Here is a 112,528-nt window from a genome sequence, read left to right on the forward strand (position 1 = left end):
ACAGCCGCACAAACGCCCAACATGTCCCCACAAGAATGGGAGGCGCGCCAGCAACTTGCTGCCTGCTACCGTATCTTCGACCATATGGGCTGGTCGGAACTCATCTACAACCACATCACCCTGCGCGTACCGGGGGAGGATAACGCCTTCCTCATCAACCCCTTCGGCCTGGGCTATCACGAGGTTACGGCATCCAACCTGGTCAAGATCGATATCGATGGCCATGTGCTGGATGGCAGCCCCTATCCGGTCAACCGCGCGGGCTTCACCCAGCACAGTGTTTTCCACCGGCATCTGCCCGACGCCCATTGCATCATCCATACCCACACGACCGCCGGCATGGCGGTGAGCGCCACGACAGAAGGGTTGCGGCCGATCAGCTTCTACGCCGCGGCCTTCATTGGCCATATCGCCTATCACGACTTTGAAGGGGTCACGATTCGCCCCGATGAGGGCGAGCGGCTGATCGCGCATCTGGGCGACAAGCGCATCATGATGCTGCGCAACCATGGAACCCTGGTGATGGCGTCTTCCCTGCCCGAGGCTTTTTTGAAGCACTGGTCACTGCAACGCGCCTGCGAGATCCAGGTGGCGGCGGGCGCGGCAGGGACACTGATCGATATCCCGCCAGAAGTGATCGCCGTGCATCAACGCGATCTGGCCGGCATACAGTTGCCGGTCGGGCCGGGCGTGCCCGATTTCCAGGCGATGGTGCGAGTGATCGATCGGATCGATTCGAGCTGGCAGCGCTAAAAGCTACGGCGGGAATGCGGAACGGCGGCAGTCCTGAACGCCGTTCCGCACCCCGACTCCCTTTGCGGGAGAAGACCGGCGCAGGACGGAACGGGCGACTCGCGCCCGTTCCGCCTTCAGGTCAGAATTTCGCGACGACGCCCGCCATCGGACGGATCGAGCGGAAATTACCCATCGTATCGGCCTGGACACGCAGGCGGATATTGCTGCTCTGGGCCGAACTGCCCATGTCCGCCGGCGACAACTCGACGCCCGCGCCATAGGTGGTGCCATGGAAATCCGGGCTGTCGGGGCCGAGCGCGTCGAAATTGACCCACTTGTAACCGACCTTGCCAAAGATCAGGCTGTCCTTGCCCGCCTTGATCCCGGCGCGGCCCGCCACGCCATATTCCCAGTCAATGTCACCGGACACGCCTTTTGAGGCCGTGCCCTCGACGCCCAGTACGATCGGACCGGCGACATTATAGTTTACACCGGCGACGCCCTCCACCAAGCGGCCTTTGTAGCCCACAGGCGGAATGCCTTCCTTACCGGTTTCGCTGTCGAAATTATGCACGCCGCCCAAGATGCCGACATAAGGCTCGATGCGGCGGGTGGAGCCTGTATCCTCTTGGGCCAAAGCGGCGGCAGGAAGCAGGGACGCAGCAATGGCTGCCGTGAAAAGCAATGTCTTCATGGGTATGACCCTTTTTGTCTGTTGGGTTTTCTAGCGGCGGTGTGGACCCGCCGGGCCGCCTGTCCGGCGCTGCAAGCGACCGGGCGACAGGGAAGAAATGGCCAAGCCTGCTCGAAGGTTTCCTGAACGGATCGCAAAAATCGGTCAAAAGCCGATTATGTGACGGAAAGAACACGGTTCCTGTCAGCCCGATGAACGAAAGGCGACTTTTCTGAACGGGGAATAAATGCTTGCGCGCCGATCCCCTACCCATTCACAACCAATTCAAACTGAGGGCGTTATCCCGTCATCAGAAGGACTGTTAAGGAGACAGGCGATGACTGGAACCGCACGAAGGTTTCTCGCCGCCATGGGCCTTGCCGGCGCGCTGGTCCTCGGCGGCTGCGCCTATGACGACGGCTATGGCTATGGCGGAGTGAGTGTAGGCAGCGGCTATTATGGCGGCGGCTATTACGACCCTTATTATAGCCCCGGCTATTATCCGGGCGGCTATGGCTGGTATGACGGCTTCTACTATCCAGGTAACGGCTATTATGTCTATGATCGGGGTGGTCGACGCCACCGCTGGAATGATGGCCAGCGCCACTATTGGGAAGGCCGACGCGGGAATCGCCCCGATGACGGCCGCTGGCGCGGCCCCGGACGGGACGGCAAATGGCGGGATCGTGATCGCAACCGCCCGCCCGGCACCGGCAATTGGACGCCGCCGCGTCCGCCAAGAGATGGCAACGGCAACTGGACTTCGCCACGCCCACCGCGCGGCGCGGACGGCGATCGCGGACCAGGCCGCTGGCGCGGCAATAATGGCGCGCAACCGACACCCCAACCTGGTATTCGCCCACCGCAACAAGGACGCCCGCAAATGAACCAGCCACGCCCGCAGCGCGAATGGGGCGCCCGCCCCTCGCCCGGCTTCCGCGCCGACCGGCCGGTACGATCGGGCGGTGGTCGCGACCCGGCAGGCCGGGTGCGTCCGGAGTGATGCGGAGAGCGATACAGACCGCTACGCTCCTCCCTCTCCTGCTCGTCGCGGCCTGCGACGGGCGGGAGGAGAGCGCGATCGACAATCTGGCCAATGGCGTCAACGCCACGCAGGTCGAAAATAATGTCCGTGCCGAGGCGATGGCGCTGATGGAACCGCTCACCCCGCCCGCGCCGGGCACGCCCGGCGGTCTGCCGGTCAATCCTGCGCCGATCGCCGAAGGATCGATCGCGCCTGACAGCGCTCAGGGCGCCGCCCAGGTGGTGCAGGGCTATTATGGGCTGCTGGAAGAAAAACGGTTCGGAGACGCTCAGGATCTGTGGAATCCGGACAGTGTGATCGGGGCGCAGGATGATGCGCATTTCGAAGCGCGCTTCCGTGGCTTCGGCGAGATTCACGCCAATATCGGCGCACCGTCCGAACCCGATGGCGCAGCCGGTTCCGTCTATGTGACCGTGCCAGTGCAGGTCTATGGCCGCATCAAGGCCAATGGCAAACCCTTCTACACGCTGCGGCAAGTGACGCTGCGCCGGGTCAATGACGTTCCCGGATCGACCGAGGAACAAAGGCGCTGGCATATCGAAACGATCGGCGCCTATGTGCCGCCGCCCGAAACGGGCGATGCGGACAATGGCGTGGAAGGGTCCAAGGCCATTTCCATGACGGACGGCATGGCGCGCAAGGCGCCCTGAGCTCCGTCCGCTTCGAGCGAAGTCGAGAAGCATGTCTCGACTTCGCTCGATACGAACCGATTAGTCTTAGGCGACGGTCGCCTTGACGATCTTGCCGGGTGCGCGCGGCGGCTCGCCCTTGGGCAGGGCATCGACATGGTCCATGCCCGACGTGACTTCGCCCCAGACGGTGTACTGGCCGTCCAGGAAGGTCGCGTCGTCGAAGCAGATGAAGAACTGGCTGTTGGCGCTGTTCGGGTTAGACGAACGGGCCATCGAGCAGACGCCGCGAATATGCGGTTCGCGGCTGAATTCCGCCTTGATGTCGGGCAGCTTCGACCCGCCCATGCCGGTGCCGGTCGGATCGCCGCCCTGCGCCATGAAGCCGGGGATGACGCGGTGGAAGACCACGCCGTCATAGAAGCCGTCCTTGGCCAGCGTGGTAATGCGCTCGACATGGCCGGGTGCCAGGTCCGGGCGCAGCTTGATGACGACGTCGCCGCCGCTGTCGAGGGTAAGGGTAAGCGTTTCGTCGGCCATGGGAATCCTCTCTTGCCGGGGAAGGTTGGGATGAGCCCATATAAAGGCTAATGAAGGCGATGGAAGCGCTCTCTCCCCATTGCATTTCCCTTGTGCATCGGCGAAAGCGGCAAAATGTTACAGGAACCGGACAGTAGGGGACGCCATGAGCGAGCGCGGCGATTCCGCCGAACCCCTTCTGCACGGGGACGAATTTGACGAGACCTTGATCGAGGCGGCGGAAGCCAGCCATGATGAGGACGATCGCCTGAAGCCCGAATTTCTGTCCGCCGTGCTCGACGCGGTGGAGGAAGGCGACAATGAAACAGCGCGCGACCTAGTGTCGCCACTCCACCCCGCCGATATCGCCGACCTTCTTGAACTGACGCCTTCTGAACGCCGCGCGAAGGTAGCCGCAGCGCTGGGCGATCTGGTCGGCGCGGAGGTTCTGTCCGAACTCAACGACTATGTCCGCGACGACCTGATCGGCGCGCTGGCCCCCGAACAGGTGGCCGAGTTCGCATCCGAACTGGATACCGACGACGCCGTCGCGATTATCGAGGACATGGAGGAGGCTGACCAACAGGCCGTCCTCGAAGCGCTCGACCCGGAGGATCGCGCCGCGATCGAGAGCGCCCTCTCCTACCCCGAAGAATCCGCCGGCCGCCTGATGCAGCGCGACCTGGTCGCGGTGCCCGCGCATATGACGGTCGGCCAGGTGATCGACTATCTGCGCGACAATCAGGATCTGACCAGCGATTTCTGGGAAATCTTCGTCGTCGATGTCGCACACAAGCCGATCGGCACCTGTCAGTTGAGCTGGGTGCTCACCTGCCCGCGCGGCATCGCCATGGCCGATCTGATGAAACGCGAGCAGACGTTGATCCCGGTCGATATGGACCAGGAAGAAGTGGCGCTGCGCTTCCAGAAATATGCGCTGATCTCCGCCGCTGTCGTCGATGCATCGGGGCGGCTGGTCGGCATGATTACGGTCGATGATATCGTCCACATCATTTCCGAGGAAGCGGGCGAGGATATCCTGCGCCTGTCGGGCGCGGGCGAAGGCGACATCAACGAACCGGTGATGGACAGCTATCGCGCACGGGTGCGCTGGCTGCTCACCAATTTGCTGACCGCGCTGGTCGCGTCTACCATCATCGGCATTTTCGAGGGCACGATCCAGAAGATGGTGGCGCTGGCCACGCTGATGCCGATCGTCGCGGGCGTGGGCGGCAATGCCGGCAGCCAGACCATGGCGGTCACGGTGCGCGCGCTCGCCACCAACCAGATCACCGGATCGAACGCCCGCCGCACCATATTGCGCGAGATTCGCGTGGCGCTGCTCAACGGGTCGACCGTGGCGTTGGTGCTGGGAATCGGGGTAGCGCTGGTGTTCCAGAATATGGCGCTGGGCGGCGTGATTGCCGCGGCGATGATGACCAATATCGTGACGGCGGGCCTGGCCGGCGCGGCAGTGCCGCTCGCCTTCGACCGGATGAACCTCGACCCGGCGGTCGCCTCCTCCATCTTCGTCACCATGATTACCGATTCGATGGGATTCTTCGCTTTCCTGGGTCTGGCGACGGCTGCGGGATTGACGGGGTGACGCGAACGCCCATGTAGGACGTTCCATGCCTTTGCACCTCACCAAGATCGCCTTCCAGAGCGAAAGCCCCGCCTCTCTACGCGCCTGGCTGGAAAGCCATGAGGGCGAAGCCCGGCTCACCACCCGTTACCTGCCCAAGCGGATCGAGGAACTGACTGGCGGTTCGCTCTTCTGGGTTCACGGTCATATGCTGGTCGGCCGCAGCCCTTTGCTGGGGTTTCAGGAGACGGGACAGGGGCGCTACTGGATCAGACTGGAACCGACGCTCATCCCCGTGCGCGCCATGCCGAAACGCGCGCATCAGGGTTGGCGCTATCTAGATGACAAGGACGCGCCGCCGGACCTGGGCAACGGCGAGGCAGACGATCTGGACGCCATGCCCCAGACACTGCTGGGCGAACTGACGCGGCTTGGGCTGGTCTAAGTGTTTAGGGCCCGGCATTTGATGGTGCAGTGAGTGGAAGCGCTATGGGACAGATTTTACACGGGAGCGCCCGCACGACAGAGGCAGTCCGCCGCGAGATACAATATAGTGAAGAGAGCCTGAGGGTGGCGCAGATCCTCAGGATGCAAGTGAGCCTCACCTGGTCGTCGACCATGCGGCTGACATTCTACTGAAAGAAATCCGGCTCGAAATCCCAATCTGCCCGCTTCGCCTGAAATTATCATCATAGGCGTCTATCGTCTCACCCACGTTCCGCAGACGATAGGTGGGAATGAGGACGCCCAGCGATCCGAGACACTCACAGGCTTTCAGAGACCGGCGCCCACGATGGCCAGGAGCATACCCCCGCTCGCACTCATGAACATGAGAGCGGCCAGCAATATTTGCTGTATGGAGGCTTCGGCTGACGGATTGGCCGCAACGATGCTTTGCAGCAGTCCACCTTCCATCCAGGCCGATCCCAGAAGCGCCAGGCCGGCGAGCCTCAATCCGATCCTTGTCGGAAGTTTTTCATGCCACTGAACCATGACGAGTACCTCTCAAAAGAGGCCTCTCACATACGCATCAGCGCATAGAAACTGGAGATTGAGAAAAGCTGGTTTGCGTTGAAATTGCATAGGATTCCGCGCGATTTTTCGCATTTCCCACCACATCATATGCGATTCATATGCGGATGCCGAAAAGCTTATATGGAAACGAAATGCGGCTTCGTGCGATGAAGGGCTTCCAACAAGGCGAGTTGATATTCTGATGACGGACCAACCGGGCGACGCTCCGGGCCACGGAGACGGCTCGCACGGAAAGCTGCCTGTCCTCGCCCTTGGCGCGCTGGGCGTCGTGTTCGGCGATATCGGCACCTCGCCGCTCTACGCCCTCAAGGAAAGCTTCGTTGGCCATCATCCGCTGGCGGTCGATCCCGATCATATTTTCGGCGTGCTCTCCCTGATCTTCTGGACGATGACGCTCCTCGTCACGCTCAAATATGTGTTCATCGTGATGCGCGCCGACAATAAGGGCGAAGGCGGCAGCATGGCCCTCCTCGCCCTCATCTCGCGCACGCTGGGCGAGACGAGATGGACGCCGGCCATTGCGATGCTGGGCGTTCTGGCGACCGCCTTATTCTATGGTGACGCGATCATCACGCCGGCCATGTCGGTGCTATCCGCCATAGAAGGCCTGACGGTCGTGAACAGCAGCTTTGAAGCCTATGTCCTGCCCATCGCGACGATCATCCTGATTGGACTGTTCGTTATCCAGAAGCATGGCACGGCAAAGGTCGGGGCGCTCTTCGGCCCGATCATGATCGTCTATTTCCTTGTCCTTGCCGGCCTTGGTGTCGTGAACCTGATCCGGCATCCATCGATCATCGGGATCATCAATCCCTATTGGGCGGTTCATTTCTTCCTCATCGATCCCAAGCTCGCCTTCCTGGCTTTGGGTTCGGTCGTGCTGGCGGTGACGGGCGCGGAGGCCCTCTATGCGGACATGGGGCATTTCGGTCGAAAGGCGATCAGCATTTCCTGGCTCTATGCCGCCTTCCCCTGTCTTCTTCTTAACTATATGGGCCAGGGCGCGCTCCTCCTCGACAATCCGGCGGCGGCCGCCAATCCCTTCTTCCTCCTCGCGCCGGAATGGGCGCGCCTGCCGCTGGTCATCCTCGCAACCATGGCCACGGTGATCGCCAGTCAGGCCGTCATCTCCGGCGCCTTCTCGGTCACGCAGCAGGCCGTGCAACTGGGTTTCCTGCCACGCCTCAGGATTGAGCATACCAGCGCGGCGGCGGCGGGACAGATCTATGTGCCACTGGTCAACTGGGCGCTGCTCGTCCTGGTCCTGCTGCTGGTGCTCGGCTTCAAATCGTCCAGCAACCTTGCGGCGGCCTATGGCATCGCCGTCACCGGCACGATGGTCATCACCGCCTGCATGATGGGCGTGCTCACCTTCAGCGTCTGGCGTTGGAATCCGCTCCTTGCGGGGGCGACGACAGGTCTGTTCCTGCTGATCGACGGCGCCTATTTTGCCTCGAACGCGACCAAGATACCCGATGGCGGCTGGTTCCCGCTGCTGGTCGCCGCTATCACCTTCGTGGCGCTCACCACCTGGTCGAAGGGTCGCGCGATCATGCGCCATTATATGAACGAAGGCGCGATGGAAGTGCCGCTGTTCATCCAGTCGGTGTCGCAATCCTTGAAGCGCGTGCCTGGCACGGCCATTTTCCTCTCGTCCCGCGTCGAGGGCGTTCCCCCCGCCCTGCTGCACAATGTGAAGCATAACAAGGTGCTGCATGAGCGGGTCATCATCCTGACCATACAGACAGAGGGCGTGCCGCATCTGCCGCTTACCGGCCGTGATGAGGTCACGGACTGGGGTGAGGGTTTCTACAGGATCGTCTGGCGTCACGGCTTCATGGAGGATGTGGACGTCCCGGCCGCCATGAAGATGGTGAACGGGTGCGGCGGTCCCATCAACATCAGCGACACCAGCTATTTCCTCAGCCGCCAGACGCTTATTCCCTCGGAAAGGCCTGGCATGGCAATCTGGCGCGAGAAGGTCTTCGCGTGGATGATCCGCAACGCAGAAACGCCGATGGAATTTTTCAAACTGCCAACCAACCGCGTGGTGGAGCTGGGATCGCAGGTCGAGATCTGAACATGCAGTCGATGCCCCTCCGGCGATGACGGCAGAGGCTATTCAGGCGCTGCCAGGGGCGAACTCCTCGGTCTCGCCCTCGACATTGAAGCGCAGCCGATACCCGATGCCCAACTCGTTTCCGATGATCCTCGGCCGCTGGGGATCGGCTTCCAGCTTCTGACGCAGCGTCCGCACCAGCACCCGCAGATATTCTACATGATGCTCCATTTCGTTGGGCCAGACATGCGCCATGATCTGCTCATGGGTGATGACCCGGCCCGGAAATTTGGCAAGCTGGGCGAGTACGGCATATTCCTTGGGCGTCAGATGCACTTCCTTGCCAGCCTTAAGAACGATCCGTGCAATAAGGTCGATCTCGACATCCCCTGCCCGCACCATGGTCACGCCGCCGTCCTTGGTCATGCGGTTGCGGAGCGCCACGCGGACACGGGCCAGAAGTTCCTCGGTATCGAACGGCTTGGTCAGATAGTCGTCCGCGCCCAGATCCAGTGCCGCGACCTTCTGGTCGGTCGCATCTCTCGCCGATACGATAATGAGCGTCGTGTCGGATTGCTGCTTGAAGAGAGGAACCAGTTCCAGCCCGTCGCGATCGGGCAGCCCCAAGTCCAGCAGACTGATGTCGGGACGCTCTTCCTTGAGCTTTTCCAACGCATCGCGCGCATTTCCCGCTTCGATCGTGGCATAATCGACCCGCGCCAGAGCGGCCTGGATCAGCTTGCGGATATGTGGCTCGTCATCGACGATCAGCACCTTGTGACGCACTTTCATAATATGTCCTTTTGGGGCAAATCGGTAATGATGAGCGCCTGCGGGATGGTGATGGTGAAGCAGGCGCCGAAAGGCTCGTCATTATTTGCGGCGGAAACGGTAAGGCCCATGGCCTCCGCAAAGCCCTTGACGATAGCGAGGCCAAGGCCCGTGCCGTGCTTGGCCCGATCCGAACCTTCCAGCCGCGTGAACGTGTCGAAGACGCGCGCTTCCGCGCCGGAAGGAATGCCCGGCCCCTGGTCGAGGACCGAGAGAGCGATCGCGTCGGGCAACCGTCGCCCCCTGACCAGGACGGGCGTGCCGGGGTCGGCATAGCGACCGGCATTGTCGAGGAGGTTGATGAGGCAATGGTGCAGCAATGTCGGATCGACCCGGACGAGCGGGATATCGGGCAGGATATCGACCTTCACGTCATGTCCGACAAGGGATTGGCGCGTATCATGGACTGCACCTGCCACCGCATCGAACAGATCGGTGGGTTCAACCTTGAGCGGCAAGGCGCCAGCCTCCACGCGTGCCATGTCGAGCAGATTGGCGACGAAGCGATTGAGGCGCTGCGCCTCCGCCGCCACCGAATCGAGCAGGTCCGATGGCTGCTGGCGCTTTAACTCATGTATGGCCGAGATGATCGTCGTAAGCGGCGTGCGCAGGTCGTGGCTGACCGACGACAGCAGCGCGGAACGCAGCCGATCCCGCTCGCGTATCTGCCGGGCGTCGAGCATTTCTTCCTCAAGCGCCATGCGATCGAACGCGATGGAGGCCTGGTCGAGGAGGCTCATGAGCAAAGGGATCTGGTCCGATCGCAGAGGCGCGCCGGCATCTTCGCGCGCAAGGCCAAGCACGCCCAGGACGCCGCGCGTGGTGCGCAGCGGATGGAACAGCCAGTCGGAAGCCGTCAGCGTCGATGATCCGCGCCCGGCGGGCTGCTCATTGTCCATCGCCCATTGCGCAGCGGCTTTTTCGATCTGCCCCAGCCGATCTTCCGGCGGAAAGGCTGCGCGCAGTTGCGGGCCATCCCTCGAAGGAAGGAGCAGGACGGTGCGGAGGGACAATAGGCGAGACACTTCCGCACAGATGGCCTGCATCAGTTCTTCCTGACTGGCCGACGCCGTGAGTTGACGCGAAAAGCCCGCAAGCGCCGCATTCTGGCGCGCGCTGGACTGGGCAAGATCCGCCTGCGCGCGCACCCGCGCGGCAAACTGGCTGGTCACGATGGCGACACCCAGCAGCACGAGGATGCTGATGACATTTTCGGGATTGTTGACTGTGAGCGTTCCGGTGGGGGGCAGGAAGAAGAAATTATAGGCGAGGCTGGAGACAAGGCCGGAAAACAAACCGGCACGCAGGCCGAAGGACGCAGCCGCGAACATGACTGGAATGAGGTAGAGCAAGGCGATATTGCTGATGTCGATGCTCTCGACAAGCAGGCGTCCAAGCGTCGTCATGCCCGCGATCATCAGTGCCGACCAGAGATAATCGATCGGCTTGCCCCAATTTGCTCCCGGGGCCTTGCTCGCGACTTTCCGGCTGCGCGCCGCGTCATCGCCGGGCAGGACATGGACGGCGACATCGCCGATCTCGCGCACCAGCTTGTCGACCACCGATCCATGGCGCATCTCGAACCACCAGGACCGGGTCGATTTGCCGATCACGATCTGGGTTGCGCGGGCATCGCTTACATAATGCCGAAGCCCTTCGACCACGGTCGGCGCGGGAATGGCGGCGGTTGTTGCACCCAGCCGTGAGGCGAGCGCCATGGTATCGGCCAACTGCTCGCGCTCCTGCGCCGTGAAGGCGAGGCTGCGCTGCGTTTCGATATGGACGGCGGACCAGGGTGCTTTGAGCCCATCGGCAAGGCGCTTGGCCGCGCGGACCAGTCCCTGCGCGCTCGGCGCCTCGCTGATCGCGACGAGAATGCGATCACCCGCAGCGAAACTGCCCGCCAGAGCATGGGCGCGTACATAGTCCAGCATCTGCGCATCGACGGCCTGCGCAGCCGTGCGCAACGCCATTTCTCTGAGCGCGGTCAGGTTGGATTTCGAAAAGAAATGACTGAGCGCCCGCGTCGCTTCCTGCGGGATATAGACCTTCCCTTCCTTCAGGCGCTCGATCAGTTCGTCCGGCGGGATGTCCACCACCTCGATCTCGGCCATTTCGAGAATGGAATCCGGAACGGTCTCTCGCACCCGGACACGGGTGAAGGAAGCAACGATATCATTAAGGCTTTCGACATGCTGGATATTGACCGTCGAATAGACGTCTATGCCTGCGTCCAGCAGTTCCTCGACGTCCTGATAGCGTTTGGGATGACGGCTGCCTGCCGCGTTGGTGTGGGCAAGCTCATCCACTAGGACGAGGGCGGGCCGACGTTCAAGGATGGCATCGATGTCCATCTCGCCGAGCCGGTGGCCCCTATGATCGACGTCGCGCCGCGCAATGATCTCATGACCGGCCAGAAGCGCTTCGGTTTCCTTGCGGCCATGGGTCTCGACGACGCCCACGACAACGTCGATACCCGATTTGCGACGCTGCATACCGTCGGTCAGCATCTCATAGGTCTTGCCCACACCAGGCGCCGCACCAAGGAAGATTTTGAGACGGCCGCGACCTTCCTGCGCCGCCTGGCGCAGGAAGGCTTCGGGGTCGCGACGTGTGGGATCAGTCATCAAGACTTGGTAGCGCCGATCTGATCCAATCGTCGATTGATTTCCAGGACATTGACGCGGGGTTCCCCCAAAAGGCCAAGCAAGGGCTTTTCGATGCTCTGGTCGACCAGAGCGCGAACCTTCACCACTTCCATGCCCCGAACCCGCGCGATCCGGTCGACCTGATAATAGGCCGCTTCCGGCGTGATATCGGGATCAAGGCCCGACCCCGATGCCGTTACGAGGTCCGCCGGAACCGCCTTGCCGGGATTGGCCTGCCGGAGCTTTTCGCTATCCGCCTTTACCCGGTCGACCAGCGCCTGACTGGTCGGACCGAGGTTCGACCCCGAAGAAGCGAGGCCATCATAGCCCTTGCCCGCCGCCGAGGGTCGCGAGGTGAAATAGCGGTCGGCGGCGAAGCCCTGGCCGATCAGCTTCGATCCGACCACTTTGTCGTCCTGCTCGATCAGGCTGCCATTGGCTTGCGATGGAAAGACCAGTTGGCCGATGCCGGTCAGGGCAAGCGGATAGGCCAGCCCCAGCAGGATGGCGAACAGGACGGTCATGACCAAAGCAGGCCTGAGCGAAGTGAGTATGTCCTTGTTCATGGATAAGTTCCTCAAGCCAGACCAAGGCCATTGACGGCCAGGTCGATGAGTTTGATGCCGACAAACGGCGCGATCAGGCCGCCAAGGCCGTAGATCGCCAGGTTGCGGGCCAGCAGCGGCCCGGCGCCGATCGGGCGATAGGTCACGCCTTTCAGCGCCAGTGGCACCAGCAGCGGGATGATGAGCGCGTTGAAGATGATCGCGGACAGGATGGCGCTCTGGGGCGTCGCCAGGCCCATGACGTTGAGCACGCCCAGACTCGGATAGAGCACCACGAACATGGCCGGGATGATCGCGAAATATTTGGCCACGTCGTTGGCGACCGAGAAGGTCGTGAGCGCACCGCGGGTCATGAGGAGCTGCTTGCCCAGGCCCACGACTTCGATCAGCTTGGTCGGATCGCTGTCGAGATCCACCATGTTGCCCGCCTCTCGCGCCGCCTGCGTACCGGTATTCATGGCGACGCCGACGTCCGCTTGCGCAAGCGCCGGAGCGTCATTGGTGCCGTCACCGCACATGGCGACAAGGCGTCCGCCTTCCTGCTGCTTGCGGATCAGCGCCAGCTTGTCCTCCGGCGTGGCTTGCGCCAGGAAATCGTCCACACCCGCCTCGGCCGCGATGCTGGCGGCGGTCAGTGGATTGTCGCCGGTTATCATGACCGTGCGGATGCCCATCATGCGCAGTTCGCCGAAGCGCTCGCGGATGCCGGCCTTCACGATGTCCTTGAGGAAGATGGCGCCCAGAAGTTCGCCATCCTTCGCCACGGCAAGCGGCGTGCCACCTGCACGGGCGATCTCGTCGCTGATGCGACGCAGTTCCTCGGCCGCGCGGGTCTTCGCGGCGTCAGGATAGGCCCGCAATATCGAATCCACCGCGCCCTTCTGAATGGTGGAGCCATTGAAGCTGACACCTGAAACGCGCGTCTGTGCCGTGAAGGGAATGACCTCTGCACCTGCGGGCAGCGCCTGCGCCGTCTGGCCGAACTTCTCGCGAGCGAGCAGGACGATCGACCGGCCCTCCGGCGTTTCGTCGGCAAGGCTGGCAAGCAATGCCGCTTCGACAAGGCCGGATTGCGTGGCGCTGCCCACGACGCGAAACTCCGTCGCCTGACGATCGCCCACCGTAATCGTACCCGTCTTGTCGAGCAGCAGCACGTCGATATCGCCCGCCGCCTCGACCGCACGCCCGGATTTGGCGAGTACGTTGAAGCGCACGAGCCGGTCCATGCCGGCGATGCCGATCGCCGACAGCAGCGCCGCGATGGTGGTCGGGATGAGGGTGATGAGCAGCGCGGCCAGGATCGACACCGGGATCGAACCGCCCGCATAGCTGGCAAAGCCCGGAATAGTGCCGACCGCGATCAGGAAGATGATCGTAAGGCCGACGAGCAGCAGCGTGAGCGCGATCTCGTTCGGCGTCTTCTGACGTTCCGCGCCTTCGACGAGCGCGATCATGCGATCGAGAAAGCCCTGCCCCGGATTCACCGTGACGCGCACCCGGATTTCGTCGGAGATAACGCGCGTGCCGGCCGTCACGGCAGAACGGTCGCCGCCTGCCTCGCGAATCACCGGCGCTGATTCGCCGGTGATAGCCGCCTCGTTGACGGACGCGACGCCCGAGACGACTTCACCGTCGGACGGGATCAGGTCCCCCGTCTCGACCAGGACGATGTCACCGAGTTTCAGAACGCTCGCAGCGACATTCTCGATCTCGCGGCCATCGCCCTTCAGGCGCTTGGCGGTGAGATCGGCCTTGGTCGCGCGCAGCGAGGCGGCCTGCGCCTTGCCGCGCCCTTCGGCCAGCGCCTCGGCGAAAGTACCGAAGAGAACCGTGAGCCAGAGCCAGATGACGAGCTGAAGCTTGAAGCCCATGCTAAGCCCGTCCTGCCCGACCGCGAGCAGGACAGTGAGGAGCGTCGCCACGACGGCCGTGGTGAACATCACCGGGTTCCGGATCAGTTCCTTTGGATTGAGTTTGCGGAAGGCGTCGCCGATCGCAGGTACGATCAGGTCAGCGGTAAAGAGCGATTTGGACGCGGTGCGTGCCATGTTTATGCTCCGATTCTCAGAAAAGCTGGCCACGGATCATCGCGAGATGATCGGCGATCGGGCCAAGGGCGAGGCTGGGCAGGAAGGTGAGGCCACCCACGATCAGGACGATGCCGACCAGCAGCCCGGTCCAGAGCGGACCGGTCGTCGGGAAGCTGCCTGCGGTTTCCGGCGTGTATTTCTTCGCCGCCAGTCCGCCCGCAATGGCCAGCATCGGCACGATGATGAAGAAGCGGCCGATCCACATCGCGACACCCAACATGCCATTGTAGAAGGGCGTGTTGGCGCTGATACCCGCAAAGGCCGAACCATTGTTGCCCACACCCGAAGTGAATGCATAGAGAATCTCACTGAAGCCATGCGGCCCCTTGTTGAGCGGCCCGGCCAGACCGACGTCCAGCACGCTGGCGATGGCGGTGAAGCCCAGGATAATCAGCGGCAGGACAGCGATCGCAAGGACCGCCAGCTTGACCTCCCGGCTCTCGATCTTCTTGCCGACATATTCGGGTGTACGCCCAACCATAAGACCTGCGACGAACACGGCGAGGATGGCGAACAGCAAGAAGCCGTATATCCCTGCACCAACGCCGCCGACGACGACCTCACCCAACTGGATGTTGAGCAGCGGGATCATGCCGCCCAGCGCCGTGAAGCTGTCATGCATCGCGTTGACCGCACCGCACGATGCTGCGGTAGTGACCACCGAGAAAAGGGCGGAGGCGGCGATGCCGAAGCGGACTTCCTTCCCCTCCATATTGCCCCCGGCGATGCCCAATTGGTGCAGCACCGGGTTGCCCGCCGCCTCCTGCCAGTAAGTGACGGCCGTGCCCAGGAGGAACAAAAACGTCATGGCCGCCAATATCGCCCAGCCCTGCCGCACATTGCCGACAGCCTTACCGAAAGTGTAGGTGAGACCGAAGCCGATGAGGAAGATGGACAGCATCTGGACGAAATTGGTGAGTTCTGTCGGATTTTCGAACGGATGGGCGCTGTTGGCGTTGAAGAAACCACCGCCGTTGGTGCCCAGCATCTTGATCGCCTCCTGCCCCGCGACGGGGCCGAGGGCGAGCGTCTGCTTCACGCCTTCCAGCGTGGTCACATCGACCGAACCGGCCAGCGTCTGCGGCACGCCGCTCGCGATATAGAAGATCGCGATGACGAAGCAGGCCGGCAGCAGCAGGTACAGCGTCACGCGGGTCATATCGGCCCAGAAATTGCCGACGCCCGTGGTTTCACGCCGGGCAAAACCGCGGAACAGCGCGAAAGCAAGCGCAATACCGGTCGCCGCCGACAGGAAATTATGGATGGTAAGGCCCAGCATCTGGCTGAGGTTCGACATGGTCGACTCGCCGGCATAGCTCTGCCAGTTGGTGTTCGTGGTGAAGCTGACCGCGGTGTTGAACGCCAGATGCTCGCTCGTCCCGGCATAACCCAGCGGGTTCAATGGCAGGACGCCCTGCAAACGCACGATCGCATAGGTGAAGAACAACAAAGCCGCGTTGAAGATCAGCATGTGGACCGCATAGCGGCGCCAGCCCTGTTCTTCGGTCGGGTCGATGCCGGACAGCTTGTAGAAGCCGCGCTCGACTGGCCCGAATATGGCGTGAAGCGGCGTGCGGCGGCCTTCGTAGAGCGCGAAGAGCCAGAGGCCGACGGGTTTCGCCAGCGCCAGCAGGATGCCGACGAAGGCCAGGATCAATATCCATCCCTGGAATGTCATGATTACCGCCTCCCGTTCAGAAGCGTTCGGGGCGTGCGAGCACGGCCACCAGATAAAGGAGGAGGCCGAGCGCCGTCAGTGCGGCCAGCCAGAGATCGATCGTCATGGTCGTGCCCCCTTATGCATTGTCGCAAAGGGCTACGTAGCCCAGCGTCGCGGCCAGCAAGCCAAGGATGAGGCCAATCCAGAGGATGTCCTGCATAAAATGTCTCCCGCAAAGCGTCGGGCCACGAAAGTCGCGGCGCCGAATCGTCTGCTGCGCCTCAACTAGGGCAGAACCGCATTTGAATTCGAGAGCAGGAAAATAGCAAACGCATAGTATTTGCGTATGAAATGACGAAACTGAACCGCGCCGGGTTTGCCGAAGGCTCCAACTTATGAGTAGCTGGAGCCGAGATGAACAAGACGAAGAACAAATTTAGCTTCTCTGGCTTCCGGCCCGCCTGAGGTGCGATCTGGGTTTGCAAGGAGTGATCCGGAGCAAGTCCGTGCGCACCACGATCAACAACAAGGCTCCGTCATGCCCGTCACAGCCTTATCGCTTGCGTTTAGCCTGTCGGTCGATTCCCGATCGCTTGCTTCCAGTTCCTTCCAATACCCTTGCAACCCGCCACAAGGTTGCTTTCGCACCTTGATGGGGATGCTAAGTATCAGAATATATGTCGGAAAATGGTGCTGCCGGTGAGGATTGAACTCACGACCTCAGCCTTACCAAGGATGCGCTCTACCACTGAGCTACGGCAGCACTCTATTCATCTCCTGAGCGCCGTTCGCGCTGCGGAGGCCGGGCCTATGGCCGCCCATACAGCCCTTGTCAAGGCGACTTGCGGCGGAACATGCATTTTGCTTATGCGGGTCATCATGGCTGAGACGAACGACGAACGAAAGGCACGATTGGCGCAGGCGTTGCGCGACAATCTGCGCCGCCGCAAGACCCAGGCGCGGGAAGGCGCGTCGCCGCCGCCTCCCGCGCCGGAGCCGAAGGACTGATCCTCAAAGCGGCGCGCAGGCAGCCTTGAGCCAGGCGAGCGCGTCGCCTTCGAGCTGTGGTCCGACAAGGTCCAGCACCGCTGCATGATAGGCGTCGAACCAGGCGCATTCGTCACCGCTCATCAGGTCGGTGGCGACAAGGTTGCGATCGATCGGCGCGAAGGTCAGCGTTTCGAAGCCCAGCACCTCCTTTTCCGCGCCGGCTATCGCGCGCGGTTCGACCAGCACCAGATTTTCGATGCGGATGCCGTACTCCCCAGCCTTGTAATAGCCCGGCTCGTTCGAAAGGATCATGCCTGCCGCCAGCGGTTCGTCGCCTCCGCCGAAGGTTGCGATCCGCTGCGGCCCTTCATGCACGGACAGGAAGCTGCCGACGCCATGACCGGTGCCATGGGCATAATCCAGCCCTTCGGCCCAGAGATATTGGCGGGCGAGCGCATCGAGCTGGCCGCCGCGCGTGCCCTTGGGGAAGACGGCGCGGGCGAGCGCGATATGCCCCTTCAGGACCAGGGTGAAACGACGCTTCATCTCTTCGGTGGGCGTACCGATCGCGATGGTGCGGGTGACGTCGGTGGTGCCGTCGCGATACTGGCCGCCCGAATCGACCAGATAGAGGGTTCCGGTCTCGATCGGGCGATTGGTCTTTTCCTCGGCGTGATAATGGACAACGGCGCCGTTCGGTCCGGCGCCGCTGATCGTGTCGAAGGACAGGTCTTCCAGGAGACCGGTGTCCTTGCGGAACGCCTCCAGCCGGTCGGAGGCGGAAAGTTCGGTGAGACCACCCTTGGGCGCCTCGACCGCGATCCAGTGGAGGAAGCGGCTGAGCGCCGCGCCGTCACGCGCCTGCGCCGCCTTGTGGCCAGCGATTTCGGTGGCGTTCTTGATCGCCTTGGGCAGCACGGCCGGATCGCGCAGCGGCAGCACGGTCGCACCGCCTTCATCAAGGCCGGTGAAGATCGCAGCGACCGCCCGCTCAGGGTCGGCGACCACGGTCTTTCCGGCGAAATCCTGGAGCGCGGCGGCGAAGTTCACACCGTCCCTGACGCGCACCGCATTGCCCAGATGCTGAGCGACCGCCTCGTCCATTTTCTCTGGCGCGACATAAAGATCAGCGGTCGCGTCGGCATGGACGATGGCATAAGCGAGGGCAACGGGTGTGCGGTCGACATCCTTGCCCCGGATGTTGAAGGTCCAGGCAATCGAATCGAGCGCGGACAGAACGACCGCATCCGCCTTCCGCGCGGTCAGCCAGTCGGCCATGGCGGCGCGTTTCTCCGCCGCCGACTGACCGGCATAGCGGTTTTCATGCACCACCAGCTTGGCGTCGCTGCGGGCGGGACGATCCGGCCAGATGGCGTCGACCGGGTTGGTGTCGACCGCCACCAGTATCGCGCCCTTCTCGGCCAGCGCTTCGGTGGCCTGAAGAACCCAGGCGCGGGTGTGGAGCCAGGGATCATAGCCGATGCGCGCACCCTGCCCCGCATGATCCTTGAGCCAGGCGGCGATGGAGGTTTGCGGCACGCTTTCATATTGCCAGTGGGCGCCATCCACCTGCTCGCGCACCTGGAGCGTGTAGCGGCCATCGACGAAGATCGCGGCCTCCTCCGGCAGCACCACCGCACTGCCCGCAGACCCCTGGAATCCGGTGAGCCAGGCCAGGCGCTGGGCATAGGCACCGACATATTCGCTCATATGCTCATCGGTCAGCGGCACCACAAAGCCATCCAGCTTCTGGCGCACCAATTGCGCACGCAATGCCTTCAAGCGATCTTCATAACTGGACATCGAACTTTCCCTGGATCATTTGGCCTTGGATCATTCCGGCCTCTTGCGCCGGCGACAATGCCGACAACATAGAGGGGCAGGCGCGCTTATTCCAGCGCCCCGCCCCGTCTGAACCATGGATAGTTAATGACCGATCAAACGCAGCCCTCCCCATTGCCCCCCGTCGCCGAACGCCGCGCACACAGCTTCACGCATCATGGCATCACGGTCGACGACCCCTGGGCATGGCTGCGCGATCCGGACTATCCCGATGTCCAGGACAAGGATGTGCTGGCCTATCTGGAGGCGGAGAACGCCTGGTTCGAAGGCGCGATGGCGCCACGCAAACCGCTGCTCGACACGCTGTTCCAGGAGATGAAGGGGCGCATCAAGGAAGATGACAGCAGCGTTCCCCAGAAGGATGGCGACTATATCTATTGGCGCGCCTTCGAAACCGGGGCGCAATATCGCAAATGGTATCGCAAACCCGCCGGTGACGGTGATGACCAGTTGATCCTGGACGAACCGGCACTGGCGGAGGGGCATGAATATTTCAGGCTCGGCGCCATGTCGGTCAGCCCCGACGGCCGCTACCTTGCCTATGCGATCGACACCAATGGATCGGAACGGTTCGAGGCGCGGATCAAGGATCTGTTCACCGGCGAGATCCTGCCCGAAGTGATCCCCGACACATTGTCCTCGCTGGTCTGGACGGCGGACAGCAAGGGGCTGCTCTATGGCCTCGCCAACGAGAATTGGCGAACCGACAATGCGCGGCTGCACTGGCTGGGCCAGGATGTCGCGAGCGATGTCGAATTGTTCCACGAGGATGACGAAGGATTCCGCGTCTCGATAGGCCTCACTTCCTCGGAGAAATGGATCGTCATCGCGACCGGCGACCATGTTACAAGCGAAGCCTGGCTGATCCCCGCCGACAATCCGACCGCCGAACCCCTGCTGGTGTCAGCCCGCAAACCCGGCCGCGAATACGATGTCGATGAGCATGACGGCACGCTCTACATCAAGACCAATGACACCCACCCCAATTTCCGGCTGGTGAAGGCGACGCTCGATGCGCCCGACCAGTGGACGGAAGTGATCGCGGCGGACGCGCATTTCTATCTGACCGACTTCACCCTGTTCAAGACCTTCTACGTCACCGAGGGGCGTCAGGACGGCCTCGACCAGATCGAGTTGCGCGATTATGCGACGCACACGCCCAAGCGCATAGCATTCCCGGAGGCCAGCTATTCGGCGTCGCTGGACGACAATCCCGAATATGACGTGACCAAATTGCGCATCGGCTATGAATCGATGGTCACGCCCGACACCATCTACGACTATCATCTGGAAACGGGTGAGCTGGAGACGCTGAAGGTTCAGGAGATTCCGTCGGGCTATGACGCCACGCGCTATGCGGCCGAGCGGCTGATGATCGCGGCGCGGGACGGCACGGAAATTCCGGTGTCGATCGTCTATCCGAAGGATTTCCCGCGTGACGGCAGCGCGCCGCTGCATCTCTATGGCTATGGCGCCTATGGGCTGGCGATGGAGCCGGGTTTTTCGACCAGCCGGCTGTCGCTGCTCGATCGCGGTTTCGCCTTTGCCATCGCCCATATTCGCGGCGGCGACGATCTGGGCCAGCAATGGTATCTGGACGGCAAGCTGGACAAGCGCGTCAATACCTTCACCGATTTCGTCGATGTGGCCAAGGGGTTGATCGAACGCGGCTATACGGCGAAGGGCCGGATCAGCATTTCGGGCGGATCGGCGGGCGGCGAACTGATGGGCGCGGTGGTCAATTCCGATCCCGACCTATGGGGCGCTGTGGTGGCGCATGTGCCCTTCGTCGATGTGCTGAATACGATGCTGGACGAGACTTTGCCGCTGACGCCGGGCGAATGGCCCGAATGGGGCAATCCGATCGAGGATGCGGCGGCATTCCGGACGATCCAGAGCTATGATCCCTATACGAACGTTGCGGTGCAGGCCTATCCGCCGCTTATGGTGACGGCGGGCCTCAACGACCCGCGCGTCACCTATTGGGAGCCGGCCAAATGGGTGGCAAAGCTGCGCGCGACCAAGACGGACGGCAATGTGCTGCTGCTCAAGACCAATATGGGCGCGGGTCATGGCGGCAAGTCGGGCCGGTTCGAAAGCCTGCATGAGACGGCGGAAGAGTTCGCCTTCATCCTGTGGCAATTGGGCGTGGAGGGCTGATGGCGTCATTCTTCACCAAGCAGATCACCGCCCTGCCAGAGCATATCGATGAGCTGGGCCATGTGAACAACGCGGTCTGGGTCCAGTGGATGGAACAGGTGTCGGTCGAGCATTGGCGGCGCGATGCCGATCCTGCCCATGTCGAGGCCTATATCTGGGTCGTAACCCGGCATGAGGTCGACTATCGCGGCAATGTGACCGAAGGGGAAACGGTGACGGCGCGTACGTGGATTCCTGAAGGACCGCGCGGCGCGCGCTTCGACCGCTTCATCGAGTTCAGCGGCCCAGACGGCAAGGTGAAGGTCGCGGCCAAATCCACCTGGGCGATCATCGACAAGGCATCGGGGCGCATATTGCGCGTGCCGGCGGAGGTAGCGGCGAATTTCGTGTGAGGGTTACAGCTCCCGAATTTGGTTGAGATCGGACTTAGCGAAGACAGCCTGTTCCCCGGCGCAGGCCAGGGTCCAGTTCCATGGTCCGGACTGGACGGGGAACGACGCTGTGATGAGACATTCCCAATCCGTCCGCTCAGGCCGCCTGCGCCTTGAGCAGCTTGTCGATCGTGAGCGGATAGTCGCGCAGCCTGAGGCCCGTTGCATTGTAGATCGCATTGGCCACCGCCGCGCCCGCGCCACATATGCCCAGTTCGCCCACGCCCTTGGCCTTCATCGGCGAGCTTTTGTCGTCCAGTTCGTCGATGAACAACACGTCCTGATCGGGGATGTCGGCATGGACCGGCACCAGATATTCGGCCATGTCGTGGTTGACGAAAAAGCCGAAGCGGGTGTCGACGTCCAGCGCCTCCATCAACGCCGCGCCCACGCCCATGGTCATGGCGCCGATCACCTGGCTGCGCGCAGACTTGGGGTTGAGGATGCGGCCGGCCGCGAAAGCCCCTCCCATCCGGCGGATGCGCACTTCGGCCGTGTCGATATCGACGCCCACCTCGCAGAAATGCGCGCCGAAAGTGCCCTGCGCATAGCGTTTATCGAGGTCGCCATATTCCATACTGTCCTCGGCCCAGACGCCGTCGCGTCCCGCTAGCGCCGCGAGGGTCTGCGACTTGTTGTCCAGCTTCACCAGGCCGTCCTCAAACTGTGCCTGGTCGGCGGGATAGCCCGCCTTTTCCGCCAGCTTCGCGCGCAGCGCCATGGCGGCGGCATAGACGCCCGCCGTCGAGCTGTTCGCACCCCATTGGCCGCCGGATCCCGCCGACACCGGGAAACGGCTGTCACCGAGGCGCACCGTCACCTGTTCCAGCGGCACGCCCAGCATCTCCGCCGCGGTCTGGCCGATGATGGTGTAGCTGCCGGTGCCGATATCGGTCATGTCGGTTTCGACGATAACCCTGCCCCGCGCATCGACGCCGATGCGCGCGCCCGACTTGGCGACGAGATTGTTGCGGAAGGCCGCCGCCACGCCCATGCCGACCCGCCAGCGCCCGTCGCGCACCTGGCCGGGTTTCGGATTGCGCTTGTCCCAACCGAAACGGTCAGCGCCGGCACGCAGGCATTCCACCAGCTTGCGGCTGGAAAAGGGGCGTTGCGGACCGACCTCTGGATCATATTGCACATCGTTGCGGATGCGCAGTTCGACCGGATCGACGCCGCAGGCCTCGGCCAGCTCATCCATCGCCACTTCCAGCGCGAGCAGGCCGACCGCCTCGCCCGGCGCGCGCATGGCGTTGCCTTCGGGCAGGTTCAGCGTGACGAGCCGGTGCGCGGTCATGCGGTTGGCGCCGCGATAGAGGAGGCGCGTCTGCTGCGCCGCCGATTCCGCGCCGCCGCCGGGCAAGTCGCCCGACCAGACTTCATGCGCGATGGCGTCGATCACGCCGTCCTTGCCCGCGCCCAGGCGGATGCGCTGGATGGTCGCGGGGCGATGGGTGGTGTTGTTGGGGATCTGGGGCCGGGCAATGGCGACCTTGACCGGCCGCCCCACCTGCTTCGCCCCCAATGCCGCCAGCAGGGCGTCGGCGCGCAGGAACAGCTTCGCACCGAAACCGCCGCCGATATAGGGCGCCACGATGCGGACATTCTCCTTCGGGATGCCCAGCGTCTTGGCGACCTCTCCCACCCCCCAGGCGACCATCTGGTTTGCGGTCCAGAGCGTCAACCTGTCTCCGTTCCAGGCCGCCGTGGTGGCGTGCGGCTCCATCATCGCATGGCTATGGTCGGGCGTGGTGTAGCTCTGCTCGACCTTCACGGCTGCTTTGGCGAAGGCCGCGTCAAAATCGCCCGCCCTGGTATCGGCCGGGCCACCGAAACCCGCCGGCGGCATCACACCGTTCAGCCGCTCCGCCGCCAGGTCGAACTTGCCGCCCGTCGCCGCATAGTCGATCCGCACCAGCCGGGCCGCGTCCCGCGCATTTTCCAGCGTGTCGGCGATGACCAGCGCAACCGCCTGCTCATAATGGTCGATCTGCGGCCCGCCCAGCAGCGGGGCGGTATTGAAACTGCCCTTGCCAAGCTTTCCGGCATTGGCATGGGTGACGATAGCCAGCACACCCGGCGCCGTTTCCGCTGCGCGCAAGTCCATCGCGGCGATCCGGCCCGTGGCGATGGCGGAACCGACGATCCAGCCATAGGCAGCATTGGGTGCGGCGTCGTGCCGTTCATAGGCATAGGGCGCACTGCCCGTCACCTTGGCCGCGCCGTCGATGCGGTCGTGGGGGATGCCGACGACCCGGCCCTTGTCGATCGGGTTGCTGCCCGCAGGCGTGTCGAACTTCATGCCCGTGCCTCCTGCTGCCGGTAGACGGATGTCAGCGTCCGTTCGACCAGTAGCTTCTTGAAGTCGTTGTGATGGGTGGTGCGGGCGCCCGCCAGCGCGGCCTCCGCTACCGCCTTTGCTCCCTGCTTCGCCGCCGCATCGGCTGCATCGACCCGCCAGGGCCTGGCACCGATCCCGCCAAAGGCGAAGCGGGCTGTACCGTCCTGCCCGAACACTGCCGCCACCGACACCAGCGCAAAGGCGTAGGACGCGCGGTCGCGCACCTTGCGGTAGACATGAACGCCACCGATCGGCCTGGGCAAAGTGACCGAGGTGATGATCTCACCAGCCTTCAGAACCGTCTCCTTCTCCGGCGTGTCGCCGGGCAGCAGATGAAAGTCGGCGATCGGGACAGAACGCTTCGTCCCGTCCGCGCCGACCATGTCCACCTGTGCGTCGAGCAGCCGCATCGCCACCGCCATGTCACTGGGATTCTGGGCGATGCAGGCATCGCTGACGCCCAATATGGCAAGGCTGCGATTCATCCCCTGCATTGCGCCGCAGCCGCTACCCGGCCGGCGCTTGTTGCAGGGCATCCGCGTGTCATAGAAATAGGGGCAGCGGGTCCGTTGCAGCAGATTGCCCCCGGTCGTCGCCTTGTTGCGGAGCTGCCCCGACGCGCCAGCCACCAGCGCGCGGCTGAGCACCGCATAATCGCGGCGCACAGTCTGATCTGCCGCCAGATCCGTGTTGCGCACGAGCGCGCCGATGCGCAGCCCGCCACCGTCCGTCTTCTCGATCCGGTCCAGGCCCAGATGATTGACGTCGATCAGATGAGGGGGCGTCTCGATCTGCAGTTTCATGAGGTCGAGCAGGTTGGTGCCACCGGCGATGAAGCGCGCGCCCTGGACCGAGGCAGCCGCTTTCGCCGCCGCCTCCACGCTCGCGGCGCGCTCATAGGTGAAGGGTTTCATGCCTGCTTCTCCCCAGCGACGTCGCGCATCGCGGCGATGATGTTGGGATAGGCGGCACAGCGGCAGATATTGCCGCTCATCCGCTCGCGCAGTTCGACGTCGCTCAGCGCCACCCTGTCGAGATCTTCGGTGACATGGCTGGGGACCCCCGCTTCGATCTCATCCAGCACCGCCACGGCCGAGCAAATCTGTCCCGGCGTGCAATAGCCGCACTGATAGCCGTCGTGGACGATGAAGGCGCGCTGCATCGGGTGCAGCGCCTCGGCCGTGCCCAGCCCTTCGATGGTCGTCACCTTCTCCCCATCATGCATCACGGCCAGCGTCAGGCAGCTATTGATCCGCCGCCCCTCGACAATGACGGTGCAGGCCCCGCACTGGCCATGGTCGCACCCCTTCTTCGTGCCGGTAAGGTGCAGATGCTCGCGCAGCATATCGAGTAAGGTGGTGCGCGGATCGAGCTGCAGATGCACCTCCCGACCGTTGACGGTAAGTTCCACGGGGGTCATCGGGGGTCCTTTGCGGCTCTGGGTCGACGCGGCGGCATCTGCTGGTGCATGCGACAGGACGGGGCCTGATGCGGCAAGGGCAGCGCTGCCCCGCAACAGGCCGCGGCGCGTCAAATGATCGGACGTCATCGCTGATCCTCCCTGCTGATCCGTTGGTCATTACGAAAGGCGACGGCAAATGATCCCGCCTGCCGGAGAAACATCTTATGCCAGTCATCAGACTAGCAGATATTCGCCATGCGCCAAAGGATGGACGGGAGCGATTCCCCTTTCTCATGTCGATTCCCGGACCGGCATCCCTTTCCCGCCTGTCGCGCATCTCTCGGAAAATCCTGGAAAACCGCCAATTTTCATAGTTGCGAGAGAGAATTTCATTTTTGTGCAATTCTACCCTTGCCGATCCCGGAAAGCGCTGCTAGTTCCCCGCCACCCGCCGAGAGGGACACATCCTCCGGCCGCCAGAGCGGGCGTAGCTCAGGGGTAGAGCACAACCTTGCCAAGGTTGGGGTCGAGGGTTCGAATCCCTTCGCCCGCTCCAGTTTTTCCGGGAGTTTAGTAAACTCCTGTTCGCGAAAACTCCAGAATTCTCCATATGCCTCCCTGATTTGGAGACAGCTTTGGCAAAACCGGATATCTGAAGACCGGTGCCTTCGAATATTATTCGCAGCGCATGTTCGCGAACCTCGGATACAGATCCGTTCATCGTCTTGCGCAGGCCTCCTTCCTCAGGCGCCGGGGCCGTCAGCAATCAATTGTACACGGCTATAGCGGGGATTGCAGGAAACCCTTTCGTTCCAGAATGGAAATCGACTCGCGCGCCACAGGCGCGACTTGTCCGTTGAGAAGAGTGATTGAGCGGTTGCGACCGTCCGCTTCCACCGAAGCTATCCCGTCCTGAGCCACCCACCAACTGCGATGCACCTGCTGGCCCCGACAATCATCCATTTCGGCGATGGCGTCGCGAAGGCGAAGGAGGAGAAGCTCGCTCGTCTTGATGCCGTGGACGCGCACATAATGATCTTCGCTCTGGAGCGCGAGGATCGGCCCCTCAAAGTTCCGACCGAGACGCGCATTTAATCGGAAGGCAGGGGCAGAAACACCCGGCGTACACTCCTGAACAGGCTCAACAATATCGGGGGTCGAGAGGTCGGCTATAGTGATCGCGCCGAGCTGGCCCGCCTCGACCGGGCGACGCCGCAAGCCTTCGTCTATCAGCTTAGCGCCAAGAACGATCGTGAGTATTGCAATGGCGCTCAAAAAAGCGAAGGGTAAGAAAACGGCGAAACCGCTCAGCCCCTGGAAGAACACGCTCGCGCTCCACCCCCAAATGAGCGCCAGCGGCACGCTGGCAAGCACGACCCCCCAGGCAAGCAGCACATTTCGCGGCAAGGATGTTGCAGCAGCTATCGCCATGAGCAGCCAAATGGTGGGACGCACCAGAATATAGGCGCCCAGGAGGTGGATGAACCACATCCAGACGCGGGCCGGGAACTCTGCCTCAACATATGTTCCGAAAGGGCCGAGGAAGCCTACGATGGCGGCCAGGACGACCATCGCCCAAAGCTCCAATATGCCGCGGCGCAGCCAGTTCACGTTTCCTGCTCCCGATCCACGATACGTTAATCGGAAAATGCCGCGAAAATTGCGGATTTGGCAAGTGCCCGCGCCACGTAACGCACGGGCGCTTGCCGGTCGGCCGCGCTCTGCCATCTGCCGGATAGCGTGCCGGATGCGGCGTAGCAGGAGATCATCATCAGTCAACGGCGCTGCGCTTCGCCCCGCATAGGCAGCGGCATTTCGTTTCGGTCCGGGGGGCCAGGGCGATCAAAATAAAACATAAAAACAATATTTTAGGGAGGAAAAAATGGGGAAAATCTGTTCTATATTGCTTGCATCCACCAGCCTGGGCGCTTTCCCGCTTGATGCGGCCGCGCAATCACGGGACGGGCTGGCCGTTGCCGACAACGACATCATCATCGTCCAGGCGCGTCGACGCGACGAGGATGTACAGGATGTTCCGGCCGTCATCGACACGGTGACTGCCGAGAAGATCGCCAAGCTGAACTTCCGCGACTTCAAGGACGTCCAGACGATTGTTCCCGGTCTCCAGCTCAGTTCCGATCCAAGCGGCGTGGGAGGCAGCGCCAAATTGCGGGGGGTCAATTTCGACGTCACCGCCAGCGGCTTCAACTCTACCGTGGAATTTTATCTCAACGATGCGCCTATCGCCGCCGGCGTCGTTCTTCAGCAGTTATTCGATGTCGGCCAGATTGAAGTGCAGCGAGGTCCGCAAGGCACGTTGCGGGGACGCGCATCGCCATCCGGTTCGATCGCCGTCACAACCCGGAAGCCCGATCTGTACGCGATCGGTGGAACCATCGACATGACGGCCAACGACATCGGCACCTTGAATAACAAGGCCGCCCTTAATCTGCCGATAATCGAGGGATTGGCCGCCATACGAATGGCCGGAATATGGGATGAGAATGAAGGCGACCGGGTGCGTCCGCTGGATCGCAGCTACGGAGGCCGCGACCCATATTCGCGCACCAAGGCGGGACGTATCAGCGGCTTGCTACAGCCACTCGACTGGCTCAAGCTGGAAGGCGTCTATCAACGCATGAAGCGTAGTTCGATCGCCTATGACCAGGTCGCCTCGTTCAGCGAGGTCAACGCCGATGCGCCCAGCAGCCCGATCTATATTGGCACCAAGGACAGACTTTCGATTCTGGGAGTGCCCCGCCGGAACAGCCAGTTGTACAACATCTACAACTGGCGAACCGAGGCCATTCTGGCCGGGCAGGTGCTGATCTATCAGGGCCAGCACAATAACCAGCGCGTGATCGGGCGGACATCGGCGGACGCCGCCGTGATCTTCCCCGGCCGAAACGTGACGCAGGACACGGTTTCCCGGTCGAAATCGACGTCACATGAGGTCCGGGTCCAGAATGAAGCCCGGCTTTTCGACGTGATGGATTATGTCTTCGGCTTCTTCGATCAGCGAACAAATTCTCCCACGCGGCTCACGCGCCGCACGCCCGTCCGGCTACCGACAGCACTTGGTGGTGGTCTCGCAACGCTGGTGGAGACGACAATTGATCGCGCGGGCGACTCGCATGAACAGTCGTTCTTCGGCAACCTCACCGTGCATCTGGGCCAGTCTACCGAGGTTTCGGGTGGTCTGCGGCGCATCGATTATATCTCGCACAATGCTCTGGTCATCGACGGCCGCACCGTCGCGAACGACGGACAGGATGCCGGAAAGTGGATATACGCCGCGTCCCTCAAGCATAATTTCACGCCGGACTTGATGCTATATGCAAGCACGGGCAGTTCCTGGCGCCCCGGCATCAATGTTGTGGGCGACTTCAACATCGCCCCGTCGAATCTGGAGCGAAGCTTTCTCAATCTTCCCGCGGAAACATCCCGATCTTACGAAATCGGCTTTAAGAACATCATGTTGGATGGCCGCCTGCGCCTCAACATGACAGCCTATCACCAGAAGTTCGACAATTATCCGTACCGCGCGCCCAACGGCGTCTTCTACGTCAACACACTTGCAGCTCGAAATGCGGAAGGCCAGGTGGTCGGCACGCGGCAGGAAGTCGCGACCTTCAATTTCGTCGGCGCCGTGCCTGTCACCGTCAACGGCCTGGAGGGCGATGTCTCCTTCGAGGCCAGCAGAAGATGGACCCTTGGCGTCACGGCAAGCTATTCGCTCGGCAAGATCAAGAACGGCTCCATCCCGTGCAACGATCTCGATCGTGACGGCGTGCCGGACGTGGTGACATCAGCGCCCACGCTCGCCAGTCTTCAAGCGGCGGTCGGCGCCGACAATCTGGCTACATGCACCGTCACGCAGCGATCCGCATTCCAAAGCCCGTTTTCCGCAACCCTGCAGACGGAATATCGCGTCCCGTTCTCAGACCGGGTCGACGGCTATGTGCGCGGTCTGGTCGCATATAATGGTCGGTCGCAAACCGACCCTACGAACATTTATGACGACGTAGGCGCTTATGCGCTCGCCAATCTGTACGCCGGAATCCGCGACCCACAGGGACGGTGGGAAGTGTCGCTTTTCGCCAAGAATCTGTTCGAAACGGTGAAGGCCCTTTCCCGTACCGATCCACTGTCGACCAGCTACCAGCAACTGGGACTCGGCGGTTTCCAGAACGGACGTCCAATCCTCACCGGCCCGACATCCATGACCGTCACCAGCACATATACGGGAGTGACGACGACCCCGCCCCGCGAGTTCGGCATCAATGTCCGATATGCGTTCGGAGGACGCTAAGGGCCGTGCGTCCAGGCCGGGGACAATCGGCAGCTTCCGCCTCTGCGCTTCACGGCTGCCCCGTTCGATTCAACCTATCTTTACAAGGAGAGAGAAATGCAAATCGGCAAGAGCTTGAGCATCGGCGCCGCCGCGATGTTGACCGCCATGGTCGCACCCGCGACGACTGAGGCCCAATCGCCGCGATATTCGTTCGGGCGAGTGCAAATCTCAACCCTGCCGTTCGACCCGCACCTGGTGGTAAGAAGCGCCACCTATATTCCTTCGGGCAAGGTCCTTGTCTCCTATGCCGACAAGGTGTCCGATGACCCCAGGATCGTGAAGCTTGCAGTCATCGACGACGATGGCAAGAATATGCGCCCCTTCTTTGCGCAGCGACTGCCCGATAGGGAAAAGGACAATGGCATCCGGTTCATGGTCTTTCCCGACAACAAGCGGATATTTCTGGGCGATTTCATCATCGAATGCGCGACCAGCATCGACGACTGCACGGCGCCCGCGCTCTATCCGGTTCAATATCCGGCCGAAGTGGCGAGCGGAGATCATATCGCGCACCGCTGGTCGGAGATGATCGTCGCTCCGGACAACCAGCACGTCTCCTGGACGACGCTTCTGTCGAATTTTGCCGCAGTCGTGTTCGTCGGTGCGTTGCAGAAGACGGATGACGGCTACAAAATCGTCCAGTCGCAGATCATCAGCACGCTGGACCCATTCAAGAAGGACCCGAAGCATCCCGACGGAGTGCTGCCGCAAACGGTGCGCGGCGGCGAGGTCAAGCAGTTCATACACGGTGGATCGGCCATCTCACTGGCGGGCGCGATCTCGCGAGACACGCCGGACTCGGTCGTGCAGTATCTCGGAAGCGGCCGCATGGAAGCGATCACCGACACGCCGGGATACACCGAGACCACGATTTTCTCCCCTGACGAACGCCTCGGAATCACGATGACGACCCGTTTTTCGAAACGGACCGATCCGGCCATTCTGGGGCTTATGCCCCGCCCCTATCCTGCCAGCCTGAACATGGGCCTCAGCATGTTCGCATATACCTATTCCGTTACCGGCGTTCGCCGTGAACGGATCGGCAGCATCGGTCCCGCCTTGATCGACGTCCAGGCATCCAAAGCGGGAGGAGAATATGCCGGCGCGAACCTGAATACGCAGGAAGAATGGGTGTATCGGTCCCCCATGTCATGGCATCCCAGCAGCAAGAAGGCGATGTGGACCGAAGGACGCCGTAGCGATGGCGCCGAGAGGATACAGATCGTCCATCTCCCGGACTATCGACCGCAAGCGGCAGTGCCCGCGAAAGGCCTGCCCTCTACCATTTCCTATGGCTTGTCGGATCTGTCACTGGTCCGAAAACAGGCCCAGACCAGCCGGAACATCGACGTGAAAATATATGGACGCAAATCCGGCTATATACATTATCGCCGTACGCCTGCTGGTCTGACGGAGAAGATCTACGTCGATTTCAGCGATGACGGACAGGCCGTCTATACCGGCGAAGAAAGGTTGCAGGCAAACCCGCAGGGCCGCTCAATATATAGTGCCAAGCTTCGACTGTCAGGTCCGCGCCCCGGCACAATGGATTTGCAGATCACATTCGGGCCGCTGGGCGGTGCGATGCCCGCCAAGTTGCTCTTCGAACCGGACGCATCAGGCATTCCAATGACGCATGGTTATGTCGAATATGGCGGCAAAAGGCTGACTGTGGAGGCGCTCCTGCCTTAAACGGCACGGGTGAACCTTGAACCTGTATCCGGTGGTGGCGTGCCGGATACAGGCTTAGCCGGGAAAGCCGGTCAGGGTCCGCCAGCCGTCCGTCATCAGGCGTCGGTCCCTATCGCGCAATCACGACATCCGTCACCTGTCGTCGCCCGCCGACGCGCCCAAGCTGGACATAGACGCCGATGCAGCTTTGCACATAATGGCGGATATCTTCCCGATTGAGGCGCGATCCGCCCTGAAGCACCAGCAGCACGATCTGCTCGATCGCGCGCGCCGGACTGTCGGCATGGACCGTCGTCATCGATCCGGGATGACCGGTATTGACCGCCCGCAGGAAAGCATAGGCTTCCGGCCCGCGAAGCTCGCCCAGGATGATCCTGTCGGGGCGCATCCGCAGCGACGCCGCAACCAGGTCGTCCGCGCTGACCTGCGCCTCGCCAAGTTCGCTGCGCGACGCCAGCAAGCCGATGCCATTGTCGTGCCGCAACAGCAGTTCCGGTGTATCCTCGATGAGGATCAGCCGTTCCTCGGACGGAATTTCGCGCATCAATGCGTTGAGGAAGGTCGTCTTGCCAGTGGAGGTGCCGCCCGACACCAGAATCGTCTTGCGCGCCCGCACCGCCGCGGCAAGCGCGCCAGCCATGTCGCCCCGGTGCAGCAGGGCGGTCAGCGCCTCATGCCCGGCATGATGATAAGGATCGACGTCGGTTCGGACATCGTCGAATGCGCCGCTGGTGACATAGTCGGTCAGTTCCAGATCGGGCGAAAGATGCTTGCGGATCGCTATGGCGAACGATCCGCGCGTGGCCGGAGGCGCGATGACCTGGACGCGCGCGCCATCGGGAAGCGTCGCCGAAAGCAGGGGGTGGGCGCGGCTGATGCCCTGATTGCTGAACGCCGCGATCTGCGTCACGAGACGCGCCAGCAAGCTCTCGCTGAGCGCCTCCACGGCATGACGCTCGATCTGGCCGACAATCGTTTCGACCCATAGCTCGCCGGGCCGGTTGACATAGATGTCCGTCACGTCCGGCCGCGCCAGAATATCGGCAAAGGGCGCGAGATAGCTGGCAAGATAGACCCCGCCGCCATGCGGATCGACCCGCTTCATCGCGCCTCTTCAATGTCCGTGAAGTCAAGATCGCGGGCGACGAAGACACTGATCGACGCCCCCGGTTTGACCTTCAGCGTCGGGGGGATCTGCGGCGTCTGGATCGCCTGGTTGACGCCGTTCACCGAACCCTGGATCGGCACGATGATCTGCGTGTTGCGCCTGGGCGTGGCGAGGCCAACCCCGACATCGAGCGCCGATTGCAGGATCGCGCCGGAAAAACGCTCCAGGAAATGGGTGTCGACATCAGCCTTGAGTCCGGTCCGGCCAACCTGGTCGGCCGAGGGAGACGCGACAGCGATCGTCGCTCCGTCCGGACGGATGAGGCGCGTCCAGTTGATGAGCGCGCGTTTCTGCCCCTGTCCCGTGTCGGCGCGATAGTCGCCGATCAACCGGCTACCGCGCGGGATAAGTACGCGCGTGCCGTCAAAACCATAGACATTGCGCGACACGATGGCACGGGCGAAGCCTGGCCGGGAGGAATCGAAACCGGATTCCAGCACCGCCGGGATCAAAGTGCCCTGCACCACGGTCGTGGCACGATCCGCGAACATGCCCGCCCGCGCACGTTCGGTATTGTTCGGGGCAGGTGGAGGCGATGGCGCCACATCCGATGTCGCATCGCCCGGCTTTTGTCCCGCGGTGCTATTGTCGATGACGAGCGGGTTTCCCTCCGCCCGGCGCGGCGGCGCGGACGGCGGCGTTTCGGACGGCGGCGGGGGGGCGGTATAAGGTATGAAGGTGCCGGGTACGGGGCCTTGCAATGGCGGCGGTTCCTGGAACTGCGGCGCGGGTGGTGGCGTGGCGATAGCGATGGCCGGTGGAGGGGCTGGTTCGGGCGGGATGAACAGCGAGGGGATGGGACTGCCGGCCTGTGCCCGATCGGTCGGGCCGGGCGCGATGCTGGGCGCCGTCAAAGCCTGCCGCCGCGCATTCAGAACGGCGAAGAGTAGCAGCCCGCCAAGGACCGCGATCAGGACCAGCGCGATCATGGGCAGACCCGCACGGGGCCGCTGGACAATAGGCAGGATCGACTCATTGGGGGGATCACCCGGCGCCTGCGTGTTCATGGCTGCTCCTTGGGCAGCGAATCAGGCAGGGTAAGCCGCCTGGCCCGCGCCACATGCTTGTCGATGCGAAAAACGAGCTGCGTCGCAATCGCATCGATCACCAGCCGATCATCCCGCATCATCCCGTTCACCAAAGTCTCTCGCCCCTGGGCGTCGACGGCGTAGACGGCGGGCAAGCTCACATCTCTGGCCCATTCAACGAAAGTCCGCTCGCCATCATCGCCGATGCGTACGGGCCAGAGCGATCGGGCGCCGCTCAACCGGTAACCGTGCGTCAGACCGACGGGCACGGAACCGACCGTCGCTGGCGGCCGCGGATAATTGAAGCGCAGCCGATAGAGCGTCGGCGCATAGCTGGGCACGAGATCGAAATGATAGCTGCGTTCAGTCGTCGCAACGGTCATGTTGGTGGTGACACCGCCCTGGGCGGCCTTGACCACCAGTTGATTGCCGGCGCGGTTCGCCGCCACCTGCCACACGCCGCTGTCTCCCACGGCGACGCTGGTGATCCGCTCGTCCGCCGCGAACTCAATCATCAGTTGATATCCCGCCGCGCATTCGATGCGAAAAACCTGGTCGGGATGATAGTCGATCGTACGGACGCGCGGATCGGCCAGTCCATCCTGGGCATGGGCAGGCGCAACCGAGATCATCGCCAGAACCGCCAATATCCGGAGCGGCTTCATAGCTCCTCCGGCGCGGCCTGACGGCGCGGCGCGGGAATGACGACACGCCCCTGCGGTTCATTCCCGGCGGGTGCAGTCGTCGGTTGCGACAAGGGCGCGGAGGGCGAAGGCGCGGGTTCGGGCGGCAGGGCTTCCGCACTCATATTATAGCTTTGCACCTGAAAGCCAAGCGGGTTCACATAGCGATCCTCGACCGACATCGGCGTGTTGGAATAACTGTACCGCACCATCGTGACCCAGGGCCGCGCCGCGGCCGGCGGCCGTCCCGCATCCTGCCTGACCGTGTCGAAGCGGACCAGGGCGCTGTTCTGGCCCATGGTCGTTATGCTCTTCACCCGCACACTGACGATGCTGTTGCGGGGATAGAGGGCCAGCGGGCTACCGGGGTTGGATGCCGGCATCTGCGCCAGATAGGCTGTCCGCGCCTGCCCCGTCGACCACAGGGCAACCTTGCGATAATTGGCCTGCAGCACGTTGATGTCGAAGCTCTCGCGCCCGATCACATATTGCACCAGGAAGGACTGGGTCAGCGCAGCGTTGCTGGAGAGGAGCTGCGGTTCAAGCGGCTTGAGCAGTTGGACATAGCCGGTCTGCCGATCGACCATCAGCGTATAAGGCTCCACCTGCTTGAGCGGCACCAGCAGCACCAGTGCCAGCGCCTCCAGCACCGCCACGGTGACAGCCACGATAGCAACGATCCAGGCGGTACGACGGGACGACCGCAGGGCGTCGGTCCGATCCTCGGACCAACTATGTGCTTGTTCGAAATAGCTGTCGAGCGGTTCGTTGGGAGCAGATGTCATGATGGCCTGTCCCTACGACGCGCGGTTGCGGAGACGCGGGTTCCCACCCTGCGGGGAGCAACGGCTTCACGAAGGCTGCCCGTTTCCAGCGACGCGCTGCCGACGCGCGCGGCCATGCCGCCACGGGACATGGCCGCAATGCCGGGCGCGGCCGGCCCGGCCTCTCGCCGCTGCGTGGCGGCAATCGCATCCACAATCGTCGCCGCGCGCGAGCGTTCTTCGGGCATAAAGACATCGTCGCGCTGGAAGCTGGTGGAACGTTCGCTATTCTCGCGCAGGTTGAAACGCTCTTGCAGCCGAACCGCCACGCCTTCGGGCAGGCGCAAGCTCCATGCGACGCGTCCAGTGCCTGCCAGGATAGCCGCAAGCACAAGCGCAAAAACGGTAGAGGCAGCCAATAACTGCGCCGCCGCGCCGGGGATTGGCTGGTCGGCCGCGCGCTGCGCCAGAAGGTCCGTCAGCCAAGGTTCGAAAAGGGCCAGTTGGACGCCAAAGACCAGCATCGCCCCCGCCATGCCCAGCAGGATTCCGACCAGGACGCGCAACCACCCGACAAACAGCCCGCGCGTCGCATCGAACAGCAGGAAGCCGATGAAAAAGGGACCGAGCGCCAGCAACAAGCCAGCCAGCAACTGCAATCCGGCAAAAGCCGCCATCACCTGGACCAGGAAGATCACGCGGGCCGCACCGATCGCGAAAATGTCGAAGCCGTTGAACAGCGGCGGCGGCACCCGTGTCAGTTGCGGATCGAGTCGCGAACCCACACCCTCTATCGCCAGCGCCTCGAATCCGCTGTTCAGCCCGTCGAGGCGCGCGACCAGGCCGCCTTCACTTCCCGGCACGCCCGATGCCGGACCGATCGTCCCGACGATCTGGGCCGGGGCGGAGAACAGCATGTCATAAGCGAGCGTGCGATACCCCTGCCATCCCGTGGCCAGCGCCAGCACAATGCCGATCTTGACCAGCGCCAGCACGCCGGCCCGTACCCCAGGCACCTCGCCCAGAAGCATCCGATAGCCGATCAGCGCGACGAAGATGGTCAGCATCGCGGTGAGGCTGACCGACGCAATCGATCCCGGCGCGGCCAGGGCGGCATAGCCCTGCGCGCCCAGCGTTCGCGCCTGGCAATCGGTGAAAGCCAGGAAATTCTGGAGGTAGCCGGTGTCGAGCGGATAATAGGGACACGCCATCAGACGCGCTCCAGCAGCAGGTCGAGCCATATTCCAGGATCATCGCCTCGCTCGGCCCGGATTTCGTCGAGCAACCGCACCGTATGTTCGCGCCCCGACAATATGGTCAGCAATTCCCGCTCGCCAGTCAGGTTCAGCCGCACGACCACGCTTTCGGCGCCATGCCGGATCAGGAAGCAATGGGCGCTGTCAGGTAAGGTCCGGATCAGTTCGAACTCGTGCGCCGAAAGGCCGAAGCCTTCCATATAATCCTCGGCCCGCGCACGCGGATTGGCCATGAATATCTGTGTCGCGGCCTGTTCGATGATGGCGCTGGCGATACGGCTTTCCAGCGCATCCTGCGCGCTTTGCGTGGCGAAGCCCACGATGCCATTGCGCTTGCGGATCGTCTTTTCCCAATCCTTGATGCGGCGGACGAACACATCATCGTCCAGCGCCTTCCACCCTTCATCGACCACGATGATCGCGGCAGTGCCGTCCAACCGTTCTTCGACGCGATGGAACAGATACATCATCGCCGGCGTGCGCAGCGCGCTATCGTCGAGTATCTGGGTCATGTCGAACCCGACCGCCTCGGCATCGATGTTCGTGCGATCCTCCGCATTGTCGAACAGCCAGGCCCGTTCGCCATCACCGCACCAGGGCGCGATCCGGGAACGCAGATCACCCGGCGTCGGCCGGCTGCTGCCGCGAAACAGCTCGACCAAATAGCGCAGCCGCCGATGCTGGGGCGGTTGCAGGAAATTGGCGTCGACCGCATCCTTGATGCGCTCGGCCTCCTCCACATCGACGCCACCGGCAAGTTGCACGAGCCAGTCGATCAGGAACTGGCGGTTGACCGGCGTGTCGGGCAGCCGCAGCGGGTTGAGGCCCGAAGGCGTCCCCGGCCGCAGCACGTCATAACTGCCCCCGATTGCCCGAATGAACAGTTCCGCGCCGCGATCCTTGTCGAAGAAGATGATGCGCGGCGCGAATTTGCGGGCCTGCGCCAGCAGGAAATTGAGGACGACCGTCTTGCCCGACCCCGATGGGCCGATAATCGTGAAATTGCCCAGGTCCCCTTGATGGAAGTTGAAGAAATAGGGGCCGGCAGCCGTCGTCTCCAACAGGGTCACGGCCTCGCCCCAATGATTGCCCTGGGACTGGCCGACCGGGAAGTTATGCACACTCGCCAGACCGGCGAAATTGCCGGTGGACACCAGGGACGGGCGGGCGATGAACTTGAAATTACCTGGAAATTGCGCCCAGAAAGCTGGCTCCAGCGCCATCTCCTCACGCACGCTGATGATGCCCAGTTCTGCCAGCGCAGCCTGCACTTCCGCCACGCCGGCGTCGACGGCTTCAGGCCTGTCACCATGCACCGCAACGGTCATATGATGCTCACCGAAGGCCGACCGTCCCGCCGCGACCTCATCCTTGGCCTGGGCCAGATCGGCGCGCAGGCTCACGGCCTCGTCCTCGGCCGACCGCATACGCCGCAGCGCCAGGTTCATGCGCCCCAACGCGGCCTGACGATCGACGAAGCCGAAGGATTGGGAAATGGTGAGTTCGAAGGGTAGGCGCAGCAGCTCATCGAACATGCCCGGACTGGTCTGGGCGGGATAATCCTTGATCGAGACGATGCCAGTGAAGGATCGTCCGAGATGGCCCGCCGCGCCCAGTTCGATCGTCTCCTCTCCGAAGCTGACCCGCCGGTAGGGCAGATAATCGGCGATATCCTGAAACGGCAGCTGCACCGGCCGTTGCTCCCGATTATAAAGCTGCGACAGGAACTCCAGCGGCTCCGAACAAGGCCCGGCATCTGTCTGATAGATCTGGAGCAACCGCGGCTCATAGCTGCCAAGCGCCGCCATCAGGGCATCCCGCGCCGTGTCGAGTTCGCGCAAATCCCGCGCCATCAGCGCGTCGCTGTCGCGATCGACGCGACCGAATGCATTGCGCGCGCGATCCAGCCAACCGATCTTGCCGCGCAGCGGGCGGCGCACCAGTGTGAGATAAAGATCGTTCACATAGAGACGACGTGATGACAGACGATCCCACCACACGGCGGCCACGCGGCGCGAAAAATCGTCGCGATGGTCGCCTTCCAATCCCGCATCGACCGTCCGGCGGACAATATGATGGTAGAGGGCGAAGCGTGACGATCCGATCGCCTGTAGCATCGCATCGCGCAACCGCTTGCGATAATTGATTTCTTCGGTGTCAGCCGTTTCGAACAGCAGACCGCGCAACTGGATCACCTGCATCAGGTAACCGCTGCGGGTTTCGATCGTCGTCCGGTCCACATGCCGGCTATAGGGCAGGTGCCGGGCGACAGGCGCTTCGCGCTCCATGACCCGGCGGTCGCGCGTCAGGGCCGGTAAGAGTTGCATTTCCAGATCGCGTAATTCTTCACCCGCGGGCATCGGCTGACCCGCACCAGCCAAAGGTCGAAGAATCTCGGCTCGCGCAGACAGAGCAACACGCCGGCAGCATGGATCAGCAGGGCGGCGGCAATTGCCCAACCGGACCGGAAGATCAGGAACAGCTCGGTCGCGATGATCGCGTTGGCCACGAAATAGCTGTAAGTCACTCCCGCGAACATCTGGGGCCGGGTCAAGGCGGTGAACAAAGGGTCGCGGCTCACCCCTTCCACCTTATTGACCAAGCCCGGCAGTCGACTGGATACCCGCCACGATGCTTGCAGCCCCGAACAGGATGAAGCAACCCAGGATCACGGTAGCGCCATAACGCCAATTGATGCGGCCCGTCAGCATCAGGAAGCCCACCGACGCCACGGCGATTACAGCGACTACCGTGGCGATCGTACCCAGCAATGTCCCTTCGATCCAGCGAACGGCATTCAGGATCGGTCCCGAACCTGCGGGATCGCCATAATCCTGCGCAATGGCGGCAGTCGATTGAATCAGCGCGAAAACCGCACCTATTCCGCTCCCCCAGCGATCATCCTTCCTCATTTCGACCATCCCCCTCCGGACAGGCGCCGATAATAGCGTACTCCAGCCCGAAAGATAGACTAAAGCCGATAGGCAATTGGCCACAGGACAGTCGGCCTGCGCGGTCAGCACATAATTTCGAGAGGGGAGCAAGAACTTTGAATCATGCCATTTGAAAACAATCCTCAAACATCGCTTGTTTTACAGGCATTGGAAATAAACATTTATAACAAAAAGCAGCCATAAAAATAACACCGACAAATAAGTTCATTTCACGCGATAAATTCGGATATCATTCTGAAAATCTCTCCCTGATAAGTGACATGCACATAACGCCATGCACATTGCCTTCTCCACTACTTATCGTAATATGATAAGAAGAGACGGGTGAAAGGCATAAGGGGGGAAGGCTTTGCCATTTACAGCCGGTCAAGGAATTGATCCGGGCAGAGCGGGAGACCAGACACCTGCTTCGGCCACATCTGTGCCGCCTCGTCCTGACTGCCGAAAATGATGGTCAGAGCCCCCATAGCCATTGGCGGCGTCGGCGGAAGCGGCACTCGCGTGGTCGCTGCGCTTCTGCAACGCCTGGGTCATTTCATCGGATCAGACCTGAATCCCTCCCTCGACAATCTGTGGTTCACCCTGCTGTTCAAGCGTCGGAGCGTGCTGCTGGAATCGAACCGCGACTTCACCTGGCTTTGCGACCAGTTCTGGCTGCGCATGAGCGGTGTACCTTGTCTGGATGGGCGCAGCCTTGAACGCATCGCCGACCTGGCAATGTCCGACCGGCCGCCACATAGCAAAGCCTGGCTGCAGCAGCGAATGCGATCCTGGATGGAAGCACCACCAATCCCGGAGCAACAGGCCTGGGGCTGGAAAGAGCCCAACACGCATGTCGTGATCGATCATATGCTCGATCTGTGGCCGGAACTCCGTTACATTCATGTCTTGCGCAACCCGCTCGACATGGCCTTCAGCGCCAATCAGAATCAGTTGAACCTGTGGGGACCTGTCTTTCTTGACCGGCCGGTCACACAAGGTCCCCGTGACTCCCTCAGCTATTGTTGCACGGTGGCGAGGCGAATCCAGCGCATGACCGAAGATCATCCTGGTCGCATCTGCACGGTGAATTTCGAAAGACTTTGCAACGCCCCGCACGATGTCGCCCGACAAGTGGCCAACTTCATCAACGCCGCCATCGACGAGGACGTGCTGACCTGGTTTTCCGACCTGGTCGGACAAAGAACCCCTGCGATCGACCGGCACCAGGACATCGAACCGAACAGCTTCGCTCCGGATGATCTCAACTTCGTCGCAACCCTCGGCTACGAAATGGAGAAAATAGTTTCTCAAAGCAACTCGTAAACAGCCCGATCATCTTTAACGATCGAACCTCAAGGTACCAAAAACAAGTCCGTTTCGCAGCAAATCATTGATGATGCTCACACAAATAATACGTACAATCCTATAAGGAGCGTATATATATAATCCGATGCGGATCATGATTCGCCGACAGCATTTTATACCCCGTTAAGGCATGGATCCATGTCGAGGCATTCAACGCAGAAAACGAACCATGCATCAGTTCTGCAACTGAGCGCCTCATGCTTGTCAACCTTTTGGATCAGTTATGGTTGGAGGGATGAAATGAGACATTCTCGTAAGAACAATATCTTGGCAGTCGCAGTTGGCCTGGGAGCGTTACTCTCTTTGGCAGGCGCCGAACCAGCCGCTGCACAGGGTTCCGAGCCATTTCTTGGTCAGCTCACCTTATTTCCATATACTTTCTGCCCCCGCGGCTGGACCGAAGCCAATGGTCAACTCCTGCCCATCGCACAGAACACCGCCTTGTTCTCGCTGATCGGCACAACCTATGGCGGCAACGGCCAGACCACTTTCGCCCTGCCCGACTTGCGCGGTCGCGCGCCGATCCACGTCGGAACAGGCCCAGGCCTGTCCAGTTACACCCTGGGTCAGGTTGGTGGCGCCGAACAAACCACGATCACCGTGAACAATATGCCTCCGCACAATCATTCGATCTCCGCGACCAACATGCAGGCGAACAAGGGCGGCCCAGGCGGCAAGCTGCTCGCCGCAGACTCCAGTCTGAACAAATATTCGGACACCCCGGCGCCCAACGTCGCGATGAACCCCCAGATGGTCGGCACGTCGGGTGGCGGTCAGCCCATAAGCATACGGGATCCATATCTGGCTATGCGCTGGTGCATAGCGTTGGAAGGTATTTTCCCTTCCCGCAACTAGCCCATGGAAGCCTTCTTCTTCATCATGCCACGGGATTGCGGCGATGCGGAGACATGGCAAGCTCTGCAAAAAAATTCGACGAAACAGGAGGAGATGAACAGAAATGCAGCAGTTCTAGAAATGAACTTGAGTATTCACCTAAAATTAAAAGAAAAATCAATAAAAGGGAGTGCGCTGGTTAGGGACCAGGGACGCATCATACCTGCCGAGCGACATTCCTGACACTTCACATTTTGTGAACGGTCAAACCGCGGTTCACGCGGCATGACCGCAACAGGAGGGTATATGCATAAGATGTTAGGAAGGCTGTTTCTGGCATTCGGGATTTTCCTGATCTGTTCAGTAAGCCCCGCAAATGCGCAAGCAACAAGGACGTGGGTCTCCGGGGTGGGCGACGATGCCAACCCTTGCAGCCGCACCGCCCCCTGCAAGACCTTCGCCGGAGCCATCTCCAAAACGGCGGCGGGCGGGTCGATCAACACACTTGATCCTGGCGGCTTCGGCACCGTGACCATTACGAAATCGATAACGATCCGTTCGGACGGAATAGAGGCGGGCGTTCTCGCATTCAGCACCACTGGCGTCATCATCAATGCTGGGCTCACCGACCGCATTGTCCTCGAAGGGCTCGATATCGACGGCGGTAACCCTGGTATTGATGGCGTCAGGATCCTCAAAGCAGGCGAAGTCATTATCAATGACTGCGTCATCCGCAATTTCACCAATGCAAGTTCAGGTGCTGGCGTGAATATCAACTCGCCAACCAAGGTTCGGGTGACGATTACGGACACTCTTATCAACAACAACCTCTATGGCGTGCGAATCCAGTCCAATACAACCAATGATGCGCATTTGAAGATGTTCGACTCATTGCTGGTCGCCAACAGCACCGCAGGTATCAGCGTCGCCGGCACCGGAAACGATGCCCTAATCTCCGGAAACAGGTTCATAGGTCCTAAATCGCTGGAGATATTGAGCGGCGCACAAGTCACTTCCTATGGCGACAATGTGCTCACCAGCGGCAACCCGCCGACCACTACGCTTCCCCGGAGCTGATCGCGCCGATCGCTCAAGCCATGCTCGAAAAACCACCGCCGTTCATCGGATCGGCGGTGGTTTTTCCTGCGCCTGATCGCTTCCCGGCCGGAATGGATCATGCATTGGGTAACGGATGTGCGATCGTGTATGCTCGGCCAGTTCGTCCATTTCCTCACGTAACAGATCATATATCAGCGCTCGATCCTCATCGCGCGGCTCGCAGGGATAAGGGATCGCCGGGCGCCGGTGCTCCCATGCCGGAGGCATCGGCGGAAATCCGTCAATGCCGAGAAAATCACTGATCGACGCCAATATGCCGGATTGGTCCCTGGCGAACGCCTCCGCCGTCAGCAGCAGCAATTGATCTCGCGGAAACAGCGCCAATATCCGACGCAACTGGCTCCCGTAACGCCCACGCCCGACATAACTGAAATAGCGGCGCTCTACGGCGTCAGGCGGCAGTCCTTCCAGCCGATGGCGTTCAGTGCGTATAGCGCTGGCAAAGGACAATGTCTCTTTCCCACGGGCATATTGCATACACCAATGCGACCAAGCCCGCTCGAATGGGTCTCGAAACAGCAGGATAATCCTGGCGTCGGGATTATATCGCTGCAACCGATCCATGGACTGCGGCCAGAATGAGTAGGCAGGCGTGACCTCGAAGCGCATTCCGTCCCCGCTCCCGGTATAGAAGCGCGCCAGCTCGCCATAATCGGGCGCCGCCCAGTCGCGGCGCTCATCGTCAAAGAAATGCAGTTCCTTGCGGGAAGGGGCCGCAAGTTGGGGATGGTTTTCCAGCAACCCGAAGAGGCTGGTGGTTCCGGCCTTCTGGACACCAGCGACGAAGCAATCGATGCGCTTGTCGGACACGCCCTTCCCTTCCTGTCCGGTTCACCCGCGACCCTATTCTTGAGCAGGGGGCCAGCACTGTCAAAAGAAAGGGCGACGCACGAACAAACCGCTCCCGCGCCGGCATCTCACCCCTTACTCTGGGATGATGCGGCGGCGCATCCGGCTATCATACGCAGGAATAGACCAACAGTCTTAGATGGGGCGATGAGAAATAATGGTGCCCGGGGACGGAGTCGAACCGCCGACACTGCGATTTTCAGTCGCATGCTCTACCAACTGAGCTACCCGGGCACGGATCTCGGCGGAGGGTCCGCCGGATGGAGGCGTGCCTATAAGCGTCAATCCGGCTCGCTGTCCAGCCCATAATTGCCATTTTTTTGCGCCGCTTCGTCGGCCGGCGGCCCCGGTACGCGATAGCCATCCCCCAGCCATTGCAGGAGGTCGCGGTCGCGGCAGGCCGGGCCACAGAAAGGGCGCGTCTGTGGCTGCGAAGGCTGGCCGCAGATCGGGCAGGAGGCGGATTTAGGCGACATGCCCGGCCGATATGGAAAGCGCTGCGTCGGCCTGCAAGGTCACGGCCCCACCACGACGACGGGCAAGCTGTTCGATCCAGTCCGGCTGCTTGTGCAACAGGTCGATGATGGTGGGCGCAGCGGTGATCGTCGCCGGACCGCCCTGACCATGCCGTTCGGCGCGGCGCAACAGGACGAGCGCGGCGGTCAGCACCGGGTTTTCCCGCAGTAGCTCCATCAGGTTCGCGCGCTCACGGCGACGGATGATCTGGAGGAAGCCGAAGCCGTTCACCGCCGTCCGCTCGAACGGCAGCGGCAGATATTTGTCGATCTGCGCGGCGGCGATCATCCGCTCGTCCTTGTTGTTCATCGTCGGCAGGTCGATGCCGATCGAACCGCTCAACCCCATGCGACGGATCGCCTGGGCAGCAAGCTTCGCACCCTTGGGGCCGAGCTGGGCGGGCGGCAGCGATCCGTCCACGTCGATCAGCAGCATGGCGGGGGTCAGATAGAGGCGCAGCGCCGCAGCCTCCGTGCCGATCTCCCCGCTGATCGCCTCTTCCATCAACTCGCCCCAACCATGCGCCTCCAGACGGTCCTCCTCATGCGCAGGGCAGGGAAGGACGGGAATACCGGTGGCACGGATACGCTGAAGCAGGCTGGGACCAGGATGCGGCTTGATGCCCGGTTGGGGTACGCGGCCCTTCGCACGCTTGGGCCGTCCCTCTTCGGCGATAGCTTCGCGCAGGATTTCGACCAGGACGTTCGCGCCTTCAGCCAGCTTGGGCGGAATGGGTTCCAGCAGCACCTCCTCGCCCGATATCAGGCGGACGATGCCGCGCCTCTTCGGAATAACGGTCGCGATCAGGCGCCCCTGCACCACCGCGCCGGCGCGGGCGGCATCGCCCTCCCGCTCGATCAGCGCTTCGACCAGGCGGCCACGTTCGATCAGTGCGGCTCGCGCCTCGCCAATCCCTTCTTCATAGAGCCATTCGGCCATGTGCGTTCCTAGTCGCTTGTTCCTGTGGCCAGTCCCGACACATAGGACCGGAGCTAACCCATTTTGCCGTTTGCCGTGATTTCCGAGCCGTGGAATGTCCCATTCCACTCGAAATCACTTCAGTCGAGAGGATAGCCCGCCGCTTTCAACAGCAGGCGGGTTTCGTAAAGCGGCAGGCCCATGATCGCGCTGTGGCTGCCCTGGATGGCGCGGATCAGGCCGGCGGCGCGGCCCTGGATGGCATAGCCGCCCGCCTTGCCGCGCCATTCGTCGCTCGCGATATAGCGATCAATCTCGGCCTGCTCCAGCCGTTTGAAGATGACGACATTGTCGGAAAGCCGGTGCCGCGCCCGGCCATCCGCATCGATCAGCGTGATCGCGCTGAACACCCTATGGCGACGACCCGACAATAGAGTGAGGCAGGCGCGCGCCTCCTCCTCGCTTTCCGTCTTGGGGAGGATACGACGGCCGACAGCGACCACCGTGTCACCCGACAGGATCAAGGCGCCCGGATGGCGGGCCGCAACCAACGTACCCTTGTCGGCGGCGACGCGCGCTGCATAGGCAGCGGGCGGTTCGGCCTTCAGGGGCGTTTCGTCGATATCGGCGGGATCGACAGCGTCGGGGACGACGCCGATCAGGCCCAGAAGGTCACGCCGCCTGGGAGAAGCCGAAGCAAGGATGAGCCGCATCAGTCTTGCGGCTTATTTGAAGCGGTAGGTGATCCGACCCTTCGTCAGGTCGTAGGGGGTGAGTTCGACGAGTACCTCGTCGCCCACGAGCACGCGGATGCGGTTCTTGCGCATCTTTCCGGCCGTGTGGCCGAGAATTTCGTGATCATTTTCCAGCTTCACGCGGAACATGGCGTTGGGGAGAAGCTCCACAACCTGTCCGCGCATTTCAAGCAGTTCTTCTTTGGCCATAATATCCCGGATATGCGAAAAATCGCGCCGCCATAGCGCCAAACCGTACAAAATGAAAGTCAGGGTTGCGCGCCGAATATTTCTCCGGCCGCGTGAAGCGCCGCAAAGAGGGAATCGAGCTGGTCTGCATCGACACAATAAGGCGGCATTAGGTAAATAGTGTTGCCCAACGGCCGCAGCAAGAGGCCGCGTTCCAGAAAGAAAGCGCGCAGGCGCGGGGCAAGGTCGGAGAGATATCCAGCATCCGGCGCAACAAGATCGATCGCGGCGATCGCGCCCAGTTGGCGCGGATGAGCGAAGGCCGGATGCCGCGCCAGTTCATCGAGTCGCGTGGCCATGCCTTCGGCCAGCGCGGCGATGCGGCCCAGCACATCTTCCTCGCGCCAGATGGCGAGATTGGCGGCGGCGGCGGCGCAGGCGATGGCGTTCGCCGTATAGCTGGACGAATGGTAGAAAAGCCGCGCCCGGTCGGTCGAGCGATGCGCATCGAAGATCGGCGCGGTGGCGAGTGTCGCGGCGAGCGGGATGGCGCCGCCGGTAATGCCCTTGGCCACCGCCATGATGTCCGGCACGATGCCCGCCTGCTCGCAGGCGAAGAGCGTGCCGGTGCGGCCCCAGCCGGTCATCACCTCATCTGCGATGAACAGGACCCCATGCCTGCGGCAGATCGCCGCCATTTCGCGCAGGAGGGGGGCGGAGTAGACCAGCATCCCCCCCGCTCCCAGGATCAGCGGTTCGACGATGAAGGCGGCGGGCTTTTGGGCGCAGGCGGCTTCAAGTGCGTCAAGGCACGCCTGCTCGCGATCGTGCGCGGGAAAGGGAATGGTGTCGACGTCGAAAAGAAGCGGCGCCCAGGCAGCGTTGTAGACGCCGCGCGCGCCGACCGACATCGCGCCGATCGTGTCACCATGATAGCTATGCTCCAGCACCAGGATGCGGCTGCGCACCTCTTCCCGCCCGTCGAGCGCCAGATTATGCCAATAGCCAAGCGCCATCTTGAGCGCGACTTCGACGGCAGTCGATCCGCTGTCGGAATAGAAGACATGCTTGAGGGCGGGCTGGCCATCCGCGCACGGAGCCAGGTCGATCAGGCCGCGTGCAACCTCTTCGGCCGGGCCGTGCGTGTAGCCGGCGAAGATGAGCTGATCGAGCTGCGCGGCCTGACGGCCGATGGCGGCGGCGATGCGGGGATGGCAATGGCCATGGGTCGTCACCCACCAACTCGAAATGCCGTCGATCAGCGTTGCGCCATTGGCCAGGTGCAACACGGCGCCTTCGGCCCGGACGATATGGGGGATCGGCTCGTTCAGGCCATGCTGGGTGAAGGGGTGCCAGACGGGAGAGGTCATGCGGCGGCTTAATCGCCACCAGCGCGACGGACAAGGGGCCGCGTGCCAGGCGGAGGGTCGGGCAAAAGAAAGGCCGGGCTGCGACAGCAACCCGGCCTTTCCGTCCTTCGTGCCGAAGGCTTATTGCGGCGGCTGGGCCGGAGCGGCAGGATCAGCCGGTGCCGGCGTGGCCGGTGCGGCGGCCTGGATACGCTGCTGCAGCGCCGGATCGGCGGCGGCAGCCTGACCGATCTGGTTGAACTTTTCGGGCGGGATGCCCGAAGCCTGCAGCGCCGCGAGCATCTTGGGCTGCTTTTCCGTATCCGCGATCGAGCTGTCCTGCTGAATCTTGGTCACTGCCACCGCTGCGGCAGCGAACTGCTTGATGTCCGCCTCGCTGAAATTGCCGGCGCCGGCCGCTGGAGCCGGGGCGGCGGGTGCCGCAGGCTCGGTCTGGGCAGGCTCGCTCTGGGCGAGGGCGGGATAGGCGGCGAACAATGCGATCGAGGCGATGCCCGCCTTGAGGAAACCGGTAGTGTTGAGACCCGTCAACATGCTTCTCCTTGTGATTAACTCGGTAATCAGACGGTCACGCTGTTGAAACCGTTCCGTGCTGGGAAGCGCGGAACGGCGAGTCGTGGGATTCAAGGGACGGCAGGCGAGCGCAAAACAGCTCGTCGGAATGAGGCTACGCCCTGTCGCGCGCGCAAAATGTTGCGGTAATGCAATGAAATCCGGACCGGATTCGCAGAAACCCGGTCCGGCAGATCCTTTTATACCGAGCTGCGTAGAGAATGACTCATCAACTTCGATTGCTTGTTCCCCGGCGAAGGCCGGGGTCCAGTTCTGAGCTGGAGCTGGACCCCGGCCTTCGCCGGGGAACGGGCTGGCATCGGTTCCAATCAATGCAACCCGGTATTACCAGATCTTCACGCGATCCTTGGGCGCAAGGTAGATTTTCCCGCCCGGCGCAGGCTTGAACGCATCATACCAGGCATCGAAATTGCGGACGATATCGGCGCGATATTGCGACGGCGCGTGCGGATCCGTCACCAGTCGCTGGCGCAGATTGGCCTCGCGATAATTACGCCGCCACACCTGCGCCCAACCCAGGAAGAAGCGCTGGTCGCCGGTCAGCCCGTCGATCACGGGCGCCTTCCTGCCGCCCAGCGAGGCATGATAGGCGTCGAGCGCCACGGCCAGGCCGCCCAGGTCGCCGATATTCTCGCCCAGGGTGAAGGCGCCCTTCACATGCGCGCCGGGAAAGGGTTCATAGCCGTCATATTGCTTGACCAGCTTGTCGGTCAGCGCCTTGAAATTGGCGACGTCGGCGTCGGTCCACCATTGGTTGAGCTTGCCGGTCTCGTCATATTTCGCGCCCTGATCGTCGAAATGATGGCTGAGTTCATGGCCGATCACCGCACCGATGCCGCCATAATTGACCGCCGGGTCGGCGTGCGGATCGAAGAAGGGCGGTTGCAGGATGGCGGCGGGGAAGACAATCTCCACCATGCCGAAATTGGCATAGGCGTTGATCTCCATCGGGGTCATGAACCACTCACCACGATCGACCGGCTTGCCCAGCTTGTTCTGGTCATAATCGAAGGCGAACTGGTTGGCGCGCAGCGTGTTGCCGAACAGGTCGCCGCGATCGATCGTCAGCGCGCTATAGTCGCGCCACTTGTCGGGATAGCCGATCTTGGGGGTGAAGGCGGCCAGCTTCTTGTGCGCGCGCGCCTTGGCCGTGTCGCTCATCCATGGCAGGCCGTCGATGCGGCGACCCATGGCGGCAATCACATTCTTGACGAGGACGTCCATCGCCGCCTTGGTTTCGGGCGGGAAATATTGGGCGACATAGGCCTTGCCCACTTCCTCGCCCAGCGAATCCTTCATGAAGTCGATGCCACGCTTCCACCGCGCCTCGCGCTCAGGCGTGCCGGACAGGGTGGTGCCGTAGAAGGCGAAGTCCGCATTCGCGATGCTGTCGGGCAGCTTGTCGGCATAAGCGTGCAGACTGCGGAGCAGCAGCGCATCCTTCAACACCGCAACAGGCGTCCGGGCGATCAGCGCCGCTTCGCCGGTGACGGCGCTCGGCTGGCTGACGATCAGGCTGGCGGGTTGGACCTTGTTCGCGGCGAAATAGGCGGCGAAGTCGAAGCCGGGCGCGCTCTTTTCCAGATCGGCCAGCGTCATCTTGTTATAGGTCTTGTCGGCGTCGCGGCTGTCGACCTGGGTCCAGTGGACCTTGGCCACTTCGGTCTCGAACGCCATCAGCGCGGCGGCGCGCGCCTTGGCGTCGCTCTCCCCGGCCAAGGTTAGCATCTGTTCCAGATGCGCGACATAGGCAGTGCGGATCGCCGCCATCTTCTCGCCCTGATCGAGGTAGAAGTCGCGGTCGGGCAGGCCCAGGCCTCCCTGACGCACGGTCAGGATATAGGTTTCGGGGTCTTTGTCATCCTGTCCCACATAGGCGCCGAACGGGCCGGGCACGCCGGCGCGCGCGGCCTTGGCCACCAGCGCGGCATAGCCGGCCTTGTCCTTCAGCCCCTTGATCTCGGCCAGCCAGGGCCTGATCGGCTCCAGCCCCTTCGCCTCGACCGTGGCGCCGTCCATATAGCTGCTATAGGCGTTGCCGATCTTGCTGCCGCTATCGCGCTGCGCGGCTTCCAGAATGCCCTTGGTCCGCTCGCGCGACAGATCGTCCAGCGTGTTGAAGGCGCCATAGTTGGACTTGTCGGACGGGATCGGCGTGTTCTTCGCCCAGGTGCCATTGGCATAATCGTAGAAATCGTCGCCGGGCTTGACCGACTTGTCCATGCCTGCGGTGTCGAAACCATAGCTGCCATAGGTCGGCTTGGCGGCGGAGGCGGACGGTGGCGCGGCCTGATCGGCATGAGCGACCGTGGCGGCCAGTGCGAGCGCGGTAGCGGCGGCGCCCAGGAGGAGGTTCTTCATCAAAGCATCCCTTGCTTGTGACAGGTCGGGCGGACTTTTGCCCGGCATGGGCGGGACTTGAACGCCGGAGCAACATCCTTGTCCATGTCGTTGGTCGAAAATTATCAGCGGTTGAAAGTATCGGAAAGTGCAATCTGCGCCGCAAAGGCCTGGGCGAGGCTGGCGGGGTCGAGCGGATCGAGCATCGGCAGGCGGCCGAGCGAGCGCACGCCAGCGATATGCGGGATGATCCGTTCATTCTCCTCATGCGGGTCGCCGATGAAGGCGATGCCGGCGATGGGGACGTTGCGGGCGCGGAGCGCTTCGATGCTGAGCAGGCTGTGGTTGATGGTGCCAAGGCCGGTGCGGGCGCAGAGGATCACCGGCTGCCCCCAATGGGCGAACAGGTCCGCCATCAGCAGGGTTTCGGTGACGGGGACGAGCACGCCCCCCGCCCCCTCCACCACCAGCGGCCCGTCGACCCGGGGCAAGGCCAGCCGGTCGAGACGGATATCCACCCCGCCGATCCGCGCTGCAAGATGGGGCGAGGCGGGCGTGGCGAGGCGATAGGCTTCGGGCAATATCCGTCCGGCAGGCAGGCCGGAAAGGGCGGCGACCGTTTCCTTGTCACCCTCCGGATCGACCCCGGCCTGGATCGGTTTCCAATAATGGGCGCCCAATGCCCCGGCCAGGCCGGCGGCGAAGACGGTCTTGCCGATGCCGGTGTCGGTGCCGGTGACGACGAGAATCACCGCACGACCCGGCGCAGTTCCTGCCCCAGCGCGGCGACATCGGCCCGGCTGGCGTTCAATGTCAGCGAGATGCGCAACCGGCTGGTGCCGGGCGGCACGGTCGGCGGACGGATGCCGCGCACGTCGAATCCCGCCTCCTGCAGCGCGGCGGCGGCGGCCATGGCGCGCGTGTCCGCTCCCAGGATGACCGGCAAAATCTGGCTGCGTGGAGAGGCGAGGCCGAGCGGCGCGCAGATCGCTTCGACAGCGTCCTGGCGCAGCGTCATCAACCGCTCGCGCAAGTCGCCCGCCCGCTCGATCCTGTCGATCGCAGCGGAGACGGCGACCGCCATCAACGGCGAAGGCGCGGTCGAGTAGATGAAGGCGCGGGCGCGGTTGATGAGATAGTCGACATGGATGCGCGGCCCACAGATCAGCGCGCCCTCCGCCCCCATCGCCTTGCCGCAGGTATGGAGGGTGATGACATTATGGAGGCCCTCAAGACCCGCCGACAGTCCGCGTCCGCCAGGTCCGAAGACGCCGGTGCCATGCGCCTCGTCCAGCAGCAGCATCGCGTCATGGCTGGCGGCGAGCTTGGCGAGGTCGGCAATCGGCGCCATGTCGCCGTCCATCGAATAGAGCGTTTCGACCGCGATCCAGATGCGGCCCTTGCCCCCTTCGGCGCGGAAAGCGGCGATCAGGTCGGCGAAGCTCTGCACGTCATTATGCGCAGCAAAGACGGCGGCCGCCTTGGACATGCGGATACCGTCATGGGCGCTGGCGTGGATCAGCGCGTCCGCGACGATCAGGTCGCCACGCTGCGGCAGGGTGGAAAACAGCGCGAGGTTGCCGATGAAGCCGTTGGCGACGAACAGCGCCGCCTGGGTGCGGAAGAAGTCGGCGGCCTTCGCCTCCAGTCCCTCATGCTCAGGCGCATTGCCGCGCAGCAGGCGCGAACCGCCCGAACCGAGCGGCACGCCGCGCGCAACCGCATCCGCCACCGCCTGCGCGATCATCGGATCACCAGCCAGGCCCAGATAATCGTTGGAAGCAAAATCGCGGCCCGCGCGGGGCGCAAGATGACGCAGCCGCCCGCGCTGTTCCAGCGCGGCAAGCTGGGAACGGAAGGGTTCGACAGTCATGGCGTGGGCTATAGGCCCGCCCGGCGGGAGCGGCAAGCACGCCCTTAACTTCGCACATTTCCCGCATAATTTGTCATTATCTTGCCGATGTTGGAAATTATGTGACAAATTCCATTTGCATTGGTTCGGTCAGCATAATGCGTCCATCCCCAATAGGACAGCGCCCGCTCAGAAGCTCAAGCTCAACGAGAAGGACGCCACATTGTCATTGCTGTCGTCGGACTGCGGCCGGAAACCATGTTGGTGGAGATAGCCGATCTCCGCATTCACATTCTGTGCGATCGGAGTCGTGATAGCGATCAGGTTGCGCATCCGCTCCTCACCCTGGACGCGCTGGAAATTGGTCTTGTTGAGATCGAAGAAGCTTTCGTGGCTGAGCACCAGGGCGGTCTTGCCCCCTTCGTGGAAGGGAATGACCAGCTTCACATAAGGACGCAGGCGCCAGGCCGTGCCATCCACACCCTCACGCCAGCGCTGCTCCATCCGCATCCGGGCGCTGAGCATCGCCGGGCCGATCTTCACGATATTATCGAACGTCACCTGCTCGCGGCCGCGACGCTCCATCACGGTGAAATCGCCACCCTCATATTGCGGGTCATGGGTGTAGCCCGCCCAGATTGTCATCGTCCTGGACAGTTTGTAACCCAGCAGCGTGTTGGATTCGATTTCGTAGAGACCGTTGCGATCGTCGCTGAACCGGGCGACGATTTCCTGCGACAGACGCCAATGGTCGCTGAGCTTCACCGTCGCGCTGGCAGTGGTCCAAAGCTGCTCATCGTCGCTGGCCCGCGCGACACCCGGCAACGCGAACGCCGCCGCCAAGGGCAGAAGGGCAAAGGTCGAACGCATGGGCTGTCATCTCCACCGCCGGGAACTGGCTGCGCAGGCGCCACTATGGTCACCGAGTGACGATTCAATGACTATTTAATTTCATTTTGATGACAATATCTGTCCGGATCGTTTCCATCAGGCCGGGTTATGGTCCTTTAGAAAGGCGTCGAGCCTTTCGAGAAAATCGAGCCGGTCGGCTTCCCGCCTATGGTCGCGGCCCGCCAGCAGCCCCATAACGCGCTTCATCATCCCCCCTGGAAAAAGATCGACCCCGCCCTTGTGATAGGACGAGGCCGATCGCGCGTCACCTGAAATTGACTGTTACTCTCTGCCTTGCGTCAGCTCCCATGGGCCAGCGCGGCAAGCAGCAGCAACGCGACGATGTTGGTGATCTTTATCATCGGGTTGACCGCAGGCCCGGCGGTGTCCTTGTAAGGATCGCCCACGGTGTCGCCGGTGACCGCAGCCTTATGGGCTTCGCTGCCCTTGCCGCCATGATGGCCGTCCTCGATATATTTCTTCGCATTATCCCAGGCGCCGCCGCCCGAAGTCATCGAGATGGCGACGAACAGCCCCGAAACGATGACACCCAGCAGCAACGCGCCGAGCGCCGCAAAGCCATTGTCGATGCCGGCGACTGCCGCGATCACGAAATATACCAGGATCGGCGCCAGCACCGGCAGCAGGCTGGGGACGATCATCTCCTTGATGGCCGCCTTTGTGACCAGATCGACCGTGCGGGCATAGTCGGGGCGCGACGTCCCTTCCATGATGCCCTTGTTGGTGGCGAACTGGTCGCGCACATCCTTCACCACGTCACCCGCCGCGCGGCCGACCGCGGTCATCCCCATCGCGCCGAACAGATAGGGCAGCAGCGCGCCCAGCAGCAGGCCGACGATGACATAGGGGTTGGACAGGCTGAAATCGACCGGCGCGGTCAGACCCAGGGCCGAATTGTAGAATTTCAGATCCTCCGTATAGGCGCCGAACAGCACCAGCGCGGCAAGCCCGGCCGATCCGATGGCATATCCCTTCGTCACTGCCTTGGTCGTGTTGCCCACGGCGTCGAGCGCGTCGGTCTTGACCCGCACGCTGTCCTCCATATGCGCCATTTCCGCGATGCCGCCGGCATTGTCGGTGACGGGGCCATAGGCATCCAGCGCCACCACCATGCCGGCGAGCGCCAGCATCGCCGTCGCGGCGAAAGCGATGCCGATCAGGCCGGCGAGCTGATAGGCGACGATGATGCCGACCACGATGACCAGGGTCGGCAGGGCAGTCGATTCCAGACTGATCGCCAGCCCCTGGATGACATTGGTGCCATGACCGGTTTCCGATGCCTTGGCGATGGAGCGAACCGGACGGTAGTTGGTGCCAGTATAATATTCGGTGATGACCACCAGCAGGCCGGTGACGGCCAGACCGACCATCATCGACCAGAAGAGCGCCATGCCGGTATAGCCCCCCATCCCGTCAAGGTCGGCGCCGAAGACCGCGTTCATGTTACCCAGCACCTGCCAGGTCACATAATAGATGGCGGGGATGGACAGGATCGCCGTGGTCCAGAAACCCTTGTAAAGCGCACCCATGATCGACTGGCTGGCGCCCAGGCGCACCATATAGGTGCCGATGATCGACGTGATGATGCACACACCGCCAACGATCAGGGGCAGGGCCATGAGCCGAAGCAGGAAGGCGTTGCCAACACCGCTGACCAGCAGCGCGGTCAGCACCATGGTCGCGCCGACGGTGACGACATAGGTTTCGAACAGATCGGCGGCCATGCCGGCGCAGTCGCCCACATTGTCACCCACATTGTCGGCGATGACGGCGGGGTTGCGTGGGTCGTCCTCCGGAATACCGGCCTCGACCTTCCCCACCAGGTCCGCGCCGACATCGGCCGCCTTGGTGAAGATACCGCCGCCAAGCCGCGCGAAGATGGAGATCAGGGACGCGCCGAAGGCCAGCGCCACCAGAGAGTCGATCACCAGCCGATCGTCGGGCGCATGGCCGGCAGGGCCGGTCAGATACCAGAAGAAGGTGCTGATCGCGAGCAAGGCGAGGCCCGCCACCAACATGCCGGTGATCGCGCCCGCGCGGAAGGCGACGGTGAGGCCGCTCTGCAATGTGCCACGCGCGGCTTCGGCGGTACGGACATTGGCGCGCACCGAAATGTTCATGCCGATAAACCCTGCCGCCCCCGACAGGATCGCACCGATCAGGAATCCGACCGCGGAGGTCAGACCCAGGAACAGGAAGACCAGCACCGCGACGACCACGCCAACGATGGCGATCGTCGTATATTGGCGGCCGAGATAGGCCTTCGCCCCTTCCTGGATCGCACCGGCGATCGCCTGCATCGTCTCATTGCCCGGCGACGCGGCCAATACCTGACGACTGGTGAACAGCCCATAGAGCACGGCCAGCAGGCCGCACCCTATAGCGATATAAACTATCTCCATGCTTGATCCTCTCCCCCTGTTGTTGCTGTCATCGGCCGCTCCGCAGGGAATGACGGGCAGGCGAAGGGCGCAAACACGGGCGGCCGGAAAGCAATGATCCGGCATCGGGCACCGCGTCAATCAGCAACAGGGGGTCACGCATCCAGGCGCTCCAACCGGCTGAGAATAGGGTAGGAAGAAGCTACAGGCCGGACGACGCGCGTCAAGATGGGCCGGGAAGGATGTGGATCGAGCCGGAAGCGAAGAGCCTAATGGCCCGATTCCGGCATTTGCATTCCCTCGCCTCATGCGCCGGGGCAAATGTCACATTCGTTCCCCTAGGGCCAATCGACATTCAGATGATGGCGTGGCGAAAATGGTGGATTTTCGTGACCCGGAGCGGAGCGTACTAAAAGTACGTGAGCACCGGAAGCGCGGAAAGCCGCCATTTGCAGCCCGTCAGGGCTGAATGTCGATCGGTCCTAGCCATGTTCCCAGCCGAGCCGGTCGGGCAGCGGGACCGTGGCGCCGTCGATCAGCAGGGTAAGGCCCGATCCCGCCGCGACATCCCCTATCGGAATCGCGCGGATCGGCGGCGGCACCGCGCGCGGCAGGGTGAAGAGCAGTTCATAGTCGTCGCCCGCCCGCGCGGCGGCGATCTGGACGGCGGTGCTGGCGCCGCGCACCTTCTCCAGCGCCGGGGAGAGCGGGATATGGTCGATGGTGATGGCGACGCCGCTTGCCTGCGCCATGCGCGAAGCGTCGATCAGCAGGCCGTCGGACACATCCATCATCGCCGTGGCGAAGGGAGCGAGCAGCGTTCCTTCGGCCAGGCGCGGGCGCGGGCGACGATAGGCGTCGACCAGCGGACCGATCGCGGCCGGATCGGCGCGGGCGAGGTCCAGGCCAATGCCGGCGTCGCCTACCGGACCGGTGACGTAGAGCCGGTCGCCCGGTCGCGCGCCGGTGCGGGTGGGAACGGCGCCCGTCGCTTCGCCGATGGCGGTCAGGCTGTAGCTGCGCGGCGCGCCGTCCGGCATCTTCACCGTGTCACCGCCCAGCAGCGGCATGGCATGGCGGTCGAGCGCGTCGCCCAGGCCGGCGATGAAGGCTTCGTCCCAGGCATGGTCGCCCGACAGCGCATAGTTGAGCAGACAGCCGACCGGCCTGGCGCCCTTGGCGGCGAGATCGGACAGGTTCACCGCCGCCAGCTTCCAGCCGATGTCGGCGGGCGGATCGGAAGCGAGATAGTGGACGCCCTCCACCATCGTGTCGCTGGTGAGGATGAGGCGGCTGTTCCCGACCGGCAGGATGGCGACATCGTCCACCAGCCCCTGCGCGGCGGGATCATGGGCGAGCAGGCGAAGCAGGGTGAGGAATCGGGATTCGGCGGACATAGGGATAACCGTCATGCTGATCTTGATTCAGCATCCATGAGCACAAGCGCTAATGGCCATGCGAGCGTAGAGCCAATGGACCCTGAAACAAGTTCAGGGTGACGAAATTGCTTTATTTCCGCACATCCTTCGACACGCTGTCGAGCAGGCCGTTGACGAAGCCCGCCTCGCGTTTGTCGTAAAAGGCGTGGGCGACGTCGACATATTCGCTGATGACGGTGCCGGTGCCGACATCCTGGCGGGCGAGCAGTTCATAGGCGCCCGCGCGCAAGATCTGGCGCATCGGCTTGTCGAGACGGTCGAGGCTCCAGCCGCTCGACAGGCGGGCGGAAATGATCGCGTCAATCTCGTCCCGCCGCTTGTCCACGCCGATCACGATGTCATCGAAGAAAGGCTCCTCCGCCTGGGCGTAGGTCACATCCTCGATCGTGGCGCCCAGACGATGCTGGTGGAATTCGTGCAGGAGGGCGGCGATCGGCGTGCCCTCCATTTCGAGCTGGTAGAGCGCCTGGACGGCGGCGAGCCGCGCGGCGGAGCGGGATTTGGAGCGGTCGTTCATGGGTTGCCCCCTACTCCGTTCGGTTCGAGCTTGTCGAGAACCCTGCGCAATGTTCTCGACAAGCTCGAACCGAACGGCTGTTGTGTCAAGAGAGGCGCAACGCCACGGACGCCGCGTGCGCGGGCAGCCCCTCCGCTTCCGCCAGCGCGACGGCGGCAGGGCCGATCGCGCCGATGGCTTTGGCATCGAGGCTGAGGAAGCTGGTGCGCTTCATGAAGTCGAGTACCGACAAGCCGGAGGAGAAACGCGCGCGGCGGCCGGTGGGGAGGACATGGTTCGGCCCCGCGACATAGTCACCCACCGCTTCGGGCGTCATGCGGCCGAGGAAGACCGAGCCGGCATGACGGACCTGCGTGAAATAATGATCGGGATCGTCCACCGCCAGTTCCAGATGCTCCGGCGCGAGGCGATCGACCAAAGGCATGGCTTCGTCCAGGTCGCGGACCAGAATGATCGCGCCATTGGCGTCCCAGCTCGCGCGTGCGACCTTTTCCGTCGCAAGCTGGCCAAGGCGGCCCTCGACCGCCTTCCCGACCGCAGCCGCAAAGGCGGCATCGTTGGTGAAGAGGATCGACTGGCTGGTTGGATCATGTTCCGATTGGCTGAGCAGATCGGCGGCGATCCAGTCGGGATCATTCTTTCCGTCAGCGACGACGACGATCTCGGACGGGCCAGCGACCATGTCGATGCCGACCACGCCGTAAAGCTGGCGCTTGGCTTCGGCGACCCAGGCGTTGCCGGGGCCGGTGATAACATCGACCGGCCTGATCCGGTCCGTGCCATAGGCGAGCGCGGCCACGGCCTGCGCCCCGCCGACACGCCAGATTTCCTCGATCCCGGCGATCTGCGCGGCGGCCAGGACAAGCGGGTTGATCTCACCGCCCGGCGTGGGCGTCACCATGGCGATGCGCCGCACACCCGCGACCTTGGCGGGGATGACGTTCATCAGCAGAGAGCTGGGATAGGCGGCCCGCCCGCCCGGCACATAAAGGCCTGCGGCATCGACCGCGCTCCAGCGCGCACCGAGGCGGACGCCTGCGCCATCAATGCCGTCACTGTCCTGCGGCTTCTGTTTCTCGTGATAGGTGGTGATCCGCGCGGCAGCGAGTTCGAGCGCGTCGCGCAATTCCGTCGAGAGGCCGTCCAGCGCCGCGCGGCACTGCGCCGGCTCTACCGCCCAGCCGCTGACGTCGAGGTCATGGCGGTCGAAGCGCTGGGTGTAATCGGCGAGCGCGGCATCCCCCTCCGCGCGGACGCGCTTGAGGATGGCGGTCACGTCACGCGACACATCCTCGTCCGCCTCGCGCCGGGCATCGACCAGAGTGGTGAAGGCGGACGCGAAATCGGCGTCGGTGGTGGACAGGTGGAAGGTCATGCGCGCATTTTCTCTTTTACCGTCATCCCCGCGGAGGCGGGGATCCATCTCCGGAACGTTGCGCGTGGTGCACGGTTGGGAGATGGGTTCCCGCCTTCGCGGGAATGACGAAAGGGGAGGCTAAGCAGCATCCTTCACCCCCACGGCAGTGCGGAAGGCTTCCACCAGCGGCGACAATTCGGCCGAGCGCATCTTGTAGGCGGCGCGGTTGACGATCAGGCGCGCCGACACCTGCGTGATGATGTTCGTTTCCACCAGCCCATTGGCCTTGAGCGTCGCGCCCGAGGAAACGAGATCGACGATGCGGCGCGACAGGCCGAGCGAAGGAGCCAGTTCCATTGCGCCGTTCAATTTCACGCATTCGGCCTGCAGCCCGCGTGCTTCATAATAGCGGCGGGTGAGGTGCGGATATTTGGTGGCGACGCGGACATGGCTCATCGCCCTTTCATCCTCATCGGCCGCGTCGACCGGCTCGGCGACCGACAGGCGGCAATGGCCGATGTCGAGGTCTACCGGCGCGTACAGCTCGGAATAGCTGAACTCCTCCACCACGTCGGAGCCGACGATGCCGATCTGCGCCGCGCCATGGGCGACGAAGGTCGCGACGTCGAAGGCGCGCACGCGGATGATCGACACGTCGGGCCGGTTGGTGGCGAAGCGCAATGCCCGGCTTTTCTTGTCGTGAAAAGCCGCCTCCGGCTCGATACCGGCTTTGGCGAGCAGGGGCAGCGCCTCATCGAGGATGCGGCCCTTGGGGATGGCGAAGATAAGCGGGCGAGTCATGACGCGCGGGCCTTACGCGCGGGGGCGCGAAAGGGCAAGGTTTGGGGGTCGTCTTATCTCCTCCCCTTCAGAGAAGGGGTTTAAGTATCAGGGTCAGCCAGCCGTTTGGATCACAAACACTTCTTTCAGAGATTCCAATGGTTCATCGTCGTGCAGCCAATATGATTTGGCCCCAAATTCGGCTTCGAACTGATAAATATGGCAACTATCATATCGACTGTAGTGAACCTTCCGAAGCCTCAGGATTTGGCCCGCCCGGAAAGGAATTTGATCAGCCGGCGTGGCAACCTCCCGGGTCACCAGATAGAGCGCTCCCGGTTTCAGAGCCGCCTCTCGGTCATCCCAATCCGGCGACATTAGGCCGCCTCTGCCATCGCAGCCTCAGTCTGCGCGATCCAGCCGCCGCCCAGCACGCGGTCGCCCGCGTAAAGCACCGCCGCCTGCCCCGGCGCGACGCCATATTCGGGGGCGTCGAAAATCAGGCGATCGCCGTCCAATCTTGCGGGCACGGGCTTCGCCATCGAACGCACCTTCGCCGTCAAAGGCCCCGCAAAGTCGCCGCCCAGCCAGTTGATGTCGCTCAAGCGCGCGCCCGACACGGCGAGCGCCGCCTTCGGGCCGACGATCACGCGGCGGCTCTCCGCATCCAGCCGCACGACATAGAGCGGGTCGGGCTGGCCGCCGATTTCCAGTCCCTTGCGCTGGCCGACGGTGAAATGGATCATCCCCTTGTGGCGGCCGAGCACCCGGCCATCGATATGGACGATGTCGCCACCTTCATCCGCGTCGGGGCGCAGCTTGCGCACGATCTTCGCATAGTCGCCGTCGGGGACGAAGCAGATGTCCTGGCTGTCGGGCTTGAGCGCCACCGACAGGCCCAGTTCGGCCGCAATCTCGCGCACCTGCGGCTTGAGCAGGCCGCCCAGGGGGAAGCGCAGATAGTCGAGCTGCGCCTGAGTCGTGGCGAAGAGGAAATAGCTCTGGTCGCGCGCGGGATCGGCGGCGCGATGCAGTTCGGCGCCCGCCGCGCCTTCGACCCGCTGGACATAATGGCCGGTGGCCAGACAGTCGGCGCCCAGATCGCGCGCGATCTGGAACAGGTCGGTGAACTTCACCCCCATATTGCACTTCACGCAGGGGATGGGCGTACGCCCGGCCATATATTCGTCGGCGAAGTCGGCGATCACGGAATCGCGGAACGCGCTTTCATAATCAAAGACATAATGGGCGATGCCGATGCGGTCGGCGACCGCGCGCGCATCGCGTATATCCTGCCCCGCACAGCAACTGCCGGTGCGGCCCACCGCTGCGCCATGATCGTAAAGCTGGAGGGTGACGCCGATCACTTCAGCGCCGGTCTTCGCGGCGAGCGCGGCGACGACGCTGCTGTCCACGCCGCCGGACATGGCGACGACGATGCGCCGCTGGTCGAGCGGCTCGGTAAGCTGAAACTGGGGCTGCATGGGCGCGCATATAGTGCAAGGGTCGCCCAATCGCAAAAGTTAACAAATTATGCGCGCCATGTTGCGATTTAGCGACCGGATGGACCCAATGACGCGACGAAACGTGCAGCGGATTTACCGTCGGTTATTCATTCGGCCCTAAATTCCCTTTCATGGATATGAGTTTCCTCCGGACCGGCGGGCTGAACCCCGCCAATGCCAGAGTCCCAGGCTGGCCGCGTGTGCCGGTCTGGCCGTTCCTGAGGGCCGCGACAGCGGCTGTGCAGGCGGCCAGTCCGACTGCGCTGGCCGTCGCGGGAATCCTGCGGGGGCAGGATTTGGGAAACGACTGGATACAGGAACTGGCCGATATTTTCGCGCCACGTTCCGGCGGCACGATCGATGCCGTTCGGCTTGCGGGCAGCTTCAACCCGTTGATCGCGAGCCGCCTAGCAGAGGGGCATGGAAGATGAAGCCAGTGTTTACCGTGGCGCTTTAGCCCTTGTTCAGGGCTGAGGAAGATAGGGCTTCATTGCTGAATTCGGCAACGCCAGAGCCGGAAATTGAGGGTAAGAATGATCGAGAACCAGAAAATCAGGCCCGCCCAGGTCGTAGGCCCGCTTGGGGAACCCCTGACCCTGGAGAGCCTGCCCCCCACCGACACGACCCGTTGGGTCGTGCGGCGCAAGGCGGAAGTGGTCGCGGCGGTCAATGGCGGCCTGCTGACCGTCGACGAAGCCTGCGCGCGCTATAATCTGACGCTGGAGGAATTTGCCGGCTGGCAACGCGCCGTCGATCGGTCCGGGATGCACGGGCTTCGCGTCACTCGCATCCAATATTATAAGTCCCTCTACGAACGGCAGCAGAAATACTGACGTCGCCCAAAGGGTGTTGGAAGACAAAGGGAGCCACCCATCGCGATGGGCGGCTCCCTTTGTCTATGCCCTGTCCAAGGCGGAATCCTGCCCGCCCGCCGGCGACAACATAAAGCCGCAATGGTTTCCATACCGAAAGCATTTTTCGTCTCATGGAACGCTATGCCTCTTCCTCCGTTGATACGACATCCAACCCGAAGGGGGTGTGGTCAAGGAGAGTAGCATGGGCATCATCTTGTGGCTTATCGTCGGCGGCATCATCGGCTGGCTCGCCAGCATGATTATGCGCACGGACGCGCAGCAGGGCATCCTGCTCAACATCGTGGTCGGCATCGTCGGCGCTTTCATCGGTGGCCTGATCTTCAGTGGCGGCTCGATCGGTAGCGGCCTGACGCTATACAGCTTCCTGGTATCGCTGGTCGGCGCCATCGTCCTGCTGGCGATCGTCAACCTGGTACGGCGCGGATCCATCCGCTAGGCCGCACCGACTGCCATTGAAAAGGCCGCGCCCGAAAAGCGCGGCCTTTTTCTTGCCCGGCGCAGGTCATCCACGCGCCGGATATTGAACCTGCAACGGCCCGCCGCTTCGGCGCATCGAAGCCCGCCAGGGTGCGCGCCTTTCCATCCTGCCCAATGCCTGACCGCCAAGCGATTCAGGCAATCTCATGCGTCGCCGGAACGAAGCTGGCGAACAGCCATCGCCTTTCCCCTACAGCCCCCTATAATATCGCTTTGCCCTTCTCCCTTGGCGCGTGATATTGGGGCTTGAGAGTGGTGCTATATTCATATAACACAGTGCTCAACAGGGCGAAGCGCCGGAGAGATGGAATCGGCATGAATTACGAAACCCAATTGGTGGGCGACCCGGCGGTCGTCATCGGCGATGACGAATCGCGCCGGGGCAGGAAACGACTGCTGATCGGCGGCGGCATCGCCGTCATACTGGTCGCGGTCGCGGCATGGATTTCCATGCGCGGCGGTCCTGCCGCCGCGCCGAGCGCAACAGCCCAGGTGCCGGTCGTAACCGTGGTCAGCCCTGGCCAGTCGACGGTCGCGCGCACGGTCAGCGCCACCGGATCACTCGCCGCGCGGGTCGATATGCCGGTCGGCGTAATCGGCGAAGGCGGCATGGTGACGCGCGTGCTGGTGCAACCGGGCGACTGGGTGCGTGCCGGTCAGGTGCTGGCGACGGTCGAACGGTCGGTCCAGACCGAGCAAATCCGCTCGCTCGCCGCGCAACTCGAAGTGCAGCGCGCCAACGCCAAGCTGGCCCAGGCGCAACTCGACCGCGCCAAGGCGCTGGTCGGTCGCGGTTTCATCAGCGCCGCCGACATCGACCAGCGCACGGCCACGCGCGATCAGGCCGAAGCGCAGGTGCGGGTAGCCGCGGCCCAGCTCGCCGAACAGCAGGCCCGCACCGGTCGGCTCGATATCCGCGCGCCTGCCGCAGGGCTGGTGCTGACCCGCACGGTCGAACCGGGCCAGATCGTCCAGGCCGGCGGCGGCGGCGTGCTGTTCCGCATGGCCAAGGATGGTGAGATGGAGATGCAGGCGCAGGTGGCCGAAGCCGACCTGGCGACGCTGCGCGCCAATAATGGCGCCACGATAACGCCGATCGGGAGCAAGGCGCAGTTCGCCGGTCGGGTCTGGCAGGTGTCGCCCGTGGTCGATCCGCAGACCCGCCAGGGCATCGCCCGCATCGCTGTTCCCTATAATCCGGCGATCCGGCCCGGCGGCTTTGCGTCGGCCATGATCACCAGCGGATCGGGCAGCGCGCCGTTGCTGCCGGAATCGGCGGTGCAGAACGACGCCAAGGGCAGCTATGTCTATATCGTCAACGCCAAGAACCAGGTCGAACGGCGCGACGTGACCGTCGGCCAGGTGTCCGACGCAGGCGTGGCGGTGACGGGCGGCATCACCGGTACGGAAAAGATCGTGACGTCGGCCGGCGCCTTCCTGGCGCCGGGGCAGAAGGTCAAGCCCGAGCTGATGAAGGCCGGCTGATGCGTGGCGCCGTCGTCAGGCGCCACGCCATGATTTCGCGCGCGAGCGATCGCGCGCCGCAGAGGATGAGGGGGACGCGAGGCGCGTCCGGCGAAGGAAGCCCGTCATGAATTTTCGCAATATTTCCGCATGGGCGATCCGCAATCCGGTCACGCCGCTGGTGTTGTTCGCCGCGCTGGTGTTGGCGGGCATCGTCAGCTTCATGCGGATGGACGTCAACAATAATCCGGACATCAGCTTCCCCGCCGTCAGCGTCATCGTCAGCCAGCCGGGCGCCGCGCCGACCGAACTGGAAACCCAGGTCACTCAACGGATCGAGGCCGCCGTGCGCGGCATCAGCGGCGTCGACGAAATCACCTCCTTCGCATCCGAAGGCCGGTCGCTGACCAATGTACAGTTCCAGATCGGCACACCGGTCGACCGCGCGGTCGCCGACGTCAAGAACGCCGTCGATCAGATCCGCAGCAACCTGCCTGAGGGCATTTTGGAACCGCAGGTCCAGCGTATCGACATCGATGGCGGGCCGATCGCCTATTTCAGCGCGGAAGCCACCGACATGACGTTGGAGGAACTGTCCTGGTATGTCGACAACACCGTGGCCAAGCGGCTGCTGTCGGTCAGCGGCATGGCGGCGGTCAACCGCGGCGGCGGCGTCAGCCGCGAAATCCGTGTCATCCTGGACCCCGCCAAGCTCCAGGCGCAGGGCATCACCGCCGCGCAGGTGAATGCGCAATTGCAGCAGGTGAACCTGAACGCCGCGGGCGGCCGCACCGAAATCGCCGGCGCCGAACAGTCGATCCGCGTGCTGGGCAACGCCCGCGACGCCCGCGAACTGGGCGCGACCCAGATCGCCATTTCCGGCGGACGTACCGTCAAGCTCACCGACATCGCCGACGTGCGCGACATGTTCGCCGAACAGCGCAGCCTCGCGCTGATGAACGGGCGGCAAGTCACCAGTTTCAGCATGGAAAAGGCCAAGGGATCATCCGACGTCACCGTCTATGACAACGCGATGAAAGTGCTGGACAAGCTGCAGAAAGAAAATCCCAAAGTCCAGTTCAAGCAGCTTTACACCAGCGTCGAATATACCAAGGAACAATATCATTCGGCCATGGCGGCAATGATCGAGGGCGCCGTGCTGGCGGTCGTCATCGTCTTCCTGTTCCTGCGCGACTGGCGCGCGACCATGATCTCCGCGCTGGCCATCCCGCTGTCGGCCATCCCATCCTTCTGGTTCATGGAGATGATGGGCTTCACGCTGAACGGCATCTCGCTGCTGGCGCTGAGCCTGGTGGCGGGCGTGCTGGTCGACGACGCGATCGTGGAGATCGAGAATATCGTGCGCCACATGCGCATGGGCAAGTCGGCCTATCAGGCGTCGATCGACGCGGCGGACGAGATTGGCCTGGCCGTGCTCGCCACCACCATGGCGATCGTCGCGGTGTTCCTGCCGGTCGCGCTGATGCCGGGCATTTCCGGGCAGTTCTTCATCCAGTTCGGCATGACCGTGGTCGTGTCGGTGTTGATGAGCCTGGCCGTGGCGCGTCTCATCACCCCGATGATCGCCGCCTATTTCCTGAAAGCCCATGGCGAGGAAAATCACGGCGAAGGCTGGATGATGGACCGCTATATGGACGTGCTGCACTGGTCGCTGGACGACCGCAAGGCCAAGGCGCGTAGCGCGCGCGGCGGCCTGCGCAACAAGACCGTCGGCTTCTTCATCGACCATCGCGTCTGGACCCTGGGCTTCGGCTTCCTGGCCTTCGCCGCCACCATCTGGGCCTTCTCCACCCTGCCCATGACCTTCCAGCCGACGACCAATACCGATTTCAGCCAGGTGAAGATCGAGACGGTGCCGGGTAGCACGCTGGCACAGACGACGGCAGTCACCCGCAAGGTCACAGCCATGCTGACCGCCGACACCGACGTGGTCGATGCGGCCTTCGCCGATATCGAGCCGACCAACGCCGACATCTTCCTGACGCTCAAGAAGAACCGGCCGATCAGCTCGGTCGACTGGGAGCGCAAGGTCGCGCCCCAGTTCCAGACCATCGCCGACGCGCGCGTCAATTTCCAGTCGCAGTCGGGCGGCGGCTTTGGCCGCGACATCATCATGATGTTCGGGTCGGACGATCCGGAACTGCTGGAAAAGACCGCCAATCAACTGGTCGCGGAAATGGCCCATATTCCCGAACTGCGCGCGCCCCGCGTGCAGGGCGACATGCAGCGGCCCGAAATCATCATAAAGCCGCGCCTGGACCTGGCCGCCAGCCTGGGCGTGACCACCGCCGCGCTCAGCCAGTCGATCCGCATCGCCACGATCGGCGACATCGACCAGAACAGCGCCAAATTCTCGCTGTCAGACCGCCAGATCCCGATCCGCGTGTCGATAGCGGAGAATAGCCGCAAGGATATCGCGACGATCGAGAATATGCCGGTTCCCACGGTGACGGGCGGATCGGTGCCGCTCAAGGTGGTGGCCGACATCAGCTTCGGCGCGGGACCGACGCAGATCCGCCGGTATAATCAGATCCGCCGTATCGTTGTGGGCGCGGACCTGGCGCCGGGCATCGTCACCAGCCAGGCCAATGCCAAGATCGATGCGCTGCCGCTGATGAAGGCGATCAACGAAGGCCGCATCCAGGGCGTGCAGAAGATCAACGCCGGTGACGCCAAATGGCAGGCGGAGATGCTCCAGAATTTCGTCATCGCCGTCTTTTCGGGCATCATGCTGGTGCTGGCGGTGCTGGTCCTGCTGTACAAGCGGATCATGCCGCCCTTCGTGAACCTGGGCTCGCTGCTGCTGGCGCCGCTGGGCGGCGCGCTGGCGCTGCACCTGACCGGCAACCCCATTTCCATGCCGGTGCTGATCGGCCTGCTGATGCTGCTGGGCATCGTCGCCAAGAACTCGATCCTGGTGATCGACTTCGCGCTGGAGGAAATGGAGAAGGGCGTGCCCAAGAAGGAGGCGATCGTCGACGCCGGCCACAAGCGCGCCCAGCCGATCGTCATGACCACCGTTGCGATGGTCGCGGGCATGGTGCCAACCGCGCTGGCCCTGTCGGGCGACGGCGCGTGGCGCGCGCCGATGGGCATCACCGTGATCGGCGGCCTGCTGCTGTCCACCCTGTTGACGCTGGTGATTGTGCCGGCGACCTTCAGCCTGGCGGTCGCGATCGAAAGCTGGGTAGGCCCGCGCCTGGGCCGGGGTCTGCTGACCTACAAGCCAGGCGACAATGGCATGGCGGTGCCGGGCCAGACGCATCCCGCAGAATGAGGCCGAAATGACATGGGGACCGGGGCGCCATCGATACCGGCGCTCCGGCAAAAAGATGTGCTTGCCTGAACGAAACGGCAGCGTAACCGTTGAACGGCCATGACGCTGCTTCGCCTGCCCCGGCCCAAGGATGCCTTCGCCCCGCACCCCGCGCGGCGGATGCGGCTGGTGGCGACGGGGATGCTGGTGGCGATGGCCGCCCTGTTCATCGCCGCGCGGGCCACCGTCCATCTCCATCCCGCCATCGGCTTCGTCCAGGCCTTTGCCGAGGCGGCCATGGTGGGTGGTCTGGCCGACTGGTTCGCGGTGACGGCGCTGTTTCGCCACCCACTGGGCCTGCCCATCCCCCATACCGCGATCATTCCGCGCAACAAGGACCGGATCGGTGACACGCTGGCGCTGTTCCTGCGCGACAATTTCCTGATCCCCGCCGTCGTGGCGCGGCGGATGCGGCATATGGATGTGGCGGGCGCGGCCGGGCGCTTTCTCGCCAGCCCGTCAGGTGGCGATGGGCGTCTGCGCGAAGGTGCATCGCGCCTGATCGCCGACATATTGGAGGCGCTGGACCGGGAACGACTGGGCGGCATGGTCAAGGGCGCGATCGGCCAGCGGCTGCGCGCGATCAACATCGGCCCGCTGATCGGCCAGGCGATCGAGGCGGCGATGCGCGACGGCCGCCACGCTCCGGTGATGGACGGCATCGTCCATTGGGCCGACCGCACATTGGAGGCGAATGAACATCTGATCCGCCAGATGGTGCAGGAGCGCGCGGGCAAGGTGCTGCGCTGGACCGGTCTGGACGAAAATCTGGCCAATGCGATCCTCAATGGCCTGCGCAAGTTGCTGTCCGACATGGCGGAAGACCCCGGCCACCCCCTGCGCCTCAAGGCCGAGGAAGGCATGGCGAAGCTGGCCTTCGACCTGCAGTTCGATCTGGAGACGCAGGCCAAGGTAGCGAAAATCCGCGACGAAATCGTCGACAATCCGGCGATGCAGCGCTGGATCGATGGCCTGTGGGAGCAGGCCCGCGCCGGACTGCTGCGCGCAGTGCGCGATCCGGGCAAGGCGATGGCAGGACGGCTGGGCGAGGCGCTGCGGCAACTGGGCGGTACATTGCAGCAGGAGGCGGGGCTGCGCCTGGTCATCAACCGCTTCGTGCGCCGGGCGGCGGTGGGCGCAACCGCAAGCTATGGCGATGCGATCGTCCGGCTGGTGAGCGACACGGTGCGCGGCTGGGATGCCGGCACCGTCACCAATCGCCTGGAAAATGCCGTCGGGCGCGACCTGCAATATATCCGCATCAACGGCACTCTGGTGGGCGGCCTGGTGGGCCTCGCCATCCACGCCATCGACACTTTCCTGTAACGGAAGGCCGGAGCGCGTCGGGCCAATCGACGCGCTCCGGCGGAACCGGCTGCACAGAGGAGAGAGAAGGCGGCCGGTCCCAGTCGAAAACGCTTAATCCTCGGGCCGCGGCCCTTCCCCACCCGGGGGCGGGGGTGGAGGCAGTTCGTCGGCGGTCAGCACGCCGTCGCCGTTGCGATCCTGATCGTCGAACATGGCGAGCGCGGGGGCGAGAAATTCCGCACGATCGATCTGGCCGTCGTCATTGCTGTCCTCGGGATAGGGCATCCCACGGCCGGGAGGCGGCGGGCCGCCCGCATCGGCATGATCGCCAGCAGGTGGACGCCCGCCCGATGGTCGCCCACCCGGCGCGGGGCCATCCGCGCCGCCCCGACCACCGCGTCCTCGATCGGGGCCACGCCGCTCATGCGCCGCACCGTCGGCGGAGGCTTGCGCGCGCTCATGGCCCAACATGCGCTGCATCGCCTGCACCGGCACCAGCCCGTCGCCATCCTGGTCCATCAATGCAAAGCGGCGCTCCATATAAGCGGTCATCTCCTCGCGCGTGATCCGGCCGTCATGGTCCGCATCCGCAGCCCAGGGACCGGCCGGACCGCCCGGCGGCTGCGCTGCGAGCGGCGCCGAAACCGCGGCCAGGGCGGGGAGAAGACAGTATCGCAAACGCATGGAATCTCCTGAAAGCATGGTCCTGTTTGCGACGGTGTCGCATCCCCGCTTTGCCCTCATATGTCCCGATGCAGCCCGAATGTTGCGGCCGGTCAAAATGAATGTTGCAACATATCATAAAATAATGTTGTATCATTGCATCGCGGATGCCGCTCCGGCGCAAGACCGGGGGGCGATCCAGCGAGAGGATGCGACCATAAAGGAGCCGGACGATGCGACTCGTGACAGCAGGAATGGCACAGGGACAGGCGGTATCCCGCTACGGCGCCGGACGGCGCTCTCCACTGGGGCTGGGTGGGACGATCGCGGTCCATGCGCTGATCGTCGGCGCCTTCCTCCTGATCCCCAAGGAAGTGATCGAGACTGTCTTCACGCCCAAGCCGCTGGATACGCGCAACATCCCCATTCCGCCCCCGCCCGATCCCATCGTGGAGAAGCAGGCCGACCCCAAGGTCCAGACCCAGCCGCGTCAGCAGCCGACTGTCACCGATCCGGTCGTCATTCTGCCGAAGGGCGATCCGCCCGTCACCGCCACGAAGGAGAGCGGAACGGCGGTCGGCCCCGGCCCCTCCATCATCGTGCCGCCCATCGACCCGCCCCGCGCGCCAGTGCTGACCGACGCCGCGATCGATCCGCGCGCGATGGGAACGTTCCAGCCGGACTATCCCGGCGCGATGATCCGCCAGGGCATGGAAGGCGCAGTCACGGTGCGCGTCACCATCAGTCCGGACGGCCGCGTCACGGATATAGAGAAACTGTCGGCCACCGACGAGAGTTTCTGGGCGGCGACCCAGCGCCATGCGCTGCGCAAATGGCGCTTCCGCCCGGCGACTCGCGACGGAATCGCAGTGACCAGCAGCAAGGTGCTGACCGTTCGCTTCACGCTGGCGGATCGGTGAGGAAAAATCCTACCTGCTGCGACTAACGCCACCTTCGGCGTCGCACGTCTCCCATCCCTTCCCATTCGCGGGAGGGGATGGGAACGATAGATTGTAAAGAGGATGTCATGGAGCATTTTGCATCCGCGATCATGCTGTCCTATAAGGGGCGCATGGCGATCTTTCCCCGTCCCGTTTCCCCCAAGAGCGCGCTTGGCGACTTCTGGGGCTATTTCCGACAGCAGCGGCAGCATAAATGGCCGCTGCTGGGCCTGTCGATCGCCCTGACCTGGGTGATCGTCTGGACCTTCATCATCGACGCCAACACCAACACGATGCCGACGCGCAACAAGATCATCTATGTCGAAAGCTGGGACGCGAACCGGTCCGACGCGGCGGTGATCCTGCAGCAGAAGATCGACTTCGCCAAGCGTGAAGCGGCGCTGCAGACGCAGCAGCATAAGATGCAGGGCTGGGCCGACGCCTTCGGCATCGAATGGCGCGAAGAGGAAGCCCGCAACACCGCCAGGCGCAAGGAAGCGGTGAAGCAGATCGACGCGCTGCTCGACAAGCGGCTGGCCAAGGCGGAGGCGACGGAAAAGACCGCGCCCCAAACCGGCAAAAATCCGGACGCACAACCGGCCGGAGCCGCCCAGCCCTGAGCAACATGGCTTCGCTCGCCGACGACAGGCGCTATATGACGGCCGCCATCGTCCTGTCGGGACGGGGGCGTGGCCTTTCCACCCCCAACCCCAATGTCGGCTGCCTGATCGTGCGCGACGGCCATGTCGTCGGGCGTGGCTGGACCCAGAAGGGCGGCCGCCCCCATGCCGAGGCGCAGGCGCTGGACCAGGCGATGGACCGGGCGCGCGGCGCAACCGCCTATGTCACGCTCGAACCCTGCTTCCACCTCAGCCCGCGCGGGCCGCGCTGCGCCGATCTGATGGCGCGCGCGGGTATCGGCCGCGTGGTGATCGCGCTGCGCGATCCCGATCCGCGCACCGATGGCCAGGGCGCGGCCTGGCTGCGCGACCGGGGCATCCCCGTCGAGATGGGGCTGATGGCGCAGGAAGCGGCACAGGCGATGGCCGGCTTCGTCCTGCGCCAGACGCTGGGGCGGCCGCATGTCACCTTGAAGCTGGGCCTCTCGCTCGACGGGCGCATCGCCTTGCGGGACGGGTCGAGCCGCTGGGTCACCGGGCCGGATGCGCGCGCCCATGCGCATATGGAGCGGGCGCGGCATGACGCCATATTGGTGGGCGGCGGCACGTTGCGCGCCGATGCGCCACGCCTCGACGTGCGGCTGCCGGGGCTGGAGGACCGTTCGCCGCGCCGGCTGCTGCTGACCCGCAGCGACGCACCCAGGGGCTGGGCGCGGATCGGTACGCCTGAGGAGATCGCCACGCTGGAGCGGGTCGACCATCTGCTGGTCGAAGGCGGCGCGGAAACCGCCGCCGCTTTCCTGCGCGCCGACCTGGTCGACCGGCTGCTGCTGTATCGCGCGCCGATCATCATCGGCGCGGGACTGGCCGGCATAGGCGATATCGGGCTGGATGAATTGGCGCAGGCGCATGGCCGCTGGCGGATGACCGACGATCGCCGCCTGGGTATCGACCGGCTGGAGGTTTACGAGCGGGTTCGGAACGCCTAGATCACGGGCAAATATCACAGCCGTTCGGGCTGAGCATTTTGGAAAGCGTGCCGCGCCTTCGCTCGAAACGAACGGATGTTTGTCAGGATTTCCATTGCATGTTCACCGGCATCATCACCGACATCGGCATCATCCGCTCGCACGAGCAGCGGGGCGACCTGCGCCTCGTCATCGGCTGCGCCTATGCGATGGAGGGCGTCGCGATCGGCGCGTCGATCGCTTGTTCGGGCGTGTGCCTGACGGTGGTGGACAAGGGTGACGACTGGTTCGCGGTCGATCTTTCGGCGGAAACGGTCGGCCGGACGGCGCAGGGCCATTGGACGCAGGGCCGCAGACTGAACCTGGAACGCGCGCTCAAGGTCGGCGACGAACTGGGCGGCCATATCGTCACCGGCCATGTCGACGAGATCGGCGAGATCGTCGCGCTGAACCGGGAGGGCGATTCGACGCGGGTGACGATCGCCGCCGGTCCCGCCATCGCGCCGCATGTCGCGACCAAGGGTTCGATCACGATGGAAGGCGTCTCGCTGACCGTGAACGAAGTCGTGGATGTGGCGGGTGGCGGCATCCAGTTCGGCGTCAACCTCATCCCCCATACGGCGGAGGTGACGACGCTGGGCGGGCTGGCGGTGGGGCACCCCGTCAATCTGGAGATCGACGTGCTCGCCCGCTATCTCGACCGGATGCAGAGCCTTCGCAACCGCTGAATGTGATTTCCTCTTGAAATAATCACATTCCAGTGTGATATCCCGCTCCGTCCCCGTCAGGGAAGGAGTATATCATGTCGTCCGCGCTTCTCGATACCGTTCGCAGCCTCGTCACCGACGGCGGCATGTCCCGATCCGGCCTGGCGCGGGCCGCCGGTTTGCACGCCAACAGCCTGCGCAAGCTGGGCGAAGCGGACTGGAACCCCACCGCCGAAACGCTGGGCAAGCTGGAAACCTATCTGTTGAAGCGCGAGGGCGGCACCGCGCTCGCCTCGCCCGAAGAGATCATCAACGAAGCCCGCAACGGCCGCATGTTCATCCTGGTCGATGACGAGGATCGCGAGAATGAGGGCGATCTGGTCATCCCGGCGCAGATGGCGACCCCCGACGCGATCAATTTCATGGCGACCCATGGCCGCGGCCTGATCTGCCTGGCGCTGAGCAAGGACCGGGTCGACCAGTTGGGCCTGGACCTGATGAGCCGCAACAACGGCACCCGCCACGAAACCGCCTTCACCGTATCGATCGAAGCGCGCGAGGGCGTCACCACCGGCATCAGCGCCGCCGACCGCGCACGCACCGTGTCGGTGGCGATCGACGGGGCGAAGGGCAGGGCCGACATCGTGACGCCGGGCCATGTCTTCCCCCTGATCGCGAAGGATGGCGGCGTGCTGGTGCGCACCGGCCATACCGAAGCGGCGGTCGACGTCGCACGGCTGGCCGGCCTCAACCCGTCGGGCGTCATCTGCGAGGTAATGAAGGATGACGGCACGATGGCGCGCCTCGACGACCTCATCATCTTTGCGCAGAAGCACAAGCTGAAGATCGGCACGATCCGCGACCTGATCGCCTATCGCCGCCGCCATGACCATATGGTCGAGCGCCGGTCCGAAACGACGTTCCAGAGCCAATGGGGCGGCGACTGGAAAGCGATCAGCTTCTACAACAAGGCGACCCAGAGCGAGCAGCTCGTGCTGCAAAAGGGCCATGTCGCTCCCGACCAGCCGACCATGGTGCGTATGCATCAACTCTCGCTGCTCGACGATGTCTATGGCGCGGAAGGATCGCGCGCCGGGCTGCTGGCAAAGTCGATGGAGATTATCGGCCGCGAAGGTTCGGGATTGATCGTGATCCTGACCGGCAATGAGGACGGGGATTTCGTCAGCCGCTGCGTCCAGGCGCATAGCGGCCAGGTGCCGGCCGGGATGGACGAACTGCGCAACTATGGCGTGGGCGCGCAACTGCTCGCCGAACTGGGCGTGCATGACATGATCCTGCTCAGCAACAGCCAGCACAGCCTGATCGCGCTTGACGGCTATGACCTGTCCGTGGTTGGGCAACGCCCGATCGAGCTGTAAGGAACCTCTTATCATGGCCAAATTCCTGATCGTCGAAGCACGCTTCTACGACCATCTCAACGACCTGCTGATCGACGGCGCGAAGGCGGCGCTGGACGATGCCGGCCACAAATATGAGGTAGTGACGGTGCCGGGCGCGCTGGAAATCCCCGGTGCGGTCGCGCAGGCGGCGGAAACCGGCCGCTATGACGGCTTCGTCGCGATCGGCGTGGTGATCCGCGGCGAAACCTATCATTTCGAAGTGGTGTCGAACGAAAGCGCGCGCGGCCTGATGGCGCTCAGCATGGACGGCATCCCCATCGGCAACGGCATATTGACCGTCGAGAATGAGGAACAGGCGCTGGTGCGCGCCCGTCCGGACCAGAAGGACAAGGGCGGCGAAGCGGCCAAGGCGGCTATCGCCATGCTGGCGCTGCGCGAGAAGTTCGGCGCCTGATCGCGGCGCCGATTGATGATTAAAAAAAGGCGGCCCCGGTGGAGCCGCCTTTTTTGTGTCAGCTACGGATGGGTGTTTCCAGCATCCTCCCCTGCCAGGGGAGGATAAAATATGGCCGTCTCAGGCCGCCGCCTTTTCCTCGGCCAGCGTCGGATAGTCGATATAGCCCTCCGCACCCTGGCTGTAGAAAGTCGCCATCGACCCCTGATTGAGCGGCGCGCCATCACGCAGGCGATCCACCAGGTCGGGATTGGCGAGCAGCGGACGGCCAAAGCTGATCGCGTCGGCCAGCCCGCTGGCCAGGTCAGCCTGCGCGCGCTCCGCATCATAATCGCTGTTCAATACCAGCGGCCCCTTGAAATGCTGGCGGATCAGCGGCGACTGGCGCGGCACGTCGGTCGCGCCGAAGCTGCTGTCCGGCTTCAACTCGCGCAATTCGAGGAAGGCGATGCCGATCGCGTCCAACACATCGGCCGCCGCCGCGAACAGCGGGCCAGGATTGCTGTCATCGACGCCCTGCGTATCGCCATTGGGGGACAGGCGCACGGAAACCCGGTCGGCGCCGATCGCATCGGCCACCGCCTGCGTCACTTCGCGCAGCAGGCGGACGCGATTTTCCACGCTGCCGCCATAGATATCGGTGCGGAAATTGCTGTTGTCGCGCAGGAATTCGTCGATCAGATAGCCGTTGGCGGCATGGATCTGCACCCCGTCAAAGCCAGCGGCGATCGCATTATGCGCGGCGCGGACATAGTCGGCGATGATGCCTGGAATTTCCTCGATGCTGAGCGGACGGGCCGTCTCATAGGGCTTGTTGCCCTCATAGGTGTGGGCGTCGCCCGGCGTGGCGGTGGCGCTGGCCGATACCGGCTGCTCGCCGGTCACGCTGCTGTGGACGGCGCGGCCCATATGCCAGAGCTGCACCACGATTTTGCCACCTGCATCATGCACCGCCTGCGTCACGGGCTTCCACGCCTCGACCTGCTCGTCGGACCAGATGCCCGGCGCATAGGGCCAACCCAGCCCCTGCTGCGAAATGCCAGTCGCTTCGCTGATGATGAGGCCGGCCGACGCACGCTGCGCATAATAGTCGGCCATGATCGGGGTGGGCACATGGGCGCGGGTCGCCCGGCCGCGCGTCAGTGGCGCCATCAGCACGCGATTGGCCGCGGACACCGTGCCAAGCTGGATCGGATCGAACAAAGTCGTCATTCAGAACTCCCTCATCATAGTTGCAAATTGCAACGGGACTTGATGCGCAAAGGCAGCTAGGGAGCCGCGATGTCGACTTCAACCCCCACCGCGCAAATGGATGTGCCGCGCCTCGCCTTTCCGGCGCTGGTCCTGGCGAACCTGATCCTGCCGCTGGGGCCGGTGTTGGTGCGCCTGTCCGATGTCGGCCCGGTGGCGGCGGCCTTCTGGCGGCTGATCCTCGCCCTGCCCTTTCTGATCCTGCTGGCGTTGCCGGGCCTCCGCCGCACGCCCCCGACCGGGCGGGAATGGACCGCGCTGCTGCTGTCGGGCGTGGTCTTCGCGCTGGACCTGGCCGCCTGGCATATCGGCATCCTCTATACCAAGGTCGCCAACGCCACGGTGTTCGGCAATATGAGCGGGCTGTTCCTGCCGGCCTGGGCGCTGCTGGTGCTGCGCCAGCGGCCGACACGGATGCAGGCTGCCGCGCTGGCGCTGGCGAGCGCAGGCGCGCTGGTGATGATGGGCGGCAGCTACGAACTGTCGGTCCGCAACCTGCACGGCGACCTGTTCTGCCTGCTCGCGGGCGTGCTCTACGCCGCCTATCTGCTGATCGTGCAGCGCGCGCGGACGCGCCTGAACGCCTGGTCGGTATTGGCGGTGGCGAGCGTAGCAAGCACGCCGGTGCTGCTGCTGTGCGCGCTGGCGCTGGGCGAACAGGTGATGCCGGGCAACTGGACGCCGCTGATCCTCCTCGCCTTGTCGAGCCAGTTGATCGGCCAGGGGCTGCTCACCTATGCCATCGGCTGGTTTTCCCCGCTGGTGCTGGGGTTGAGCCTGCTGCTGCAACCCGCCGTGTCGGCTGTCTTCGGCTGGCTGCTGTTCGGCGACTGGCTGGGTCCGGCCGATATGCTGGGCACGGCGGCGGTGGCCGCGGCGCTGGTGCTTGTGCGACTGCCTTCGCGCGCCTAGATTGCCCGCCATGAGCGAGACCCAGGATCTGACCCTCGACGAAATCCGCGCCCTTCTGGCCCCCGTGCTGCCGCGCCATGCCGCCTTCGACGGCTGGCGACCGGAAGCGGTGGCGATGGCCGCGCGGGAAAAGGATATCGACGCCGACATCGCGCAGCTCGCCTTCGACGACGGCGCAATCGGCATGATCGACGCCTGGTTCGCCAGCATCGACGCCCGGATGCTTGAAGCCGTGCCGCCGGAACAGCTTGCGACCATGTCGATCCGCAAAAAGATCACCGCGCTGATCGAAGCCCGGCTCACGCTGCTGGCGCCCGACCGGGAAGCTTTGCGCCGGGCGCTCGCCATCCTGGCGCTGCCGACCAATGCGGCGCGCGCGGCGAAACTGGGCTGGCGCGCGGCGGATGTCCTGTGGCGCGCCGCCGGTGACACCGCCACCGACTTCAACCATTATAGCAAGCGCACCACGCTGATCGCCGTCTACGCCTCCACCCTGCTGGTCTTCGTCGATGACGAGAGTGAGGGCCATGCCGACACCCGCGCCTTCCTCGCCCGCCGGATCGAAGGCGTGATGCAGTTCGAGAAGGTCAAGGCGAAGTTCAAGGGCGTGGGTGGCGGCGAACGGCTGAGCCTGTCGCGCTTCATCGGCCGGCTGCGCTATCCTGCAGTGTGATCTGCCGTGCGCCCGGGCGATTCGCGCTGGCCATTTGGTAAAGGTATTGATAGTCACTCGCAGAAATAGCCTGCGAGTATCCTCCCCTTGCGTCTCACCGACCTGCCGCTGCGGCACCCCGCTTATGTCGACCTCATCGATTGGTCCGCCCTTACACCCTCCGAAGGTCAGCGTTTGCGCGAATTCGGTCTGTGCGAAGGGGCGAGCGTCGAGGCGCTGCACCATGGCGGGATTTTCGGCAAGGGACCGATCGCCTGCCGGATCGGCCGCATGACCATCGCCATGCGCCGCAACCATGCCGCCGCCGTGACCGTGCGCACGGGACCGCAGGAGGGCGACGCATGAGCGGCCTTCCCCTGATCGCGCTGGTGGGCAATCCCAATGCCGGCAAGAGCGCGCTGTTCAACGCGCTGACCGGTGCGCGGCAGAAGCTGGGCAATTATCCGGGCGTCACTGTGGAGCGCAAGACGGGGCGCCTGTCGCTGGCGGACGGACGGCCGGTCGAGCTGGTCGACCTGCCCGGCACCTACAGCCTGGAGCCGGGAAGCCCCGACGAACAGGTGACGCGCGATGTGGTGATGGGCAGGCAGGTCGGCGAAAAGCGGCCCGATGCGCTGGTCATCGTTGTCGACGCCGCCAATCTCGACAATCATCTCCGCTTCGCGCTGGAACTGATCGCGCTCGGCCTGCCGACCATCGTCGCGCTCAATATGGTCGACCTCGCCACCCGCGACGGGCTGGAGCTGGATGCCGATATCCTGGCGCGCGAACTGGGCGTGCCGGTGATATCGACCGTGGCGGTGCGCAAGCGCGGGCTGGATCATCTGCGCAGCGAGCTGGAAACCCTGCTGAATGGTGCCCCGCCCGCCTATCCCGTCGGCCTCGAACAGGATTTCGACGCGGTCCGCAAGGAAGCCCGCCGCATCGCCCGCGCCGCGATCGTGCGCGAAACGCCCTCGCGCCGCCTGACCGCAGCGGTCGACCGGGTGGCGCTGCACCCCGTCCTCGGCGTCTTCCTGCTGCTCGGCCTGCTCTTCATCATGTTCCAGTCGGTCTATGCCTGGTCCGAAGCGCCGGTCGCGATGATCGAGGGTTTTGCCGAAGCGATCGCCAATGCCGTGCGCGCCGCCATGCCTGACGGCATAGTCCGCTCCTTCCTGGTCGATGGCGTCATCAAGGGCGTCGGATCGGTGGTGGTGTTCCTGCCGCTGATCCTGATCCTCTTCTTCTTCATCCTGATGCTGGAGGCGACCGGCTATATGGTCCGCGCCGCCTTCCTGATGGACGGATTGATGGCGAAGGTCGGCCTGTCGGGCCGCGCCTTCATCCCGCTCCTCTCCTCCTTCGCCTGCGCCGTGCCGGGGATCATGGCGACGCGCACCATCGCTGACCCGAAGGATCGCCTGACCACCATCCTGATCGCGCCGCTCATGACCTGTTCGGCGCGACTGCCGGTCTATGCCGTCATCATCGGCGCCTTCATCCCGGCGCGCGACATCGGTTGGGGCATCGGGTTGCAGGGCTTCGTGCTCTTCTGCCTCTATGTCTCGGGCATCATCGGCGCGATGCTGGTGGCGCTGGTGCTGCGCCTCACCGTCACCAAGGGCGCGAGCGGCGGCTTCCTGATGGAGATGCCCAAATATCAGTGGCCCCGGCCACGGGACATCATCCTCGGCCTGTGGCAGCGCGCGGTCATCTTCCTCAAGCGCGCGGGCACGATCATCTTCACCTCGACCGTGATCCTGTGGCTGCTGCTCAGCTTCCCGCGCGTGCCCGACGGCGACCCGACCAGCCAGGTCGATCATTCGATCGCCGGCCGGATCGCCAACGGCCTTAACGTCGTGCTGGAACCGATCGGCTTCAACCGCGACATCTCGCTGGCGCTGATCCCCGCGATGGCCGCGCGCGAGGTGGCCGTGTCGGCGCTCGCCACCGTCTATTCGATCGATGCCGGTGATGATGAGGCAAAGCTGGAACGCAGCCTGGGCGACCGGCTGAAAAGCCAGTGGTCGCTGCCCACCGCCCTCGCCTTCCTCGCCTGGTTCATCTTCGCCCCCCAGTGCATTTCCACCATCGCGGTGACACGGCGCGAAACCAATGGCTGGAAATGGCCAGCCTTCATGGTCGGCTATCTCTTCATACTCGCCTATGTGGCGGCGGGCGTCACCTACTGGACCGCGATGGCGCTGGGCTTGGCGTAGCGCGCGTTGGCGCTTTGTTCTTGAAGGGCAAGGCGGGCGCTCTATAACGGCCGCTTTAGTGCTTTCGGAGGAATCATGGCAGGCTCGGTCAACAAGGTCATTCTGGTCGGCAATCTCGGCGCCGACCCGGAGGTCAAGAGCTTCCAGAATGGCGGCAAGGTGTGCAATCTGCGCATCGCCACGTCCGAAAACTGGAAGGACCGCATGACCGGGGAGCGCAAGGAGCGCACCGAATGGCACAGCGTCGCCATCTTTTCCGAAGGGCTGGTCGGCGTCGCCGAACGCTTCCTGCGCAAGGGGTCGAAAGTCTATATCGAAGGCCAGTTGCGCACCCGCAAATGGCAGGACCAGTCGGGCAATGACCGCTACACGACCGAAGTCGTGCTGCAGGGCCTGGGTTCGGTGCTGACCATGCTGGACGGCGCACCGGGCGGCGGCGGTCAGGGCGGTAGCGGCGGCGGACGATCGCAGGGCGTGAGCGACTGGAGTGGCGGGTCGAGCGGCTTTGGCGGCGGCGACTATGACGATTTCGGCGCCAGTTCGAGTGGGGGCCAGAGCAGCGGCGGACGATCGTCGGGCGGTGGCTTTGGCGGCGGCGGCGCTGGCGCCGGCAGCAGCCGTGGCGGCACCGGCGGCCCCAATTTCGACAATGATCTGGACGATGAAGTGCCGTTCTGACCCGCACCCGCCAGGAATATCAGAAAAAGGGCGGCTTCCTCCGGGAAAGCCGCCCTTTTTCTGATCGCTCCTTCCGCTCAGTCTGACCGGAAGGATGCGTGAGACATGACTGCCGCATCGCCTATGATGGGGGCATGAGCAGAATCGAAAAAGCGATCGCCGTGCCGGTCCGGCAGATTGTCCACCCCACCGCATTGGCGATCGGCGGCGCCATCGCCCTGTCGGGCATGGCGCTGCTGATCGCCCGGCTGCTGGCTGCCTTCTAACGGGCAGCCTGTTCCACGTCAGCGCGCCAGTTCTTTCTGCGCGAAGGCGCGGATATGATCCTTGAGATCCTCGCGCTCCAGCGCCAGCGCCAGATTGGCCTCGATATAGCCGGCCTTGGACCCGCAATCGAAGCGACGACCCTCGAAGGTCACGCCATGGAAAGGTTGCGCGCCGATTAGCGAGGCCATGGCGTCGGTGAGCTGGATTTCGCCGCCTGCGCCCTTTTCCTGGGTCTCCAATATCTTCATCACCTGCGGCTGGAGGATATAGCGCCCCGGCACGATCAGGTTGGACGGGGCGGTGCCCAGCTTGGGCTTTTCGACCAGCCCCTTCACCTCCGTCAGCGCGCCATCGCGCGCGCCCGGATCGATGACGCCATAGCTGGGCGTGTCTTCGATCGGGATTTCAAGGGCGCAGACCAGGTTGCCGCCGACCTTGTCATAGGCGTCGACCATCTGCTTGAGGCAGCCATTGCCCCGCGCGCCCCGCATGAACTCGTCGGGCAGCAGGATGGCGAAGGGCTCGTCGCCCACAATGTCGCGCGCGCACCAGATGGCATGGCCCAGGCCCAGCGGCTCCTGCTGGCGGATGAAGACCGCGTTGCCGGGCAGCAGGCGGGTGCCGTCCAGCGCGCCCAGATCCTTGCCCCGCTCGCGCTGGGTCGCCTCGGTTTCGAAGGCGATGTCGAAATAATCCTCGATCGCGCCCTTGCCACGGCCGGTGACGAAGATCATCTGCTCGATCCCCGCCTCCTTGGCCTCATCGACCGCATATTGGATCAGCGGCCGATCGACCACCGGCAGCAATTCCTTCGGCACCGCCTTGGTCGCCGGCAGGAAACGGGTGCCAAGACCGGCGACCGGGAAGATGGCTTTGCGAATAGGCTTGTGAGACATGCTGCTCCATTCTCGCTGCAACGCGGAAAGTTAGGGAAGGAATCATGGTGGAAACGGCAAAGGTCAAGCGTTAGCGCACGCAACAACGCCTCAGACGGCAAGAAGCCTCTGCGCGATTGCTTCGAGCGCGGATATTTCCGCGTCAAGTTGTTCCAGGCTGACGTGGATCTGGTTGTTGCGCAGGTCGCGGCAGGCGAAACCGCCCGGCTGCGGCTGCTGGAAACCCTGGATGATAAGCGCGCGGAAGCGGTCGATCCGTTGCATGTCGCGCTCGATCGCGGATATTTCGGTCAGGGCGCTGGCATTGCGCCGGTCACGCATCGCCACCATGGTGCGCAATTCGGTCATCAGCTTGGACATGCTCGGCCGGGTGCGCGCGCCCACGGTGCGGACATCGCCCATCGCTTCGCGCAATATACCGATCTTCGCCTCCAGGCTCTGCTCCAGCATGGTCCAGGCGCAAACCAGCCGTCCCACGCCACATAACAGCGCGGCGTCCTCCGGTGCATAACTCGGCACCGGCTTTACATTCACGTCCGAAACAAGCTGTACACCCACGCCCCGAAAACTCCTTCTATGCCTGGAGTCCTGCACAAAAGCGGACGGAAAAGGCCAGAGGGGGCGTCAAGTCTCCTCGCGACAGCGGCACGGGCCATCGGCAGACGTGCCAAATCGGCGGCGAACGGAGCCGGACGGGCAAGCATCAGAAATCGATCGCGATTCCCTTGCGCTCCCAGTCGCCATACCGCACCGGGCTGAGCGCCTCGTCATGGCGCGACGGGCGATCGAGCGGATCGGGCTGCGGCACCGGCGGGCTTTTGGAAAGATGCGCGGGCGGCTTCACATGCGCCGGACGCTTGCCGTTGAAGGTTCCCATGATACGGCCTTTCGATTGCGGTTGGGGCCGATCCACCCCATATTCATGCTGCGTCCGCTATCTGGGCGGCAAAGGAGAGCATTGCAAGTGAATGGCATGAAGACGACCATGTTGCTGGCGGCGCTGACGGCGCTGTTCATGGCGCTGGGCTATACGCTGGGCGGCAGCGGCGGCGCGCTGATCGCGCTGCTGGCGGCGGCGGGCATGAACCTCTTCACCTTCTGGAACGCCGACAAGATCGTGCTGCGGATGCATGACGCGCGGGAGGTCGATGCACAGAGCGCCCCGGAATTTTACGGGCTGGTCAGGGAATTGGCGCAGCGCGCGGCGCTGCCGATGCCGCGCGTCTACATCATCGATCAGGATGCACCCAACGCCTTCGCTACCGGGCGCAATCCGGACAATGCCGCCGTGGCCGCGACCACCGGCCTGCTGTCCATGCTGAGCCGTGAGGAAGTGGCGGGCGTGATGGCGCATGAACTGGGCCATGTGAAGAATCGCGACACCCTCATCATGACGATGGTGGCGACGATCGCGGGCGCCATATCGATGCTGGCCAATTTCGGCCTCTTCTTTCGCGGCGGCAATCAGGAAAACGGCCATGGCAATATCGTCGCCACCCTGTTGGCGGTGATCGTCGCCCCCTTCGCCGCGATGATCGTGCAGATGGCGATCAGCCGCACGCGCGAATATGGCGCCGACCGCGCCGGGGCGGAGATCAGCGGCAATCCCCATGCGCTCGCCTCCGCGCTGGCCAAGATTTCCGGCCGGGCGGAGATGATCCCCAACCCGGTGGCCGAGCGCAATCCGGCGGCGGCGCAGCTCTATATCGTGCCGACTCATGTCAGCGAACTTTTCTCCACCCACCCCGCGACCGAAAAGCGCATCGCCGCGCTACAGGATATCGCGGCGGAAATGGGCACGCCCGCGATCGGCACCGCCCCCCGCGCGTCGGCGCTGTCGCCGATACCCACGCCGCCCAGGAGGACCATGCCACCCCGCCGCCGCAGCGCGCTCGATCCGCACGGGCGCTGATGCCGGTAGACGAGATCGGGGAGGTTGTCGTCGATGTGGCGGGCGTGGTGCTGCGCCACGCCGGCGGACTGGTGGTCGACCTGACCGTCGAGCATATCTTCTCGCGCCACACCGCACGCTTCTTCCATGGCGTTGGCCGCCGCGTGATCGCGGTCGCGACGCTGGGCGCCAGGCGCATCCCCTCATCGCTCCGCACCGTGCCCAAGGGCGTTCATGCCAAACCGCGCCGGTCGGACTGGCTGGCGCTCTGGGTCGGCATCCTCTTCTGGATCGCCCTGTTCCTCACGCTCGGCTTTGGCGTCTCCCATTTTCTTTGAAGGCGAAAGCGCGTAGGGGCCGCTGATGCCCCGCCGCCCCGCTTCTCCCCGCCCCGATGATGTCCCCGGCTTTCCCGCGCGCCGCGCTGCCTTGCGCCTGCTCGACGCCGTGCTGCGCCGGGGCGATCCGCTGGAACTGGCGCTGCACGGCGCGGCACAGGGCCTTCCCTCGGCCGACCGGGCGCTGGTCCATGCGATCGTCGCCGAAGTGCTGCGCCACCTGCCCGATCTCGACGCGCTGATCGACGGCGCAACCAAGCAAGTCCTGCCCGACGACGCCAAGGCGCGGATGGTGTTGCGCATCGCGCTGGCCCAGACGCTGGCGCTTGGCACGCCCGCCCATGCCGCGATCGCCACGGCCCTGCCGTTGGTCGATGGCGGCCCGCGCAAGCTGGTCCATGGCGTATTCGGCACGGTGACGCGCGGCGAACCCGTGCTGCCCGATCCGCCGACCCTGCCCGCCGACGTGATCGAACGCTGGGCCGGCCAATGGGGCGAAGCCATGCCGCAGGCGGCGGCGCGCGTCTATGCCGTCCGCCCGCCGGTCGACATCAGCCTGCGCGACGCCAGCGAGACAGCGATCTGGACAGATGCGCTGAACGGCACGTCCTTTGCGCCCGGCCATGTCCGCCTGCCCGAAACCGCGCACATCCCCGAACTTCCCGGCTTTGCCGAAGGCGCCTGGTGGGTGCAGGACATCGCCGCTTCCTGCGCCGCGCGGCTGCTGGGACCGGGCGAGGGGCGCAGCGTGCTGGACCTGTGCGCCGCGCCCGGCGGCAAGACGATGCAGCTTGCGGCAGCGGGATGGCGTGTGACTTCGATCGACCAGTCGAAGAAAAGGCTGGAGCGGCTGACCGAGAATCTGACCCGCACCGGCCTGTCCGCCGACATCCTGCCGGCCGACCTGCGCCAGTGGCAGCCCGACGCGCCGGTCGATGCGATCCTGCTCGACGCGCCCTGTTCAGCGACCGGTATCTATCGCCGCCATCCCGACGTGCTCCACCGCATCGGCCCGCGCCAGATCGCCGAACTGGCCGAGTTGCAGGGCGACCTCATCGCCCGCGTCGCCGGTTGGCTGAAGCCAGGCGGACAGATCATCTATGCGACCTGCTCGCTCGAACGGGCGGAGGGGGAAGAACAGGTCGAACGCTTCCTCGCCGCCCATCCCGATTTCGCGCTGCTCCCCGCGCAAACCGCCGAACTGCCGCAGGGGTTGGCCCCCACGCCGCAGGGCTGGCTGCGCACCCTTCCCGATACGCTGACCGACCAGGGCGGCGCCGACGGCTTCTTCATCGCGCGCCTTGCAAAAGCGTCAGACCAAGCCTTAACCATGAAAGCCTAGAGGGGGCCGTCCGTCCCACAAGGTCCGCCGCCCATGCGTCCAATCGAGCCTTTACCCCTGCATCATAGCTGGCCGCTCGCCGATCTGCGCGAACATCTTTCGCCGGTGCTGCTCGACCCGGCCATCGCCCGCAACGAAGCTGCGCTGGCCGAACGGGGCCTGGGTCTCTGGCATTGCGACCTGGCCGACAATCGCCTGAGATGGACGGCCGGCGTCTATGACCTGTTCGGGCTGGAGCGGGCCAGCATCGTCCCCCGCCCGCTCGCCGTGTCGCTCTATGCCCCGGATTCGCGCGATCCGATGGAACGGCTGCGCGCCTATGCCATCCGCCACAAGCGCGGCTTCACCCTGGATGTCGACATCCACCGGGCCGGCGGCGCGGGCCCGTGCGCGATGCGGCTGGTCGCGGCGCCGGTGCTGGACGGGCGCGGCCATGTGGTCGCGCTCCGTGGCGTCAAACAGTTGCTGCCGCAGGGCACACCACCCTCGCGCCGGCTGGAACCGACCATTTTCGTCACGCTTTGAACGCCTTGCGCAGGCGCTCCCGAACAATCACCCCGTTCCGCCAAATCCCCGTTGCCCTTGGCTCCGGCGGCGACTAAGGCGAACGGTCAATGACCCGTTCCATCCTCATCTCGCCCTCCATCCTCTCCGCCGACTTCGCCCGCCTGGGCGAGGAAGTCCGCGCCATCGACGAAGCCGGCTGCGACTGGGTGCATATCGACGTCATGGACGGCCATTTCGTGCCGAACATCACGATCGGCCCGGCGGTGGTGAAGGCGCTGCGCCCGCATACGAAGAAGATTTTCGACGTCCATCTGATGATCTCCCCGGTGGACCAGTATCTGGACGCCTTCGTCGCGGCCGGATCGGACATCATCACCGTCCATCCCGAAGCCGGACCGCATATCCACCGCACCGTGCAGCATATCAAATCGCTGGGGGTGAAGGCGGGCGTCGTGCTCAATCCCGGCACGCCTGCCAAGATGCTCGACTATCTGATCGATGACGTCGACCTGATCCTGGTGATGAGCGTCAACCCCGGTTTCGGCGGCCAGAGCTTCATCGAGAATCAGCTCCGCAAGATCGAAGCCATCCGCAAGATGATCGACAAGTCGGGCCGCGACATCCATCTCCAGGTCGACGGCGGCATCGATTTCACCACCGCGCCCAAGGCGATCGACGCGGGCGCCGACGTGCTGGTCGCCGGCACCGCCACCTTCCGCGGCGGCCCGGTCGCCTATGCCGACAATATCCGGAAGCTGCGGGGCGGGTGATCGACAAACGGCGCATGTCGGCTCGCCAGGGCCAGGACGGTCCGCCCGACACGGGCGACGATGGCATCGAGCAGGGCAAGCGGCTCATCCGCGTCGCGGATGACAAGGGCCTGTCGCTGGCCCAGAAGATCGCCAACCGATTCTATCTGCTGAGCTGGAAGACGCCGATCCACGGCCGCAAGCTGCGCGGCAAATATCCGCTCAAGCTGCTGGCCGTGCCCGACGACGAAGTGCCGGGCGACGGCCGCGCCGGAGCGGCGATCCGCGCCGGCTATTTCCTGTTTCGCGGGCAGAAGCAGCCGATCGCCACGCTCGATTTCGCCAAACTGTCCGTCAGCCCGGCCTTTGCCGACTATCTGCACAGCTTCCGCTGGCTGCGCGATCTGGCCAGCAGCGCAACCCGTGAACAGGGCGCGGCGATCGCCGAGACGGTGATGCGCAAATGGCTGGAGGCTCATGCCGAGACGCCGAGCGAGCCGGCCTGGCGCGCCGACAATGCCGGCTGGCGGCTGCTCTTCTGGACCGCCCATGCGCCGTTGATCCTGTCCTCCAGCGACCTGGTCTATCGGTCGCTGGTGCTGAACTGTATCGCGCGGACCGCCCGCCATCTCGACCGCAGCGCCGACAAGGCGCCGATGGGCCTGTCGCGCCTCACCGCCTGGAGCGCGATCCTGGCCGCCGCGCTGCTGATCCCCGGTGGAGAAGCGCGCCGCCTGTTCGGCGAAGCGGGCCTCAAGCGCGCGATCGACGGCGGCTTCCATCCCGATGGCGGCATCGTGTCGCGCTCGCCGCTTGCGCAACTGGAGGCGGTGATGCTGCTGTCTATGCTGCGCTCGGTCTACGACGTGCGGCGCGAACCACCGCCCGCCTGCCTGGCCGACGCCCTCGCCCGCGCGGTGCCCGCGCTGCTGGGCCTTACCCATGGCGATGGCGGGCTGGGCAACTGGCAGGGCGCGGGCGCGATCGACCCGCAGACGGTCGAAGCCGTGGTCGCCGCCAGCCGGGTCCGCACCCGGCCGCTGCGCCAGGCGCGCGACTGGGGCTATCAGCGCATCGCCGCCGGCAGCACCGTGGTGCAGATCGATGCCGCGCCGCCGCCGATCGCGCGGCTGGCGGAGGCGGGCTGCGCCTCCACCGGCGCGATCGAGATCAGCGACGGGCCGTTGCGGCTGATCATCAATTGCGGCGGCGCGGGTCTGGAGGGCGCGTGGATTCCCCGCGACCTGGCGCAAGGGCTGCGCACCACCGCCGCGCACAGCACCCTGGTCCTCAACGACAGCAACTCGACCGCCCTGCTGCCCGACGGCACGCTGGGCAAGGGCGTGACCGAGGTGGAGCTGAACCGGCAGGAACTGGATAATGGCAGCCGGCTGGACCTTTCCCATGACGGCTATGTCCGGCGGCTGGGCTATGTCCACCGCCGCCTGCTGCTGGTCAGCGGCGACGGCAAGGAAATCCGCGGCGAAGACATGCTGACCCCGGCCGAACGCCGCAAGCGCCCCGCAAAGCAGCCGGTGCAGCTGCGCTTCCACCTCGCCCCCGGCGTCGAGCCGACCCTGACCGCCGACAGCCAGGGCGCCGTGCTGCGCATCGACCTGGGCGGCCTATGGCAATTCCGCACCGGCGCGGGCGTGCTGAGCGTCGAGGACAGCCTGTGGACCGACGGCGACGGCCGCCCCCACCCCACCCGCCAACTGGTGGTGACAGGCGAAGCGCTGCCGGGTGGATCGAGCATCGGCTGGCTGTTCAAGCGGGTCGGGTGAAGGCACGGCCAGCCGTTTCCCATCCGTCTCGCCTAAGCCGAGAGTTTCCCGATCGCCCATTTGGCGGCTTCCGCCACCACCAGATCATCATCCCCGATCAGCGCTTCCAGCCGTCCCATCAGCCGCGCGTCGCCGCTATTCCCTGCCGCGATTGCAGCGTTGCGGACCATGCGGTTGCGGCCGATGCGCTTGATCGGGGAGCCGGAGAAAATCTCGCGGAAAGTCGCGTCGTCCAGGGCGAGCAGGTCGCCGATCGCCGGCGCCGCCAGTTCCGCCCGGCCGACGAACGCCCGGTTCGCCGCCGCCGCATCGGCGAACTTGTTCCAGGGGCAGACAGCCAGGCAGTCGTCGCAGCCATAGACCCGGTTGCCGATCCCTTCGCGCAGCTCCTCCGGGATCGGCCCCTTATGTTCGATGGTGAGGTAGGAAATGCACCGCCGCGCATCGACCATATAGGGCGCGGGGAAGGCGTCGGTCGGGCAGGCGTGGAGACAGGCGGCGCAACTGCCGCAATGGTCGCGTTCCGGCCCGTCGGCTTCCAGCATTATCTCGGTATAGATCGCCCCCAGGAACAGCCAGCTGCCATGGTCCCGGCTGACCAGGTTGCTGTGCTTGCCCTGCCAGCCCAGCCCCGCGCCCTGCGCCAGCGGCTTTTCCATCACCGGCGCGGTGTCCACGAAGACCTTGAGCGCGCCGGGCTGCTGCTCGACCAGCCAGCGGGCCAGCGCCTTCAGCGCCTTCTTGACGACGTCATGATAATCCTTGCCCTGGGCATAGACCGAAAAGCGCGCCCGATCCGGCACGTCGGCCAGCGCCAGCGGGTCGCGCCCCGGCGCATAGCTCATCCCCAGCATGATGACGCTGCGTACGTCCGGCCACAGCCCCCTGGGCGATCCGCGCTGTTCGGCCCGCTCCTCCATCCACAGCATGTCGCCATGATGGCCCGCGTCCAGCCAGTCCCGCAGCCGTTGACCCGCCTTGGGCGCGGCGTCGGCCGGGGCGATGCGGCAGGCGGCAAAGCCCAGTCGCAAGGCTTCCGCCTTCAGGCGCTGTTCCAAGGTTTCGGTTTCCACGGGCACGGGTCCAGACTATCAGGGCGGGATGATTGGCGACACACCGGCCCCTGGTTTCCCCTATGCCGTCGAAGGCCATGGGCTTGTCAAGATATTCGGCAACTTCCGCGCGGTCGACGGGGTCGATATCGCCGTGCCCGCCGGGACGATCTACGGCATTCTCGGCCCCAATGGCGCGGGCAAGACGACCTTGCTGCGCACGCTGCTGGGCATTGTCGATCCGGACGAGGGGCATCGCCTGCTGCTGGGCGCGGACCAGCCGCTGCGCATGGCGCGCGAAGTCGGCTATCTGCCGGAGGAACGGGGCCTCTATCCGTCGATGAAGGCCTATGAGGCGATCGCCTTCATGGGCGCGCTGCGCGGCCTGCCGCTGAAGACCGGACGCGAACGGGCGAAGGCGATGCTCGACGGCCATGGCATGGGCGCATCGATCGACAAGCCGATCCGCCAGCTTTCCAAGGGCATGGCCCAGACGGTCCAGCTTTTCGGCACCATTGTCCATGAACCGCGCCTGATCGTGCTGGACGAGCCTTTCTCCGGCCTCGACGCCATCAACCAGGAGAAACTGGAGGCGCTGATCCGGGATCAGGCGCACAAGGGCGTCACCATCGTCTTTTCCACCCATGTCATCGCCCACGCCGAACGATTGTGCGAGCGCATCGCCATTGTCGCGGGCGGCCGCATCCGCTTCGAAGGCACGGTCAGCGACGCGCGCGATCGGCTGCGCCCACAGGTGCGCCTGCGCACCCGGACGGGCGATGGCGCCTGGCGCAGCGCGCTGCCCGCCGACACCGTGGCGGAGGAGGGCGTTTGGCATTTCGCCCTGCCTGAGGAAGGGATCGAGCCGCTGCTGCGGGCGCTGATCGACGGGCGGGCGGGGATTGAAAGCCTGTCGATCGAGCGGCCGGGCCTGCACGATGCCTTCGTCGCCATCGCCGGAGCCGCCGCCGCCAGGCAGATGCAGGATGGTGAAGGCCGGGAGGACGAGGCATGAAGCAATTATGGCGTGCCGCTTTCGTCATCGCGCGACGTGACTTCACCGCCGTTGTGCTTTCCCGCACCTTCATTCTCTTCCTGCTGGGGCCGTTGCTGCCGATCCTGATCGGCTTCGCCTTCGGGGGGCTGGGCGAGAAAATCTCCAGCACCGACCTGCGCCCGGTGGTGGGCATCGCCATGTCGGCGCAGGATAAGGCTGCATTGGAACGCGCTCATGACCGGCTGACCGAACGCATGGGCGACCAGGCGCTGCCGCGTTTGCGACAGGTGCCCTCTGCCCCCAGCCCGCGCGTCCAGCTCGCCCGCCCGGATTCGGAGGTGGTAGCGATCCTGTCGGGCACGCTCGCGCATCCGCTCCTGACCGGCAAGCGGCAGGATCTCGACAAGTTGCAGGGCGACATCAGTCTGCTCTCCACCGCCGCGCTGGCGGAACGGACGCTGCAATTCGTCCGGGTGGAGCGGCAGGAAGTCACCACCAGCCTGGGGGCGCAGGCGCAGGTGCGGCTCATCATCGGCCGGATCGCGCAGGTGGTGATGTTCTTCCTCACCATTCTGCTCGCCGGCATGATCCTGTCCAATCTGGTCGAGGAAAAGACCAACAAGATCATCGAAATCCTCGCCGCCGCCGTGCCGATCGACGCCATTTTCCTGGGCAAGCTGATGGCGATGCTGGCGATGAGCTTTGTGGGCATCGCCTTCTGGGGCGGCACCGCCTTCGCCATCTTCCTGGCGCTGGGCGGCAGCGCCACCGGCCTGCCCGCGCCGGCGGTGGGATGGCCGCTCTTCCTGATGCTGGCGGTGTTCTATTTCGCCATGGCCTATACGCTGCTCGGCTCGCTCTTCCTGGGCATCGGCGCGCAGGCGGCGACGGTGCGGGAGGTGCAGACGCTCAACATGCCGATCACCATGGGACAGATGCTGATCTTCTTCTTCGCCAGCTATGCGGTCGACCATATGGGATCGCCGGCGGAGGTGGCGGCCTGCATCTTCCCCTTCAGCTCGCCCTTCGCGATGATCGCCCGCGCCGCGCAGGACACCGCCATCTGGCCGCATCTGCTCGCGCTGGTCTGGCAGGCGGCGTTCGTGGCGCTCATCATCCGCATCGGCGTGCTGCTTTTCCGCCGCCATGTCATGCAATCGGGCGGACGCTGGTGGAAGGCGCTGTTCAGCCCGGCGATCGGCTGATGCGGTAGATGTGCAGCGGCCCCTTGCCGGGCAGCGGCTCCAGCCAGGGCGGCGTCTGGTTTCGCGGCAGCATCGCCGCCAGCCCGCTGGGGTTCGCCTTGCCATAGAGGCGCAGTTCGTTGAGGCCGTCGCAGGTGACGAGATAGGCGGCGCGGGTGCGGCCGATCGCCGCCTGAGCCGCGGCGGGCGCATCGACATAGACGCTGATGACGGCGGAAATGCCGATGGCGTTGCGATGATGGGCGGTACCGATGACGCTGTGCCGGGTCTGCGCCAGAATGTCGGGGCCAAGGTCGATCGGCGCGAGCAGCGTCGTGGGCGGCAGCGTCTTGAGCAGCGCCAGCACCGCAGCCGAACGGCAGTCGGCGCCGGTCTTCGTCGCCGATTCGGGCTGGGCGGCGATCCCGACCCAGGCGGCGCACAGGCCAACCGGGGTCGGCAGCACCAGCGCGACAGATCCGGTCACGCGCAGCAGCGCCCGGCGCGACGCCTGTATCCGGCCGAACAGTCGGAGCAGCAGCCAGGCAGTGCCGGGAAGCGCGAAGAGATGGGCCACCGACAGCGCGCGCATCACCAGTATCGACACGGCGATTGCGCCGCACAGCAGCAGGGCCAGCGCCAGCCAGTGCATCCGTGCATCCCCCCTGGCCGTTCGCGCCGCGTACAGGGTTGCGCCAAGGCCGAACAGCGGGGGTAACAGGATCACGCCCTGCATCGACAGGCCCTGTTCCCAGAGCGGCCGTCCTTCCATCACCTGGAGATACCAGAGCCGATAGGCGAGCGGGCCAAGCGCCGCGAAGGGGTCGCCCGACAGGCAGGGGCCGCCCGTCGCCAGAAAAGTCGCCAGCGCCGCGCTACTGCCGATGGCCGCCGCGGCGAGGCGCCGCCCCGCCGATCGCGTGCCGATCATCCGGGTGGCTAGGCTGGTTATGATGGCCAGCATCGTCAGCGGCCAGATATAGGCGGCGGACAGGGCGTCGCACTGGATGGCGACCAGCGCCTGGGGGCCTTTGAGCAGTGCCAGCAGGACCGGAGCGGCGCTGCCCAGCGTCAGGATGAAGGCGATGAAACGCGGTGTCTGCGCCCGGTCGATCCAGTGCCGCAAGGCGAAGGTGCCGGCGAACAGGGCGGCATAGGGCAGTCCTTCGCTGGAAATCTGCAGCCACAGCGCCAATGCAAGACCGGCGATCACCCCGCCGCGCGCCGCGCGCCCGTCCATCGCGCCGGCAAGAGCGATGGCGGCCAGCATGATCTGCCAGCCATGATGGTCGATCCGCAGCGGCGTGAACTGCACCAATATGCTGGGCGCGGTCAGCAACAAGGCGACAGCGAGCAGGGCGATTTCGCGGCCCGCAATCCGCCGCGCGGCGATGAACAGGGCGGCGGTCAGCCCGCCGAGCAGCAGCAGCGGCACGGCCGCGCAGGCGATCAGTTCGGCCATCGCCGTCCCCGATATCGGGCGCAGCAGCAGGATGAGGCCCGCGATCGGCATGTCCACGATCCGTGACCAGTGCATCGGCCCGCCCAGCGGCGGGTTCACCCGATGCTGGCTGACATCGTGGAAGGCCTGTCCGCCGATCCAGTCGCGCACCTGCACCAGCCGCATCGCATCGTCGGGATCGCGAAAGGCGAGGGTGGCGAAGCCGCCATGGAACAGCCACAGCAGCACGGCGCTGCACAGCAGCCAACCCAGCAATGCCCAGAATGCGGCATTACGCAGCTTGGGGCGGGGTTCAGGCGCGGGCGAAGACGCCATATTTTCGGATCGCATAGACGGTGAGGAAGCTGGCGGGCACCGACAGCAGCTTGGCAAGCGCCGGCGCGACGCCGATCAGGCTGAGGCCGCCGACCATCGCCATGGTCATGCCCATGCCGAGCAGCGCGCTGGCGACGAAAGCCAGGCGCTGGCCATGAGTGGGGCCGGGGGCGGTGTCGAAAACGAAGCGGACGCTGATGACCCAGTGGATCAGCAGGCCCAGCGCATAGCCGCCACAGGCGGCGGCGACCGGCGGCACGCCCACCCGGTCCAGCATCAGGAAGAGGAGGAAGTCGCCCGACAGCGCGCAGATGCTGGCCAGCAGATAGCGGGCGAACATCAGGCGCGAGATCGGCACGGCCAGTGTTCGCAGCCAATCGGCCATGGCGGTCAGGCCGCCTTCAGCCGCGAGGGTATGGCGCGGACGCTGGCGAGCGCGGCCTGCGCATCGGCATCGGCCCCGTCCATCTGGCCCTCATCGCCTGCCTCATGATATTCGGCGTCCTCATTGACCTGCCACACGTCATGGACGCGCGCGCCCGCGACGATGTTGCGGACGGTCAGCATCGCCGTCATCATCGCATGGTCCTGGTTGTTGTAGCGGTGCATCCCGTTGCGGCCGACCATGTGGAGCGTGGGATAGCGCGCTTCCAGCTCGGTGCGCATCGCCAGCACATTGGCGGCATAGGCGTCGTCATAGACCGGATAGGCCTTTTCCTGCCGCACCACCGCGCCGCCGACCACATCCTTGGGGTCGCACAGGCCCAGCGCCGCCATTTCCCTGGTCGCCAGCGCGATCAGATCGGCGTCGGCGGAGGCCCAGAGGCCGTCGCCCTCGAAGCAGAAATATTCCAGGCCGACGCAGGCGAGCGACGGGTCCGGCACCATTTCGGGCGACCAACTCCGGAAATTCTGGATGCGGCCGACCTGCACCCTGGGATCATGGATATAGATCCAGTTGTCGGGGAAGATATCATCCCCCTTCACCATCAGCGCCACGGTCAGGAAATCGCGATATTTCAGGTCCATCGCCTGCGGTAAAGTCGTCGGCAGCGGATGGATGCGCCCGGCCAGTTCGCGCATCGGCGCAGAGCTGATGACATGGGTCGCGGTGATGGCGACGTCGCCTTCCGGTCCCTCCGTGATCAGGCGCCACGCGCCGTTCGCCTGATCTTCCTCCAGCCGCTTGAAGCTGTGCGCCATCAGCACCGGATTGCCGCCCTCGACCACACGGTCGCGCGCGGCTTCCCACATCATGCCGGGGCCAAGACGGGGATAGCGGAAGCTTTCCAGCAGCGTCTTGGTTTCCATGCCGTCATTGGGCTTCCTGTTGAGGCCCAGGCTGCGCTTCAGCCCATCCTTGACCGCGCCCCAGAGCGACAGGCCCTTGATCCGCTGCGCCGCCCAGTCGGCCGACATTTCGTCGCACGGCATCCCCCAGACCTTTTCGGTATAGGTCTTGAAGAAGATGGAGAAGAGCTTGTGGCCGAAGGCGTTGACCGTCCAGTCCTGGAAGGATTTGACGTCGCGGTTGGGGAAGAGCCGCGCCTTGGCGAAGCTCGCCATGCAGAGCGTGGAGCGCCAGATGCCCAGATTCCACAGTGCCTCGAACGCGCGCAGCGGATAGCTGTAATATTTGCCTTCATAATAGATGCGGCTCATCCGCGGGCGCTGGATGAAGTCGTTGGGCAATATCTCGTTCCACAGGTCGACCACCTGTTGCGACTTGGAAAAGAAGCGATGCCCGCCAATGTCGAATCGGAAGCCGTTCAGTTCCACCGTGCGGCTGATACCGCCGACATAGACCGGATCCTTCTCGATCACGGTCACGCTAAACCCCTGTTTGGTCAGAAGATAAGCGGCGGTCAGGCCAGCGGGGCCGGCCCCGATGATGGCGACGTCCACGGGTCGATCGGTACGCGGCATGGCAAGCTGTTCCCCCGGTTGATCCTTCGTGACCTCCGGAGTGAAGGGAATCCTCTAAGGACTGGTTAACCACGGCCAAGAGTTTGTCTTGCAATGCGCCTTCGGCGCATCCGTACCGGCCTTCCGAAATGCGCCCTTTCGCGCATTTCGAGACAGGCTCTAAGGATAATCGCCCGGCATGACAAAGGGCCGCCCCGCTGGCGCGGAACGGCCCTCTGCAGTCCCCTTCGTGCGGGGAAGGCTTGCGCGATGATGCGCGGGTCAGCTCTGGCGTTGGGCGAGTATGTTCAGGTCGCTGCGCGCACCGTCCAGCGCGGAGCCGTAGCAGGTGCGATAATCCTCGGTGATCGGCAGGACCGATCCGTTGACATAGCCGCATACCTGCTTGGACGCGCGGATCAGCCGGGAGTCGGCGCGACGCATCCCGTTGTTGCTGGTAAGGTTCAGGTCGGCCACGGACACGGCGATCGAGCGGGTTTGTGCACCGGTATTGCCGTCGACGATCACATCCATATCATTGCTGCCGGCGCTTGCCATGGTGGGCAGAGCAAGGGCGATTGTGGCGGCCAGCGCCACCAGCGTCTTGTTGGTCATCCTGTTCTCCTGTCGAACATTAGGGTGTTCGCCCCACGTCTGCCGTGGATGTAGGGTCCCGCTCTAAATAAGCGCACAGGGCGTTGTTGAAAAGAGGCCACTTGACAAAAAGTGGCGGATTTCTGGGATTTTGCGGGTGCGAAGATGTTCCGTTCGCACCCGCATCATGCCCTTAATGCCGGAAGTGGCGCATCCCGGTGAAGACCATCGCCAGCCCGGCTTCGTCGGCCGCCGCGATCACATCTTCGTCGCGGATCGATCCTCCTGGCTGGATTACCGCCGTCGCCCCGGCTTCCACCGCCGCCAGCAGGCCGTCGGCGAAGGGGAAGAAGGCGTCGGAGGCGACGGCGGACCCCAGGGTGCGCGGCTCGCTCCAGCCCGCTTTCTCGGCGGCGTCCTTCGCCTTCCACGCGGCGATGCGCGCGGATTCGAGGCGGTTCATCTGGCCCGCGCCGACGCCCGCGGTGCTGCCGTCCCTGGCATAGACGATGGCGTTGGACTTCACATGCTTGGCGACGGTCCAGGCGAACAGGCAGTCCTTCAACTCCTGATCGGTCGGCGCGCGCTTGGTCACGACTTTGAGTGCGTCGCGATCCACCTTGCCATTATCGCGGCTCTGCACCAGCAGGCCGCCTGCTATGCTCTTGATTTGCAAGCCGGGGCGTGCCGGATCGGGCAGGTCGCCGGTCAGCAGCAGGCGGAGATTCTTCTTCTTCGCGAAGATCGCCTTGGCCGCGTCATCGGCATCGGGCGCGGCGACGACTTCGGTGAAGATGCCACTGATCGCCTCGGCGGTCGGGCCGTCGAGCGGGCGGTTGACGGCGATGATGCCGCCAAAGGCCGACACGCTGTCGCAGGCGAGCGCCGCCTCATAGGCTTCGATCAGCGTTCCGCCGGTGGCGACGCCGCAGGGATTGGCGTGCTTGACGATGACGACGGTCGGCGGGCCGTCGCGAAACTCGCTGACCAGCTCCAGCGCGGCGTCGGCGTCGTTATAATTATTGTAGCTGAGTTCCTTGCCCTGGATCTGCTTCGCCTGCGCGATGCCGTTCGCCGTGGGACCGACGGGCAGGTAGAGCGCGGCGGACTGATGCGGGTTTTCGCCGTAGCGCAGCGTGGAACCGAGCTTGCTCGATACCGACAGGCTTTCGGGGAACAGCACGCCCTGGTCGGCGAAGGCGAACCAGCTTGCGATCATCGAATCATAGGCGGCGGTGGCAGCGTACGCTTTCGCGGCCAGCATGCGGCGGAAGTCGTAGCTGGTCGCGCCGGCTTTCTCCGCCATCTCGGCGATCAGGCGGGCATAGTCGGCTGGGTCGGTGACAATGGCGACGCTTTCATGATTTTTCGCCGCCGACCGGACCATCGACGGGCCGCCGATATCGATATTCTCGATGATCTCCTCGCGCTCCGCACCCTTGGCGACGGTCGCGGCGAAGGGATAGAGGTTGACCACCACCAGATCGATCGCGCCGATTTCGTGCTCCTGCATCGAGGCGACATGGTCCGGATTGTCGCGCACGGCGAGCAGGCCGCCATGGACCTTGGGGTGCAGCGTCTTGACGCGGCCGTCCATCATTTCGGGGAAGCCGGTGAGGTCGGAAATATCCTTCACCGCCAGCCCCGCCTCGCGCAGTGCCTTGGCGGTGCCGCCGGTCGACACCAGTTCCACTCCATGCTGGCCCAGCGCCGTGCCCAGTTCGATGAGGCCGGTCTTGTCGGACACGGACAGAAGGGCGCGTTTGATGGGGACGTCAGTCATGAGGCAGTGGCTTTCTACAGGCAAAAGGCAGGATGGCTTTGCGCCGGTCCCTTAGTCCTGGACGGCAAAAAAATACAGCCCCGGACGCGACAGGAGGGCGACAGGGCGAAGTTCACAATGTCGTCGGGCGTTTTCTGGCGGATTCGTGGAAATTGTCAGGGCACCCACGAAGTGGTGGTGGAGTGTCTTGCTATCGATAGGGTGACACCCCTCCGTCATGCGCTTCGCGTGCGACACCTCCCCTACAAAGGGAGGATGATGGTAAGTGACCATGAGCAGACGTTGTTCCCCCGCCCCTCTCCGTCGTTCCCGCGCAGGCGGGAACCCATCTCCCGCCATTGCCCTAGGCACAAGGCCGGGAAGACATCGAAGACAGGCCGCAGTCGCCCTTCCTCCGCCTTCCCCAATCCTATTCCCTTCCAATGTAGGATTTCTTCTGATCTATCCTTGTCGATGGACCAGCACGCCCTCCGCACCCGCCCTCCCCTGCCGATCACCGCCGCACCGGCGCGCAACTGTGACCCGCCTGTCGCGTCCCTGTCGCGCGGGCGGCGCGTCGGTGTGACCCTACAGGCGCGCCAATGGCGCGTCGGCGACGCATCGGCGGCGCATTCCTGTCGCGAATCCCCCGGAAATGCCCGGAAAACCGATGCCTGCAACGGTGTGAACTTTGGACCTGTGACCCTGTTGGTCGGCTTATTTCGCTTGCAGCGCCGTCACGCACGCCGCCGGATCGACATCCGTCCCCGTCGACGATCGCGCGTCGACATGGGTCACGACCGGCTCAGGCGCGCATCGCCTCCAGCGCCTTGCCCACGGCCGCAATGCCTTCCGGCGAAGCGGCAAAGCCCATATGGGTGCAATCGACCTCGATCGCCTTGTCGCGCTCGCTGGAGCGGCCCCTGGCGCATTCGGGCAGGATCACGCCGTCACGTTTCGACCAGAGCGCCACGGTCGGCACCGGCGGCTTTTCCTCGCGGGTGCAGGGAAAGGGCGGCCGGTCGACCGGGAAGCCCGACACGAGCTGATAGAGCCGCCAGGCATGGTTGGCGCGCGGGTCGCCGGAAAAGGGCGTGCCCATCGTCACCACGCCGCCGACCTTATGGGTGGCGAATTTCGCATATTCGCGTGCATAAAGGCCGCCCAGGCTCCAGCCCACCAGCGTCACCGGGCCGCTGCCTTGCCGCCGGATCGCATCGACCCGCCGGTCGATCTTTTCCAGGCTGTCGGGACGCGGCCCGAAATTGCGGCCCATGCCCCAGTCATGCGCGTCATAGCCCGCTTCGGTCAGGATGCGACGCAGCCAGTTCATACGCTGTTCCGACGCCATCAGGCCGGGGATCAACAGGACGCTGCGTCCGTCGCCGCGAATCTGGCCGGCCAGATTCGCGGCCTGCGCCTTTGTCCGCGCCAGATCGAAGGGCACCGACAAATTGCCCAATAGCTGTTGCAGCGGCGGAAGCACGGGCGCGCGCGGTCCCGGCGCGAGGCGATCCTTCCAGAATGTGCTGACGGCTTGAGCATAAGGTGGCACGACGATGAAAATCCTTGAACCCCCAGCGGGGAAAAGATGACATTGTCGTGACAAATGCCGTGGACGTCCATCGGTTTCGGCTCATGCGACCAACGGCTCGTCGTTTGTGACAGGCCTTCAGGGAGCGAGAGGAGAGGTTTGAGCGACCGGTTCGCCCTCGGTGGTGCGCAGGGTGCGCGGCTCCAGGATCGCCGCCGTCTCTATGAGGTCGAGCGCGCGACGCGCCTCCATATAGCGGCGGGCCATCTGGACCCACCGTTCGGCAACGGTCCGGCCCGGCATATGTTCCACTTCCGCCAGCGCGGCACTCACCCGGCCGCCGTCCAGATAGCGGAGCGCCCGGTCATAGGCCGCCTGTGGCCGGGGGGAAGGGGTCGATGCGTCGTGGATGGTGATCAACTCGTGCGCCTCATGCCGCAGCGCGTCCCACCAGCTCGCATCGGCGGGTGGGGTCGTCACCTGGTTGCCGATGTCGGACAGGCCGGCGCGCAGATCGGTCAGCGTCACCGGCTCGCGCGCGGCGTTGATGATGGTGGCTACGGCGCGGGGCTGGGCCTGGCCGAAGCGGAGCCGCAACTGCCCCTCGATATAGCCCAGCGGCGCGCCATTATCGAGCGCGCGCCGCGCGGCGAAGGCGACCAGCAGCCCTTCGGCGCGCGCTGCATTGGCGGAGGCGGCCTGCGCCTCAACGGTGATGCGGGTCAGCCGCTCCTCCAGTTGCACGACGCGGCTGTCCAGCATCTGCGCGGCATCGGCGGTCAGCGGGCGGGTGGCGACGCCGGGCAGGACGCCAGCGGGCAGGGCTGCGGACGGTCGTTGCGGATCGCCCCAGCGCCGCTGGATCTGCGGCCAGGCCCAGGCGGTCAGCGCCACCCCCAGGGCAAAGGCGAGCAGCGTCAGGATCAACAGCGGCAGGATATTGCGCCGGCGCGCAGGCGGCGGCGTCACGGGGGCGCTGGCCACCCCGTCTCCGTCATTCATGCTGACCCTATCGTCTATCATTGCGCATGTCCTTCGCACAAAGACAAGGCGAGGGCCAGCATCTCGTCATCTTGCGGAAGGGCGGGGGCCTGCGCGCTGGCCCAGCCCGCACCGCAGGCCGTCTGCGCCGCCGGGCTGATGGCGATCAGGTGGAGGTCTGACCGCCGATTTTCGGGTATTTGCGCCGCCAGACGCTCGCCTGCGCGGGGTGAATGGACCAGCAGGATGGACCCCGGCGTCGCATCGGCGAGAAGGGCGGGATCGGCAGGCAGGCCGGTCATGCGGTACACCGCGACCCGCATCATATCGAGCGCGCCCGCCTCCATCGGCGCAACCGTCGTGCCTGCCAGATGCAGCACATGCCGATGCCCGTCCCGTGCGATGCGTGCGGCGATGGCGCTGCCGTCGCCCTTTCCCGTCACGACATCGACAAAGCCGGCATCTGCCAGTGCCCGCGCGGTCGCTCCCCCCACCGCATAAGCGGGCAGGCCGCGATACTGGTGCAGGGCCGGTCCTGCGAGCCGCACGCCATTGGCGCTGGTCAGCAGCAGCGCGTCGAAATCCTTCGTCGGGGGGGGCGTCCAGTCGATCGCTTGCGGCGCGAACAGTGGATGCAGCCGGACCTCCATCCCCAGCGCCGCCGCCTTGGCCGCGGTCCTGCCCGCCGCCGGTTCCGGGCGCAGGATGAGGATGCGCCTCACCCTTCGAACAGCGCCCGCAACGCCGGGCTGGCCCGGTCGAGCAGCGCCCGGCCGATGGCTTGGGCTGTCGCTGCGTCACTGCGCGCCAGTCTTGCCTCCTCGCGCACCGTCTCCACCCCGTCGGGACTGATGATCTCGGCACGCAGGACGATCTGCTCCCCTTCGATCACCGCCAGCGCCGCGATCGGCGAATGGCAGGTGCCGCCCAGGCCGCGCAGCACCGCGCGTTCGGCCATCACGGCGTCATAAGTGTCCGGATCGTTGATGGCCGCCAGCGCCTCCAGCACCGGAGCATTGTCCGCCAGCGCCTCGATCCCCACCGCGCCCTGCGACGGGGCGGGCAGCATCGTGTCGATCGGGATCAATGTTCCGACATCGCGCTGGTCCAGTCGATCGAGACCCGCCGCCGCCAGCAGGGTGGCATGGACTTCTCCCGCCGCCAGCTTGGCAAGCCGCGTCGCGACATTGCCCCGGAACAGGGTGATGGTCGCATCGGGCCGCAGCCTCTTCACCTGGGCGGCCCGGCGCGGCGAACTGGTGCCGACCAGCGGACTGGCGGGCAGCGCCTCGAAACTTGCCGCCCCGACCAGCTTGTCGCGCACGTCGGCGCGCGGCAGCATGGCGGCGATGCGGAAGGCGGCGGGGCGCAGCGTCTCCACATCCTTCATACTATGGACCGCAAAGTCGATCTCGCCCGCCACCAGCGCCCGGTCCAGCTCCTTGGTCCACAGCGCCTTGCCGCCGATATCGGCCAGCGCCCGGTCCTGGATGCGGTCGCCGCTGGTCTGCACGGCGACGATCTCGATCGCGTCTTCGGCCCAGCCATGAATGGCCATCAGCGCCCTTGCGGTCATGCGTGCCTGAGCCAGCGCCAGCGGCGATCCCCTGGTGCCCAGGCGCAACGGTCGGTCGGTGAAAAGCATATCCGGCTTGCTCTAATGACCACGGGCATTAGATGGAAGCGACAATGACGATCATTCTCGGCCTGGAATCGAGCTGCGACGAAACCGCGGCGGCGCTGGTGACGGCCGACGGTCGCATCCTGGCGCATCGGCTGGCGACGCAGGAAGAGGCGCATCGTCCCTATGGCGGCGTTGTTCCCGAAATCGCCGCCCGCGCTCATGTCGAGGCGCTTGCTCCCCTGATCGAAGCCGCCCTCGCCGACGCTGAAATGACGCTTGCCGATGTCGATGTCATTGCGGCGACCGCCGGACCGGGGCTGATCGGCGGCGTCATGGTCGGCCTCGTCACCGGCAAGGCGCTCGCCCATGCGGTGGGCAAGCCGCTGGTGGCGGTCAATCATCTGGAGGGCCACGCCCTTTCGCCGCGCCTGGCCGACCGCACGCTCGAATTTCCGTACATGCTGCTGCTGGTGTCGGGCGGCCATTGCCAGCTTCTCCATGTCCGGGGACCAGGCGACTATGCCCGCCTCGCCACCACGATCGACGATGCGGCGGGCGAAGCCTTCGACAAGACGGCCAAGCTGTTGGGCCTGGGCTATCCCGGCGGCCCGCTGGTGGAAAAGGCGGCGGCGCAGGGCAATCCCAGGGCAGTTCCGCTGCCGCGCCCGCTGGTCGGCACGGCGGAACCGCATTTCTCCTTCGCCGGGCTGAAGAGCGCGGTGATGCGCGCCGTCCAGTCCGGCCAATATTCCACGGAAGACATTGCGGCCTCCTTCCAGCAGGCGGTGATCGACTGTCTGGTGGATCGCACGCGCCGCGCGCTGGGACAGGGCGAGGGCGTCACCGCCCTGGTCGTCGCAGGCGGTGTGGCGGCCAACCAGCCGATCCGTGCGGCGCTGGAAAAGCTAGCTGCCGACCATGAGCTGCCTTTCGTCGCGCCGCCGCTCTGGCTCTGCACCGACAATGCGGCGATGATCGCCTGGGCGGGTGCGGAGCGCTATGCGGTGGGGCTGGTCGACGATCTCACCGTACCCGCCCGGCCGCGCTGGCCGCTCGACCCGGCGGCCGAAAAGGCGCGCGGCGCCGGAATTAAAGCATGAAGGGTGGGAAGGCATGAAGGCGGGAGTCATCGGCGCGGGCGCATGGGGCACGGCGTTGGCGCAGTTGTTGGCCAGCGACGGCCAGCCGGTCGCCCTCTGGGCGCTGGAGCCGGACGTGGTCGACGCGATCAACAGGCGTCATGAAAACCCGCTCTACCTCGCCAATATCCCCCTTTCCTCCTCGATTGAGGCGACCGGCGCCATGGCCGACCTGGCCGCCTGCGACCTGTTGCTGGTGGTCAGCCCCGCCCAGCATCTGCGCAGCGTGGTGCGCCAAGCGCCCGCCGGTGTGCCGCTGGTCCTCTGCTCCAAGGGCATTGAGGCGGGCACCAGCCTGCTCATGTCGGAGGTTGCCGCGCAGGCGCAGCCCGCTTCCCCCATCGCCATCCTTTCTGGCCCCACCTTCGCGCATGAAGTGGCGAAGGGGCTACCGACCGCCATTACCCTGGCCTGCGAAGATCCGGTGTTGGGCGAACGGCTCGCCAGCCGCATCGCCCGGTCGACCTTCCGCCCCTATCTGTCCGACGACGTCATAGGCGCGGAGATTGGCGGCGCGGTCAAGAATGTGCTCGCCATCGCCTGCGGCGTGGCCGAAGGGGCAGGCTTGGGCCTCAACGCCCGCGCCGCGCTCATCAGCCGGGGTTTCGCCGAAATGACCCGTTTCGGCCTGGCGCGCGGCGCGCGGGCGGAAACGCTGGGTGGTCTGTCGGGCCTCGGTGACCTCGTCCTGACCTGCTCGTCCACCAATTCGCGCAACTTCTCGCTCGGCAAGGGGTTGGGCGAGGGGCAGAGCGCCGCCGCGCTGCTTTCCAACCGCCGTACCGTGGCCGAAGGCGCGCATACCGCGCCGGTGCTGCGTGACGCGGCGCGTGCGGCGGGCGTGGAAATGCCGGTGGTCGAGGCAGTATGCGCACTGTTGGCCGACGCCGCGCCGCTTGCCGCCGTTATCGACGCGCTGCTCGCGCGTCCGTTGCGTCCTGAATAAGCCGTCGCGTTGCGACCATATAAGAATTAGAATCGATACAAACAAATGACGCAGGGAGAACAGGCTATTTTGGCGACGGAGGCAATCCCTCCCCAGGACCGTGATGATATCGCTGCCCTGGCAAAGGGCGGGCGGACCAATGTCTTCGGCTTCCTGCTGCGCCTTGCCGCGCGTTTGCCCTTCCTGTTCATCGCGGGTCGCTGGTATGGCGCCGATGCGCTGGGCCGCTTCGCCTATGCCGTGCTGGTGGTGGAGTTTGTCGCCCAGATCGCGACCCTGGGCCTCAAGCGCGGCCTGGCGGGCGCGCTGGCCCAGACCGAGCGGCCGCATAATCATGTCGTGACCGACGCGATGGCCGTGACCCTCATCGCGTCGCTGGCCGGTTCTCTCCTCCTTATCATTGTTCCCCAGGCGATGTTTCCCAACAGCGGCATCAACGGGTTGGACCGGTTGCTGGCGCTGGTGGTGATCGCGGTCGCGGGATCGGACGTGGCGCTGGCCGCCTGTGCCTACCGTTTCGATGTCGGCGCGACCGTGCGCGCCCGTTCGATCATCGAACCCTGGACGATCAGCATCGGCGCTTTCGTATTCGCCTTCTATTCGACCCGCGACGGCCTCATTCTCTCCTATGCCACGTCGATGATCGCCGCGCTGGTCGCCTCGATCATTCCGATGGCCCGGCATTATGGCCTGCCGCGCGGCTGGAAGCCTGATGCCGGGCGGCTCTGGCGTCTGGCGCGGCGCAACCTGCCGCTCGCCGCCGCCGACGGCGTGGAATGGGGTTCGCGCCGGCTCGACATGGCGATCCTTGGCCTGTTCGTCAGTCCGGCGGTGATCGGCGTCTATTATGTCGCGCAGCAGGTCGCCTCGCTGCCGCAAAAGCTCAAGACCAGCTTCGACCCGATCCTGGGGCCGGTCATCACCCGCAACCTTGCCGAAAATAACCTTGCCGCCATCGCCCGGCAGGTCAGCCAGGTCGGCTTCTGGATCATCGCGGCGCAGGCAGGCATCGCGCTTGCCCTGGGTATCCCCGGCGAAGCGGTGATGGGTCTGGTCGGTCCGCATTTCGTCGGCGGAACGGGCGCGCTCGCCTTCCTGCTGCTGGCCGAAGTCGTTGCCGCCACCGCCGTGGTCAGCGAATCGGCGCTGGTCTATATCGCCCGGCACCGGAACCTGATGATCTCGCTCGTCATGATCGGGCTGCAAGCGGCCTTCAGCTTCGCCCTGATTTTCGCGGCGCGCGGTATGGAACTGCCGGTCATGTGGATCGCCGCCGCGCCCGCGCTGGCGCTCTGCCTGGCGCTGGGGGTCGGCGCCCTGGTCAAGGCGCGGCTGCTTTCGCGTCTGCTCGACGCGCCGATCAATGCCTGGCGCTGGCCGCTTTTGAGCGCGGCGGGCGTCGCTTGCATCGTCGGCGCCGCCTTCGTCGCCCTGCCGCCACGTTTCGAATGGGTCGAACTGGTGGTCGGCATATGGGCGATCCTGGGCGTCTATGGCGTGGTCATCTGGCGCTGGGGCTTCGGCCCGGAAGATCGCGCGCTTTTCCGCAAGCAGAAGGCGAGCTGAGGGACGGGATCAGGCGAACAGCGCGTCGCGGATCACGCCCAGATCCTGCTCCGGCCGCGCCCCCCAGTGCGAGATCACCTCAGCCGCCGCCGCCGCGCCCAGCGCCAGCGCGTCTTCGACGCTGCGGCCCTCGATATGCGCGGCCAGGAAGCCGGATGCGAACAGGTCGCCCGCGCCCGTCGTGTCGACGATCTGCGTGACCGGGGCGGCTGGCGCTTCATGGCGCACGCCATCAACGATCGCCACCGCACCCTTTTCGCTGCGGGTCGACACCAGCACCGGCACCTTGTCGGCAAAGCGGGCCAGCGCCGTGTCGAAATCGTCAACCTGCGCCAGCGATTGAATCTCACCCTCGTTGGAAAAGAGAATGTCGATCTGCCCCTGGTCGATCAGGTCCAGAAAGTCGGCGCGATGCCGGTCGATCACGAAATTGTCGGACAGGGTGAAGGCCACCTTGCGGCCCGCGCCGCGCGCCGCGTCGATCGCCGCCCGCATCGCCGCGCGCGGCTGCTCTGGGTCCCACAGATAACCTTCGAGATAGAGGACGCCTGCCGAACGGATCATGTCCAGGTCCAGCGCCGCTTCCGGCAGGAACTGCGATGCGCCCAGGAAAGTGTTCATCGTCCGCTGCGCGTCGGGCGTCACCAGGATCAGGCAGCGTGCGGTCGGCACTTCGCCATGCATGACCGGCGTGTCGTACCGGATGCCCAGCGCCCGCACGTCATGCGTGAACACCGCGCCCAACTGATCCTCATTGACCTGGCCGATGAAGCCGCACTTCTTGCCCAGCGCGGCCAGGCCCGCCAGCGTATTTGCGGCCGATCCGCCGCTGATTTCCTTTGCCTGAGGCATGTCGGCATAAAGCGTTTCGGCCATTTCGGCGTCGATGAGCTGCATCCCGCCCTTGGTCAGCGCATGTTCGGCCAGAAAGGCGTCATCGCTGCGGGCGAGAACATCGACGATGGCGTTGCCGATCGCGACGACGTCCAGTGTAGTGGGCAGCGTAGGGGCGGATGCGGTCACGCAATATCCTTAGTCTTGTGGTGGGAATAAAATTTTGCCGTCTCTATCGGGCTGGCTCGCGCCATGCAACCTTGGCCCCTATAACCTCGCCGATTGACCTTGCCGCCGGGCGGTAGGATAGCAGGGCCATGGTTCTGACCGCGGTCCTGCGTGCCTTTCCCTCCATTTTCCACGGCGCGGCCCTGCGCCTGATGGGCAAGACGCTGGTTCTGACCCTTTTGCTGTTCGCGCTGCTGGCCGCTGCTCTTTGGGCCGGATTTCATGGCGTCAGGCTGCATTTCGGCTGGGGCGGCGGCATGTATGCCGAAGCGACAGCGACCGTGCTGATCGTGATCGCGGCGGGCTGGCTGCTGTTCCGCGCCATGGCAATGGCGGTGATGGGCCTCTTCGCCGACGACATTGTCGAAGCGGTCGAGCGCAATGACTATCCCCACGCCGCCGCCCGGCCGGTGGGCTGGGCGCGCAGCCTGCGCTTTGCGCTCGCCTCGCTGGGACGGACGATCGGCTGGAACCTCATCGCATTGCCCGCCTATGTGCTGCTGCTGGTGACGGGGGTTGGGACGATCGGCCTGTTCCTTGCGATCAATGCCTATCTGCTTGGCCGCGACATGGCGGACATGGTGGAGCCGCGCCATCCCGCGCTGCCGCCCTTGTCGCGTGGCGGCCGGTGGCTCATGGGCCTCGTTTCGGCGCTTCTCTTCCTGGTTCCGCTGGTCAACCTGCTTGCGCCGATCTTCAGCGCGGCTATGGCGGTTCACATGCTGCTCGGACGAAAGAAGACCATATGAAAATCCTCCGTTCGGGCCTGACCTTCCTCCTCGCCCTGCCGCTCGCCGCCTGCGGCGCGGGGGCCATCGTGCCGCCCCCCACGGCGGAGATATTGCCGCCGCCCGGTCCTCCGGCCAGCGCTTTCACGAAACAGGGGCCGCTGCTGGGATCTGACGCGAAGCATCTGACGCAGATGTTCGGCCAGCCCCGGCTCGACATTCGGGAAACCACGGTGCGCAAGCTGCAATTCGCCAATGGCCGCTGCGTGCTCGACGCCTATCTCTACGCCCCCGCGCGCGGCAGGGAGCCGGTCGTGACCCATGTCGACGCGCGATCGTCGACGGGGACGGATGTCGATCCGGCGGCGTGCGTGACGGCGCTGCAAGCGAAATAAGCCGACCAACAGGGTCACAGGTCCAAAGTTCACACCGTTGCAGGCATCGGTTTTCCGGGCATTTCCGGGGGATTCGCGACAGGAATGCGCCGCCGATGCGTCGCCGACGCGCCATTGGCGCGCCTGTAGGGTCACACCGACGCGCCGCCCGCGCGACAGGGACGCGACAGGCGGGTCACAGTTGCGCGCCGGTGCGGCGGTGATCGGCAGGGGAGGGCGGGTGCGGAGGGCGTGCTGGTCCATCGACAAGGATAGATCAGAAGAAATCCTACATTGGAAGGGAATAGGATTGGGGAAGGCGGAGGAAGGGCGACTGCGGCCTGTCTTCGATGTCTTCCCGGCCTTGTGCCTAGGGCAATGGCGGGAGATGGGTTCCCGCCTGCGCGGGAACGACGGAGAGGGGTGGTTTCCTGCCATTTCCCATTCGTCATGCCGAACTTGTTTAGCTGCGCTGGCCTTACGGCTCAGCATCCATCAGGTCCAACAAACCTTCGCTCAATCCGGCGAAATGGACCCTGAAACAAGTTCAGGGTGACGATGAAGGTTAGGTCCGCCTTTGGTCGTTCGTTGACCAATTAACTGCTTGCTTCAATGCGCTTCCGATAAAGAGCGTCCGGCCCTTTTGCGGCCTCCAGCCTAATGCGGCGATGAAGCACGCCCCCAACGAGCGGAAGGCCAACCAATACGGTGCCTACGATAGCTTCTACGATGCCCGGCTTCCAACCAGCCAACAAGGCACACCCATACACCAGCGCAAAGAAGGTAAACCATGTGAAGGCAGCTATGTCAGTGAGAAGCGTAGGCTTGCGCCCTTGGTAACGCATGTGTGCGAAACGCCAGAATGCTGCTTTCATCTTTCCTCACGCTGATTAGCGACGGTATATGTGTCTGCTTCTGGGGGGCTGCAAGCCGTATAAGCGGCAACAACTGGTCGCCTGCCGCTGGGCGGCTTTCCAAGCCTGAACCGGACCCTGGGTCCGGTGCAAGCCCCATCAGGGCGACCAAAACTAAGGGATCAGAGATTCCAGATAACCTGCGGTAAAAACGGTTTTCGAGAATATTGCCATCTTCTCTCTTCTCGATCTCTTTCGGAACGTAGCGGAGATAACGATAAACAGGCCATAACCGTCGCCCGACGCGTGCTACGGATGGATGGCCATCCTTCACGGTCGGCATGTGCGCCCTATCGGGCTATCTTCTTGGATTGCCTACCGCAGGCAATTTTCAACATCACCGCGCTGTCGTTGTCGCCCCGCGCAGGGACCCAATCTTGGCCAGAAGGAACAAGGCGGGGCTGATGCACGTCCGCAATGGTGAAGGTATCAACGAGCATAAGGCGCTTCCTGCAATCGAAATGTTCACGCCGCTTAATCACAGGCTTCATGCGCAGTTCTGTATCAACGGTAGCACGATGGCCATTCCGTAATACGGAGCGAAGATCGACGAAACGCGGACCTTGGTCGGTTTCCGACAGCCGAACCCACTCGTGCGCGTAAGCTGGTGTTGTGATGGCAAAAAACAGAAGCAGCAGGATTTGGCGCATTGCCAATCTTAGCAAGTAGCCAGTCCGCGATCCAGCCATCCTGCCACTTCCAACTTGATGAGCGACAATCAGGCGTTTTGCGTCAACGTCCGCTTAGAGGGACGATGCGAAGCCATTCAAATGACCAACATTGGTCGTTCCCAGTTCCTAGGACTGGAGGCGGGCCAGGGCCTGTTCCTGCCCGATCAGCGGCAGCAACTGCCCCATGTCCGGGCCGTGATCCAGCCCTGTCAGCGCCCGGCGCAGCGGCAGGAACAGCGTCTTGCCCTTGCGGCCCGTCTCATCCTTCAATGCGCCGGTCAGCGTGCGCCAGATGTCGGCGTCGAACGGGGCGGCGGTCAGGATGCGATGGGCGGCGGTCAGGAAATCCCGGTCTTCATCGGCCACGGCCGGCACGTCGATCGGGCCGGTGACGATGCGCCACCAGTCGGCCGCGCCCGCCACCGTCTCCAGATTGGGGCGGATCGCATCCCAGGCGGCTTCGTCCATGCCGTCGGGCAGGCGGTCAGCCACATCCGCATAGGGCAGCATATGCACGATCTTCTGGTTGAGGGTCGCCAATTCCCCTTCATCGAAGCGCGCGGGCGCGCGGCCGAAATGGGCGAAGTCGAAACTGTCGATCAGCGGGGTCATGTCCGCAAAGGGTTCGACCGGCTGCGAACTGCCGAGACGCGCCATCAGCGAAGCAATGGCCATGGGTTCCAGGCCGATCTCGCGAAAATGGGCGACGCCCAGCGAACCCAGGCGCTTCGACAGCTTGCCTTCGCTGCCGGTCAGCAGCGCTTCATGGGCGAATTGCGGCAGCGAAGCGCCCAGCGCGGCGAACATCTGGATCTGCGTAGCGGTGTTGGACACATGATCCTCCCCGCGCAGGACATGGGTGACGCCCATGTCCACATCGTCGATCACCGACGGGAGCATGTAGAGCCAGGAGCCGTCAGCGCGGCGGATCACCGGGTCGGACAGCAGCCTGGGATCGAAACGCTGGTCGCCACGGATAAGGTCGGTCCAGACGATGGGCTGGTCGTGATCCAGCTTGAAGCGCCAATGGGGCTTGCGCCCTTCGGCTTCATGAGCTGCCACCTGCTCCGGGGTTAGGGACAGGGCAGCGCGATCATAGACCGGCGGCAGGCCGCGCCCCAACAGCACCTTGCGGCGCAAGTCCAGTTCCTGGCTCGTTTCATAGGCCGGGTAAACATGGCCCGACGCCTTGAGCGCCGCGAACTGCGCCTCATAGAGGGCGAAGCGGTTGGACTGCTTCTCCTCCCCGTCCCAATGAAGGCCGAGCCAGGCCAGGTCCGCCCTGATCGAATCCGCATATTCCGGGCGCGAACGTTCCAGGTCGGTGTCGTCGAGGCGCAGCAGGAACTGGCCGCCCGACTTGCGCGCCCACAGCCAATTATGGAGCGCGGCACGGATATTGCCGACATGGAGATTGCCGGTCGGCGACGGGGCGAAGCGGGTGATGACGGTCATGCGTCCGGTCCTAAACCCGTTCGGTTCGAGCTTGTCGAGAACTGTTCTCGACGGACGTGTCTCAACAAGCTCGACACTGCTCGAACCGAACGGCTTGGGGTTGGTTATATCGTCCGAAATGCGTTGGTGATCGGATAGCGGCGGTCGCGCCCGAAATTGCGGGTGCCCAGTTTCACGCCCGGCGGCGATTGACGGCGCTTATATTCAGCGATGTAGAGCAGCCGCTCGATGCGGGCCACGGTGTCGCGGTCGAAACCGCGCGCGACCAGTTGCTCGACCGACAATTCCTCCTCGACCAGGCCATAGAGGATCGGGTCCAGCACCTCATAGGGCGGCAGGCTGTCTTCATCCTTCTGATTGTCGCGCAGTTCGGCGCTGGGCGGCTTGGTGATAACGCGCTCAGGCATCACGGGGCCGCTAGGCCCCAACCCTTCGCCCAGCGAAGGGACATTCTCGTTGCGCCAGCGGCAGAGGTCGAACACCGTGGTCTTGTAGGCGTCCTTCAGCACCGAATATCCGCCCGCCATGTCGCCATAAATGGTGGCGTAGCCGACCGACATCTCGCTCTTGTTGCCGGTGGTGAGCAGCATGTGGCCGAACTTGTTGGACAGCGCCATCAGCGTCACGCCCCGGATGCGGGACTGGATATTCTCCTCGGCCAGGTCGCGCTGGCGCCCCGCGAAGGCCGGGGCAAGCATCGCGTCGAAGGCGCCGACCGCCGGCTCGATCGGGATGGTGTCGTAGCGGACACCCAGCAGGCGCGCACATTCCACCGCATCGTCCAGGCTGTCCTGGCTGGTGAAGCGCGACGGCATCATCACGCACCAGACCCGGTCGGCGCCAAGCGCATCGACGGCGACGGCGGCGGACAGCGCCGAATCGATACCGCCCGACAGGCCCAGCACCACGCCGGGGAAGCGATTCCTGTTCACATAGTCGCGCAGGCCCAGCACCATGGCATTGTAGATGTCCGCCGGGCGCGGATCGAGATCATGCGCCTCTCCGGGCAGGCAGACCCATTGGCCGTCCCATTTCTCCCAGGTCGTCAGCGTCAGCGATTCTTCCCAGTCGGGCATCTGATGCGCCAGGCCGAGGTCGCCGTTCATCACGAAGGACGCACCGTCGAACACCAGCTCGTCCTGCCCGCCGACGCGGTTCAGATAGACGAGCGGCAGGCCGGTTTCGCGCACGCGGGTGCCCCCGACGGCGTTCAGGCGGCGGTCGTCCTTGTCGATCTCATAGGGACTGCAATTCGGGCTGATGAGGATTTCCGCACCTTCGGCCTTCAGATGCGCGGTGACGAAGGGGAACCAGATATCCTCGCAGATCGGCACGCCGATCTTCACGCCCTTGAAATCGATCGGCGCGGGGAGCGGGCCGGGCGCGAACAGGCGTTTTTCGTCGAACGTGCCGTAATTGGGCAGTTCGCGCTTCTGCCGGATCGCGGTGACCGCGCCATCTTCCAGCAGGGCGACCACGTTGAAGAGCACGCCCTGCGAGGCGACGACGGTGCCGACCAGCATCGCCGGGCCGCCGTCCGCGGTCGCCTGCGCCATGCGGTCCAGTTCATGATTGGCGCGATCGACCAGAGCGGGCTTCAGCACCAGATCCTCAGGCGGATAGCCGATGAGTTGGAGTTCGGGATAGACGATGAGGTCCGCGCCCTTCGCCCGGTCGCGCCAGGCGAGCATGGCGTCGGCATTGGCCTGAAGGTCGCCCACCGACTGAGTCATCTGGGCCAGGGCGATCACGAGTTTGTCGGTCATGGCCGCGCCCTAATGCATTTTGATGGCGGGCGCAAAAGCGCCTTTCCACATGGGGCAGGCCCCGCTAAAGGGGCCGCGTCTCGCGCATCGTCATCAATTCGTCACGCCATCTAGTTCTGGGGGTTTTGGCCATGAAGCTCATGACCGGCAATTCCAACAAGCCGCTCGCGGCCGCTATCGCCGACTATATCGAAATCCCCCTGACCGACGTCAGCGTCCGCCGCTTCGCCGACGAAGAGGTTTTCGTGGAAATTCATGAGAATGTCCGCGGCGAAGACGTGTTCGTGATCCAGCCCACGGCTTATCCGACCAACGACAATCTGATGGAATTGCTCATCATGATCGATGCGCTGAAACGCGCGTCGGCCAAACGAATCACCGCCGTCATCCCCTATTTCGGCTATGCCCGGCAGGACCGGAAGCCCGGTCCCCGCACGCCCATCAGCGCGAAACTGGTCGCCAATCTCATCACCACCGCCGGCGCCGACCGCGTCCTGTCGGTCGACCTGCACGCAGGGCAGATCCAGGGCTTCTTCGACATCCCGACCGACAATCTGTTCGGTGCGCCGGTGATGTCGGCCGATATCCAGGCGCGCTTCGGCGACAAGAATATCATGGTCGTGTCGCCCGACGTGGGCGGCGTGGTGCGCGCCCGCGCACTCGCCAAGCGCCTCGACAACGCCCCGCTCGCCATCGTCGACAAGCGCCGCGAGCGCGCGGGCGAATCGGAAGTGATGAACATCATCGGCGACGTGAAGGGCCGCTTCTGCATCCTGATCGACGATATCGTCGATTCGGCCGGAACCCTGTGCAACGCCGCCGCCGCCCTCAAGGCCGCGGGCGCCGAGGATGTGATCGCCTATGTCAGCCACGGCGTGCTGTCGGGCGGCGCGGTCGCGCGGGTCGAGGCGTCGGACCTGCTGGAACTGGTCATCACCGACTCGATCCAGGGCACCGACGCGGTCAACGCCGCCAGGCATATCCGCCACCTGCCCATCGCCCCGCTGCTGGGCGAAGCAATCAAGCGCATCGCTGACGAGAGTTCGGTTTCCAGCCTGTTCGACTGAGGCGGATCATGCCGCCGGGAGCAGGACCAGCGGCACCGCGCAGATCAGGATGAGCGCGGCGACGATGCGTTGCCCGCGCGAGATGCCGAACGGC

The 112,528-nt window shown here is 64.3% G+C and carries 107 protein-coding genes, 3 tRNA genes and 1 pseudogene (2 of these 111 only partly in view); 49 read left to right on the forward strand and 62 right to left on the reverse strand.

Annotation, left to right across the window (positions count from 1 at the left end; all coding sequences use genetic code 11):
* Positions 1 to 753, forward strand: partial view of a class II aldolase/adducin family protein gene (locus tag MOK15_RS10635; protein WP_242931584.1) — the 3' portion only. Its footprint begins 6 nt before the window's first position; only the last 753 of its 759 coding nucleotides appear in the window; its start codon lies beyond the left edge, outside the window; its stop codon occupies positions 751 to 753.
* 121 nt (positions 754 to 874) lie between these two features.
* On the opposite strand, the gene MOK15_RS10640 is transcribed toward MOK15_RS10635, so the two are convergent.
* Positions 875 to 1,429: an opacity protein gene (locus MOK15_RS10640; RefSeq protein WP_242931585.1), complete on the reverse strand. Its 555-nt coding sequence runs from the start codon at positions 1,427 to 1,429 to the stop codon at positions 875 to 877.
* A 316-nt stretch (positions 1,430 to 1,745) separates the two neighbouring features.
* Between MOK15_RS10640 and MOK15_RS10645 the strand changes: the two genes are divergently transcribed.
* Together MOK15_RS10645 and MOK15_RS10650 are read left to right on the forward strand one after the other, a co-directional pair.
* Positions 1,746 to 2,411, forward strand: a complete 666-nt coding sequence (locus MOK15_RS10645) for a peptidase (protein WP_242931586.1) — start codon at positions 1,746 to 1,748, stop codon at positions 2,409 to 2,411.
* Positions 2,411 to 3,103 (forward strand): hypothetical protein, encoded by a 693-nt coding sequence (locus tag MOK15_RS10650; RefSeq protein WP_242931587.1) that lies wholly within the window; start codon positions 2,411 to 2,413, stop codon positions 3,101 to 3,103. Before MOK15_RS10645 ends, MOK15_RS10650 begins: the two co-directional genes overlap by 1 nt.
* 66 nt (positions 3,104 to 3,169) lie before the next feature.
* On the opposite strand, the gene MOK15_RS10655 is transcribed toward MOK15_RS10650, so the two are convergent.
* Entirely contained in the window at positions 3,170 to 3,622 is a 453-nt protein-coding gene (locus MOK15_RS10655; RefSeq protein WP_242931588.1) for a peptidylprolyl isomerase, read from the reverse strand.
* Positions 3,623 to 3,767: 145 nt separating this feature from the next.
* Between MOK15_RS10655 and mgtE the strand changes: the two genes are divergently transcribed.
* The 3 genes and pseudogenes from mgtE to MOK15_RS22005 form a co-directional block, all read left to right on the forward strand.
* The gene (gene mgtE / locus MOK15_RS10660) at positions 3,768 to 5,207 is read left to right on the forward strand and encodes a magnesium transporter (RefSeq protein WP_242931589.1); all 1,440 of its coding nucleotides are present in this window, start codon (positions 3,768 to 3,770) and stop codon (positions 5,205 to 5,207) included.
* Positions 5,208 to 5,232: 25 nt separating this feature from the next.
* Entirely contained in the window at positions 5,233 to 5,631 is a 399-nt protein-coding gene (locus MOK15_RS10665; protein ID WP_242931590.1) for a DUF1489 domain-containing protein, read from the forward strand.
* Between the two features lie 29 nt (positions 5,632 to 5,660).
* A pseudogene (locus tag MOK15_RS22005) lies at positions 5,661 to 5,762 on the forward strand (IS481 family transposase); the annotation flags it as partial.
* A gap of 198 nt (positions 5,763 to 5,960) precedes the next feature.
* Here the strand turns inward: MOK15_RS22005 and MOK15_RS10675 are convergent.
* Positions 5,961 to 6,140, reverse strand: coding sequence for a hypothetical protein (locus MOK15_RS10675; protein ID WP_242931591.1), 180 nt, complete (start codon positions 6,138 to 6,140; stop codon positions 5,961 to 5,963).
* Between the two features lie 262 nt (positions 6,141 to 6,402).
* Here MOK15_RS10675 and MOK15_RS10680 point away from each other — a divergent pair, with 262 nt between their 5' ends.
* Positions 6,403 to 8,301, forward strand: a complete 1,899-nt coding sequence (locus MOK15_RS10680) for a potassium transporter Kup (RefSeq protein ID WP_242931592.1) — start codon at positions 6,403 to 6,405, stop codon at positions 8,299 to 8,301.
* Positions 8,302 to 8,343: 42 nt separating this feature from the next.
* On the opposite strand, the gene MOK15_RS10685 is transcribed toward MOK15_RS10680, so the two are convergent.
* From MOK15_RS10685 to MOK15_RS10715, 7 genes are all read right to left on the reverse strand, one after another.
* Entirely contained in the window at positions 8,344 to 9,072 is a 729-nt protein-coding gene (locus MOK15_RS10685) for a response regulator transcription factor (RefSeq protein WP_242931593.1), read from the reverse strand.
* Complete coding sequence (locus tag MOK15_RS10690) at positions 9,069 to 11,738, reverse strand: sensor histidine kinase KdpD (protein ID WP_242931594.1); 2,670 nt, start codon at positions 11,736 to 11,738, stop codon at positions 9,069 to 9,071. The genes MOK15_RS10685 and MOK15_RS10690 overlap by 4 nt, the downstream gene beginning before the upstream one ends.
* Positions 11,738 to 12,325, reverse strand: coding sequence for a potassium-transporting ATPase subunit KdpC (gene kdpC / locus MOK15_RS10695; RefSeq protein WP_242931595.1), 588 nt, complete (start codon positions 12,323 to 12,325; stop codon positions 11,738 to 11,740). The genes MOK15_RS10690 and kdpC overlap by 1 nt, the downstream gene beginning before the upstream one ends.
* A gap of 11 nt (positions 12,326 to 12,336) precedes the next feature.
* On the reverse strand, positions 12,337 to 14,373 hold the full coding sequence (gene kdpB / locus MOK15_RS10700; RefSeq protein WP_242931596.1) for a potassium-transporting ATPase subunit KdpB: 2,037 nt from the start codon (positions 14,371 to 14,373) through the stop codon (positions 12,337 to 12,339).
* 16 nt (positions 14,374 to 14,389) lie between these two features.
* Positions 14,390 to 16,093, reverse strand: coding sequence for a potassium-transporting ATPase subunit KdpA (gene kdpA, locus MOK15_RS10705; RefSeq protein WP_242931597.1), 1,704 nt, complete (start codon positions 16,091 to 16,093; stop codon positions 14,390 to 14,392).
* Positions 16,094 to 16,109: 16 nt separating this feature from the next.
* Positions 16,110 to 16,199: a potassium-transporting ATPase subunit F gene (locus MOK15_RS10710; RefSeq protein WP_046765260.1), complete on the reverse strand. Its 90-nt coding sequence runs from the start codon at positions 16,197 to 16,199 to the stop codon at positions 16,110 to 16,112.
* Between the two features lie 564 nt (positions 16,200 to 16,763).
* A tRNA-Thr gene (locus tag MOK15_RS10715) sits at positions 16,764 to 16,838 on the reverse strand.
* Positions 16,839 to 16,954: 116 nt separating this feature from the next.
* Between MOK15_RS10715 and MOK15_RS21875 the strand changes: the two genes are divergently transcribed.
* Positions 16,955 to 17,083: a hypothetical protein gene (locus tag MOK15_RS21875; RefSeq protein ID WP_278254141.1), complete on the forward strand. Its 129-nt coding sequence runs from the start codon at positions 16,955 to 16,957 to the stop codon at positions 17,081 to 17,083.
* A gap of 3 nt (positions 17,084 to 17,086) precedes the next feature.
* Here the strand turns inward: MOK15_RS21875 and MOK15_RS10720 are convergent, their stop codons facing one another.
* Positions 17,087 to 18,868 (reverse strand): aminopeptidase P family protein, encoded by a 1,782-nt coding sequence (locus tag MOK15_RS10720; protein WP_242931598.1) that lies wholly within the window; start codon positions 18,866 to 18,868, stop codon positions 17,087 to 17,089.
* 126 nt (positions 18,869 to 18,994) lie between these two features.
* Between MOK15_RS10720 and MOK15_RS10725 the strand changes: the two genes are divergently transcribed.
* Together MOK15_RS10725 and MOK15_RS10730 are read left to right on the forward strand one after the other, a co-directional pair.
* Entirely contained in the window at positions 18,995 to 21,067 is a 2,073-nt protein-coding gene (locus tag MOK15_RS10725; RefSeq protein ID WP_242931599.1) for a S9 family peptidase, read from the forward strand.
* Positions 21,067 to 21,459, forward strand: coding sequence for an acyl-CoA thioesterase (locus tag MOK15_RS10730; RefSeq protein ID WP_242931600.1), 393 nt, complete (start codon positions 21,067 to 21,069; stop codon positions 21,457 to 21,459). The genes MOK15_RS10725 and MOK15_RS10730 overlap by 1 nt, the downstream gene beginning before the upstream one ends.
* 136 nt (positions 21,460 to 21,595) lie before the next feature.
* On the opposite strand, the gene paoC is transcribed toward MOK15_RS10730, so the two are convergent.
* From paoC to paoA, 3 genes are read right to left on the reverse strand one after another with little or no spacing between them, the layout of a single operon-like run.
* Complete coding sequence (paoC, locus tag MOK15_RS10735) at positions 21,596 to 23,800, reverse strand: aldehyde oxidoreductase molybdenum-binding subunit PaoC (protein ID WP_242931601.1); 2,205 nt, start codon at positions 23,798 to 23,800, stop codon at positions 21,596 to 21,598.
* Positions 23,797 to 24,753, reverse strand: a complete 957-nt coding sequence (locus tag MOK15_RS10740) for a xanthine dehydrogenase family protein subunit M (RefSeq protein ID WP_242931602.1) — start codon at positions 24,751 to 24,753, stop codon at positions 23,797 to 23,799. The genes paoC and MOK15_RS10740 overlap by 4 nt, the downstream gene beginning before the upstream one ends.
* Positions 24,750 to 25,388, reverse strand: coding sequence for an aldehyde dehydrogenase iron-sulfur subunit PaoA (gene paoA, locus MOK15_RS10745; RefSeq protein ID WP_242931603.1), 639 nt, complete (start codon positions 25,386 to 25,388; stop codon positions 24,750 to 24,752). Before paoA ends, MOK15_RS10740 begins: the two co-directional genes overlap by 4 nt.
* A 334-nt stretch (positions 25,389 to 25,722) precedes the next feature.
* On the opposite strand from paoA, the gene MOK15_RS10750 reads away from it, so the two are divergent.
* Positions 25,723 to 25,797, forward strand: a tRNA-Gly gene (locus MOK15_RS10750).
* Between the two features lie 224 nt (positions 25,798 to 26,021).
* Here the strand turns inward: MOK15_RS10750 and MOK15_RS10755 are convergent.
* Positions 26,022 to 27,020: a LytTR family DNA-binding domain-containing protein gene (locus tag MOK15_RS10755; RefSeq protein WP_242931604.1), complete on the reverse strand. Its 999-nt coding sequence runs from the start codon at positions 27,018 to 27,020 to the stop codon at positions 26,022 to 26,024.
* Between the two features lie 103 nt (positions 27,021 to 27,123).
* Here MOK15_RS10755 and MOK15_RS10760 point away from each other — a divergent pair, with 103 nt between their 5' ends.
* Together MOK15_RS10760 and MOK15_RS10765 are read left to right on the forward strand one after the other, a co-directional pair.
* A complete protein-coding gene (locus MOK15_RS10760; protein WP_242931605.1) occupies positions 27,124 to 29,553 on the forward strand; it encodes a TonB-dependent receptor in 2,430 nt (809 codons plus the stop codon).
* A 96-nt stretch (positions 29,554 to 29,649) separates the two neighbouring features.
* Positions 29,650 to 31,287: a hypothetical protein gene (locus MOK15_RS10765; protein WP_242931606.1), complete on the forward strand. Its 1,638-nt coding sequence runs from the start codon at positions 29,650 to 29,652 to the stop codon at positions 31,285 to 31,287.
* A gap of 109 nt (positions 31,288 to 31,396) precedes the next feature.
* Here MOK15_RS10765 and virB11 read toward each other — a convergent pair whose 3' ends face one another.
* The 8 genes from virB11 to MOK15_RS10805 are packed head-to-tail and all read right to left on the reverse strand — an operon-like array spanning position 31,397 to position 39,107.
* Positions 31,397 to 32,392, reverse strand: coding sequence for a P-type DNA transfer ATPase VirB11 (gene virB11, locus MOK15_RS10770; RefSeq protein ID WP_242931607.1), 996 nt, complete (start codon positions 32,390 to 32,392; stop codon positions 31,397 to 31,399).
* Positions 32,389 to 33,462: a TrbI/VirB10 family protein gene (locus tag MOK15_RS10775; protein ID WP_242931608.1), complete on the reverse strand. Its 1,074-nt coding sequence runs from the start codon at positions 33,460 to 33,462 to the stop codon at positions 32,389 to 32,391. The genes virB11 and MOK15_RS10775 overlap by 4 nt, the downstream gene beginning before the upstream one ends.
* The gene (locus MOK15_RS10780) at positions 33,459 to 34,148 is read right to left on the reverse strand and encodes a TrbG/VirB9 family P-type conjugative transfer protein (RefSeq protein WP_242931609.1); all 690 of its coding nucleotides are present in this window, start codon (positions 34,146 to 34,148) and stop codon (positions 33,459 to 33,461) included. The genes MOK15_RS10775 and MOK15_RS10780 overlap by 4 nt, the downstream gene beginning before the upstream one ends.
* Positions 34,145 to 34,951: a type IV secretion system protein gene (locus tag MOK15_RS10785; protein WP_242931610.1), complete on the reverse strand. Its 807-nt coding sequence runs from the start codon at positions 34,949 to 34,951 to the stop codon at positions 34,145 to 34,147. Before MOK15_RS10785 ends, MOK15_RS10780 begins: the two co-directional genes overlap by 4 nt.
* On the reverse strand, positions 34,948 to 36,141 hold the full coding sequence (locus MOK15_RS10790) for a type IV secretion system protein (protein WP_242931611.1): 1,194 nt from the start codon (positions 36,139 to 36,141) through the stop codon (positions 34,948 to 34,950). The genes MOK15_RS10785 and MOK15_RS10790 overlap by 4 nt, the downstream gene beginning before the upstream one ends.
* Positions 36,141 to 38,513 (reverse strand): VirB4 family type IV secretion/conjugal transfer ATPase, encoded by a 2,373-nt coding sequence (locus MOK15_RS10795; protein ID WP_242931612.1) that lies wholly within the window; start codon positions 38,511 to 38,513, stop codon positions 36,141 to 36,143. The genes MOK15_RS10790 and MOK15_RS10795 overlap by 1 nt, the downstream gene beginning before the upstream one ends.
* Positions 38,492 to 38,776, reverse strand: coding sequence for a VirB3 family type IV secretion system protein (locus MOK15_RS10800; RefSeq protein ID WP_242932718.1), 285 nt, complete (start codon positions 38,774 to 38,776; stop codon positions 38,492 to 38,494). Before MOK15_RS10800 ends, MOK15_RS10795 begins: the two co-directional genes overlap by 22 nt.
* A gap of 1 nt (position 38,777) precedes the next feature.
* The gene (locus tag MOK15_RS10805; RefSeq protein WP_242931613.1) at positions 38,778 to 39,107 is read right to left on the reverse strand and encodes a TrbC/VirB2 family protein; all 330 of its coding nucleotides are present in this window, start codon (positions 39,105 to 39,107) and stop codon (positions 38,778 to 38,780) included.
* Between the two features lie 480 nt (positions 39,108 to 39,587).
* Here MOK15_RS10805 and MOK15_RS10810 point away from each other — a divergent pair, with 480 nt between their 5' ends.
* The 4 genes from MOK15_RS10810 to MOK15_RS10825 all read left to right on the forward strand — a co-directional run bounded on the left by MOK15_RS10810 (position 39,588) and on the right by MOK15_RS10825 (position 42,398).
* Positions 39,588 to 40,445, forward strand: a complete 858-nt coding sequence (locus MOK15_RS10810; RefSeq protein ID WP_242931614.1) for a sulfotransferase — start codon at positions 39,588 to 39,590, stop codon at positions 40,443 to 40,445.
* A 345-nt stretch (positions 40,446 to 40,790) separates the two neighbouring features.
* Positions 40,791 to 41,342 (forward strand): tail fiber protein, encoded by a 552-nt coding sequence (locus tag MOK15_RS10815; protein WP_242931615.1) that lies wholly within the window; start codon positions 40,791 to 40,793, stop codon positions 41,340 to 41,342.
* A 3-nt stretch (positions 41,343 to 41,345) separates the two neighbouring features.
* A complete protein-coding gene (locus MOK15_RS10820) occupies positions 41,346 to 41,564 on the forward strand; it encodes a hypothetical protein (protein WP_242931616.1) in 219 nt (72 codons plus the stop codon).
* Positions 41,565 to 41,627: 63 nt separating this feature from the next.
* Positions 41,628 to 42,398, forward strand: coding sequence for a right-handed parallel beta-helix repeat-containing protein (locus tag MOK15_RS10825; RefSeq protein ID WP_242931617.1), 771 nt, complete (start codon positions 41,628 to 41,630; stop codon positions 42,396 to 42,398).
* A gap of 42 nt (positions 42,399 to 42,440) precedes the next feature.
* Here MOK15_RS10825 and MOK15_RS10830 read toward each other — a convergent pair whose 3' ends face one another.
* From MOK15_RS10830 to mnmA, 19 genes are all read right to left on the reverse strand, one after another.
* Entirely contained in the window at positions 42,441 to 43,250 is an 810-nt protein-coding gene (locus MOK15_RS10830; RefSeq protein WP_242931618.1) for a sulfotransferase, read from the reverse strand.
* Positions 43,251 to 43,447: 197 nt separating this feature from the next.
* Positions 43,448 to 43,523: transfer RNA gene (locus tag MOK15_RS10835), tRNA-Phe, on the reverse strand.
* Between the two features lie 47 nt (positions 43,524 to 43,570).
* The gene (yacG, locus tag MOK15_RS10840) at positions 43,571 to 43,765 is read right to left on the reverse strand and encodes a DNA gyrase inhibitor YacG (RefSeq protein WP_242931619.1); all 195 of its coding nucleotides are present in this window, start codon (positions 43,763 to 43,765) and stop codon (positions 43,571 to 43,573) included.
* Positions 43,755 to 44,744, reverse strand: a complete 990-nt coding sequence (locus MOK15_RS10845) for a ribonuclease (protein WP_242931620.1) — start codon at positions 44,742 to 44,744, stop codon at positions 43,755 to 43,757. The genes yacG and MOK15_RS10845 overlap by 11 nt, the downstream gene beginning before the upstream one ends.
* Before the next feature lie 119 nt (positions 44,745 to 44,863).
* Positions 44,864 to 45,436, reverse strand: coding sequence for a nucleoside triphosphate pyrophosphatase (locus MOK15_RS10850; RefSeq protein WP_242931621.1), 573 nt, complete (start codon positions 45,434 to 45,436; stop codon positions 44,864 to 44,866).
* A 12-nt stretch (positions 45,437 to 45,448) separates the two neighbouring features.
* A complete protein-coding gene (gene infA, locus MOK15_RS10855; RefSeq protein WP_010162480.1) occupies positions 45,449 to 45,667 on the reverse strand; it encodes a translation initiation factor IF-1 in 219 nt (72 codons plus the stop codon).
* Positions 45,668 to 45,726: 59 nt separating this feature from the next.
* Positions 45,727 to 47,016, reverse strand: a complete 1,290-nt coding sequence (locus MOK15_RS10860; protein ID WP_242931622.1) for an adenosylmethionine--8-amino-7-oxononanoate transaminase — start codon at positions 47,014 to 47,016, stop codon at positions 45,727 to 45,729.
* A gap of 120 nt (positions 47,017 to 47,136) precedes the next feature.
* Positions 47,137 to 47,547 (reverse strand): DUF4168 domain-containing protein, encoded by a 411-nt coding sequence (locus tag MOK15_RS10865; RefSeq protein WP_242932719.1) that lies wholly within the window; start codon positions 47,545 to 47,547, stop codon positions 47,137 to 47,139.
* 366 nt (positions 47,548 to 47,913) lie between these two features.
* On the reverse strand, positions 47,914 to 49,950 hold the full coding sequence (locus MOK15_RS10870; protein ID WP_242931623.1) for a M13-type metalloendopeptidase: 2,037 nt from the start codon (positions 49,948 to 49,950) through the stop codon (positions 47,914 to 47,916).
* 104 nt (positions 49,951 to 50,054) lie between these two features.
* Positions 50,055 to 50,681 carry a dethiobiotin synthase gene (gene bioD / locus MOK15_RS10875; RefSeq protein WP_242931624.1) on the reverse strand — a complete coding sequence of 209 codons (627 nt, stop codon included), beginning with the start codon at positions 50,679 to 50,681 and terminating at the stop codon, positions 50,055 to 50,057.
* Positions 50,678 to 51,802: an 8-amino-7-oxononanoate synthase gene (locus tag MOK15_RS10880; protein ID WP_242931625.1), complete on the reverse strand. Its 1,125-nt coding sequence runs from the start codon at positions 51,800 to 51,802 to the stop codon at positions 50,678 to 50,680. Before MOK15_RS10880 ends, bioD begins: the two co-directional genes overlap by 4 nt.
* 168 nt (positions 51,803 to 51,970) lie before the next feature.
* Positions 51,971 to 52,651 carry a DUF2490 domain-containing protein gene (locus MOK15_RS10885; protein ID WP_242931626.1) on the reverse strand — a complete coding sequence of 227 codons (681 nt, stop codon included), beginning with the start codon at positions 52,649 to 52,651 and terminating at the stop codon, positions 51,971 to 51,973.
* 320 nt (positions 52,652 to 52,971) lie between these two features.
* Positions 52,972 to 55,095, reverse strand: coding sequence for a sodium-translocating pyrophosphatase (locus MOK15_RS10890; protein WP_242931627.1), 2,124 nt, complete (start codon positions 55,093 to 55,095; stop codon positions 52,972 to 52,974).
* A gap of 461 nt (positions 55,096 to 55,556) precedes the next feature.
* The gene (gene thiL, locus MOK15_RS10895; RefSeq protein WP_242931628.1) at positions 55,557 to 56,471 is read right to left on the reverse strand and encodes a thiamine-phosphate kinase; all 915 of its coding nucleotides are present in this window, start codon (positions 56,469 to 56,471) and stop codon (positions 55,557 to 55,559) included.
* Between the two features lie 112 nt (positions 56,472 to 56,583).
* Positions 56,584 to 57,030, reverse strand: coding sequence for a transcription antitermination factor NusB (nusB, locus tag MOK15_RS10900; RefSeq protein ID WP_242931629.1), 447 nt, complete (start codon positions 57,028 to 57,030; stop codon positions 56,584 to 56,586).
* 85 nt (positions 57,031 to 57,115) lie between these two features.
* A complete protein-coding gene (gene hisD, locus MOK15_RS10905) occupies positions 57,116 to 58,405 on the reverse strand; it encodes a histidinol dehydrogenase (RefSeq protein WP_242931630.1) in 1,290 nt (429 codons plus the stop codon).
* Between the two features lie 120 nt (positions 58,406 to 58,525).
* Positions 58,526 to 59,188, reverse strand: coding sequence for an ATP phosphoribosyltransferase (gene hisG, locus MOK15_RS10910; RefSeq protein WP_242931631.1), 663 nt, complete (start codon positions 59,186 to 59,188; stop codon positions 58,526 to 58,528).
* Between the two features lie 93 nt (positions 59,189 to 59,281).
* Positions 59,282 to 59,545, reverse strand: a complete 264-nt coding sequence (locus MOK15_RS10915; protein WP_242931632.1) for a hypothetical protein — start codon at positions 59,543 to 59,545, stop codon at positions 59,282 to 59,284.
* Positions 59,545 to 60,651: a tRNA 2-thiouridine(34) synthase MnmA gene (gene mnmA / locus MOK15_RS10920; protein ID WP_242931633.1), complete on the reverse strand. Its 1,107-nt coding sequence runs from the start codon at positions 60,649 to 60,651 to the stop codon at positions 59,545 to 59,547. The genes MOK15_RS10915 and mnmA overlap by 1 nt, the downstream gene beginning before the upstream one ends.
* A gap of 158 nt (positions 60,652 to 60,809) precedes the next feature.
* Here mnmA and MOK15_RS10925 point away from each other — a divergent pair, with 158 nt between their 5' ends.
* The 6 genes from MOK15_RS10925 to MOK15_RS10950 all read left to right on the forward strand — a co-directional run bounded on the left by MOK15_RS10925 (position 60,810) and on the right by MOK15_RS10950 (position 68,151).
* Positions 60,810 to 61,103 (forward strand): hypothetical protein, encoded by a 294-nt coding sequence (locus MOK15_RS10925; protein WP_242931634.1) that lies wholly within the window; start codon positions 60,810 to 60,812, stop codon positions 61,101 to 61,103.
* A 102-nt stretch (positions 61,104 to 61,205) separates the two neighbouring features.
* Positions 61,206 to 61,505, forward strand: a complete 300-nt coding sequence (locus MOK15_RS10930) for a DUF1153 domain-containing protein (RefSeq protein WP_242931635.1) — start codon at positions 61,206 to 61,208, stop codon at positions 61,503 to 61,505.
* Positions 61,506 to 61,728: 223 nt separating this feature from the next.
* The gene (locus tag MOK15_RS10935) at positions 61,729 to 61,983 is read left to right on the forward strand and encodes a GlsB/YeaQ/YmgE family stress response membrane protein (protein ID WP_242931636.1); all 255 of its coding nucleotides are present in this window, start codon (positions 61,729 to 61,731) and stop codon (positions 61,981 to 61,983) included.
* A gap of 356 nt (positions 61,984 to 62,339) precedes the next feature.
* Positions 62,340 to 63,509: an efflux RND transporter periplasmic adaptor subunit gene (locus MOK15_RS10940; RefSeq protein ID WP_242931637.1), complete on the forward strand. Its 1,170-nt coding sequence runs from the start codon at positions 62,340 to 62,342 to the stop codon at positions 63,507 to 63,509.
* Between the two features lie 106 nt (positions 63,510 to 63,615).
* Positions 63,616 to 66,786 (forward strand): efflux RND transporter permease subunit, encoded by a 3,171-nt coding sequence (locus tag MOK15_RS10945; RefSeq protein ID WP_242931638.1) that lies wholly within the window; start codon positions 63,616 to 63,618, stop codon positions 66,784 to 66,786.
* A 99-nt stretch (positions 66,787 to 66,885) separates the two neighbouring features.
* A complete protein-coding gene (locus MOK15_RS10950; RefSeq protein WP_242931639.1) occupies positions 66,886 to 68,151 on the forward strand; it encodes a DUF445 domain-containing protein in 1,266 nt (421 codons plus the stop codon).
* 93 nt (positions 68,152 to 68,244) lie between these two features.
* Here MOK15_RS10950 and MOK15_RS10955 read toward each other — a convergent pair whose 3' ends face one another.
* Positions 68,245 to 68,817 (reverse strand): hypothetical protein, encoded by a 573-nt coding sequence (locus MOK15_RS10955; RefSeq protein WP_242931640.1) that lies wholly within the window; start codon positions 68,815 to 68,817, stop codon positions 68,245 to 68,247.
* 212 nt (positions 68,818 to 69,029) lie between these two features.
* On the opposite strand from MOK15_RS10955, the gene MOK15_RS10960 reads away from it, so the two are divergent.
* The 6 genes from MOK15_RS10960 to ribH all read left to right on the forward strand — a co-directional run bounded on the left by MOK15_RS10960 (position 69,030) and on the right by ribH (position 73,847).
* The gene (locus tag MOK15_RS10960; RefSeq protein ID WP_242931641.1) at positions 69,030 to 69,716 is read left to right on the forward strand and encodes an energy transducer TonB; all 687 of its coding nucleotides are present in this window, start codon (positions 69,030 to 69,032) and stop codon (positions 69,714 to 69,716) included.
* Positions 69,717 to 69,823: 107 nt separating this feature from the next.
* Positions 69,824 to 70,357, forward strand: a complete 534-nt coding sequence (locus MOK15_RS10965; RefSeq protein WP_242931642.1) for a hypothetical protein — start codon at positions 69,824 to 69,826, stop codon at positions 70,355 to 70,357.
* A gap of 5 nt (positions 70,358 to 70,362) precedes the next feature.
* On the forward strand, positions 70,363 to 71,346 hold the full coding sequence (gene ribD / locus MOK15_RS10970) for a bifunctional diaminohydroxyphosphoribosylaminopyrimidine deaminase/5-amino-6-(5-phosphoribosylamino)uracil reductase RibD (RefSeq protein ID WP_278254142.1): 984 nt from the start codon (positions 70,363 to 70,365) through the stop codon (positions 71,344 to 71,346).
* A gap of 98 nt (positions 71,347 to 71,444) precedes the next feature.
* Positions 71,445 to 72,053 (forward strand): riboflavin synthase, encoded by a 609-nt coding sequence (locus tag MOK15_RS10975; protein WP_242931643.1) that lies wholly within the window; start codon positions 71,445 to 71,447, stop codon positions 72,051 to 72,053.
* 74 nt (positions 72,054 to 72,127) lie between these two features.
* Entirely contained in the window at positions 72,128 to 73,411 is a 1,284-nt protein-coding gene (gene ribB, locus MOK15_RS10980; RefSeq protein ID WP_242931644.1) for a 3,4-dihydroxy-2-butanone-4-phosphate synthase, read from the forward strand.
* A 13-nt stretch (positions 73,412 to 73,424) separates the two neighbouring features.
* Positions 73,425 to 73,847: a 6,7-dimethyl-8-ribityllumazine synthase gene (gene ribH / locus MOK15_RS10985; protein WP_242931645.1), complete on the forward strand. Its 423-nt coding sequence runs from the start codon at positions 73,425 to 73,427 to the stop codon at positions 73,845 to 73,847.
* A 120-nt stretch (positions 73,848 to 73,967) separates the two neighbouring features.
* Here the strand turns inward: ribH and MOK15_RS10990 are convergent, their stop codons facing one another.
* Positions 73,968 to 75,059: an alkene reductase gene (locus tag MOK15_RS10990; protein WP_242931646.1), complete on the reverse strand. Its 1,092-nt coding sequence runs from the start codon at positions 75,057 to 75,059 to the stop codon at positions 73,968 to 73,970.
* A 69-nt stretch (positions 75,060 to 75,128) separates the two neighbouring features.
* Between MOK15_RS10990 and MOK15_RS10995 the strand changes: the two genes are divergently transcribed.
* The 6 genes from MOK15_RS10995 to MOK15_RS21880 all read left to right on the forward strand — a co-directional run bounded on the left by MOK15_RS10995 (position 75,129) and on the right by MOK15_RS21880 (position 79,828).
* Positions 75,129 to 76,010, forward strand: a complete 882-nt coding sequence (locus tag MOK15_RS10995; protein WP_242931647.1) for a DMT family transporter — start codon at positions 75,129 to 75,131, stop codon at positions 76,008 to 76,010.
* A gap of 10 nt (positions 76,011 to 76,020) precedes the next feature.
* Positions 76,021 to 76,683, forward strand: a complete 663-nt coding sequence (locus tag MOK15_RS11000; RefSeq protein WP_242931648.1) for a COQ9 family protein — start codon at positions 76,021 to 76,023, stop codon at positions 76,681 to 76,683.
* An 87-nt stretch (positions 76,684 to 76,770) separates the two neighbouring features.
* Entirely contained in the window at positions 76,771 to 77,028 is a 258-nt protein-coding gene (locus tag MOK15_RS11005) for a FeoA family protein (RefSeq protein ID WP_242931649.1), read from the forward strand.
* Positions 77,025 to 78,884 carry a ferrous iron transporter B gene (locus MOK15_RS11010; protein ID WP_242931650.1) on the forward strand — a complete coding sequence of 620 codons (1,860 nt, stop codon included), beginning with the start codon at positions 77,025 to 77,027 and terminating at the stop codon, positions 78,882 to 78,884. The genes MOK15_RS11005 and MOK15_RS11010 overlap by 4 nt, the downstream gene beginning before the upstream one ends.
* A gap of 75 nt (positions 78,885 to 78,959) precedes the next feature.
* The gene (gene ssb, locus MOK15_RS11015; protein ID WP_278254143.1) at positions 78,960 to 79,562 is read left to right on the forward strand and encodes a single-stranded DNA-binding protein; all 603 of its coding nucleotides are present in this window, start codon (positions 78,960 to 78,962) and stop codon (positions 79,560 to 79,562) included.
* 134 nt (positions 79,563 to 79,696) lie between these two features.
* Positions 79,697 to 79,828: a hypothetical protein gene (locus MOK15_RS21880; protein ID WP_278254144.1), complete on the forward strand. Its 132-nt coding sequence runs from the start codon at positions 79,697 to 79,699 to the stop codon at positions 79,826 to 79,828.
* An 18-nt stretch (positions 79,829 to 79,846) separates the two neighbouring features.
* On the opposite strand, the gene MOK15_RS11020 is transcribed toward MOK15_RS21880, so the two are convergent.
* The 3 genes from MOK15_RS11020 to MOK15_RS11030 all read right to left on the reverse strand — a co-directional run bounded on the left by MOK15_RS11020 (position 79,847) and on the right by MOK15_RS11030 (position 81,602).
* Entirely contained in the window at positions 79,847 to 80,725 is an 879-nt protein-coding gene (locus tag MOK15_RS11020) for a UTP--glucose-1-phosphate uridylyltransferase (RefSeq protein ID WP_242931651.1), read from the reverse strand.
* A 90-nt stretch (positions 80,726 to 80,815) separates the two neighbouring features.
* Positions 80,816 to 81,244: a hypothetical protein gene (locus MOK15_RS11025; protein WP_242932722.1), complete on the reverse strand. Its 429-nt coding sequence runs from the start codon at positions 81,242 to 81,244 to the stop codon at positions 80,816 to 80,818.
* 184 nt (positions 81,245 to 81,428) lie between these two features.
* Positions 81,429 to 81,602 (reverse strand): DUF1674 domain-containing protein, encoded by a 174-nt coding sequence (locus MOK15_RS11030; RefSeq protein WP_242931652.1) that lies wholly within the window; start codon positions 81,600 to 81,602, stop codon positions 81,429 to 81,431.
* Between the two features lie 87 nt (positions 81,603 to 81,689).
* On the opposite strand from MOK15_RS11030, the gene htpX reads away from it, so the two are divergent.
* The 6 genes from htpX (at position 81,690) to MOK15_RS11060 (ending at position 87,336) form a co-directional block, all read left to right on the forward strand.
* Complete coding sequence (gene htpX, locus MOK15_RS11035) at positions 81,690 to 82,637, forward strand: zinc metalloprotease HtpX (protein WP_242931653.1); 948 nt, start codon at positions 81,690 to 81,692, stop codon at positions 82,635 to 82,637.
* The gene (locus tag MOK15_RS11040) at positions 82,637 to 82,954 is read left to right on the forward strand and encodes a hypothetical protein (protein WP_242931654.1); all 318 of its coding nucleotides are present in this window, start codon (positions 82,637 to 82,639) and stop codon (positions 82,952 to 82,954) included. Before htpX ends, MOK15_RS11040 begins: the two co-directional genes overlap by 1 nt.
* Positions 82,955 to 82,979: 25 nt before the next feature.
* Positions 82,980 to 84,296, forward strand: a complete 1,317-nt coding sequence (locus tag MOK15_RS11045) for a transcription antitermination factor NusB (RefSeq protein WP_242931655.1) — start codon at positions 82,980 to 82,982, stop codon at positions 84,294 to 84,296.
* Positions 84,297 to 84,329: 33 nt separating this feature from the next.
* On the forward strand, positions 84,330 to 84,821 hold the full coding sequence (locus tag MOK15_RS11050) for a diguanylate cyclase (RefSeq protein ID WP_242931656.1): 492 nt from the start codon (positions 84,330 to 84,332) through the stop codon (positions 84,819 to 84,821).
* A gap of 89 nt (positions 84,822 to 84,910) precedes the next feature.
* The gene (gene rpe / locus MOK15_RS11055; protein ID WP_242931657.1) at positions 84,911 to 85,573 is read left to right on the forward strand and encodes a ribulose-phosphate 3-epimerase; all 663 of its coding nucleotides are present in this window, start codon (positions 84,911 to 84,913) and stop codon (positions 85,571 to 85,573) included.
* A gap of 14 nt (positions 85,574 to 85,587) precedes the next feature.
* Complete coding sequence (locus MOK15_RS11060) at positions 85,588 to 87,336, forward strand: heparinase II/III family protein (RefSeq protein ID WP_242931658.1); 1,749 nt, start codon at positions 85,588 to 85,590, stop codon at positions 87,334 to 87,336.
* A 32-nt stretch (positions 87,337 to 87,368) separates the two neighbouring features.
* On the opposite strand, the gene queG is transcribed toward MOK15_RS11060, so the two are convergent.
* Positions 87,369 to 88,394, reverse strand: a complete 1,026-nt coding sequence (gene queG / locus MOK15_RS11065) for a tRNA epoxyqueuosine(34) reductase QueG (protein WP_242932723.1) — start codon at positions 88,392 to 88,394, stop codon at positions 87,369 to 87,371.
* 43 nt (positions 88,395 to 88,437) lie between these two features.
* Here queG and MOK15_RS11070 point away from each other — a divergent pair, with 43 nt between their 5' ends.
* On the forward strand, positions 88,438 to 89,403 hold the full coding sequence (locus tag MOK15_RS11070; RefSeq protein ID WP_242931659.1) for an ATP-binding cassette domain-containing protein: 966 nt from the start codon (positions 88,438 to 88,440) through the stop codon (positions 89,401 to 89,403).
* Entirely contained in the window at positions 89,400 to 90,590 is a 1,191-nt protein-coding gene (locus MOK15_RS11075; RefSeq protein ID WP_242931660.1) for an ABC transporter permease, read from the forward strand. Before MOK15_RS11070 ends, MOK15_RS11075 begins: the two co-directional genes overlap by 4 nt.
* Here MOK15_RS11075 and MOK15_RS11080 read toward each other — a convergent pair.
* The 9 genes from MOK15_RS11080 to hemC form a co-directional block, all read right to left on the reverse strand.
* Positions 90,571 to 92,346 carry a hypothetical protein gene (locus tag MOK15_RS11080; protein WP_242931661.1) on the reverse strand — a complete coding sequence of 592 codons (1,776 nt, stop codon included), beginning with the start codon at positions 92,344 to 92,346 and terminating at the stop codon, positions 90,571 to 90,573. The genes MOK15_RS11075 and MOK15_RS11080 overlap by 20 nt on opposite strands.
* Positions 92,324 to 92,731 carry a GtrA family protein gene (locus tag MOK15_RS11085; RefSeq protein ID WP_242931662.1) on the reverse strand — a complete coding sequence of 136 codons (408 nt, stop codon included), beginning with the start codon at positions 92,729 to 92,731 and terminating at the stop codon, positions 92,324 to 92,326. The genes MOK15_RS11080 and MOK15_RS11085 overlap by 23 nt, the downstream gene beginning before the upstream one ends.
* A 5-nt stretch (positions 92,732 to 92,736) precedes the next feature.
* A complete protein-coding gene (locus MOK15_RS11090) occupies positions 92,737 to 94,272 on the reverse strand; it encodes an NAD(P)/FAD-dependent oxidoreductase (protein WP_242931663.1) in 1,536 nt (511 codons plus the stop codon).
* A gap of 261 nt (positions 94,273 to 94,533) precedes the next feature.
* Positions 94,534 to 94,866, reverse strand: a complete 333-nt coding sequence (locus MOK15_RS11095; protein WP_242931664.1) for a UrcA family protein — start codon at positions 94,864 to 94,866, stop codon at positions 94,534 to 94,536.
* Positions 94,867 to 95,038: 172 nt separating this feature from the next.
* Complete coding sequence (purH, locus tag MOK15_RS11100) at positions 95,039 to 96,628, reverse strand: bifunctional phosphoribosylaminoimidazolecarboxamide formyltransferase/IMP cyclohydrolase (protein WP_242931665.1); 1,590 nt, start codon at positions 96,626 to 96,628, stop codon at positions 95,039 to 95,041.
* A gap of 784 nt (positions 96,629 to 97,412) precedes the next feature.
* Complete coding sequence (locus tag MOK15_RS11105) at positions 97,413 to 98,162, reverse strand: alpha/beta fold hydrolase (protein ID WP_242931666.1); 750 nt, start codon at positions 98,160 to 98,162, stop codon at positions 97,413 to 97,415.
* A 117-nt stretch (positions 98,163 to 98,279) separates the two neighbouring features.
* Positions 98,280 to 99,164 carry an MICOS complex subunit MIC60 gene (locus MOK15_RS11110; RefSeq protein ID WP_242931667.1) on the reverse strand — a complete coding sequence of 295 codons (885 nt, stop codon included), beginning with the start codon at positions 99,162 to 99,164 and terminating at the stop codon, positions 98,280 to 98,282.
* A complete protein-coding gene (locus tag MOK15_RS11115; protein WP_242931668.1) occupies positions 99,161 to 99,844 on the reverse strand; it encodes a uroporphyrinogen-III synthase in 684 nt (227 codons plus the stop codon). The genes MOK15_RS11110 and MOK15_RS11115 overlap by 4 nt, the downstream gene beginning before the upstream one ends.
* Complete coding sequence (gene hemC, locus MOK15_RS11120; RefSeq protein ID WP_242931669.1) at positions 99,841 to 100,767, reverse strand: hydroxymethylbilane synthase; 927 nt, start codon at positions 100,765 to 100,767, stop codon at positions 99,841 to 99,843. Before hemC ends, MOK15_RS11115 begins: the two co-directional genes overlap by 4 nt.
* Positions 100,768 to 100,811: 44 nt before the next feature.
* On the opposite strand from hemC, the gene tsaD reads away from it, so the two are divergent.
* From tsaD to MOK15_RS11135, 3 genes are read left to right on the forward strand one after another with little or no spacing between them, the layout of a single operon-like run.
* On the forward strand, positions 100,812 to 101,846 hold the full coding sequence (gene tsaD, locus MOK15_RS11125) for a tRNA (adenosine(37)-N6)-threonylcarbamoyltransferase complex transferase subunit TsaD (RefSeq protein ID WP_242931670.1): 1,035 nt from the start codon (positions 100,812 to 100,814) through the stop codon (positions 101,844 to 101,846).
* Positions 101,847 to 101,859: 13 nt separating this feature from the next.
* Positions 101,860 to 102,831, forward strand: coding sequence for an NAD(P)H-dependent glycerol-3-phosphate dehydrogenase (locus MOK15_RS11130; protein ID WP_242931671.1), 972 nt, complete (start codon positions 101,860 to 101,862; stop codon positions 102,829 to 102,831).
* Positions 102,832 to 102,876: 45 nt separating this feature from the next.
* A complete protein-coding gene (locus MOK15_RS11135; protein ID WP_242931672.1) occupies positions 102,877 to 104,397 on the forward strand; it encodes a lipopolysaccharide biosynthesis protein in 1,521 nt (506 codons plus the stop codon).
* Positions 104,398 to 104,406: 9 nt separating this feature from the next.
* On the opposite strand, the gene MOK15_RS11140 is transcribed toward MOK15_RS11135, so the two are convergent.
* Positions 104,407 to 105,420, reverse strand: a complete 1,014-nt coding sequence (locus MOK15_RS11140) for an adenosine kinase (protein WP_242931673.1) — start codon at positions 105,418 to 105,420, stop codon at positions 104,407 to 104,409.
* A 128-nt stretch (positions 105,421 to 105,548) separates the two neighbouring features.
* Between MOK15_RS11140 and MOK15_RS11145 the strand changes: the two genes are divergently transcribed.
* Both MOK15_RS11145 and MOK15_RS11150 read left to right on the forward strand, forming a co-directional pair.
* Positions 105,549 to 106,208, forward strand: coding sequence for an EI24 domain-containing protein (locus MOK15_RS11145; protein ID WP_242931674.1), 660 nt, complete (start codon positions 105,549 to 105,551; stop codon positions 106,206 to 106,208).
* Positions 106,205 to 106,582, forward strand: coding sequence for a hypothetical protein (locus MOK15_RS11150; RefSeq protein ID WP_242931675.1), 378 nt, complete (start codon positions 106,205 to 106,207; stop codon positions 106,580 to 106,582). Before MOK15_RS11145 ends, MOK15_RS11150 begins: the two co-directional genes overlap by 4 nt.
* A gap of 1,183 nt (positions 106,583 to 107,765) precedes the next feature.
* Here the strand turns inward: MOK15_RS11150 and MOK15_RS11155 are convergent.
* From MOK15_RS11155 to MOK15_RS11165, 3 genes are all read right to left on the reverse strand, one after another.
* Complete coding sequence (locus MOK15_RS11155) at positions 107,766 to 108,125, reverse strand: hypothetical protein (RefSeq protein ID WP_242931676.1); 360 nt, start codon at positions 108,123 to 108,125, stop codon at positions 107,766 to 107,768.
* A 147-nt stretch (positions 108,126 to 108,272) separates the two neighbouring features.
* The gene (gene gltX, locus MOK15_RS11160) at positions 108,273 to 109,601 is read right to left on the reverse strand and encodes a glutamate--tRNA ligase (RefSeq protein WP_242931677.1); all 1,329 of its coding nucleotides are present in this window, start codon (positions 109,599 to 109,601) and stop codon (positions 108,273 to 108,275) included.
* Positions 109,602 to 109,705: 104 nt separating this feature from the next.
* The gene (locus MOK15_RS11165) at positions 109,706 to 111,367 is read right to left on the reverse strand and encodes an NAD+ synthase (RefSeq protein ID WP_242931678.1); all 1,662 of its coding nucleotides are present in this window, start codon (positions 111,365 to 111,367) and stop codon (positions 109,706 to 109,708) included.
* 131 nt (positions 111,368 to 111,498) lie between these two features.
* Here MOK15_RS11165 and MOK15_RS11170 point away from each other — a divergent pair, with 131 nt between their 5' ends.
* Positions 111,499 to 112,434, forward strand: coding sequence for a ribose-phosphate pyrophosphokinase (locus tag MOK15_RS11170; RefSeq protein WP_242931679.1), 936 nt, complete (start codon positions 111,499 to 111,501; stop codon positions 112,432 to 112,434).
* Between the two features lie 6 nt (positions 112,435 to 112,440).
* Here MOK15_RS11170 and MOK15_RS11175 read toward each other — a convergent pair whose 3' ends face one another.
* On the reverse strand, positions 112,441 to 112,528 hold the 3' portion of the coding sequence (locus MOK15_RS11175; protein ID WP_242931680.1) for a hypothetical protein. The gene runs 149 nt beyond the window's last position; only the last 88 of its 237 coding nucleotides appear in the window; its start codon lies off the right edge, out of view; its stop codon occupies positions 112,441 to 112,443.

The organism is Sphingobium sp. BYY-5 (assembly GCF_022758885.1).
In the GTDB taxonomy this organism is placed as follows: Bacteria; Pseudomonadota; Alphaproteobacteria; order Sphingomonadales; family Sphingomonadaceae; genus Sphingobium.

What these genes read in the sequence shown, in the direction of transcription:
- MOK15_RS10640 (WP_242931585.1), bottom strand. Translation starts at nt 1,429, where the DNA reads ATGAAGACATTGCTTTTCACGGCAGCCATTGCTGCGTCCCTGCTTCCT.
- MOK15_RS10645 (WP_242931586.1), top strand. Translation starts at nt 1,746, where the DNA reads ATGACTGGAACCGCACGAAGGTTTCTCGCCGCCATGGGCCTTGCCGGC.
- MOK15_RS10650 (WP_242931587.1), top strand. Translation starts at nt 2,411, where the DNA reads ATGCGGAGAGCGATACAGACCGCTACGCTCCTCCCTCTCCTGCTCGTC.
- MOK15_RS10655 (WP_242931588.1), bottom strand. Translation starts at nt 3,622, where the DNA reads ATGGCCGACGAAACGCTTACCCTTACCCTCGACAGCGGCGGCGACGTC.
- mgtE (WP_242931589.1), top strand. Translation starts at nt 3,768, where the DNA reads ATGAGCGAGCGCGGCGATTCCGCCGAACCCCTTCTGCACGGGGACGAA.
- MOK15_RS10665 (WP_242931590.1), top strand. Translation starts at nt 5,233, where the DNA reads ATGCCTTTGCACCTCACCAAGATCGCCTTCCAGAGCGAAAGCCCCGCC.
- MOK15_RS10680 (WP_242931592.1), top strand. Translation starts at nt 6,403, where the DNA reads ATGACGGACCAACCGGGCGACGCTCCGGGCCACGGAGACGGCTCGCAC.
- MOK15_RS10685 (WP_242931593.1), bottom strand. Translation starts at nt 9,072, where the DNA reads ATGAAAGTGCGTCACAAGGTGCTGATCGTCGATGACGAGCCACATATC.
- MOK15_RS10690 (WP_242931594.1), bottom strand. Translation starts at nt 11,738, where the DNA reads ATGACTGATCCCACACGTCGCGACCCCGAAGCCTTCCTGCGCCAGGCG.
- kdpC (WP_242931595.1), bottom strand. Translation starts at nt 12,325, where the DNA reads ATGAACAAGGACATACTCACTTCGCTCAGGCCTGCTTTGGTCATGACC.
- kdpB (WP_242931596.1), bottom strand. Translation starts at nt 14,373, where the DNA reads ATGGCACGCACCGCGTCCAAATCGCTCTTTACCGCTGACCTGATCGTA.
- kdpA (WP_242931597.1), bottom strand. Translation starts at nt 16,093, where the DNA reads ATGACATTCCAGGGATGGATATTGATCCTGGCCTTCGTCGGCATCCTG.
- MOK15_RS10710 (WP_046765260.1), bottom strand. Translation starts at nt 16,199, where the DNA reads ATGACGATCGATCTCTGGCTGGCCGCACTGACGGCGCTCGGCCTCCTC.
- MOK15_RS21875 (WP_278254141.1), top strand. Translation starts at nt 16,955, where the DNA reads ATGGCTGAGACGAACGACGAACGAAAGGCACGATTGGCGCAGGCGTTG.
- MOK15_RS10720 (WP_242931598.1), bottom strand. Translation starts at nt 18,868, where the DNA reads ATGTCCAGTTATGAAGATCGCTTGAAGGCATTGCGTGCGCAATTGGTG.
- MOK15_RS10725 (WP_242931599.1), top strand. Translation starts at nt 18,995, where the DNA reads ATGACCGATCAAACGCAGCCCTCCCCATTGCCCCCCGTCGCCGAACGC.
- MOK15_RS10730 (WP_242931600.1), top strand. Translation starts at nt 21,067, where the DNA reads ATGGCGTCATTCTTCACCAAGCAGATCACCGCCCTGCCAGAGCATATC.
- paoC (WP_242931601.1), bottom strand. Translation starts at nt 23,800, where the DNA reads ATGAAGTTCGACACGCCTGCGGGCAGCAACCCGATCGACAAGGGCCGG.
- MOK15_RS10740 (WP_242931602.1), bottom strand. Translation starts at nt 24,753, where the DNA reads ATGAAACCCTTCACCTATGAGCGCGCCGCGAGCGTGGAGGCGGCGGCG.
- paoA (WP_242931603.1), bottom strand. Translation starts at nt 25,388, where the DNA reads ATGACGTCCGATCATTTGACGCGCCGCGGCCTGTTGCGGGGCAGCGCT.
- MOK15_RS10760 (WP_242931605.1), top strand. Translation starts at nt 27,124, where the DNA reads ATGGGGAAAATCTGTTCTATATTGCTTGCATCCACCAGCCTGGGCGCT.
- MOK15_RS10765 (WP_242931606.1), top strand. Translation starts at nt 29,650, where the DNA reads ATGCAAATCGGCAAGAGCTTGAGCATCGGCGCCGCCGCGATGTTGACC.
- virB11 (WP_242931607.1), bottom strand. Translation starts at nt 32,392, where the DNA reads ATGAAGCGGGTCGATCCGCATGGCGGCGGGGTCTATCTTGCCAGCTAT.
- MOK15_RS10775 (WP_242931608.1), bottom strand. Translation starts at nt 33,462, where the DNA reads ATGAACACGCAGGCGCCGGGTGATCCCCCCAATGAGTCGATCCTGCCT.
- MOK15_RS10780 (WP_242931609.1), bottom strand. Translation starts at nt 34,148, where the DNA reads ATGAAGCCGCTCCGGATATTGGCGGTTCTGGCGATGATCTCGGTTGCG.
- MOK15_RS10785 (WP_242931610.1), bottom strand. Translation starts at nt 34,951, where the DNA reads ATGACATCTGCTCCCAACGAACCGCTCGACAGCTATTTCGAACAAGCA.
- MOK15_RS10790 (WP_242931611.1), bottom strand. Translation starts at nt 36,141, where the DNA reads ATGGCGTGTCCCTATTATCCGCTCGACACCGGCTACCTCCAGAATTTC.
- MOK15_RS10795 (WP_242931612.1), bottom strand. Translation starts at nt 38,513, where the DNA reads ATGCAACTCTTACCGGCCCTGACGCGCGACCGCCGGGTCATGGAGCGC.
- MOK15_RS10805 (WP_242931613.1), bottom strand. Translation starts at nt 39,107, where the DNA reads ATGGTCGAAATGAGGAAGGATGATCGCTGGGGGAGCGGAATAGGTGCG.
- MOK15_RS10810 (WP_242931614.1), top strand. Translation starts at nt 39,588, where the DNA reads ATGATGGTCAGAGCCCCCATAGCCATTGGCGGCGTCGGCGGAAGCGGC.
- MOK15_RS10820 (WP_242931616.1), top strand. Translation starts at nt 41,346, where the DNA reads ATGGAAGCCTTCTTCTTCATCATGCCACGGGATTGCGGCGATGCGGAG.
- MOK15_RS10825 (WP_242931617.1), top strand. Translation starts at nt 41,628, where the DNA reads ATGCATAAGATGTTAGGAAGGCTGTTTCTGGCATTCGGGATTTTCCTG.
- yacG (WP_242931619.1), bottom strand. Translation starts at nt 43,765, where the DNA reads ATGTCGCCTAAATCCGCCTCCTGCCCGATCTGCGGCCAGCCTTCGCAG.
- MOK15_RS10845 (WP_242931620.1), bottom strand. Translation starts at nt 44,744, where the DNA reads ATGGCCGAATGGCTCTATGAAGAAGGGATTGGCGAGGCGCGAGCCGCA.
- MOK15_RS10850 (WP_242931621.1), bottom strand. Translation starts at nt 45,436, where the DNA reads ATGCGGCTCATCCTTGCTTCGGCTTCTCCCAGGCGGCGTGACCTTCTG.
- infA (WP_010162480.1), bottom strand. Translation starts at nt 45,667, where the DNA reads ATGGCCAAAGAAGAACTGCTTGAAATGCGCGGACAGGTTGTGGAGCTT.
- MOK15_RS10860 (WP_242931622.1), bottom strand. Translation starts at nt 47,016, where the DNA reads ATGACCTCTCCCGTCTGGCACCCCTTCACCCAGCATGGCCTGAACGAG.
- MOK15_RS10870 (WP_242931623.1), bottom strand. Translation starts at nt 49,950, where the DNA reads ATGAAGAACCTCCTCCTGGGCGCCGCCGCTACCGCGCTCGCACTGGCC.
- MOK15_RS10880 (WP_242931625.1), bottom strand. Translation starts at nt 51,802, where the DNA reads ATGACTGTCGAACCCTTCCGTTCCCAGCTTGCCGCGCTGGAACAGCGC.
- MOK15_RS10885 (WP_242931626.1), bottom strand. Translation starts at nt 52,651, where the DNA reads ATGCGTTCGACCTTTGCCCTTCTGCCCTTGGCGGCGGCGTTCGCGTTG.
- MOK15_RS10890 (WP_242931627.1), bottom strand. Translation starts at nt 55,095, where the DNA reads ATGGAGATAGTTTATATCGCTATAGGGTGCGGCCTGCTGGCCGTGCTC.
- thiL (WP_242931628.1), bottom strand. Translation starts at nt 56,471, where the DNA reads ATGTCCGCCGAATCCCGATTCCTCACCCTGCTTCGCCTGCTCGCCCAT.
- nusB (WP_242931629.1), bottom strand. Translation starts at nt 57,030, where the DNA reads ATGAACGACCGCTCCAAATCCCGCTCCGCCGCGCGGCTCGCCGCCGTC.
- hisD (WP_242931630.1), bottom strand. Translation starts at nt 58,405, where the DNA reads ATGACCTTCCACCTGTCCACCACCGACGCCGATTTCGCGTCCGCCTTC.
- hisG (WP_242931631.1), bottom strand. Translation starts at nt 59,188, where the DNA reads ATGACTCGCCCGCTTATCTTCGCCATCCCCAAGGGCCGCATCCTCGAT.
- MOK15_RS10915 (WP_242931632.1), bottom strand. Translation starts at nt 59,545, where the DNA reads ATGTCGCCGGATTGGGATGACCGAGAGGCGGCTCTGAAACCGGGAGCG.
- mnmA (WP_242931633.1), bottom strand. Translation starts at nt 60,651, where the DNA reads ATGCAGCCCCAGTTTCAGCTTACCGAGCCGCTCGACCAGCGGCGCATC.
- MOK15_RS10925 (WP_242931634.1), top strand. Translation starts at nt 60,810, where the DNA reads ATGAGTTTCCTCCGGACCGGCGGGCTGAACCCCGCCAATGCCAGAGTC.
- MOK15_RS10930 (WP_242931635.1), top strand. Translation starts at nt 61,206, where the DNA reads ATGATCGAGAACCAGAAAATCAGGCCCGCCCAGGTCGTAGGCCCGCTT.
- MOK15_RS10935 (WP_242931636.1), top strand. Translation starts at nt 61,729, where the DNA reads ATGGGCATCATCTTGTGGCTTATCGTCGGCGGCATCATCGGCTGGCTC.
- MOK15_RS10940 (WP_242931637.1), top strand. Translation starts at nt 62,340, where the DNA reads ATGAATTACGAAACCCAATTGGTGGGCGACCCGGCGGTCGTCATCGGC.
- MOK15_RS10945 (WP_242931638.1), top strand. Translation starts at nt 63,616, where the DNA reads ATGAATTTTCGCAATATTTCCGCATGGGCGATCCGCAATCCGGTCACG.
- MOK15_RS10950 (WP_242931639.1), top strand. Translation starts at nt 66,886, where the DNA reads ATGACGCTGCTTCGCCTGCCCCGGCCCAAGGATGCCTTCGCCCCGCAC.
- MOK15_RS10955 (WP_242931640.1), bottom strand. Translation starts at nt 68,817, where the DNA reads ATGCGTTTGCGATACTGTCTTCTCCCCGCCCTGGCCGCGGTTTCGGCG.
- MOK15_RS10960 (WP_242931641.1), top strand. Translation starts at nt 69,030, where the DNA reads ATGCGACTCGTGACAGCAGGAATGGCACAGGGACAGGCGGTATCCCGC.
- MOK15_RS10965 (WP_242931642.1), top strand. Translation starts at nt 69,824, where the DNA reads ATGGAGCATTTTGCATCCGCGATCATGCTGTCCTATAAGGGGCGCATG.
- ribD (WP_278254142.1), top strand. Translation starts at nt 70,363, where the DNA reads ATGGCTTCGCTCGCCGACGACAGGCGCTATATGACGGCCGCCATCGTC.
- MOK15_RS10975 (WP_242931643.1), top strand. Translation starts at nt 71,445, where the DNA reads ATGTTCACCGGCATCATCACCGACATCGGCATCATCCGCTCGCACGAG.
- ribB (WP_242931644.1), top strand. Translation starts at nt 72,128, where the DNA reads ATGTCGTCCGCGCTTCTCGATACCGTTCGCAGCCTCGTCACCGACGGC.
- ribH (WP_242931645.1), top strand. Translation starts at nt 73,425, where the DNA reads ATGGCCAAATTCCTGATCGTCGAAGCACGCTTCTACGACCATCTCAAC.
- MOK15_RS10990 (WP_242931646.1), bottom strand. Translation starts at nt 75,059, where the DNA reads ATGACGACTTTGTTCGATCCGATCCAGCTTGGCACGGTGTCCGCGGCC.
- MOK15_RS10995 (WP_242931647.1), top strand. Translation starts at nt 75,129, where the DNA reads ATGTCGACTTCAACCCCCACCGCGCAAATGGATGTGCCGCGCCTCGCC.
- MOK15_RS11000 (WP_242931648.1), top strand. Translation starts at nt 76,021, where the DNA reads ATGAGCGAGACCCAGGATCTGACCCTCGACGAAATCCGCGCCCTTCTG.
- MOK15_RS11010 (WP_242931650.1), top strand. Translation starts at nt 77,025, where the DNA reads ATGAGCGGCCTTCCCCTGATCGCGCTGGTGGGCAATCCCAATGCCGGC.
- ssb (WP_278254143.1), top strand. Translation starts at nt 78,960, where the DNA reads ATGGCAGGCTCGGTCAACAAGGTCATTCTGGTCGGCAATCTCGGCGCC.
- MOK15_RS21880 (WP_278254144.1), top strand. Translation starts at nt 79,697, where the DNA reads ATGAGCAGAATCGAAAAAGCGATCGCCGTGCCGGTCCGGCAGATTGTC.
- MOK15_RS11020 (WP_242931651.1), bottom strand. Translation starts at nt 80,725, where the DNA reads ATGTCTCACAAGCCTATTCGCAAAGCCATCTTCCCGGTCGCCGGTCTT.
- MOK15_RS11030 (WP_242931652.1), bottom strand. Translation starts at nt 81,602, where the DNA reads ATGGGAACCTTCAACGGCAAGCGTCCGGCGCATGTGAAGCCGCCCGCG.
- MOK15_RS11040 (WP_242931654.1), top strand. Translation starts at nt 82,637, where the DNA reads ATGCCGGTAGACGAGATCGGGGAGGTTGTCGTCGATGTGGCGGGCGTG.
- MOK15_RS11045 (WP_242931655.1), top strand. Translation starts at nt 82,980, where the DNA reads ATGCCCCGCCGCCCCGCTTCTCCCCGCCCCGATGATGTCCCCGGCTTT.
- MOK15_RS11050 (WP_242931656.1), top strand. Translation starts at nt 84,330, where the DNA reads ATGCGTCCAATCGAGCCTTTACCCCTGCATCATAGCTGGCCGCTCGCC.
- rpe (WP_242931657.1), top strand. Translation starts at nt 84,911, where the DNA reads ATGACCCGTTCCATCCTCATCTCGCCCTCCATCCTCTCCGCCGACTTC.
- MOK15_RS11060 (WP_242931658.1), top strand. Translation starts at nt 85,588, where the DNA reads ATGTCGGCTCGCCAGGGCCAGGACGGTCCGCCCGACACGGGCGACGAT.
- MOK15_RS11070 (WP_242931659.1), top strand. Translation starts at nt 88,438, where the DNA reads ATGATTGGCGACACACCGGCCCCTGGTTTCCCCTATGCCGTCGAAGGC.
- MOK15_RS11075 (WP_242931660.1), top strand. Translation starts at nt 89,400, where the DNA reads ATGAAGCAATTATGGCGTGCCGCTTTCGTCATCGCGCGACGTGACTTC.
- MOK15_RS11080 (WP_242931661.1), bottom strand. Translation starts at nt 92,346, where the DNA reads ATGGCGTCTTCGCCCGCGCCTGAACCCCGCCCCAAGCTGCGTAATGCC.
- MOK15_RS11085 (WP_242931662.1), bottom strand. Translation starts at nt 92,731, where the DNA reads ATGGCCGATTGGCTGCGAACACTGGCCGTGCCGATCTCGCGCCTGATG.
- MOK15_RS11090 (WP_242931663.1), bottom strand. Translation starts at nt 94,272, where the DNA reads ATGCCGCGTACCGATCGACCCGTGGACGTCGCCATCATCGGGGCCGGC.
- MOK15_RS11095 (WP_242931664.1), bottom strand. Translation starts at nt 94,866, where the DNA reads ATGACCAACAAGACGCTGGTGGCGCTGGCCGCCACAATCGCCCTTGCT.
- purH (WP_242931665.1), bottom strand. Translation starts at nt 96,628, where the DNA reads ATGACTGACGTCCCCATCAAACGCGCCCTTCTGTCCGTGTCCGACAAG.
- MOK15_RS11110 (WP_242931667.1), bottom strand. Translation starts at nt 99,164, where the DNA reads ATGATAGACGATAGGGTCAGCATGAATGACGGAGACGGGGTGGCCAGC.
- hemC (WP_242931669.1), bottom strand. Translation starts at nt 100,767, where the DNA reads ATGCTTTTCACCGACCGACCGTTGCGCCTGGGCACCAGGGGATCGCCG.
- tsaD (WP_242931670.1), top strand. Translation starts at nt 100,812, where the DNA reads ATGACGATCATTCTCGGCCTGGAATCGAGCTGCGACGAAACCGCGGCG.
- MOK15_RS11130 (WP_242931671.1), top strand. Translation starts at nt 101,860, where the DNA reads ATGAAGGCGGGAGTCATCGGCGCGGGCGCATGGGGCACGGCGTTGGCG.
- MOK15_RS11135 (WP_242931672.1), top strand. Translation starts at nt 102,877, where the DNA reads ATGACGCAGGGAGAACAGGCTATTTTGGCGACGGAGGCAATCCCTCCC.
- MOK15_RS11145 (WP_242931674.1), top strand. Translation starts at nt 105,549, where the DNA reads ATGGTTCTGACCGCGGTCCTGCGTGCCTTTCCCTCCATTTTCCACGGC.
- MOK15_RS11150 (WP_242931675.1), top strand. Translation starts at nt 106,205, where the DNA reads ATGAAAATCCTCCGTTCGGGCCTGACCTTCCTCCTCGCCCTGCCGCTC.
- MOK15_RS11155 (WP_242931676.1), bottom strand. Translation starts at nt 108,125, where the DNA reads ATGCGCCAAATCCTGCTGCTTCTGTTTTTTGCCATCACAACACCAGCT.
- gltX (WP_242931677.1), bottom strand. Translation starts at nt 109,601, where the DNA reads ATGACCGTCATCACCCGCTTCGCCCCGTCGCCGACCGGCAATCTCCAT.
- MOK15_RS11165 (WP_242931678.1), bottom strand. Translation starts at nt 111,367, where the DNA reads ATGACCGACAAACTCGTGATCGCCCTGGCCCAGATGACTCAGTCGGTG.
- MOK15_RS11170 (WP_242931679.1), top strand. Translation starts at nt 111,499, where the DNA reads ATGAAGCTCATGACCGGCAATTCCAACAAGCCGCTCGCGGCCGCTATC.